Consider the following 115,343-nt stretch of genomic DNA (forward strand, 5'->3'; position numbering starts at 1 on the left):
GTTCATCAAGGCGATCTCCTTATTCAATTAGATCCCCGTGAAGCCCTCAATGAGTGCGCACGTGTTCAAGCAGATATCGCGCAACAAACCCTTCAAGCACAAATCGCAACAGCTATTTTAACAGCTTTGCACGAAAGTGATCCTTTGGATAAAGATTTTGTGACCAAAGGGCTTGCCTATCTGCCAGCTCCTCCTTCTGGCAACACGACTGCAAGAATAGAAGGGGAAAAACTCATTAGCGCTGCCCTTCAATCTCTCCAAGATAAATTAAGAGCGCTAAAAGCACAAGCGGACCGCGTCGAGCGCAGCGGTGCAACACAACATGCGCAATTAGATAGGTTGGAAGATGATCGTCAATTAAGCCAAGGAAAATTAAAAGCTGCAAAAAGCCTGATGGAAACAAAAGTCATTAGCCAAGCCGTTTATTTAGAGCGTTTACATGACTTTAAAAATGTCGAGCATGAAATTTTAACCAATCAAAGACGTTTGGAAGAAAATGCCGCCGAAATCAATACCCTTCGCCAACAACGGAAAAGTCTCATTTCCGATGAAATCGCCCGCTATCGCCAACTTTCGCGTGAAACAGAACTGAATCTTCAAGGATTAAAAGCAAAGCTTGATAGCACTCAATACCGTCTTGATCACTTATCACTTTATGCACCTGTTGATGGGCGTATCGATGATTTAAGTATCCATACTTTGGGCGGCTTTGTAGAAGCTGGAAAAACGCTCATGCGCATTGTACCTGGTGCAGGCGGACTCATTGTCGAAGCGTTTTTTGATAATCGAGATATTGGTTTTTTAGAAAAGGGACAACGTGCTTACATCAAGTTTTCTGCCTTTCCGCCTGAACGTTTCGGTGTTATCCACGGTACAGTCGTTAATGTAGGCGCTACAGCGCGCTATGATAAAGAAATTAATAATGGTGTCTACGCTGTTTTAATCAAAATTGACCAAGATCATATCACTTTGAATAACAAACAACTTAAATTTATCCCTGGCATGACTGTGACAACTGATGTCATTACCTCAAAACGACGTCTCATTTCTTATTTCTTTGAACCTATTACCAAAGTTTTAGAACAATCTCTAAAGGAAAGATAATGTCTGTAAATGAAAATCCATCACCATCACTCATAGATCCTCTTACAGCGTTAGGAGCTATGGTTGTTTTAATGCTTACATCTCCCTTATACCGCCGCTGGCGAATCTGGGATATCGAACGCAACATAGGACCCGCCTTACAGACTGGGCAATACAAGCTCTATAAAAATGAACGTGGAGAATTTTGCGCTTTTATCACTTGGGCTTTTTTAGATGAAGAAAATCATCAATCTATGCTTGAAAAGGGAGAATTTTTACCCGATGCCAATTGGCAGAATGGAAAATACGTATGGTTTATTGATTGTGTAGCACCTTATGGCCATACTGCTCATATTGTACGCGATATGCAACGAAATATATTTCCTGATCAGCATTATTGCTACGCTGTTCGACGTAATGAAGATGGTGGAATACGAAAAATTGCGCGCTGGTGTTGCTACAGAGCAAAAAATCCAGCCAAATAGTTTTTCTAAAGCAAGTGCGCATAAATCATTTACCCCTCCCCTCTTATAAAGAAGAATCTTTTAAAAGAGTTCTCTGAGCGATAGCTATAGTAAAAGAAAGCCTTACCATATTTAGAGCTTCCCCGCTACAAATGGGTATTTTTCAGCTTACCAGACTTGCTATGAATAGCAACAAATGCTTAAGAGATTTAATCCACTCTCAAGCTAAACTTTGATTAATTTCACTAGAGTTGGCTGGGGTACCTGGATTCGAACCAGGGAATGCCGGTACCAAAAACCGGTGCCTTACCGCTTGGCTATACCCCAAAAAAACACGCTTTATAGGCGACTCTTGCACCTTATAGCGATTCCTGTGATTGGACGCAATATCTGAAAATCAAAGACCTTACTTTTTTATCATAAAGTGCCTGAGTCTTGTATGGTATTGCATCGATACAAATTCGTAGCAGAAACTGATATACAGTTGTGCTCTTAACACAAATAGAAAACATTTATCCACCAATTATTTTGCTCTTTGTATTGATTTTTTAGGAACAGAAAATGAAAATCTTGTAGTTTACTCATGTATCAATAAATTAGCATATGATTTACTTTTCTTGATATATTCCAATCTCATCTTGCTTCATTAAGATAAAAGCTGTCACCATATTGGAAACTGGTAAAGTGTGTGATAGTTGCTGTGCTCTTTCATTAAGCGTAAAGATGATAATGTCCACTGGTTTTTACATTATATTATTCATGAGTAGCGCCATAAAATGAAATCAAGCACATTGAAAAATATCTCCTAAAAATAACACTTAAATATTCTATTGCAAACACTATGACACACCTAATAGGTTAGAAGAGTCTTGCAAAAATTAAAAATATTTTATCTGGCATTTGAAAAAATAAAGATATAAGAACAAGGGATAATAGCTATTTCTATTTACTTTTTATTCAAAAGATAATGATATTTTTATCGGTTCATAGATGTAAAAAATCTTCAGAAACAATCTTTATATAGACTAATGCCTTTTTTGATTGATTGGCATACATTTCCTAAAAGCTCCTTTTATAAAAAGAGAGACATTAAAATTAATTTCATACAAAATAGGTATTCAACATTTGCTTTTAAATTCTGTAAATGGCAAATTAGACTTATGAAATAAGCTTAACAATTAGAATCGAGGAGATTTTTAAATGGCTTTTGAATTACCCCCGTTGCCTTATGATTACGATGCCCTTTCACCTTATATGTCACGCGAAACGCTTGAATATCATCATGATAAGCATCACCTCGCTTATCTTAACAATACCAATAATTTTGTGAAGGAGTTAGGCTTAGAAAATGAAAGCCTTGAAGATATTGTTAAAAAAAGTTTTGGAAAAAATATTGGTTTGTTTAATAATGCAGCACAGTATTACAATCATAACCACTTTTGGCTTTGGATGAAAAAAGATGGTGGTGGTCAAAAACTTCCTGAAAAGTTAGCAAAAGCTATTGACGCTGATCTAGGTGGTTACGACAAATTCCGCGCTGATTTTATTACTGCTGCTAGTGCCCAATTTGGTTCTGGATGGGCATGGGTTGCTGTTAAAGATGGCAAGCTTGAAATTATGAAAACGCCTAATGGCGAAAATCCCTTAATTCACAATGCCCGACCTATTTTGGGTGTCGATGTGTGGGAACATTCCTATTACATTGATTATCGCAATGCTCGACCAAAGTACCTCGAATCCTTTGTAGACCATTTAATTAATTGGGACTATGTTTTGAAACTTTATGAAGAATGTGAATTTTAAGCTATCTAGATAATTTTTTTAGTGTATGAAAGTCCCTATAATCCAATAAATTATCGGGGACTTTCAAACAAGATATTATGGATTAGCAACAGCCTTTTCCTGCTATCTTGAGAATATATGCATAGATATAGGCAACTTCTTCTAGCTTTGAAAAACGTCCAGCTGCACCAGCGTGCCCCGAATCCATATTAATACGTAATAAAATTGCATTATCGTCTGTTTTTAAGTCTCGTAATTTTGCCACCCATTTTGCAGGCTCCCAGTAAGTTACACGAGGATCTGTTAATCCTGCCATCACAAGTATAGGGGGATAGTTTTGAGCTTTGACATTATCGTAGGGTGAATAGGAAGCAATAAGCTTATAATCTTCTTCTGATTCAAGAGGATTGCCCCATTCGGCCCATTCTGGAGGTGTGAGTGGCAATGAAGCATCTAACATTGTCGCTAAGACATCAACAAAAGGCACATTCGCTACGATTCCAGCAAAATCCTGTGGAGCTATATTGGCAATGGCTCCCATCAACATCCCCCCTGCTGAACCACCATAAGCAATAAGCCGGTCGTGAGAAGTGAATTTATTGTTTACAAGGTAACGTCCACAAGCAATAAAATCTGTAAATGTATTGTGCTTAAAGAGATGTTTTCCTTTCTCATACCATTCTACTCCCTTTTCTTTTCCTCCGCGAATATGAGCAATCGCGTAAATAAAACCTCTGTTTACTAGAGAAAGTACATTACTATTAAAACTGGCAGGAATAGAGATCCCATAAGCACCATAACCGTAAAGAAGACAAGGCGCACCACCATCAAGAGGAGTGTTTTTGTGATAAAAAAGTGAAATAGGAATCTTCTCACCATCGTCTGCTATTGCTGTAATACGTCGTGTTACATATGCATCTTTATTATGCCCAGAGGGAATTATTTGCGTTTTTAAAAGCATTCGTTTACGACTTTTCATCTCATAATCAAACACTTGATCAGGTGTTGTCATAGATGAATAGGAAAAACGAATAGTTGGACTGTTATATTCTGCAACCCCTTGTAGACCTAAAGAATAAGCCTCTTCAGTAAAAGCAATGGAATTAACTTTTTTAGTGGTACGTTCCATTACTTTTATACGTGGAAGCCCCTCAAAACGTTCGATCCAGACAAGAAAATCTTGATAAGCATCATGGGATAATATTAGGCACCCAAGCTGATGTGGGACAAACTCAGACCAATTTTCTGATTGTGGAGATGTATATGGCGCTACCATAATTTTGAAATCTTTTGCATTATCTAGATTGGTCAGAATATAAAAGACATCACCACCTTCTGTAAGTGAATATTCAATACCTTTTTGTCGTTTCCGTACACATTGGGGAGTAGTAAAAGGTGCCTCAGCAGGAATCAACCAGATCTCTGATGTTTCATGATCATGAATATTAATATAAATAATATCATTAAGCTTAGAGCCGCTTACATCTAAGAAAAAACCTGGATTGTCTTCGCGAAAAATAAGCTTATCTTGTGATTGATCAGTGTTTAATCGGTGATAATAGAGCTCTGAAGGTCGGTGATTTTTATCCATTTTAGTATAGAAAAAACCTTCAGATCTAGCATCCCATACAATTTGACCAGATGTATCAGTAATTATGTCCATACAGTCAGACAATGTCTCAAAATTACGAATTTTAGCTGTATAGAATTCTGATCCTTTGTCATCATAGGTCCATACCACATATGTATGGTCAGGAGATTCTTGAACTGAACCAAACTTGAAATATTCTTTGCCTTCTGCCAAGACATCACCGTTAAGGTAAACGTTTTTTTCTCCGCCATTCCTTGGTGTCCGAAAATAATGCGGTTGTTGACCTCCGGTAACATAAGAGAATCCGTAAGCAAAAGGACCATGTTTTATAGGAACAGAACTATCATTCTCTTGGATCCTGTTTTTCATTTCGGTAAAAAGCAAATCTCGTAATGGTTTTGTATCAGCCATTTGAGCTGATTGATAAGCATTTTCTTTTTCAAGATAATGTCGAATATTTGGATCAAGACAGTTAGGATTTTTAAAAACATCTTGCCAGTTAGACGCACGTAGCCAATGATAGGGATCATCACGAAAAATACCATGATATATTTCCTTATGAGTGATTCTAGATGCTTTGGGAGGAGTTGCAAAAGTGCGGGTCATACACAATCCTATATTAAAATATGTTAACAGCTTCGTTTATATGTTAGAATCATAATTATTGATGCAAGTGTAAAAATCTATAAGTTCTATTCACTTGTAAAAATAGCGCTATGATAATTTTTAAAACTAATACCTTTCTGTCCATTACATATCACAGCTATTGTTTTCTAGGGATATAATACCACTTTTATAATGAAAGTGATTGGTAAGACAATTAAACTATGAGAAAAAGAATTGATTTTTTTTGAAACAGTATAATCTTATAATTTTATAGAAAGTAATAACTATATTTAAAGTATTTTTATTAATGTATAAAACATAAAAATATTCTATGTCGTTTTAATGAATAGTTTTATATTATAAGTAATGCTGTCGTGTCTTATTTATAATATAGTATGTTCTTTATTATTAAATTTAATAAATATAAATAATAAAAATAAATTTAAAATTTAGTAAAAATAAAATTACTAAATTATAAGTATTCAAAACAAAAAATACTAATTTATATATTATATTTTTATCATTAGTAATTTTATTTTTACGTTCTCAAAAAAAATAAATAAATTTTATCCTATATTTTTTTATATTTGTGATGTATTGTATGTTATGTATGATATGTTATAGGATAAAAATATATTTTAGCATGTAATAATTTCGTTTTTCTTATTTTATATTATGACAAAAAAGAGGTATTTATTTGATTTTTTTGTGTTTTGGCAATTTTATAGAATAATTGAATTGACAAAAAAGATTTTTGTACAATATGAAGCTCATGTGCATGAGATCTTTATATTATGAGTATATGCACTATATCTCGATTTTGAATTACTCAATTTTAAATTAAAGGAAACAAGAATGGAACATCGTGCAGTCTTAGAGACTGAAAGCAATTTAGTTATTACATTGGTTGCTGATATTGTTGCTGCCTACGTGAGTAATAATTCTATTCGACCGACTGAAGTGCCAAGTTTAATTGCTGATGTCCATGCTGCTTTTCGTAAAGCAGGGAATCTAGAGTTAACAGAAGTCGAAGTTGAAAAACAAAGGCCTGCCGTTAATCCAAAGCGTTCAGTATTTCCTGATTATCTCATTTGCCTTGAAGATGGGAAAAAATTTAAATCTCTGAAGCGTCATCTCATGACACATTATGGGATGTTGCCAGAGGAATATCGTGAAAAATGGCAGTTAGATAGTTCTTATCCTATGGTGGCGCCTAATTATGCAAAAACACGATCAGCTTTGGCCAAAGAAATGGGTCTTGGACGCAAAAGTAAACGGAAAAAAACTAAATAATCTTATTTTGCGAAAAAATGGTTTCGTATATAAATTTGATTTCAGTATACATGTTTTGTGTGAAGCTTTTGTATGTATAGCAATTTCTATCAAGGGGATTATACATAGCTTTCGTTACGAATCCGTTTAATCATTGATTTCAGACCATTTGATCGTTGTGGTGTAAGATTTTCATTTAAACCAAGTTTTTCAAAGAGCTCTTGAGCATCGGAATTGCGAATTTCAGAAGCTTTTTTGCCTGAATAAAAAGCAAGAAGTATGTAAATGAGTCCACGCACAATATGAGCATCGGAATCACCTTGAAACGTCAATATTGGATCTTCTGAGTTATTACGTGAAGATAAAAGCCACACTTGGCTAACACAACCAGGAACTTTGTGAGCATCGTTTCGAGCGCTTTCCGGAAAAGGTGGCAATTCATGGCCAAGCTCAATGACATAACGATAACGGTCTTCCCAATTATCCAAAAGCGAAAAGTTCTCTATGATATTACCGATTGTTTCCGCCATTATTTTAGTCCTGTTTCGTTTGAATAATCATTCTTAAATACACTTATAAAAAATAAATATTTATTCTTCCTAACATAAATAACACGAAGAACGTTAAAAATCCTTATTTCAAGATAACATTGTATGGCTTTGTAAGAACTCTTGTATTGCGATTTTGCAAGAAACATTAGGGGAAATCTCTGATATTATTGTTGTTCCCTAATATGTTGCCTAAATATTCATAAGCAGCTCTTGCACCGTAATATGCGCGTTCACCAAGTGAACTTAAAAATGATTTTCCTACTTTGCAGGTTTCTATATTACGGTCACAAAATGCTCCTAGGTCATTTAAAGCTTCTTTAAATGCACTAATCACATCGCTTGTTGTTGTCTCATTATTTTTGGGGCTAGAAGAATGGTCACTGCTTGGATTTGCTACAAAAAATGAAATAATGACAAAAATAAAAAATAAAAAAAATGATAATTTGATTAAAAAACGTATCATGGGCAATCAATGTACCGCAGTGGTAAATACAATAAAAGAAGCATTTTATACACTGTTTCTTTATAAACAATTTATAAAATTTGTTTTTTATAAAATTGAGTATTCATTTATTGGATCTATATCATTGGCTTTTTTATAAATATGGTACAATGCCGCTGTATAAAATGGGATACATTGTCTATTCAGTAAAAATTTAACATCCCAATTATACACTTACAGGCTGATCATATTAATGAACATACCATGATAAAAAGTGAGAGATATAACCATGATCGTGCATAAGAGTTAAGAAATGTACCCCCCACATTTATAATCTTTTATTCCACAAGAAAGTGTAGCAATGAGATAAGGATTAAACACAGAGTCCAATTTCTTTTCCATATTGTGTACATACTTATTTTAAATAATAGTTCATCATCTTAGCTTAGTTGAAAAGGCTAAAAAGAGTCAGACTCTGTTATTCTAACTCTAGTAGTGATAAAATATTTATATTATCCATAAAATTTTTACTAGAACATCACCAACATGATCAATATGTTGATCAAAAGATCAAACAATAGCTTCATCTCTTATAACTCCATCTCAAGACAAGTTTTTCTATAACATTGTAAACATCAATTTAATTGATACAAAAGTAGCTCCACTAAAATATAATAACCTTAAGAGACCAGTATTCTCACCAAACCGTTTACAGAAAAGTAACCCTATATATGTAAATTGTAAAGAATATAATGACTCTTATCTTTTTAACGTTATAGAAAAATAGTCTCTAACTTGTTTTTAAATGATAGGCAAACATCTGCGCCAAAAATGAAGAATAACGTGATACTATTATTGAGATGATTATATGTGATAATGCAGTTTGCAAACACTAAAATGCTCTTGAACGTTAATCATTCGATGTTCTCTTTATACATATTGAAAGATTTGTAAAATCTGAAATTAATAAAAATTGATAAGAGCTCTTGTTGATTGATCAACTTATACATTGATAGAATGAAGCTGCTTATTCTAGGAGTTTGAAAGGAAAAAACAATAATGTAAATGCATTTCTCTCTAGCGAAAAGTAAGAACTAATTTGCATTCGTTTCTTTGTGAAACATAAACGCAACTGAAAATAAAAATGATGACAACAAAACGAAAGACGACCCGAAAAAAAACTGTAAAACACCGTAAATACTATAGTAGTATTGTTATAACACTTCTTCTTATAATTTTTCATTTTATTTTTTGGATAGCAAAAACTCTTTATTTCTATACACGAAAAAATACTTTATTTTTTGTTGGATCTCTTCTTTTTAGCATTAGTTTTTTATTTATTTCATTTAATGCTTTATTTTCGCAAATGACAACGCATCAAAATATTTTAACTCAAATGAAATTTTCCTCCGTTCAAAGTATAGGGAAGAGCTCTACTTTATTGGAAAAAGAAGCAAAATCACAAGAACTCTCTCGTGTAACTTCTCTACATTCTCCAAGTCATCACCATACAAATTCACCTTTACCTCCTCAATCAGCAAGCATTCTGGAAAAGCAAAAAGAACTAGCAAAATTAGGACTTTATGATGGACCTTTAGATGGACTAGAAGGACCTAAAACACGCCGAGCTATCACTTTATGGAAACAACAAACTGCTCAGAGAATGCAAAAGAATGCTCTATCTAATCCCGCGACAGATGAAATTGCGATATTAATTAAGCAGAGCGAAATAGAAACAAAAAATACAAAAAATATGACGCACTTAAAAGAAGCTATTTCAGAGCCTTCTGTCGAAGATATTATACAAGTGCAAAAAGCTTTACATATTTTTGGGAATGAAGAGGTTATTGTCACAGGAATAGAAGATCAAAAGACGATAGAAGCCTTAAAACAGTTTCAAAAAATGTTTGATCTTCCTGTAACAGGTAAAATTAATCACACAATTTTAATGAAAATGCGCGAAATTGGTTTATTAAATTGAGGCTAATCATCTATACTATAAAAATAATCTCTTAATTTATAATGATCATTCATCTTGCGCTTGTTTAATGCCCCCCAAACATTCCTTCATCTCAAGCCCTCTTATATTCAATCAATCAGAATGGTTTTCTTACACATTATATATTGCGCCATACAATTTGCTGTAAGAAAACCACAACAAATTGCAGAAAAAAGAAATATTGCAAAATAACAAACGCGCTTGTTTTGGCATTTTTATTACTTCTGATGATAAAAGGATACGAAATTTTGTTGTAGTATCATATAAACCTTTCATATTCTCGAGCCACGAATTGTCCAAATCTTATCGTCAATTTGATCTTTATAAATATGACGCAAAGAATTTGTGCAAACACCTGTAAGGATAAGTAGACGTAAAGCTAGTTGTGTTATGCTTGTTGTTTTGCAAAGTGTCTGATAAAAAACCGGCACTTCTCTCCAATCTATTACTGGAAAGTTTTGTGTTTTATGACGTTGTTTTCTAAGAGAGCGTGTGCTTTTGGTGTCGTCTAAAAATCAACATCCAAACCTAACGCAGCAGTATGTTTGAAGCAAATGTTAAGACAGTTTAGTACTTTCTCAACTGTTATAGCTTTTGTATGCCAAATGGAGGCAAGGGCATTGCACATCTCTGTTTGTATAATCTCTGAAACAGAGAGACAGTCTAATTTGGGAAGAATATGAAATTTTAAGGGTAGAAAACAGTTTTCATCTTTGCCATTTCCTTTTAATTTAGCTTTACGACTTTCAAAGACATCTAAAGCAATGTCTTTAAAATAATGGAGATTACCTATTGCCTCATGCTTTTATTTAGCTCGCGTCTTTTTGGGCTCCCCCCTCACGTAAAACAAAATGTCCTAAACGGAATATACGTGGATTGCCATTCACGAGCTTTCTTAAAAAAACATTTCTAAAGCACCCAAGCCCATTTCGCAACAACGGCCCGTGAATAATAATAGCAGCCTTCTCTGTGCGCTATCATCTTTACGCTTGTGAAGAAGCAAACCGGCACCATTACACACTGTACCTACCTTCAATTTGTGACAGCTCTTGACACTTGAAGAAGCATATCCTTGCTTTATTTTTTTATCCATAGACGCTAATTCCGCCTGTAATATGCAAAAAACATGGTTTTAATTGATCCATTATAAAAGAAGTTGAAATGAGAAAATCTTGTGATATTTACAGCTTTCGTTCAATATGAGAAATAAAAAATTATCATTATAAATCAACATATTGTATAACTTTGATATTCCTTCAGCAATGTAAAGATGATAGCGCATAGTAGAGTTTATATACTTTGGGAAGATTTTTATAAACTTACGGGGAGTTTTACATAATCCCCATTCCACGAATGTCAATGTGAAATGGGGCATCCACTGAGAGATGTCTATCTCAAACAGCATGATGTGCAAAAAAAAATGCATTTGTTTGGAGCATTCTATTTTGCGTGAGGAGTCCATTCCCCTATAAAAAAGCAAACGTGTAAATTGACTGCACAATAATACGTTTCTCTCTATCAAGAGGTTCGTCAATAGAAAGTGTATTAATAATACATCTTTGTCTATCCTGCTTTATATTTTCTCTCATAAACCTCTCAAAAATATACTTTCTCGCGTAACATAACTTATCGTGCATTTTAGAAGCAATTTTATTTCCTTTATTAAAGAAAATAAAAGAATATATAAAAATTTATTTCAGTAATAACTATACAACAAAAAAATATTAACCCATTACACCCTTTTTGCTATTGCGGCCTGGGCTGCTGCTAAACGAGCAATTGGTACTCGAAAAGGAGAACACGAAACATAATCTAGGTTATTTTCTTCGCATAAAGCAATAGATGCAGGATCGCCTCCATGTTCACCGCAAATTCCCAATTTTATTTTTGCACGCTTTGATCGTCCACGCTGTGCAGCAATGGTAATAAGTTCTCCTACTCCATCACGGTCAATAGACACGAAAGGATCTTGCTCTAAAAGACCTTTTTGAAAATAGGTTGCCAAAAAAGGAGCAGCATCATCACGGGAAATCCCAAAAGTGGTTTGTGTCAAATCGTTTGTTCCAAATGAAAAAAATTCAGCAGTTTCAGCAATTTCATCTGCTCGAAGCGCCGCCCTTGGAAGCTCAATCATCGTCCCAACCATATATTGAATAGTGCTTCCCTTTTCTTTCATCACTTCCTCAGCAACCTGATCAATACGTGCCTTTACAAAATCGAGTTCAGATTTAAGCGCAACAAGTGGCACCATAATTTCAAGCATAACAGGAGATCCAGATTTTTGGGCAGCTTCTGCTGCTGCTTCAAAAATCGCCCGCGCTTGCATTTCTGCAATTTCAGGATAAGTAATAGCTAAACGGCATCCACGTAATCCAAGCATAGGATTAAATTCGTGCAACTGCTGAGCGCGTTCAGCAAGCACTTCAGCAGAAACACCCATAGCTGTTGCAACATCAAGAATTTCTGTTTTCGTTTTAGGTAAAAATTCATGTAATGGTGGATCTAGCAAGCGGATAGTAACAGGTAAACCACACATAATTTCAAATAATTCACTAAAATCTGAACGCTGCATTGGCAAAAGCTTATCCAGTGCTTTACGACGACCATTTTCATCATGACTTAAAATCATTTCACGCATGGCAACGATACGTTCATCAGAAAAAAACATATGCTCCGTACGGCAAAGACCTATACCTTCAGCCCCAAAGGAACGCCCCATACGGGCATCAGACGGTGTCTCAGCATTAGCGCGAACTCTGAGACGCCGCATCCCATCAGCCCATTCCATTAATTTTGCAAAGTCTCCGCAAAGCTGAGGCTGCAACATTGCAACTTTCCCTTTGAAAATTTCTCCACTTCCACCATCAATTGTGATAACATCACCTTTTTTAAAGCTTTCTCCTGAAGCAAACAGCGTATTTGTGTTATAATCAATCCGCACACTGCCAGCACCAGAAATACATGGTTTTCCCATCCCCCGCGCAACAACAGCAGCGTGACTTGTCATACCGCCACGCGTTGTTAAAATTCCTTCTGCAGCATGCATACCATGAATATCTTCTGGGCTTGTTTCTACACGGACCAAAATAACTTTGCGACCTTCCGCCGACACAGTTTCTGCCTCTTCTGAAGTAAAAACAATTTCACCAGTTGCGGCTCCAGGAGAAGCAGGTAAACCACGTCCTATAACAAAACGTTCTGCTTTGGGATCAAGTGTTGGATGCAAAAGTTGGTCAAGCGACTTTGCATCAATACGCATCACAGCCTCTTCATGGCTTATTAACCCCTCTTCAACCATTTCAATTGCTATCTTGAGAGCCGCACGAGCCGTGCGTTTTCCCGAACGAGTCTGAAGCATCCATAATTTACCTTTTTCAATGGTAAATTCGAGATCTTGCATATCCCGATAATGCTGCTCAAGCTTCTGCGCTATCTGACATAATTTCAAAAAAGCCTCAGGCATAATTTTTTCTAATGACGGCCTATTTGAACCAGCAACAATACGCGCATTTTCTGTAATATTTTGAGGCGTTCGAATGCCCGCCACAACATCTTCCCCTTGCGCATTAACTAAAAATTCACCATAAAGTTCTTTTTTCCCTGTTGATGGATTGCGTGTAAAAGCAACGCCCGTTGCTGAATCCTCACCCATATTGCCAAACACCATCGCTTGTACATTCACTGCTGTTCCCCAACTTTCAGGAATATCATGTAAACGACGATAAGTGACTGCGCGTGCTGTCATCCAACTTGAAAAAACCGCTCCAATTGCTCCCCACAATTGTTGTTCAGGATCTTGCGGAAAAGGTTTCCCTAATTTTTCTTCAACGTATGCTTTATAAGAAATAATAACATCTTTCCAATCATCTGCTGTCATTTCTGTATCAATAGTGTAACCATTGCGTACTTTTGCTTCATCAAGAATTTCTTCAAAATACGAATGATCTAACCCCAAAACAACGTTAGAATACATTTGGATAAAACGCCGATAACTATCATAAGCAAAACGTTCATTATTAGCTTGTAAAGCAATGGCTTTTACAGTCTCATCATTCATGCCAAGGTTAAGCACTGTATCCATCATCCCTGGCATAGAAGCCCTAGCCCCTGAACGAACAGAAAGCAAAAGTGGCTTTTGCTCACTCCCAAATTCACGTCCTGTTTGTTCACCAATGCGTCTTAGTGCTTGCTTAACAGATTCCTGTAGCTCTTCTGGATATGATTTGTCATGGGCATAATAAAAATTACAAACCTCTGTTGTCAGCGTAAATCCGGGTGGTACGGGCAAACCAAGATTACTCATTTCTGCCAAATTAGCCCCTTTACCTCCGAGAAGGTTACGTTCACTTGCACTTCCTTCTGCCTTTCCATCTCCAAAACTATAAACCCATTTTTTCATTGTACAAATCCTCCCATATCAGCATCAAAACATCATTCAACCTAGGCTCACTAAAAGCAATGATTTGATTCAAAATCGGCTTAACAAAAAATATTGCTTCATAAATGCATACTATTAATCCTTCCAAAAGCGATAATGACAAAAAGTATCACTATCCATCTTCTGGAAGATTAAGATTCATTTTTTAAGAAAACTATCAATCACCGAAAAAAAGTCTTCTACTTTCATGGCACCTTCATATTTACTACCATTAATAAAGAAAGTAGGCGTTGCTGTAACACCAAGTTTTTTACCACGCTCAAAGGATGCATTCACTTCATCTAAAATGGCTTGATTTTTCAAACATGCAGTAAAACTTTCATCTGTAAAACCAGCCATTAAGCCAATTTTTTTCAATGGTGTTAGAGCATCTTTTCCGAAAGCCCATTCATTTTGTTTTTGAAATAAAACTTCTATCAAAGGAAAATAGCGATCTTCTGGTGCACACTGTGCCAACATAAAACCTGCTGTTGCCCGAGGATCAAAAGCATAATCGCGGAAAATCAGTTTTACTTTTCCTGTTTTGATATATTTTTTACGAATTTGAGGAAGTATATCATTATAAAAATGCGCACAATGGGTACATGTCAACGAAGCATACTCAACAATGACGACTGGTGCATCCGCCTCTCCCTCAAAGCGATCCTTTACTTTACCCGATTGGAGAATCTCTTCCATATCAACAGTTGCCACTGGTTTGGGATCACGCGCTAAAGCAACTGTTACACTATTTTGTGCAATCGTTATGAAGAGAAAAATTATCCCGAAAGATAAAAAAGAACGATATTTTACCATAAATAATACTTTTCTGTTGTTATTAACGAATAAGAATCCAATGCTTTCTCATATATTAAAGAAAAATATATAAAATATCTTTCTATTTATTATTTTTTTCCAAGAAAATGCAACAGCCAAGTTTATAAAGTGATTGGCGCAAGCTTTTATCTTCAATTCCTTCAAGCATTTCTCCCACGCATTTTTTGTCTTGTTCACTCAAAGACGATTTTAGAGGCAAGTGATTCATAAAAACCGACATACTCCTTTGCTCAATCTTGATGCGATCAATAGCAATATAGCCAAAAAATCCGTTAATTCTATGAAGTAATTCCTCTGTTTCATGCATCAATTTTAACGCAGCAAATCCTTCACATGCGACAACAAGTGTTGCTGGCTGAAAAACATCATCTTGATCTGCACGACGTTTCCAAATAATTTTAAGCGGCATTGTATGTTCACTGATATCATAGCCCGCAATTTGTGGCCAATGTTCTATAAGCGCCACATTAAGCCCTGTCCGTTTGCGTAAAACTGGATCAAGTATTTTGTATACCGTCTCAGAAAGAGAATAAAAGATATGTTTTTTAAGTTGTTTTCTCATTTTTAGATCATTGTTCAATCGCTTACTAAATTAAAATCATTTGTTTCATCTAAAAATTATTGCCTCCTCAATTTATGAAATATCAACAAAATAAATAATTTTTTCTTTTGCATTTTATATCTTCCTATGCTTGAAAACAATCATGTATGAAATTTCTTCGCACCTCCTTGCTTGGTACGATCAAAATCACAGACATCTCCCATGGCGGATTACCCCCGAAAAGCAAAAACAAGGTATCCGTCCTGATCCTTATCAAGTTTGGCTTTCTGAAATCATGCTTCAACAAACAACCGTTGAAACAGTTAAGCCTTATTTTAAAAAGTTTCTGAAACTATGGCCTGATCTTTCCTCTTTAGCAAAAGCCTCACAAGATGACATCATGAAAGCATGGGCTGGACTTGGTTATTATTCACGCGCACGTAATCTTAAAAAATGTGCGCAACAGCTTGTTGAAAACTACGCAGGACAATTTCCACAATCTGTAAAAGAATTGCGAACTCTAGCCGGTATTGGAGATTATACTGCCGCAGCCATTGCTTCAATTGCTTTTAATCACCCTGTAGCAGTGGTTGATGGTAATGTCGAACGTGTGGTAGCGCGCCTTTTTGCTATCACTTCAATATTACAAAAAGCAAAAGTTGAAATTAAAGAAAAAACACAAAAAATTACTGCTTTAAATCGTCCTGGTGACTTTGCTCAAGCAATGATGGATTTAGGAGCAACAGTTTGTACCCCACGCAAACCATCTTGTTATACCTGCCCTCTTCAATGTTTATGTAAAGCAGCAAAGACGCAACAACCGGAATCTTTTCCAGTCAAAGCCCCTAAAAAAGAACGCCCTTCAAAAACAGGTATTGCTTTTGTGGCTCTTAATAAAAAGAGACAAATTTATTTGGAAAAACGACAGACGCAAAAGCTCCTTGGTGGAATGACCCAAATTCCTAACAATATTGGCATAAACAACGAAAATGGGCTCCAAAATGCACCCTTTACTGCCAATTGGCAATTCAAAGGACAAATTACGCATGTTTTTACTCACTTTTCTCTAAAACTCGATGTTTACTATACTGAGGATGTTCATGAAATGAATTGTGAAAATGGTTGGTGGTGTAACATTCAACATCTTGCCAAAGAAGCACTACCTACTGTTATGAAAAAAGCCATTTCTGTAGCACTTCCCAATTCTTTCAGATTTAAATAACCTTCCCTATTCGTAAAAATGTTTTCTAACGGAGACTTTTGTATCTCTAACGGTCATTTATTAAGTCATTTATTAATCTGTAAAAGAAAAACTTAAAAAAATGAAATAACCAATTTTTTCTACAGATAAGAATTAAGGAGGGATAAAAAAGCTTAGATTTAAATTTCAGGATCTATCCTTTTTTGCTTATGAAGGAGCAAGTCAGCACCATCATTATATTTACCAGCCCCCTACAACAACCCTTGGCACTTGAAACGGTTCATAAAAGGTACTTTTTAGTTCTTTCTTTAACAATTTTATTCACACGCCAACCCCGCTTATGACATGCAAGCAAGTAAATTTTATTGATTCAATATGAAACAGTTCTGAAATAAGAAAATTTGACGATATTCGGGGAAACTCAATATGAATAACGCTAAATTATCTTGATAAACCAATACATTTTACGCACTTTATAGATGCACGTATTACCTCAAAAAAGCACTTAATTTTGAGCTTCTGAATGAGCCTTTTAATTTTGATATTTCATTTTTATAAGATTATATTAAAATTTTACTGTTTTGGAACTAAAATCAGAACATAGAGTAAAATTTCTCATTTTAATTTCTTCTACAAAAAGCATAAAAATACTCGCTTGCCGCTTACAAGCGAGATTAGTGTTTTAATAAAAAACATCTAAGAAAGGCATAAAACACCCTCACGTCCATCTCAATCAAGATCAGGTACATTGATGATCACTCTAGAATGAAGCAATCAGCTTAGTTCATAAAACACCCGTTTTTAACATTTGTGAACGTATGATCATTCTTAAATGATCTATGGACTTCAACCGTCCATTTTCCTCATAATACCAAAATGTCCAACCATTACAACTCTGCGAATCTTGAGCCTTTCTTCCCATTGCGTGAATTGAGCCCGCTTCACCACCATGCATAATCGTACCATCAGCTCTTACAATAGCAGACACTTGCTTCTTACGATCATAAAGAACTTCTCCAGGATAGAGTAAACCTGCTTCAAGCAAACTGTTGAATGCTACGCGCGGTTCTGCTTTTTTTCTATCCAAAATCGCTAATTCTGGTTGCGCTAAAGGTTTAACCGCTGCAATTCTCTCACATGCTGCATCAATGTAATCTTGCTCGCGTTCAATCCCAACAAAATCACGCCCTAAAAGCTTGGCAACAGCACCTGTTGTTCCCGAACCAAAAAACGGATCAAGAATAACATCACCAGGTTTACTAGAAGCCATAATAATACGCGCTAATAACGCTTGCGGTTTTTGTGTTGGATGTAATTTACGCCCTGAATCATCCTTTAAACGTTCAGCTCCAGTACAGAGAGGGAAAAGCCAATCTGAACGCATTTGTAGATCTTCATTTGCCGCTTTTAAGGCATCATAATTAAATGTGTACTTTTTATCTTTTTGATCTCGCACGGCCCAAATAAGCGTCTCATGAGCATTTTGAAAACGGCGCCCTCGAAAATTAGGCATCGGATTATTTTTGCGCCAAATAATATCATTAAGCATCCAAAAACCTAAATCTTGTAATGCCGTCCCAACTCGAAAAATATTATGGTAAGATCCGATAACCCAAAGTGTTCCGTTGGGTTTTAATACACGACGACAAGCAAGCAACCATGCACGGGTAAAAGCATCATAAGCAGCAAAACTCTCAAACTGATCCCATTCATCATCAACCGCATCAACAAGCGAATGATCTGGACGATATAAAGCTCCGTCCAATTGCAAATTATAGGGTGGATCCGCAAAAATCATATCAACGGAATGTTTTGGAAGTTTTTCTAGAACGGAAACACAATCTCCTTTAAAAATTTTATTGCGCCATGGCATCTGTGAGGGAGTACGAAGAAAATCTTTTTGAAGCTGAATAACTGTCATGAAAAACCCAACAAAATTAACTGAATTTGCCCTATAATCAACCAAAATAGTTTATAGGCCCGCATTACCAATCCATATTTACAAAATAGCGTAAACGTATCGTTAAAGTTCTACAAAATTGATAATTGTTTTTGTTTTTTTAAGTAAAAAAAACTTTCATATGAATGAAACCTTATTTTTCTTTTTTTCAATGTACTGTTCCCGTATCTTTTATTTCGTAAAAGAATTAAGAATCATTTTCAAAGCGTATTTTTATGAAATAAGATCCTCTCAATATCGTTTTCATGAAAGTTGTCCATCTCGTAATATGTAAAGGAATATCTTATGCCTCAGATAGATCTTATTATTTTTGATTGTGACGGAGTTCTCGTCGACTCTGAATATCTTGCAGCAAAAATTGGATCTCAATTGCTCAAACAAACAGGATATGAAATATCACCCGAAGAATTGAGTGAGCGTTTTGCAGGGCTTATTTTTCGCGATATTCTTAAACAAGTTGAACAGGAAACAGAAAAACCAATTTCCGCTAATCTCATAGATCAGATGACTAATATTTTTCGTACACAAATAAAAACTAAATTACGGGCTATTGATGATGTAAGAGAAGCCGTAGAAATTATTCAAACACGCTATCCCTACTGTATCTGCTCTAATGCAAAAAGCGTAGATATAAAAGAGATGCTCACCACGGTTGATCTCTATGACCTTTTTGAAGATAAAATATTTTCAGCACCTGAAGTTGGAACAAAAAGAACGAAACCGGCCCCTGATGTTTTCCTTTTTGCCGCACAACAATTACAGGCAGAGCCACAAAACACTATCGTTATAGAAGATTCCCTTCATGGTGTACACGCAGCCACAGCAGCAGGCATGCGTGTCATCGGCTTTACGGGAGGATCACATAGCTATCTTGGGCACTCTAATGCACTTGCAGAAGCTGGTGCAGAAACAGTTATCGCAAAACATGCTCATTTAGGAGAAGTCTTAGAAGCAATGGCAGTATGGAGGGACCTATTATAAAAAACCTCTTGAATATATTAGTTTGTAAACCCTTATGTAAGAAGCATTTTTACTCAAATGCCCTTCTCTTCTCGTTGCTTCTTTTATAATAACTTCAATAAATGCGTAATTCACGATACGGGTGAATTGCATTTCAATGTGAAGGAAAAAATATAGCACCTCGTTGAGCAATCAATAAGTCAGTTAACCATTGCACGCGCTTAAAAAAAAAGCAAACAACAGGGAGGAAAACTCATAAAAATCAAACCCTGCTTATCTATCTCAAATCCGATATCCCACTCCCAACCTCAGCAGCCCATCCTGATAAGTTATTATATTTTTCAAAAAAGGAATATGACGATGCCCTGCTCGACAAGATGTGAAAATTGCTAGCCTCTTTCATCTGATCAAAAAAATCACACACTATGGTAAAATTTTAGAGTATGTGCGTATTGAACATGGAAAGCATATTAAAATTCGCGGAATCTATGGAATACAAGAGTTTATTGAAAACAACAAAAGCGTCCTTGTTGAGTTAGAAGGACTTATATTTACTCAATCCAAATCTCGTAAACTTGTTGAAGGTTTATTTACTTTGCTGCTTAAACAGTATTTTAACAGCATCAATTGGTACAACCTCCCTAAAATTACAAAAGATAAAAAGAATAGATTCTTATGACGATGTGCATTTTATAAAAAACATTTCACACCAAGTAATTTGCGGTCAACACATTGATTTATAATAATAATTTATCATTATTGAACTAAACAAAAAAACGAATATTGTAAGATTCTCTTATTTCAAACCTAGATATGCTGAATTAAAGAAATAAAAATGTCTCTTAATAAATCATCTCAAGATGCAAAGATTGTAGCAATATTAGAAGCGAGCAAAGTGTATGGCGATGCCATCTTTCTTCTTTATAAACATCAAAGATTCTGATGCCCTAAGAATTTTATATTATGGGGCTTTATCATCATATCTATAATTGCAAAATAGGCTTGAGTACCTTGAGAAGGATTTCTTAAAAAAGCACATAAATATGAAACATAGAACAACGTAAAGAGATACCTGTAGTTGCTCAAAATTTTCTGAAAGCACTTGCATAGACTTTTTTAATAAGCAATAAAATCAGATCTTTTCAAAAGTAATCCAACTTTAGGAAAGACATCCTTTCTAAAAATAAAAGTGGTTTTTCGGTTTGGAAAGAAGAAAATGTTGAAAAATATTATCTAATGCCGATCTTTCAGCACTCATAAATGTCTCTGAATTGATATTCTTCTATATACTGCTTTACATCACATTAATATGCTGTTCACATTGGCGAGAAAAAGATAATATCATTTATCTCTATCCAATTCGAGCTCTACTTTATACTATGAGAGAACTGTATATTTTTAGTATCTATAACAACTATTGTAAATAATAAAAATTTATCGCATCCATTTATATTTTAATATTTGATAGTATTTTTATAAATACATCATAATTTTCATATTTTTTATTATCTATAAATGTATTTAAAAAAAATAATATTAATATCATTTTATAAAAATTATGCGATCACCACATGTTATTTATATATAACACATAACGAAATATTTCATAAAATTTTAAAAAATATTTTTGTGACTATTACTGTTACCTTTTTACAATAATGTTTACAAAAAAATATATTTATATTTTTATATGTATTTTTATTATTGACTAAAAATACATATTGAAATATCTAAATTGTATATAGTGTGAGATATATAAACATTATGTATATTTTCTTACATATATAAATTAAAAATATTTGAGGTAAAGTTATGGTCAAAATATTTAAAAATTATATCTTAAGCATTTTTATAGCGAGCACTTTTTTTATTTCACAAACTGTAAATGTTAATGCAAACTATTTGAAAACCGATACTCCAAAAGAGGAACTTTCTGTTTTCCCAATGGAACAAGTAAAGTATGCAAAATCTGATGTAGTTTCTACGACTGCTTTCTATGTTTCATCTGTAAATTATCAAACAGAAAAGGGAACAACAGGTGAAGGAAAAATTGAAAAGGTCGTTGAGCCTATGACTGTAGGAGTGGGACTATTGTTTGCTGGATATGCAATGAGCTTTATAGGATCGATAATAAGTTGGATAAAGGACATAGTGTTGATGTTCAAATAATTCAACCTCGTCTAGAACTCTAGAATAATAGCTTCATTATGAAATCTATTATTTGTTGTAAATAATTACATAATGAAGCTTCTCTTGATACAAGATATAAATGTTGTAGATTATATCCAAATATCCAAAGTATAAATTTACACATATATATATATATTGAATATTATAAAATATTTGAGGTAAATTATGATTAAATTGTTAAAAAATCATATGTTAAGTATTTTCATTATGTCTGCCTTTTTTCTTTCACAGGTTGTAAATGTGCATGCAAACTATTTGCAAAATAATACTCATCGTGAGAATATTTTTGTTTCTGCCATAGAGCAGAAAAGACAGGATGCAGTCCATACCGTTTCTCTCTATAGCCCCATTCTAAATCTTGGAGTGGATAATGAAACTACTATTGAAGGAAAATTTGAAAAGGTCGTTGAACCTCTTACACTCGGAACCTTTGGTGTTGGGATGGCACTTGGATATGCATCAAGTACGATAGGCATGTTTTTAGGATGGATAATAGGTAAAATAATATCGTATTTTAAATCTCGTTAAAATTGAAATTTTATCAGAATAAAACCTTCTCATACGAAATATAAACAATGGATATATTCTGTATTTATCCATTTTTGATGACAAAAAACTAATGAATTATCACATTAAGAATGAAAAAGCTTTAAATGCTTCTGTTTCTCTCAATGTGCACTAATTCTGCCGATGCATCTATTCAATTCAAATTAAAACAAAAGTAAAAGTATTGGTGATAAATTATGATTAAAGTATTGAAAACTTACGTATTAAATATTTTTATAGCAGTTGCTTTTTTGCTTTCACAAGTTATAAATGTTCATGCTAATCATTTGAAAAATGATATTCAATGGGAAACTGTCTCTCTAATAGAACAGGGAAAGAAAAAAGCTATCGATATAGCTTCTCTTTATGTCCCAAGTTTCACTCATGGAGAAAAAAGTGAAACTGCCATTGAAGGAAAATTTGAGAAAGTATTTGAACCAATTACGCTAGGAGTTTTTTCTACAGTAGGAGCTTTGGGTTTTGGATTCTTGACTGGATTTGTTATGTCCATATTTAGCGGGACAATCGGATGGGCAATAGGAAAACTTAAAGGCAAATAATTCAAAAATACTCAGTTATTTTTTCTATTTAAAATGAGAATACTTTACAGCCTGCTTCACATCACTTAGCAGGCTGTTGTATGTTTTCTATGGATAAACTTCAGGTTACCATACTGTATAGAACAAATATAATATCTATCATTATACAAAATAATAGATTAAGCTAAACAAACATTATTCAAAGTATAGATTTGCGCACGAAATGCCATAAAATTACCTTATAAATCTTCCAGTGTGAATTTCTGGTTGTATCATTTCAACATTCATTTTAGCAGATTTAATTGTTACAAAGTATAAGAGCATAAAATAACTATGAATGATTGAGTTTTTCAAAAAAGTTCTTCAATAAAAACCATTCTATCTATTTGATTTTGTTATTTAATAAGGTACGCAAATAAAGATACGTTGCAAAATTTAAGTGAATGAATAATAGAGAGAAAATTTTCGACTTTAACAGATTTTCTGTGAACATTTGACGTTTATATCTCAAAAATAAAAATGCTTAAGACTATTTCCTTTCATTATTGAGTAAAAAAAACTATCCATTTAATAATTTAAATATTATGAAAAACGTGAAATAAATAACTTCACCAATTTTCCAGAAATAAAAAAAGGATAAGACTTATGGAATATATCAGCACGAGAGGTGAAGCTCCTGCTTTAAGCTTTACGGAAACGATCATGACAGGATTGGCGAGTGATGGGGGACTTTATCTGCCAGATAAATTTCCCCAGCTCTCATTTGATGCGTTACGAGCACTTCGTGGTCAGTCCTATACAACAATTGCTAAAACTATTCTGTGGCCCTTTGTGAATAACGAAATCGAATATACAGCTTTTGAAAATATGATCGCTGAATCTTATGCAACCTTTCACCATCCAGCAATCTGTCCGTTACGACAAACTGGAGCAGATGAATTTATCCTTGAACTCTTTCATGGTCCTACTTTAGCTTTTAAAGATGTCGCAATGCAGTTTCTTTCTCGACTGATGGATTATGTTTTGACTGAAAAAAATAGACGTGCAACGATTATTGCTGCAACATCAGGTGATACAGGAGGGGCTGCGATACAAGCTTTTGCTGGAAAAGAACACTCAGATATTTTTATTTTATTTCCTAAAGGACGTGTATCACCTGTTCAACAACGGCAAATGACAACCAATCAATGTTCAAATGTTCATGCCATTGCCATTGAAGGAAATTTTGATGATTGCCAAGCTCTTGTCAAAGCAATGTTTAATGACCACAATTTTCGTAAAAAAAGAGCGCTTTCAGGTGTTAACTCTATAAATTGGGCGCGTATCATGGCGCAAATTGTTTACTATTTTTCATCTGCACTTTCCTTAGGGGCTCCTGATAGAGCTGTTTCATTTACTGTTCCTACTGGAAATTTTGGTGATATTTTTGCAGGTTATGTCGCAGCCCGTATGGGATTACCCATTGCTCAACTGGTCATCGCAACGAATGATAACGACATCCTTGCACGTACATTGACCAGCGGTACTTACGAAACACAACCAATAGTCCATACAACATCACCTTCTATGGATATTCAGGTCTCTTCTAATTTTGAACGTTTGCTCTTTGAAAGTGGCAATCGTGATCCAATGTGGATTCGCAATGCAATGGACAACTTGAAACAATCAGGACGTTTTACTCTTGATGAAAAGCAACTCAAAAATATTCGTTCCCTATTTTCCGCTGGGAAAAGCAACATGGCTGCAACAGCTCAAACAATTGATAGTGTCTATAAGGAAAGTGGCTATCTTGTTGATCCACATACAGCCGTCGCTCTTCAAGTAGCGCGTAAAAACAAAAAACCGCATATTCCAATGATCGTTCTTGCCACGGCTCATCCAGCTAAATTTCCTGATACTATTAAAAGTGCTTGTGGACTTCATGCCCCATGGCCATCTCATCTCAATGATGTAATGAAACGCAAAGAACACTTTATAAGTCTTGCTAATGATGAAAAAATAGTAAAAGATTATATCTCTTTAAAATCGCGTGCATCTTATTAAAGTTAGCTGCATTAACTTAAATCAAGAATATTCTAATACCCTTACAATGAGGTATTTAGCTTATTTAATGGAGTTGTAAATACATGGATGTAGATATATGTCGCCTTAGTAATGGCTTGACTATCGCCACACATACAATGCAACAAATTGATAGTGTTGCCCTCGGAATATGGGTTAAAGTGGGCTCACGCAATGAAACCTCCACACAGCATGGTATTGCTCATCTTCTTGAGCATATGGCTTTTAAAGGAACCGAAAACCGCACTGCTTTTCAAATTGCAACCGATATTGAAGATGTTGGCGGTGAAATCAATGCCACAACCAGTATTGAAACAACAGCTTACTTTGCACGTGTACTTAAAAGCGATATCCCACTTGCTATAGACATTTTAGCCGATATTTTAATGCATTCAAAATTTGACGACAATGAACTAGAACGAGAAAAACAAGTAATATTTCAGGAAATTGGTGCCGCTCATGACACTCCTGATGATATTGTTTTTGATCACTTTACAGAAACAGCCTTTCGTCATCAATCCCTTGGACGCTCTATTTTAGGAACAGCTAAAACTATTCAATCATTTACATCTACTGATCTCCATGATTTCATCAATAAACAATATAGTGCAGATCGTATGATTGTCGTTGCTGCAGGAGCTGTAAAACACGAAAGTTTCTTGCGAGAAGTTGAAAGTCGTCTTGGTACTTTTCGCTCCCATTCAACCGCACCTCTTACTAATCTTGCAAATTATGTCGGTGGCGACTTTCGTGAATATCGCGATTTAATGGATACACAAGTTGTTCTAGGGTTTGAAGGGCGTGCTTATCACGCGCGTGATTTTTATGCGGCCCAAATTCTTTCAATCATTCTTGGTGGTGGTATGTCTTCACGTCTTTTTCAAGAGGTAAGAGAGAAACGTGGATTATGCTATTCTATTTATGCTTTTCATTGGGGATTTTCAGATACTGGGCTTTTTGGTGTTCACGCAGCTACCGGACAAGAAGGGCTCAAAGAACTTATTCCCGTGATTCTTGATGAACTTTCCAAGGTCAGTAAAAACATTCACGCCAATGAACTGCAACGAGCACAAACGCAATATCGTGCGAATCTGACAATGTCACAGGAAAATCCCTCTAGTCAAGCACATCTCATTGCTCGCCAAATACTCCTTTATGGTCGACCAATTCCAATATCGGAAACAATTGAACGCCTCAATCTCATCACTCCTAAAAGATTAACTGACTTAGCACATCGTCTTTTTACAAATTCCACTCCAACACTAACTGCTGTCGGACCTGTAGGACCCCTCATAAATTTTGATGATTTAACGTCAACTCTTTCATCCAAGCTAAAATAAAAAACTTCTTTTCAAAACAGCATCACAATAACATACACATAAACATACACATATTTTATCGTAAAATTTACCACAAAAGCTCTTCTCATTAAATAAGTTTTGGAAATATTGGGCAAAGAAGCGTACAAAACTACCCAATTCATACTTCATGTGATAAAGATTCTAATGAGTGAAGGTATATCCGTGAAATCTGGAAATTCATGGTTTAACTTTGCCCTTTTAAAATATAAAACTTCATTCGCTTCAAGTTCCATTGAAGCAAATGGACATGTGGTCTATTTGTATATAAAACCACATAACTTAAGAAAAAGTGATAACAATTTATTATGTAAATAAATTATAAAAGGTGGACGTTTTTTCTCAAAAATCGAAATGAAAGTTAAACATCCAAAAATATTGAGAGTGGGACATTGTGAAGAGTTTGCGTAAAATAATTGACATCATTTTCATTGTAGTCGTTAGTTCTCTTGTCCATCTTACATCAGCACAAGCAATTGAGCCAGTTAAAATTTCTTCTCAGGATGCTGCTCTTGATCTCTCACAAGCAATTGAAATTCACCATACAAACAGCTCTATTTTTCAAACAAGTACAGCGCCAGGACCAGATGGTATTGTTTGGCGTATTGAAGTGCAGGCAAAAAATGAAAATTTTTCCGGAAATTGGGCAGTTTTTTCTCTTGCAAATCCAACAGATGAACAAGTCGATCGTCTCATAGTTGCCCCCCACTACCGCATGGCGCGTTCTGGATTTTTTTGGCCAGACCTTGGATCAGCAAGGATTCAATCCATAACGCCAAGCGAAGGTTTTTCCCTCGATCGTCAACTTAGTGCAAACTCTGATATCTTTCGTATTACCCTTAACCCTGGTGCTGTTGTTACATTTGTGGCCGAACTTAACTCTGCAAATCTACCGCAAATCTATTTATGGCAACCTGAAGCTTATAAAGATGCAATTAATTCTTATACGCTTTATCATGGTATTCTTCTTGGTATATCTGGTCTCTTAGCGCTTTTGTTAACTGTTCTCTTCGTCGTCCGTGGAACAGGGCTGTTTCCTGCAACAGCAGCTGTTGCTTGGGCTGTGCTTTTTTATATTGGTATTGACTTCAACTTTTTAAATAAATTCTTTGCAGTTACACTCACAACACAACCAATCTGGCGTGCTGGTACAGAAGTAGCACTTACTGCTACACTCTTCATTTTTCTTTTTACCTATCTCAGTCTTAACCGCTGGCATTATCATTTTAGTTACGGTGCTATCGCTTGGACCATTGCCTTTTGCAGTCTAGGAGCCTTTGCTATTTATGATCCAATCAGAGCAGCTGGAATTGCGCGTTTGTCTTTTGGTCTTACCGCTGTGCTTGGTATAATATTAATCATCTATTTCTTAATCAGAAGCTATGACCGCGCCATTATGCTTATCCCAACATGGTTGCTCATTAGCTTTTGGTGTGTTGGAGCCTATGCCTGCATAGCTGGATATCTAAACAATGATATTATCCAGCCAGCATTAGCGGGAGGACTAGTGCTCATTGTTCTTCTCATCAGCTTTACTGTCCTGCAACAAACTTTTTCTAATGACGCTTTCCATGAAGGAATATTTTCCGACCTTGAACAACAAGTACTCGCAGCAAAGGGAGCTGGAAATATTATTTGGGATTGGAATATTGAGCGTGACCGTATTGTTGTACATCCAAACATGGCAACCCTTTTTGGTACTGAAATTCATAACCTCAATGGACCTATGCGCAACTGGATTTCAGCCTTGCACCATGATGATCGTGAACGCTTTCAAGCCGTATTAGATATCATTCTTAAAAATAAAAAAGGGCGCATTGATCAAATTTTTCGGCTTTCTTCCGGTGGTGGTTATTATCATTGGTTTTCTCTTCGTGCACGTCCGGCTATGCAAAAAGATGGGAAAATCACACGTGTCATTGGAACCATTGTCAATATTACTAACCACAAAAAATCCGAAGAACGCTTATTGCATGATGCAATCCACGACAGCTTAACCGGCCTTCCTAACCAACAAATTTTCTTCGATAGACTACAAAATTATACCTCTTTGGCGAAAGCAAATATCAAAATTAGACCGACTGTCTTTATGATTGATTTTGACAATTTTCGCCAAATTAATCGCAAATTAGGCATAGCAGTTGGAGATACTGTACTGCTTATAATCGCACGTCGTTTAAACCGTCTCATTAATTTTCAAGACACCTTATCGCGCCTTTCAGCAGACCGCTTTGCAATTATTTTACTCAGTGAAACTGAACCACAAAAAATTGCAGCATTTGCAGATCATTTGCACAAAACAATTTCAGCACCTATTTCACTTTCAGAAAACAAAATAATCCTTTCAACGTCTATCGGATTGGTTACATGGAGTGAAAGCCGATCGACGGCTAAAGATATTTTTAATGATAGTGAATTAGCGATGATTCGTGCAAAACAAATGGGTGGAAACCATATTGAACCTTTCCGTCCTAATTTTCGCACTTTGGGTCTCGAACATAATACTCTGGAAAAAGATGTTCACTATGCCATAAAACGTAATGAGATAAAAATCCTCTACCATCCTATTCTTAATTTATCAGACGGACATATTATTGGTTTTGAAACAATTGTAGAATGGCATCATCCCACTTATGGAAATTTAAATGTCTCTGATTTCATAAAAATCGTAGAAAACGAACAAATTGTTATGAATTTGTCACAATTTATCATCGATAATGCCATTATCGATCTTATAAATGTACAAGAAAAGTTTTCCCAACAATCTTTCTTTATTTCAATTAATTTACCAAGCGCAGAAATGATTCATCCTCGTTTTATCAGTCAATTGCGCGCCGCTTTGCTTCGTCATCCGCTCCACAAAGGGCGTTTGATGATTGAAATATCTGAATTTGTCTTAAGAAATAATCCTGAACAATCAGCGCACTTTCTCGAACAAATTAAAACACTTGGAATGAATCTCGCACTCGATAACTTTGGAACAGGTTATTCGTCTCTGACCTATCTCGTACGTTATCCATTTGATATGGTTAAACTTGATCGTTCACTTATTTCAATCGACTCCCTTAAGAAGAAAATTGTTCTCAAGTCTATCATTAATATGGCAACAGATCTTAATTTGCAAATTATCGCAGAAGGTGTTGAAAATGAAAAAGAAGCAATCTTCCTCCGTCAAGAAGGCTGTAAATATGTTCAAAGCACACTTGTAACGAAACCGATTGCCATAGAAGAATTAATTACGCTCGTTCAGAGCCATTTCCCTTATAAAATAAAAACATAAGGGATAAAATAACGTGTAAAGTTAAAAAGCTTAGAAAAAACTCTACGCGTGTCCCATTTCAGAAGCAAGATAAGTTGGATCGATACCCATGCGTGTTAAACTTTTATCATACTTGCAGCTTAAATCACTTTCAAAAAGAAAACTAGGTGATGTAGAACTGATTAGCCAACCATTTGTAGAAATTTCTGCCTCAAGTTGCCCCGCTTTCCATCCAGCATAACCTAACGCTACCAGTGCATGTTGCGGACCTTGTTCGCAACTGATCGCTTTTAATATATCAATTGTCGCAGTAAAACAGACCTTATCTGCAATAAAAACAGTTTCTTCACAAGCATAATCATCTGAATGAAGGACAAAACCACGCGAAGGATCAACAGGACCACCATAGCGAACTGGAAACTGTTTTATTGGTTCAGAAAGACTTTTTTTTTGGCCACTGTCTATGACTCCCAAGTGAAGCAAAAGCTCTGGAAAATCAATATGATGCAATTGATTGAGAATAATGCCCATCGCACCGGCATCAGAATGCGCGCAAATGTAAATAACAGAACGAATAAAGCGTTTGTCATTCATCCCAGGCATTGCTATGAGTAATTGTCCACCTAAAAAGCCATTACACCGCTTCATTAATTTGTTATTCTCCATAATTTACATGATAAAAGTTTGTTCATTTAGTACACTAGGAAAATAAAACTCCAATGAAAAAAAGTCATATATTTACAAATTTACAAAATATCGCAACTTTCTTTTATAAAAAGCTTTTAGTTACTTTAAGCTTAACATTCATAGTTTTAGAATTACTTAACATTCCTGTAAATGCTCAAAAAGAACAAAAACTCCAGCTTTTCGCAACATCTTGGTATGAATCAGATGGTGGTCGTATCCGATTAGCAATCACCGAACCTTCTCTTTCTGGAATAAGAGAAGGCATTATTGAGATTGTGCTTAAACCAGGATGGAAAACTTACTGGCGTAATCCAGGTAATTCTGGCATGGCACCGTTTTTTAATTTCAACCAACAGGTTTCTTATGAAATCTTTTATCCTACCCCACAGCTTTTTGAAACAGAAAATGATTGGTCATTAGGCTATAAAGATAAAGTAATATTGCCCTTCAATCTTTCTGGTTCAAGCAAAAATTTAAGTGGTGCTTTCACTCTTGGATTATGTAATAAAATCTGTCTTCCATTTACTGTTAACTTTGATTTTTCGCCATCTGCTCTTAAAAATAAACATCTTCCTGCTTCCTTCTTAAAAAATGCCCAAGATTCTTTGCCCCGCATGATGCAGAATGCACTAAAAATAAGTGCCGAAAAAAATAACAGTACCCTTCTTATAAAAATACAAAATAACAACAAAACCACTCCTTCCTCTCTCTTTTTAGATGGAGGAGAAATGCAAATTGGAGCAGCAAAAAAAGTCAGTGATAACGCAGAATATACACTCTTCAGTGCTCCACTCTATTTCGCACCAGAAGAAATAAACCAAAAAATTTTTTATACAGTTTCTTTTAAAGATTACGCCTTAAGTGGAACATTCATATTCCATACGCAGCCAACCCCTCTTGCGACTCCGCGATAAAAGAAAAAAACTCTCAAACAGTAATTATGCTGGAAATCGTCCATTTTCGCGATATTGAGAAATTGCTTTGCGAGCAAGGGCATCTGCGCGTTCATTTTCTGGATGTCCCGCATGTCCTTTTACCCAGTGCCATCTGACTGTATGACAAGAACAAGCATCCTCAAGAGCTTGCCATAGCTCCATATTTTTAACAGGATTTTTTGATGCAGTGCGCCAATTATTCTTTTTCCAATCTTCAATCCACTTAGATATACCGTTACGCACATAAACTGAGTCTGTATAAAGGTCGACCAAACAGGGCTCTTTAAGCGCCTTTAATGCACAAATTGCCGCCATGAGTTCCATTTGATTGTTTGTTGTATGAACCTTACCGCCATAAAGCTCACGTTCATGACCATTCCAGCGTAAAATTGCTCCCCATCCTCCAATTCCAGGATTTCCTGAGCAAGCACCATCTGTATAAATTTCAACGACTTTTTGTTGAGTTGCCATAAAATTTAAAAACCTAATTCACTTAGCGAATTTACATTACTGAAAAAACAAAGCTTGTACCAATACTCCCATGGATCTTTCTTAATAACAAAGCTATTAGGTGGTGTATTAAACCAATCATAAAGACGTGTGAGTAAGAAACGTAAAGACGCACCACGAGCTAACAAAACAATCTTGTCCAATTCTAAAGGGATCAATGGTCTTATTTTTTGATAATTTTCCAATAACTTACGTGCTTTGGCCAGATTATAAGAATGATCAGGCTCAAAGCACCAAGCATTTAAACAGATCGCTAAATCATAAGCAAAAAAGTCATTACAAGCAAAATAGAAATCTATTATCCCAGAAAGACGATGATTCACAAAAAAGACGTTATCATTAAATAAATCTGCATGAATAATGCCTATTGGTAAATTGAGCGGCCAATTTTCCTGTAAAAAAGCCAATTCCAACTCAATTTTTTGCCCAAATTCTTTTAATAATGCATCTTCTTTTGTTTGACAACGTTGCCATAATACCTGCCAATCCATAACAGAAAGAGTATTTTTACGACTGAGTGTAAAATCCTGTCCTGCTAAATGTAATTGTGCTAACCCCGTCCCCACTTCGCCACAATGATCTATAGTGGGCTGGCGGACCCACTCTCCTTCCAGAAAAGTAATAATAGCAGCAGGGCGTCCTGCTAATTCACAGATCATCATTCCATCATTTTGAATAACAGGTTGAGGACAAGGAATTCCACGCTGTCCTAAATGCTGCATCAAGCGACAAAAAAAAGGTAAATCATCTTTTGAAATACGTTTTTCATAAAGTGTTAAAATAAATCGCCCTTGTGTTGTCTCTAACATAAAATTAGAATTTTCAATCCCCTCCTCTATACCTTGATAAGACAAAAGTGACCCTATTGCATAACGTGTTAAAAACACTTTTAAATCATTTGAATGAATATCTGTATAAACGGCCATTATTCTGCTTTCGTTGTAGACATGTCTGTATTCTGATTTTCATTTTTTGCATTATTTGCTTGACCATTGACGAAAGCCATATCTTGCGACGTTAAAATGACGTCACGTAATTCGCGACTCACTAAAAATTTTTCCGTTTCTACTACTGTTTCAGCTAATTCTATTGTGACATTATAACGCTCACGAAACGCTGAAATAATTTCATCAATAATAATTTCAGGAGCCGAAGCCCCTGCTGAAAGACTGACAATAGAAAGAGCTTTTAGGTTTTCAAAATTAATTTCATCAGCGCGCTGAACTAAAATAGCTTGCCGCGCACCAGACTTTTCGGCAACCTCTACTAAACGCCGTGAATTAGAAGAATTTGGCGCTCCAACAATCAAAAACAAATCACTCCCCTTTGCTGCTGCCTTAACCGCATCTTGTCGATTCGTTGTAGCATAGCAAATTGACTCAGCTGCTGGGGCCGCTAATGTAGGGAAACGTTGTTGTAATATATCGAGAATTCCTGCAGTATCTTCAACAGAAAGCGTTGTTTGTGTAACAAATCCTAATTTATCTGGATCATTGGGTTGGTAATGCAAAGCATCTTCTATCGTTTCAATAAGCGTCACAGCCCCTTCTTCAAGCTGTCCCATTGTCCCTATCACCTCAGGATGACCAGCATGACCAATCAATATGACATGACGACCATGACGTTGATGTCGTATCGCTTGTTTATGAACTTTCGAGACCAACGGACATGTTGCATCGAGATAAAACAAATTATAGCATCGTGCTTCTTCTGAAACAGATTTTGGTACACCATGAGCAGAAAAAACAACCGGTTGATTGCGATGTTCTTCTGGAATCTCATCAAGTTCTTCAACAAAAACGGCTCCCCGTTGTTGTAATCCCTCAACCACGTAGCGGTTGTGTACAATTTCATGACGAACATATACTGGAACACCATATTTTTTTAATGCAAGGAGAACAATCTGGATAGCACGATCAACCCCTGCACAAAATCCACGTGGACCACAAAGACGTATCGTTAAAGGGGGAAGTCCAGACATAAATCATCCTTAATCTCTACAGTTTTAGCTATATATTCAAACAATCTATCGTTATACACGAATAAGCAATGTAAAAAAACTGGCAATACCATCTTTTGCATAAGAACACACTCTATCGTGTTTTCTTACAATATGTTCTTGCAACAAAGCTCTTTTAAAATTTGTTCTTTCATTTTACGCGACTAAAGAGCAATAAAATACCAAACAAGAGATTCAATCAAAAGAACTCCAAAGATAGCTGCCAAATAAAGTAATGAAAAGAAAAACAGTTTTTTTGCCATCAAAATAGTTTCATTATGTGTATCAGCTTTCCACAAACGATAGGCAAAATAAACAAAGATAATGCTTAAAATTGTTGAAAAAATACCATAAAAAATTCCGCCAAGACCAGTAAAGCAAGGAGCAGCAGCGCATAATGCCATCAAAATAGTATAAAATAAAATCTGTTTTTTTGTTGAATGTTCACCTCGTACATTAGGCATCATAGGAATACCTGCAGCCTCATAATCAAGAGATGAAAATAAAGAAAGAGACCAAAAATGAGGGGGTGTCCACATAAAAATGATTAAAAACAATAAAAAGCTATCAATACTCACTGACCCTGTTGTCACAGCCCATCCAATCATTGGTGGAAAAGCCCCAGAAGCACCACCAATAACAATATTTTGTGGTGTGATACGTTTTAACCAAATTGTATAGATAACGACATAAAAGAAAATCGTAAACGCAAGAAAAAATGCCGCAAACCAATTAATAAAGCTCCCCATAACCAATACCGAAAGCATAGAAAGAACCATGCCAAAAATAAATGCTTTTCGGGAACTGATTTTACCCATAGGAATAGGACGTTTTTTGGTCCGTTCCATCACGGCATCAATGTCAGCATCATACCACATATTCAGTGCTCCCGCACCGCCACCACCGATAGCAATACATAAAATCGCTAAAAAACCATACAACGGATTGATAGGAACAGGCGATACAAGCAAACCAACCAGAGCCGTAAAGACCACAAGAGACATAACACGTGGCTTTAATAATGTGATATAATCACCAATACCGGATTTTGGTGGCGTTGATTTACCATTCACAACCGATAACTCTCCTGAAACTGACATTCCGCTCAAAGCCCTTTTCCATTTCTGTCATTCACAAACCAATATTATCTGACAAATATTATCTAGCGTATGGAAATGATCAATTAAGACCAATCGTATTTTTTAGAAAATATGAAATACCTCGTTCGCACGTATCCCCTAAAAATAGATGGAAATATTGGCAACAAAAATACATTTTTTCAATCAACATTCTCTCCTACATTACAAATGTATCATAAAAATATATCCTATGGATTAATATATTTGGGTAAATACTGATTTTGTGTTATAGTTTTTATGTGGGGAATTCATTTTTTTATGTAAATCTATGCATGGTTGTGTGTGTTTGTTGAGTCGGATAGGATTTTCTGTGATACTTCATAAATTACTCAAAAAAAGTTTTGTTATTGGTGCTGTTCTTTACACACTTTATAGTAGTTTTATCAATCATGCATTTGCACAAACACCCTATGCGCAAAATGTCCCTGCTCCACAAACCTATGGTGCATGGACAAAAGTTTGTGCTCTACCGCCAGGTACACCTAACATGCAGTGTGAAGTTGTACAAAACGTTCATACACAAGGTCGTCATGATATTACCTTGCGTGTTACATTTTATAAACTTCCTCAAAAGCAAGGTGCTTTGATGCGTGTTTTTGTTCCAATTCGCGTTGAATTACGTCCTGGCGTTGGAATTAAAATTGACGATAAAAATATGGGCAGAATGGAATATCGTCGCTGTCTTGGTGATAATTGTGTTGCTGAAGCCTTTCTTAAAGAAGACATATTGCAGCTCTTTTTAAAAGGAAAAATGGCAACCTATTTTATCTTTACAACTCCTGAACAAGGGATTGGAGGTTTTGTTGACCTTCATGGTCTTGCCGACGCCTATGAAACCTTACCGACATGAATGAAATCGATACGCTTTAGACGATAAAAATCTCATCGTATATTTTGAACGTTCCTTAAATTAGATTAATAAAAATCTTCTAAGCCCCCATAAAAATAGGATAATTCTTATGAAATCGCTGATAGATCATTTTGATATTGCTTCCTCTAAAGTGCAATCACTTGTACAGGAAACGCTTCATCATGCTGATGATGGTGAGCTTTACCTTGAGTATACAGAAAGCGAAGCTCTTTTATTTGATAATGGACAGCTTAAAAACGGCTCATTTCATCAAGATATGGGATTTGGACTACGCGTTGTTGCTGGAGAGGCTACTGGATATGCTCACTCTAGTGAGTTATCAGTTGCTGCACTCAAACGTGCCAGTGAAGCAGCTAAAGCTGTTACCTATAATAATCATGCAGGGACTTATAGCATAGCACCTCAACAAACAAACAAGAGACTTTATCAACCGCATAATCCCCTTGATGCTCCATCATTTGAAGAAAAAAGTGCTCTTTTGCAAAAAATTGATGCCTATTTACGTGCTAAAAATGATAAATTGCATCAAGTGACTGCTTCTCTTTCCGGCTCGCTACAACATGTTGAAATTTTACGTGCAGATGGTTATTTGGTTCGTGATATTCGTCCTCTTGTACGACTTTCTATATCTGTGGTTGTTGCTGAGGGTAATCGGCGTGAAAATGGTTTTTATGGATGTGGAGGGCGACAAGCATTTGACCAATTTATTCATGAAGACAATTGGAAAAAAGCTGCGGATGAGGCCTTACGTATGGCTTTAACAAATTTAGAAGCAGAAGCAGCACCTGCAGGATCTTTTGATGTTGTCTTAGCCAATGGATGGCCTGGCGTTATGCTCCATGAAGCCGTAGGTCATGGTTTAGAAGGTGACTTTAACCGTAAAAAAACATCCGCTTTTGCTGGACTTTTAGGACAACAAGTTGCGGCAAAAGGTGTTACAGTTGTTGATGATGGTACAATTCCACAATGCCGTGGCTCTCTCACTGTCGATGATGAGGGGACCCCTTCAGGATATAACGTTCTTATTGAAGATGGAAAGCTCGTTGGTTTTATGCAAGACAGGCTTAATGCACGGCTTATGGGAGGTAAATCAACTGGAAATGGACGGCGTGAATCTTATGCTCATGCACCAATGCCACGAATGACCAATACAATCATGTTAGGAGGAGATAAAACACCTGAAGAAATCCTTTCTTCACTCAAACATGGTATCTATGCTGTTTCATTTGGTGGAGGACAAGTTGATATCACTTCTGGAAAGTTCGTCTTTGAATGTACTGAAGCATACCGAGTAGAAAATGGTAAAATTGTAGCGCCTATTAAAGGTGCAACCCTTATCGGTAATGGACCAGATGCCATGAAACGTATTACAATGATTGGCAATGATAGCAAACTTGATAATGGTATCGGTATGTGCGGGAAAGCTGGGCAAAACGTTCCTGTTGGTGTCGGTCAACCTCATCTTCGAATCAATAATATGACAATCGGTGGAACTGCGCTTGTAAAGGAATAAGCGTTCTCATTCCTTCTCAATATTGCCTCCTTCTCGTCTATCACGAGCACTTTGTGATTTTTGTAAAATGCGTTGATTTATAAAGATAATCTATCGTTGTTCATATTGAATTAGAACCTTGAATACCATAAGATTCTCTCATTTCAAATCTGTTCCATGTTGAATCAATCAAAATCTTTCGTTTGTACGTTACAGGTGGGGGGGAGTTATATGAATAAAAACTATCAAAGACAGGACCAAAGATTCCTCTTATGTCTCCCTCAAGTACCAAGAGTTGTAGAAACATTGGGAGATGGCAAATATAACACTGGCACCGGCTTGCTCAGATACATCTTCTTCGTAATACATTAGTCTTTTGTGTGGGGTAATTTACCTTTTATATTTCATAATAAAAAAGTTTAAAATAAAAAACACTTTCTACATTCAGTGCTCTTAATTCAACGAGCAAAAGGTTATTATTATAGAGAAATTTTGGAGAGATTTTTATAATAATACTCAAGTAAACTTTAAAAAAATCTTCATGGCATTAAAAAATTTTAGGCTAAAGCTTCCAAGCTTTCTTTTTTTTCTTTTTGCTCAAAACAGCAACAATTTCGACATGTGGTGACCATAAAAATTGATCAATCGGTATGATTTTTTCTACTGTATACCCCCCTGCAACAAGAAGAGATAAATCACGAGCAAATGTAGTAGGATTACAGGAAATTGCCACAACACGTGATACTGTTGTCTTCGCTAATTCACGTACTTGTTGCTCTGCACCAGCACGGGGAGGATCAAAAACAACACTCTCAAAACCCTCAAGTTCCTTTACAGAAAGGGGATGTCGGAAAAGATCACGTTTTTCACAAGTGACCGTTTTTAAACCAGTTGCAAAACGTGCTGCTGTATTTAGATTTCTTAATGCATCTTCATTATTTTCTACTGCATGAACATTCATCTTTTTTGCCATGCGCAAGGTAAATGTTCCTATCCCTGAAAACAAATCAACAGCATTCTTTGCTTTTTTTAAATGAGTCAAAATAATATTGCCCATTATATTTTCAGCTTCGCAGGTTGCTTGAAGAAAACCACCAGAAGGAAATTCAACACAGACATCTCCAAAGTAAATCTCTGGTTTTTCTCGTTCAACCAACACTTCACCGTCAACAGATAAACGTATAATCCCATATGAAAGAGCAGCACTGATCATTTTCTGACGAAGTGATTCATGGTGTACAATGCAACCGCTTAAAGCAACATCTAAACCATTTTCAACACGTGTTATTGTAACATGAAACCGTTTGGCAGAGCTGCTTAGAAAAGCACAGAGCTCTCTGATATTATGCAACTGAGAAATAAGCTCTGGACGGCTTACTGGACATTCCTCAAGAGCTACAATCTCATGAGAGAGATAACGGTTAAAACCAACTTTTTGCCCCTGTGGGGTCATAGATGCTGTTAGAGTAATCCGCCGTCGGCTATAAGGTTTACATTCTATTAAAGGCGCAACAACATTATTAAGTCCATACTTTTTAAGCGCATCAACAACCAATTGTTGTTTCCATACGCGATAAGCATCCATATGCCAATGCTGAAGAGTACACCCTCCACATTCTCCAAAATGCTGACAAAGAGTATCAATGCGTTCTAATGATTTTTCTTTTAATGCTATACATGTTGCATATTTTCCATGAACAGTAATTTCAGCACACTCTCCTGGTAAAGTAAAAGGAACATAAACGAAGCCGCGAGACGTCCTAGAAGTACCATACCCATTTGCTCCGATATGGTCGATTATGACATTGTCACTCACTCTTGTTTTTCTCCGAATAGTAAATATTCCACGTTGCCATCACCACCTGTAATAGGAGAAGGAATTAAACCTCTTGCGCTCCACCCTGTTTGTGTATTTAACCAAACAAAAAGCGCCTCAGCAATTTCTTTAGCTATTGATGGATTTAATATTCCTCCCTTACTAAAGTGTTTACGACCAACCTCAAACTGAGGCTTTACCAGTAAAACAGCTTGGGCACCCTTCTTGGCTAAAGACAAAACGGGAGGCAATGCAAGTTTGAGAGAAATAAAGCTAACATCTGAAACGATAAGATCAATTTCTCGCCCACCTAAATGTTTATGTTGAAAATCTCTAACATTCAAGCCTTCTAATAACGTTATAGCACTGTTGCCCAATAAACGTTTATCAAATTGATGATGCCCAACATCAACGGCAATTACATGAGCCGATCCACGCTCTAAGAGAACTTGTGTAAAACCACCTGTTGATGCGCCAACATCAATGGCCGTCACTTTATCTGTTATAATCGGAAATGCATCAAGTGCAGCAATCAATTTTAACGCTGCCCGAGAAACATAATTCTGCGCTGGATCACAAACAGCAATCTCTGCATCATCAAAAACGATTTGCCCAGCTTTAAAAACGATTTCGCCGTTAACTTTAACAGTTTGACGCATGACAGCATCACGTGCGCGTGAACGTGTCGTAAAAAAGTTTTTTTCAACTAAGAGAATATCGAGCCTTTTTCTGGCAGCCATATCATACTCGAATTTTTTATCCTGTTCGAATCTCGCGGCCTAAAGCAGCAAAAACCGTGTTGGCAATACCCATAGCATCAAGCCCGATACGTGAAAGAACTTTTTCTGGTGCACCATGATTCAAATACTCATCAGGAAGTTTTAGTGTACGAGCTTTCAAACCATGCTCTAAGAGCCCTTCTTGCGCTAAAAATTGTAATATGTGCGCTCCAAAACCACCGATTGCCCCTTCTTCAATTGTCACCAATACTTCATGCTCACGTGCCAAACGACACATCAAATCCTTATCTAAAGGTTTCGCAAACCGTGCATCTGCAACCGTTGTAGATAATCCTTCAGCCTCCAATGCATCAGCAGCTTGCAACACTTCTGACATCCGCGTTCCAAAACAAACCAAAGCGATCCTATTTCCTTCACGCAGAACACGCCCCTTTCCAATTTCTAATAACTCACCACGTTGCGGTAAATCTATACCAATACCCTCACCACGTGGATAACGAAAAGAAATTGGTCCCTGATCATAAGCTGCAGCTGTACGCACCATATGCATCAGTTCAAGCTCATCAGAAGGTGCCATAACAACAAACCCAGGAAGAGTGGACAAAAAAACAATATCAAAACTTCCAGCATGTGTTGCACCATCTGCCCCCACAAAACCTGCGCGGTCAATAGCAAAACGTACCGGTAATTTTTGAATTGATACATCATGAATAATTTGATCATAAGCACGCTGTAAAAAAGTAGAATAAATTGCAACAAAAGGCTTGTACCCTTCACAAGCAAGTCCTGCCGCAAAAGTTACGGCATGTTGCTCAGCGATACCAACATCAAACATTTTTTCAGGAAATTTTTTCGCAAAAGAATCAAGACCTGTCCCTGTTGGCATCGCTGCTGTTATGCCAACAATCTTATCATCATGGCGAGCTTCTTCTATTAAAGCTTTAGAAAATACCTTGGTATAGGGTAGAATATTACTTGATGCTTTAACCTGTTTTCCTGTCGTGACATCAAAACGATTAACACCATGATATTTATCAGGTGAGGCTTCTGCAGGTGGATATCCCTTTCCCTTATGTGTGACAACATGCACCAAAACAGGACCACTAGGATATTCACGAACATTTTTTAAAACAGGCAATAAATGCCCCAAATTGTGCCCATCTATGGGTCCAAGGTAATAAAAGCCAAGCTCATCAAATAAAGTTCCCCCAACCAAAAGTCCACGCGCAAATTCCTCTGAACGACGCGCCTTGTCCAAAAAAAACTTTGGCAATTTTTCGCTCAACACCTTTACGCGTTCACGCAAATGACGATAAGAAGGACGAGATACTAATCGTGCAAGATGTGCACTCATAGCACCTGTAGGTGGTGCGATAGACATATCGTTATCATTAAGAACAACAATCAAGCGTGCATCCAAAGCACCAGCATTGTTCATTGCTTCATAAGCCATGCCCGCAGACATTGCACCATCACCGATGACAGCTATGATATTGCGTCTTGTCTCTGCTTTCAAAGCACTTGCCACCGCCATGCCAAGCCCCGCTGAAATAGAAGTAGACGAATGACCCGCTCCAAATGGATCATACACACTTTCTGAACGTTTTGTAAAACCTGATAATCCGCCCTCTTGACGTAATGTGCGAATTTTTTCTCTACGCCCCGTTAAAATCTTGTGTGGATAGGTTTGATGACCAACATCCCAAATAATCCTATCCTCTGGTGTATTAAAAATATAATGTAATGCAACAGTGAGCTCAACAACACCAAGTCCCGCCCCAAGATGACCACCTGTTACAGAAACCGCATCAATTGTTGCAGTTCGCAACTCATCAGCCAACTGTACCAAATCAGACTCAGGCAATGCCCGCAAATCTTGCGGAAAACAAATACGGTCAAGCAATGGTGTTAAGACCTGAGACAAAAAAAAACCTTTCTATTATCTTAACTTAAGAAAACGAAACGATAAAAATATATCTTCTCTACTCTTATTTACAGTTTTGCATCTTTTTTACTGAAAAATGCTCTTTTCTATTTGAGATGAGCTATACTTTCCTCATTTTTTACTTATTTTATAAAAAAGAAATCAATCGATTTAATTTTCTATAAAAAAGGTTATTATATCTCCTCGTTTCACAATAAATATCCAAAATATTTAATATTATTTAGCATCAAGTGGTTCTACTCCTTCTGGAGAACCGTCTTCTGAAAGCTGTATTTTTTCAACTTTAGCTTCAGCAACTCTTAAGAGTTTTTCACAATGCTTTTTAAGCGCTTCACCGCGTTCATAAATATCAATAGATTGTTCCAAAGGCACATCGCCACGTTCCAAATTTTCGACAATAACTTCAAGTTGCTTAAGCGCTTGCTCAAAGCTTAAGGTCGTAATATCCCCCTCTTGTATCTCTTTTTTCATATGAACCTCAAAAAATATCTGTTCTAGATATACGAATTCCAAAACCTTCTAAACCTACATAATGATGCTCTTTAGCAGCATAAACAATAACAGAGCCTATTCCTAGATATTTTAAAATTTGTGATCCTAAACCAATTTTGCGCCATTCTTCTTCGCGTTCAATCGCCTGCACATGGTTTTCTGAACTGTCTCTTGCCATATTTTGAATATCAATAGTTGATTGCATAACAGATCCTTTACGCAAATAAATAAATACGCCACGTTTTTCTTTTTCCATCATACGCCGCATCATCACCATAATATCTGAAGATTGACAAAAAACGTCATTTATAATGTTTTCATGATGTAAATACACAGGAATATCCTCACCCTCACGGACATCACCAAAAACAATTGCAATATGCTGAACGGCTTCCCAAGGGAGTTGATAACTTTGAACAATAGCGGGACCTACAGATGTTTCAATAGGCATTTCCCCAACATGCTTGATCAATATTTCCTTACGTTGGCGGTAAGCAATTAAATCTGCAACCGTTATCATATGTAACCGATGTTCTTGTGCAAATTTCATGATCTGATTGCCATGTTTAACGCTGCCATCATCATTGACCAACTCACCAATAACACCAACTGGTGGCAAACCAGCTAATTTACATAAATCAACAGCGGCCTCCGTGTGACCTGAACGCATGAGCACCCCCCCTTCATGCGCAATCAAAGGGAAAATATGTCCTGGACGGACAAAATCGTGAGCACCAGCATTTGGATTAGCAAGATTACGAACTGCCAATGTGCGGTCATGTGCGGAAATACCCGTCGTTATCCCACGTTTAAAATCCACAGTAACAGTAAATTGCGTCCCATGTGCAGAGTTATTATCTGGTACCATAGGAGCAAGATTAAACCGTTGTGCTTCTTTTTTTGGCATAGGTGTACACACAATACCTGTTGTGTGACGAAGAATAAACGCCATCTTTTCTTCTGTACAATACGCTGCAGCAACAGTTAAATCACCCTCATTTTCACGGTCATCATCATCTGTCACCACAACAATTTCACCGCGTTCAAAAGCTTTAAGTGCAGAAACAATTTTTTTTTCATCATACGCCATTGTTCACCTTCTCAATCACCCAATTTGACCGCGATGTCTTAGATAATGGTCAGCAATAGCACAAGCAACCATCGCTTCACCAACAGGAACGGCACGAATCCCAACACATGGATCATGACGTCCCTTCGTTATAACATCTATATCATGACCATCAACATCAATAGAGCGACGAGGCGTTAAAATTGATGAAGTAGGTTTTACAGCAAAACGTGCAACAATTGGCTGTCCACTCGATATTCCCCCTAAAATACCACCAGCATGATTGGATAAAAAAAGCGGTTTTCCATCATTTCCCATTCGCATTTCATCGGCATTTTCTTCTCCCCTCAGGCGGGCTGCCGCAAAACCATCACCAATTTCCACACCTTTTACCGCATTAATCGACATAAGTAACGATGCAATATCTTGATCAAGCTTTGCGTAAATAGGGGCTCCTAAACCTGCCGGAACATTTTCTGCAACGATCTCAACAACCGCACCAACAGATGTTCCCTCTTTACGGAGTTTACTGATATAATCACTAAAAATGGGAACCATCTCTGCATCAGCTGTAAAAAAAGGATTATTATCAACCTCTGACCAATCCCAACGATCACGATTAATATTATGAGGACCAATTGCTATCACTGCTCCTCGTACAATCAAACCAGGAACGATTTTACGAGCAAATGCACCAGCTGCAACACGTGCTGCCGTCTCCCGTGCCGAAGCACGTCCCCCACCTCGAAAATCACGAATGCCATATTTAATATCATAAGTATAATCCGCATGTCCTGGACGATACTGATGGGCAATCGAGCTATAATCCTTCGAACGCTGATCTGTGTTTCGAATCAACAGAGAAATTGGTGTACCTGTTGTCACCAATGTCGTCCCATCGTCTTGAACAACAACTCCTGAAAGGACCTCTACTTCATCTGGTTCTCGGCGCTGCGTTGTATACTTTGATTGTCCTGGTTTGCGTTTATCAAGATAAGCTTGAACTTCTGCAAGAGTAAAAACAATTCCAGGTGGACAACCATCAATGACACAACCAAGAGCAGCACCATGACTTTCACCCCATGTTGTTACACGAAACAAATGACCAAATGTATTATGCGACATGAAAAAAGATCCGTTTCTCTGTCAAATATATACAACGACAACATATGTTGTGTGCTATACACAAGGTAGCTCGTTGCTCCCAAATACCCTTAGCCACTTTAAATTTGGTCAAATTACTGCTGTCCAATAAAATCCTATAAACCAAACTTTATTCTTTAACGACAGAAATGTCTGGTGCATCAACTGCTTTCATACCTATGATATTATAACCCGAATCGACATGATGGACTTCACCGGTAACAGAACGAGACAAATCTGAAAGAAAATAAAGTGCAGAATCACCAACCTCTTCAATTGTTACCGTACGACGTAATGGAGCATTATATTCATTCCATTTTAAAATATAACGAAAATCACCAATACCAGAAGCCGCTAACGTTTTAATTGGTCCAGCAGATATAGCATTAACACGAATATTTTGAGGACCTAAATCTACCGCTAAATATTTCACGCTCGCTTCAAGAGCTGCTTTGGCAACCCCCATTACATTATAATTGGGAACAACCTTTTCTGCACCATAATAGGTCAGTGTCAAGATTGAACCACCATCTGGCATCAATTTCTCTGCACGCTTCGTTAGAGCTGTTAGGGAATAAACGGAAATATTCATGGTCATCATAAAATTTGATTCGCTGATATCAATATAACGACCACTTAATTCATCTTTATCAGAAAAACCAATAGCATGAACTAAAAAATCGAGTTTTCCCCATTTCTTCTCTATTTCTCTAAAGACCGTATCAATAGAGACACTGTCAGAAACATCACAATGTCCACAAACAAACCCCTTTAATTCTTCAGCCAAAGGTTCAACACGCTTTTTCATTGCTTCACCCTGATAGGTAAAAGCAAGCTCTGCCCCTGCGCTACTTGCCGCTTTAGCGATTCCCCAAGCGATGGAGCGATTATTGGCCAACCCCAAAATTAAACCACGCTTACCGTACAATAAACCATTACCCTTAGCCATCAGCATTGCCCCATTGTTACTTAAAATTAATATTATTCATCTGCCTATGACACAGGTCAACTTTTTCTTCAAGCAATTGGTTTAAAATCAAACAAAAACTACGCTTTTATATATAAAAAATTTTAAAATTAATCTTGTTGCATTTGCAAAAACTGTTCTAGCGCGGCATTTTTACCTTCCGGCAACATAATGCGAACATGCACATAAAGATCATCTCTTGTACCATTTTTTAAACGAAGCCCTTTCCCTTTCAACCGTAAAACGCGATCAGAACTTGACCAAGCAGGAATCGTTAAAACCACACGTCCCTCCAACGTCTCAACTTCTTCTTTTGCTCCCAAAACAGCATGTTTAAGAGAAACTGGTAAATCAAGATGGAGTGCTCTTCCTTCAACCCGAAAACGAGGATGTTTTTGAATCTGAATGGTTATCAACGCATCTCCTGCTTGCCCAAGAGGTACCTCTTCTCCCTGACCTTTTAATCGAATAGTCTGTCCGTCTTCAATATAATCTGGAAGTTTAATTTTTAACTTTTTTCCATTTGGAAAAACAGCTTCCACCTTTTCTGCGCCAACCATCTGCTCTAATGTTATAGCAAGATTAGCACGAACATGTGCTCCTTGTTGGGGACGGTTATAGTGTGTGGAATTCGAAAAGCTACCACCTCCTCCAAACAGATCCCGAAAAATATCACTCGCATCAAAACCTGCACCACCTGAAGAGGAAAAATCAAATCCCTTTGCTCTTCCTGAAAAGGGATTTTGTTTATTGCTAAAATTTTCACCAGTACCATAGGCTTGATAAAGCGGTTTTCCTTCCATATCAATTTCACCGCGGTCAAATTGTGCCTTTTTATCCTTATCACCTATAATTTCATAAGCTTGATTAATTTCAGCAAATTTTTCTTTAGCCTTTGTATCATCTTTATTATGGTCTGGATGATACTTCTTTGCTAATCTTCTAAATGCCGATTTAATCTCTTGCGATTTTGCGGTACGTGCCACACCCAGAATCGTGTAGGGATCACGCATATTGCCCTCTTTTCAATTTTTTCGTTTTCAAAATATCAACTGATCCGTTGTTCAATATCCCTTATATCTTCGTCAGTCTATTCTTAGAGAATAATTTCTTCTTTCCTCTTTATATGTCTATCAGTAAACTAAAATACCAGATAAAATGAGACATTTATTTAATATAGCTCATTGTAGTCTATGCTAAAGTAAAAATAATTAAACTACCATAGAAATACACAATAGCATTGGCTTTTTGAAAATAAGAAAAAATGGTACTGTAACTTTTTGATGATAAAGTAAATGAGAAAATGCCTCACCCATGCTCACTGATATTTGGAGAAACTATGAGCAACAAAATACCAACAGATGATCATTTTATGAAAATGCAAAAACCTTTTGAACTTTTCGCAAAGTGGCTTGAAGAAGCAACGATAAGTGAAATAAATGATCCAAATGCTATGGCATTAGCAACAGTTGACGAAACAGGACTCCCTAATGTTCGTATGGTTCTCCTCAAAGACTACAGTCCCCAAGGCTTCGTCTTCTATACCAATTATGAAAGCTGTAAAGGACAAGAAATTTTAAAATCAATGAAAGCATCCTTAGGTTTTCATTGGAAATCGCTTCGTCGTCAGGTCAGAATTAGAGGAATTGTTGAAAAAGTAAGTCAACAGGAAGCCGATGCCTATTTCCAATCGCGACCACGTGGTAGTCGAATTGGTGCATGGGCATCTAAACAATCTCAACCTTTAGACAATCGTTTTGTGCTCGAAAAAGCAATTGCTCAATATACTGCACGTTATGCTCTAGGCAATATTCCACGACCACCTTATTGGTCTGGGTTTCGTGTTAAACCCCTTTCTATAGAGTTCTGGTGCGATCGCCCATTTCGTTTACATGATCGTCTGCTTTTTACACGCGATTGTGTTGAACACAGCGATTGGAAAAGACAAAAACTTTATCCCTAATCCTTCAAACTTCATCGTTATAAAGATTTTTTCTTCCCAACAGTTAAACAAATATTTTTTATTTGAAAAATTCTAAAAGAAGATGATTCATTTTATTTAAATAGAAGAATTTCATTTTCACTGTAAAAGTTGATTGGTAATATTTCCTACTGTATCGCTTAAAACAGATTAGCAACAAGCTTATTTAAAAGAAAATACTGTATTCAGCAGAAACTATGATTTTAGCTAACTTATTTTTAGACAGCAGGATAAAATATCGTCCATATACCCCCAAATACCAAACCAGCAAAAATCACAAAACCAATAAGCGAATTAGATTTGAAAAGCCTGAGGCATTGTGAACTGTCATCTATATCAATGACTTTAATTTGAATAAACATATGGATGCTTGCCATAAAAATCCCCAAAAAGCTAAGAACAGGGACTCCAGCTAAATAAAATGCTAGACTAACAAACACCACAAAACCACCATACAAAAATACTAAAGCACGCTTGGTTCCTTTACCAAAGAGAAGAGCCGTAGAACGAACACCAACAGTAGCATCATCTTCTTTATCTTGATGTGCGTAGATTGTATCGTATCCTATGGTCCACAAGATTGATCCCACATAAAGCAAGATTGGTGCCCAGCTTAAACTTCCAAAGACAACAGCCCACCCCATTAATGCGCCCCAATTAAACGCAACGCCTAAAAAAAACTGCGGCCAATATGTTACGCGTTTCATAAAAGGATAAAATGCAACAGCTATCAATGACGAAATACCTAGAAAAAAACTAAACCTATTAAATTGTGATAAAACGACTAAACCAACCAAACATTGTATAAGTATAAAAACTCTTGCTTGAAACCGACTCACATGACCTGTCGGCAATGGACGAGAACGTGTCCTTTCTACCTGAGCATCAATTTTATGGTCAATAAGATCATTCCAAGTACATCCTGCCCCTCGCATAGCAATAGATCCCAGAAAAAAAAGAAAAAGATACCAAACCCAATGAAGAAACATTGATAAAAGAGTATCGTAATGCATGTCATAAGAGAAAAAAGCCATTGTTGTTGACCAAAAACAAGGCCACATCAACAATTGCCATCCGATAGGCCGATCCCAACGCGCTAATTGCGCATAAAACCATAAAGAACAGGGAAGGAAATTGTAGACCCATTGTTTGGAAGATGCATCCATAACCCGTCCCTGACTCTCACAGGACTGAACATGCGCGATATTTTTATTTTTTTTCATTAAATGATTTACCTTTGGTCTTGCGATAGAGACATTTCATTCTTATGAGAAGGAGATAAGATTAATCATCTTTTATGAGAGGAGCAAGCAATGAATATTCTTCTTATTGGCTCAGGTGGACGAGAACATGCTTTAGCATGGAAAATAGCAGCATCACCACTGCTAACAAAGTTATATTGTGCCCCTGGAAACCCTGCAACAACAGAATTTGGTGAAAATATTAATTTAAACATTGATGACCATCACCTTGTTATTGATTTTTGTAAAAAACATTCTATTGATCTTGTGATTGTAGGACCAGAAGCACCATTGGTTGCGGGTATAACAGACTCTCTTAATAGCGCTAACATCTGTGTATTTGGTCCTACTCAAAAAGCTGCTCAACTAGAAGGTTCAAAAGCTTTTACGAAAGATTTATGTCGTAAGAATAACATTCCTACAGGAAGTTACCAATGCTTTAATGATGCTTCTAAAGCTAAAGCTTACATTCATCAACAAGGTGTTCCCATTGTTATTAAAGCTGATGGCTTAGCAGCTGGCAAAGGTGTCGTGGTTGCAACAACTATGGAAGAAGCATTTAACGCAGTCGATGCCTGCTTCAAAAGTGCATTTGGAGATGCAGGAAACAAAATTGTTGTAGAATCTTTTCTTGAAGGTGAAGAAGCAAGCTTCTTCTGCCTTTGTGATGGTAAAGTTGCTCTTCCTTTTGGATCTGCTCAAGATCATAAACGTGTAGGTGATGGGGATATTGGAGCAAATACCGGTGGTATGGGTGCTTATTCACCAGCGCCTATTATGACCCAAGAAATAGTGAATCGTACCCTCAAAGAAATTGTTGAACCAGCCTTAAAAAGCATGAAAGAAATGGGCGCCCCCTTTAAAGGTATTCTCTTCGTCGGATTAATGATAACGCAAAAAGGACCCGAATTAATTGAATTTAACGTACGATTCGGTGATCCTGAATGTCAAGTTTTAATGATGCGCCTCAAAGATGACATCTTGCCAATTTTTCTTGCTGCAGCTCAAGGAAAACTTGAAAATAAGCCTCTTCGGTGGTCTGAAAAAACTGCTCTCACCGTTGTTATGGCTGCTAATGGTTACCCAGACTCTCCCCAAAAAGGTACTGTTATCCGTAACGTTGATAAAGTAAACAATCTTCCCGATGTGAAAGTTTTTCAAGCTGGTACAGTATTGCGTGATGGAGAACTCATTGCAAATGGTGGACGTGTTCTTAATATAACAGCAACAGGAAAAACGATTACGCACGCACAAAAACGTGCTTATGAAGCTGTTGATTGTATTGATTGGCCAGAAGGTTTTGTTCGTCGTGATATCGGATGGAGAGCCATTGCGCGAGAAAACTAAATTCTTTGAATATTCTTTTTTACGATTTGATTATTTTATATAAGAGCATGATACACAAATTTTCTTACTGTTTTACGTTGACTATAATTTTGAAAAAATGAGTGTGCTTTCCTTTGAACAATCAAATATTGTAAATAGGATATCTACTTATGATAAAATAGGAGATTTCTCTGAATATGACACTTTAATATAAACTGATCATTTTACTGTTGTATTTACTTTAAACGTATTTTCTCATCACTTTTATAAACACTTTCTTTCTTATAACGCCCTGAAGAAAAACATATATACAATCATTTCTTTTATTTATTGCATTTTTTAATGAAATTCCGCTTTTATGAAAAATAAAATGCCCAAAAAAAATACTGATGTTATTCACGTACAAATTCTTAAACAATATCTCTCATGCTCGTCACTCCCATTTTACGACACTACCTGCAAGTAGTATAAACCCATTCTGACATCTTTCTGGAATAAAGATAAAAACCGATACCATCATTGTATTTTCCAACTCTCAATATTACGATAACTCTTTCTATCTAAATGCTTTATCAGAGAGTGTTTACTATTTTTTAATGATTTTTATCCACACTCTAATCCTTCTTATAACGTGCAAAAAAATGATTTTGATTATAGGAGAGAGATGAAATAAGAATATTTTGCAATATTCAAAGCTCTCATTCAATATGGAGAAATGATTTATAAAAAAGTAAAAAACACTTCCAGCAATCTGCTCGTGTTTTGATGATGTGGCGAAAACTAAAAATTACACCGCCAAAAAACGGTTTCTATTGTTATGAAAGCCGTTTCACCTCTCCGAGAAAAGCGTTTAACGTAACCAATTCCAGCTGCTAATATATGGTGTCAAAAAACTCTCATTTACAATCATTGATTTCCTCTTTGCCTTAAAGAACCAAAAGTCACACCAAATCCCATCTGTAAACATCTGGATTCTCATTGAGCAGGTTCCTCTTGGTTCCCACTCATATGCTTCACTTACACAAAGACCGACAAGCAAACTTAAGAATACTCGCCATGTCCTCTAAAAATACTTCATGTATGAAGTTTACATGCCTTATACTACCGCCCCAAACAACGATGTTTTACAGCACAACAAGATAAATGCTTACGGTAGTACAAAAATTAATGCATATTAATATTACTGGAGTGCAACTCGATTCGCAATCACCAAACGCAAGCCTAACGGATTGCTATAACGAAGTAAGAAACGCTTTTGTTTAGAATGTGCTGTTGTACCAAAAAAACGATGTAAATCAGAACGATCTTTTACAACCAGAATGCGATTATCTTCATTGATCATAAGCATGGGGAGGCCATAAGTATCCGCCCATAATCGCCAATCCAGAAGAACATTATTCAAATCTCTGGAAACCAAAAGCGGTATACAAGCTTCCTCATCAGCATGAAGTAGTTCTAATGCAACAGCTCTTTCTCCTGAACGCGTTTTTACGGTACGTGCTGCAATTCCTTGGAAATGATAAGGGGGTATTAAATGCGATAAGCTTGAAGGCATATCCGTTTTAAAAGAAACACCACGCTCATTTAATGAACAAATAACCTGATTACCCGTTTTGGATGAAAAATATGTCGTCGTTTGTGGCAAATGGCACGGATCTAACCGAAATTCAAGCACCGCTTTTGCCTGATTAAAGCATTGATTAGCCATATACATTATCCCAATTTATCTTAAATAACATACACCCTTTAGCAGCTTTTTCTCATTGGATTATTAAAAGTTTGAATAAAAAACAACTGGTTTCTTTTTTGGTTATTAAAATCTAAACAAAAATACATGATCACTATTCTTGAATTATAATACTTTTCCGGGATTCATTATCCCTAAAGGATCGAGCGTTTTTTTAATCCCTTGCATAATATCCAATGCGACAGGCGATTTAAAAGAACGAAGTTCTTCGCGCTTAAGCTGACCAATTCCATGCTCAGCAGAAAATGCACCTCTATAGTCCATCACTAAACTATGAATGCGATGATTCATTTTTGACCATAACTGCAAGAACACCGTCGTATCAGCTCCTACAGGTTGTGTAATATTATAATGTAAATTTCCATCGCCCATGTGTCCAAAACAAATCACCCGTGCTCCTGGAGCAATATCTTCAACAATAAGCGCTGCCTCAGCAATAAAATCAGGAATAGAAGCAAGTGGGACCGCAATATCATGCTTAATGGACCCTCCTGCTAACTTTTGTGCATAGGATATACTTTCACGCAACTGCCAAAAAAAATCTTGCTGTTTTAAAGATTGTGCAACAATTGCATCTTCTATCACCGCATTCTTTAAAGCTTCTTCTAAAATAATACTCAGTACTGATAACGCCTCATCATTGCCTTGCAATGATGAAATGTTCATTAATACATACCATTCATGCTTCCGCTGAAGAGGAGGCTTCTCACACATCTTATAATCTAAAGCCATTTGCAAACTAAGATTTCCCATGAGCTCAAAACCTGTCAACATCCCTCCTCCATATTCTTGAGCCAGAGATAAAAACTCCAAAGCCTTCGCCGGACTATATAATCCCACCAAAGCAACAGCTTTTCCTTTTATTTTTGGAAACATCTTCAAAACGGCTGCGGTTATAACACCCAATGTGCCTTCTGCACCAATAAAAAGATTTTTCAAATCGTAACCGCTATTATCTTTTTTAACAAAACGCAAATCATCTAAAATACGGCCATCCGGTAAAACAACTTCCAAACCAAGACAAAGATCACGCATATTGCCATAGGCTAAAACAGCTGTCCCTCCAGCATTCGACGAAAGATTTCCTCCTACTTGACAAGAACCTTCAGATGCCAAAGAAAGAGGGAAAAAACGACCTGATTCATCCACTTTTTTCTGTAAATCCTGTAAAATAACACCAGCCTCTACAACAACAAAATTTCCCTCAAGATTTATAGTTCTAATCTTATTTAATCGTTCCATGGATAAAAGAACGCTCCCTCCTCTTTCATCTGGTTGTTGTCCCCCCACAAGCCCTGTATTTCCACCCTGTGGCACAATCGGTGTGCGTGTTTTGCTCGCTAGCTGCATAATCGATGAGACCTCTGCGCAAGAAGATGGACGTAAAAGTAAAGGTGTTTTTCCATGAAAAAGTCCACGCTCTTCAAGCAAATACGGTGCAATCAACGCTTGATCTGTTATAGCATGCTTAGCACCAACAATTTCTCTAAACCCCTCAATTAATTTCTGCTCCATGTTTGTTTCTCCTTTGGAGCCGCAGCCCGTATAAGACGATCATTGATCGCCTCCCCTAATCCGTATGATGGAATAGGTTCTACTGCGATACATCTCACTTTAAATGAATCTAATTCCTTCATATATTGAAATAAATGAAAGGCTGCCTCTTCCAACTTTCCATCTTCGCTAAGATTTAAAATAGAAACGGCATTTTCAGCCCCCATAACGCGCTTTGAACCAAATGCTAAAAGCGCTTCACCATTTTCCACCTTTTCTACATTCAAACGAATCGTGGCATTGGGAGCATAATGCGACTTTAACATCCCTGGAGCTTCAATCGCCGCCCTTTGATCTATCCGTTTTAAAGACTTCCCCACAATTTCTTCAATTTTATCAGCCGCAAGCCCCCCTGGACGCAAAAGATAAATATTTTCATCACAAATCTTAATAATCGTTGATTCAAGCCCTATTTTAGCGGGTCCTCCGTCCAATATCAAAGGAACAGATTCCCCCAAAGATGCAAAAACAGCCTCAGCTGAAGTAGGGCTAAGACGCCCCGACTGATTCGCACTAGGAGCAGCAAGTGGTCGGCCAAAATGTTGTACTACTTCCGCAAAACGACTGTCTGGAAAACGAACAGCCAAAGTATTCAAACCAGAGGTTGTTAAAGGATGAATATTATGCTGTTCCTTTAAAGGCAAAACCAATGTCAAAGGCCCTGGCCAAAATTCCTCCATTAATTGGCGTGAAAGAAAGTCAATTTTCACATAACGTTCCGCCATTTCGATGCCGCTGACATGCACAATAAGAGGATTAATTTGCGGACGACTCTTTGTAGAAAAAATAGAAGAAATTGCCCTCCCATTGGTTGCATCGCCCGCTAATCCATAAACAGTTTCCGTTGGTAACGCTACTAACTTCCCTTGTTCAAGAAGCACTATTGCCTCTCTTATCGAAGCACTATTGAGTGGTAGAATCGTCATGACACTCCATTTCTATAACACTCTTTTAGTGGTGCAAAACTATAACGATGTAATCCTATAATTGGTCCATATTTATCAAGAGCTGTACGATGCGCTAGTGTTGCATAACCTACATGCTTCTCTAAACCATACCCTTTATAAACTTGTCCTGCACACTCCATCATCCGATCACGCGTTACTTTCGCAATAATAGATGCAGCTGCAATTGAAACCGAACGCTGATCGCCCTTAATCAACGCCATTGCAGGACAGGACAACTCAGAAGGAATATCACGTCCATCAACAAGGACATAGTGAGCTGGAATGGCTAACCCTATAATACAGCGACGCATTGCCTCTAAAGTTGCTTTTCTAATATTAGATTGATCAATTGTACGAGCACAAAGACTAGCGACTGAAACCGCTAATGCACTTTGCAAAATTTCATGATAAAGTCTATTTCGTTGGAGAAAAGAAAGTTTTTTTGAATCATTTAACCCATTAGGAATGTGGTCTTTATCCAAGATAACTGCTGCCGTTACCACAGGTCCAGCGAGAGGCCCCCGTCCTACTTCATCAACACCTGCTATATGAAAAAAACCCTGTTTTTGCAAATCCAATTCGCACGAAAAATTTGGTTGAAGCGGAACATTAAACATCTTTGATAAATCACAAATACAACAAACATACATCTATTTCTGTAGCCTAATCATTTTTTGCAAGCATTACAGTTTTAAATGGCTCTCCAAACATTATGCGAATTCTTGCACAAAAGATCAAAAACACACAAAATAAAAAAATACATTTCTTTGGTTCCCCTCTTTCATTGTGTATAATAAAATCATGACGAAATAAACGCTTTTATATTTATTTATCAGATATTTCCTAAAGTCATGATAGGTTTTACAAACCAATTTGGGTGCATTGATTTGATAAAAAGAGCTGCTTGTTGCGCTGTTTGTTTATTTTTAAAAATGCCAAAGCAAGTTGCTCCCGTTCCAGACATGCGGGAAAAAAGAGCGCCACATTCATCTAATACAGATAACACTTCAGCTAACTGAGGTGCTATTTTTAATGCAGAAGAAAAAAGATCATTACGCGTTTCTTGTAAAGCTTCAACCAATGAATCAACACTCTTTAAAGCGTCTGTATTAATTTTTAAAGAAGGATTATGACGCTTCTCTAACGCTTTAAAAACAGTTTGTGTTGAAATCTCTTGTCCATGATTAACCAATACTATTGCAAGAGAACAGGCTCCCTTTAGTTGTATCATCTCTTGACCAATTCCTTTGACCAAAAGCGGCTGCTGATATTCTAATGCATAAAGACACATGGGAACATCAGCACCAAGAACTAAGCTCATTTTTGCTAATTCTTGGTAAGAGCAATCAAGATTCCACTGTTGACGTAACATGCTTATAACCCCAGCTGCATCACCTGAACCACCACCAATGCCTGAAGCAATAGGTAATGTTTTTACAAGCCGAAAAAAAGCAGGTTGAGCACATTCAGGAAAAGTCTTATGCATAAAATCTCGTGCGCGAATAACCAAATTATCTAAATGAGACACAAGGCCTTTTGCAAACGGTCCCGTCAAAACAAACTGATTATTTTTGCAAGGTGCATAGTGTAAACAATCACCGCTAAGACTAAAATAAACCAAACTTTCTATTAAATGATACCCATCAGAACGTTGCCCCACAACATGTAGAGCTAAATTCAATTTAATAGGTGTAAATAAATAGGAATGTCTTTTGGACGAAGCTTGTACATTTGATATCATATGACGTAATATTCACCTACACAGGGTTCTTTTACAAACTCCTCCCTTTTATCCATATTTTTTATTAGCACAAGCACTATAAACAGTTTGGAATATTCTTAATCGTTTTCTAAACAAACAATAAACACAAAGAGCACTCATACAAAATAAACGACATGTTCTCATTCGTATCATTTCAAGCCTTTTTTCTTCTAGAATCTGTTTTTAGATAAAATCCCTCTGGCTTGAATGATCCTTTCCATTACAAACCATAACGCTGCCAAAGTGCTCGCTCTTCTGCTGCCATCAATGCACTGTCAACGGCTGTATAAACCGTATGTGCCGTCACTCCTGAAGGCGTTTTAGGTCCTAAGAAACTTTTTGGAGGCATAATAAGTCGAAGTTTTGCATCATTACCAAAGCGCTCCTTAATAACAGAACGTACATCATTTAATCCATCAACCAGACCAAGCTCAACGCTTTGTTTTCCACTCCAAAACATTCCTGTAAAGAGATTCGAATCATCTGATAATTTTTCAGCACGCCGTTCTTTAACCAAATCGATAAAAGTTTGATGCACTTCAAGTTGGAGAGATTTCAAATGCTCGATATCCGCCTTTTTTTCTGGCTGAAATGGATCTAATGTAACTTTGTTCTTTCCTGCCGTGTATACACGCCGTTCGATACCAATTTTCTTCAAAAGCTCCGGAAAACCAAAGGAAGCTGAGACCACTCCAATGGAACCAACAATTGAAGAAGGATCTGCAAAAATTTCATCCCCCGCACAAGCAATCATATAACCACCGGATGCTGCAATATCTTCAATAAACACAAGAACCTTTTTATTTTTTTCTTCTGCCAAGTCACGAATACGCTTGAAGATAAAACGCGATTGTACAGGTGAACCACCAGGAGAATTAATAATAAGTGCAACAGCCGGTGACTTTTTGTGTGCGAAAGCCTTCTCTAAAAGATTTGCACACCTACTGAGGGAAAGAGTCCGGGATATAGATGCTGATGAATCCATAATTGCTCCTTGAAGGCGCACCACAGGAATTTCAAGTTTATCGGAAGAAAAACGGCGTGGAATAAAACTTTTAATAACATCCATCAAAACAAAATCTCCTTATAAATTAAGAACAATTAAATAGGCAAGGACAACAAAAAGGAAGAACGCGATAACATCCAAAAGCGCCAATCAATCCCCACATTACAAGCAGAAATATAATTTCACCCAAAGTCAAACCTCCCTAACAACAAAGTTTGGACTTTAAATAATAAACTAAAAAACACAAGATACTATTAGAAAAGTTCCCACAAGCTTATATATCCATTATTAATTGCATCAACTCGGGGTGAAAAAGTATGGTCATTACCTTCATGTATAACCAATGCCGGTAAAATAGATAAAGCTGCTCTGCTTCCTCGTTTTGCGTAAAATAAAAGACGAATTGCTGCTGTTTTCGCACGTGCATGCACAGGAATTATACAAATACCACCAAAACGCCCTTCTAAAGCACGCAAGATATCTGTCAGCGATTGTGGACGTGCAATAAGCCCTAAGTATCCACCTGGCTTAACAATAGCTGCTGCACTCCGCAACCAATTATCAAACATCGCTTCAGACATAACATGTGCTTCAGATTTTTGTTTATCAGGTGTCTTGCGATCAGTAGGATTATTAAAAGGTGGATTCATAATCGCAAAATCAAAGCTATTATCTATTAAACCTGCTTTTATACGGGCATTCCCTTTGAAGGTAACATCTGCTTCTAGCAAACAAATTCGGCTAGCAAATTGTTTATTTTGTTCTAGCATAAGCGTTTTTTGAGCGTAAGATACCATAAAAGCTGAACGTTCAACTAAAGTAACATGAACTTTCAGACAACGCGAAGCAACAGCCAACCCTGCAGCTCCAGCACCTGCGCCTAAATCAACAACCTTGCCCTTTAAATTACTTGGAACCAAACTAGCCAATAACATCGCATCCATTCCAGAACGATGACCATATTTATGGGGTTGAACCAAATAAAATTTACCGCGGTGAAAACTGTCAATTGTTTCACCACTCTGATTCGTTGTTTTTTCCATTTAAAAGCCTAATGTTCACTTTTATAAACTGCATTTTTGCCATTCAGCTGCTATTTTAAATTTTTTTATTATTTCATAACAACAAGATTACACTCGCTAAAGAACATTTCTTGCCAATAACATTCCAAGCTTACACTTCAAAGCACCATCAAAAGCTTGAGTCAAAACCAAACCCCCTTTATGCTAGTAAATAAAGTAAATTTTATATATGTCCATTGCAATACTCTAGGAGTAAACACATTGAGCGCAGCTATCAAACCAGAACAAATAAGAAATAATCAAATTTCTCTTCAATCTCTTGTCAATCTTACTCAAAAAGATATGGAGCGCGTAAATCAATTTATTCTCTCTATGGCAAAATCAGAGGTTGAGATGATCCCTGAAATTTCTAACCATCTTATTTCATCAGGTGGAAAGCGATTACGCCCAATGATTACGCTCGCTTCTGCTCATATGTTCGGTTATCAAAGTGACGGACATATAAAACTCGCAACAGCTGTTGAATTTATGCATACAGCAACATTACTACACGATGATGTGATTGATGAAAGTAATTTGCGACGTGGAAAATCCACGGCACGGATGATTTGGGGGAATCAAGCAAGCGTACTTGTTGGTGATTTCCTGTTGGGTCAGGCTTTTAAAATGATGGTCGATGTCGGTTCCATAGAAGCGCTCTCTGTCCTAGCAAACGCTGCTGCAATTATTGCTGAAGGAGAAGTTATGCAACTTTCTGCTGCAAAAAATATCAAAACCAGCCCTTCAGACTATCTCAAAATCATCAATGCCAAAACAGCCGCACTTTTTTCAGCAGCCGCTGAAGTAGGACCGATTGTTGCTGGCTATGGACATAAAGAGCGTTCTTCATTACGTGAATATGGAACATCTTTAGGTTTAGCTTTCCAATTGATTGATGATGCACTTGACTATAGCGGTAGTGCTCAAAGCTTAGGAAAAAATATAGGGGATGATTTTAGAGAAGGAAAAATAACAATGCCTGTTATTATCGCATATGAACGTGGAAATATAGTAGAAAAAAATTTCTGGAAACAAGCACTTGAAGATGGCAATAACAATAATGAAGCCTTCGCATACGCGCAACACTTAATAGAAAAGTATGATAGTATCACAGATACAATAGAACAAGCACGCATCTACGGAAAACATGCAATTGATGCTCTTGTTCCCATGAACGAAAATCTTGCTTACAATGCTCTCGTTGAGACTGTTGAATTTTGTATTGCGCGCGTAAACTGAATTCTTTGCAAGAATCGCAGTATTTCTCAATAAAGTAATGAGATATGATCTATAAACAACACCATCGATTGATTATCTTGAAAAGGATTAGCTCCATGTGCTCTGCAACGGTATCCCGAATTTTTACCCTCTTTATCGTGGGTATCATGCTGATGCCATTCCCCACCTACAGTAAAATAAGCACCGCAATTCATACAAGCTCATTTACAGGTGCTTATTTAGCTGGAAGGGTTGCAAATCATGAAAATAAAACAGAACTTGCTATCAATTACTTTAAACAAGCACTCGTTTATCAACCTGATAACATTGAAACACAAAAAGAGCTCCTTGAAGCTATGCTCTCGGTCGGAAACTTTAAAGAAGCTGTCCAACAAGCCCAAAAACTCAAAGAGCAAGATGTTATAACTCCCTTTGTTTCCTTAACTTTGTCAGTAGAAAGTCTCATCAAAAAAGACTATAAGAATGCCAATTTTCTTCTACAATCAAAAGAACCTCCGAAATCCAATAATCCAATACCTGAACTCATCGGTGCTTGGATTAAATTTGGATCTGGACAAAAATCTCAAGCAATCGCTGATCTTAAGAAACTCAAAGGTCCTGTCTGGTATGACCTTTTTATATCTTATCATCTAGCACTTATGAGCGACCTTGCAGAACAGCCAAAGGATGCAAAAAAATATTTCATTAAAGCACTTAGTAACAAACAGGGGACTCTTATCGCTCCTAATACCTATGAACGTATTATCATAGCCTATGCCTCATTCCAATTGCGCCATAATATGCGCAACCAAGCTCTTCAAACAATCCAACATGGCGAACAAATGTTGTCAGGTCGAGAAGTCCTTAAAAACTTTCGAGAAAAAATTGAAAAAAATTCTTTCTTAGAGAGAGTTATTAAAACACCTCAACAAGGAGCCGCCGAGGTATTATATAATTTTGGAACAGCCCTCAACCACAAAAACTCAGGGCGAATTGCACGTATTTTTAAGCAATTATCTTTCGCCTTATACCCTCAAAATGACGCAACACTGTTTCAGCTCGCACACATTTCTGCTAAATTGAGTGATCCTCATAAAGCAATTAAACTTTATCGCGCTTTATCCCCTAAATCTCCTTATTATAAAGATGGACAACTTCATCTTGCATTCCTTCTTGCCAATAACAACAATTACAAAGAAGCAATAAAATTACTCACATTGTTAAATGAAAAGTTTCCCAATGATCGTAATATTTTGATAACGCTCGTTGCTTTTTATATGCAGGACAATAAATTCCTTGAGGCCATTAAAACTCTAGACACCGCTATTGCCCAGATAAAAAACTTTCAGCAGGACGATTGGAAACTCTTTTATCAGCGTGGTATTGCTTTCGAACGTTTAAAGCAATGGCCAAAAGCAGAAATTGACTTGAGAAAATCGCTTGAATTTTTTCCAAACCAGCCGCAGGTTCTTAATTATTTAGCCTATTCCCTTGTAGAACGTGGTGAGAAGCTTGAAGAATCGCTCCGTATGCTGCAAAAAGCTTCTGCTTTGCAAGCTCACAACAGTCATATTCTCGATTCTTTAGGGTGGGCTTATTATAAACTAAAAGAATATAATAAAGCAGTGCAAATATTAGAAAATGCTGTCAGATTACAACCTGAGGACCCAACACTGAATGATCATTTAGGTGATGCCTATTGGAAAGTTGGACGTAAACGTGAAGCAATCTTTCAATGGAACCATGCAATTGACGGAAAACCAGAAAATTCTGAACAAATTCAAGAAAAGTTGAAATTTGGTTTGCAATAAACGATGCTTAGCCATAAACCACATGAAATAATAAACAGAGAAACTAAAATTACTTTTGTTTAGTCCAATATAAAGAGTATAAAGCGTGAAACTGCCTGAACATCTTAACCCCAAACGTTCTTTTCAGGGACTAATCTTAACTTTGCAAAATTATTGGGCACACTATGGATGTGCAATTTTGCAACCTTACGATATGGAAGTCGGAGCTGGGACTTTTCATCCCGCAACAACATTACGCTCTCTAGGTCCACGTCCTTGGAAGGTTGCTTATGTCCAACCCTCCAGACGCCCAACAGATGGCCGATATGGTAAGAATCCAAATCGTTTACAACACTATTATCAATTCCAAGTACTTCTCAAACCCTCTCCGCTCAATCTACAAGAACTTTACATAAAGTCGCTACAAGCTATCGGACTTGATACAAAACTGCATGATATTCGCTTTGTTGAAGATGATTGGGAAAGTCCCACCCTTGGTGCTTGGGGGCTTGGATGGGAATGCTGGTGCGATGGGATGGAAGTCTCTCAATTTACTTATTTTCAACAAGTTTGTGGCATTGAATGCGCTCCAGTTTCAGGGGAACTCACATACGGTCTTGAGCGTCTAGCGATGTATATCCAAGGGGTTGATAACGTCTATGACCTTAACTTTAATGGTTTGGAGGGAGAAAACAAAATAAGTTATAGAGATATTTTTTTACAGGCAGAACAGGAATACTCATATTACAACTTCGAATTTGCTGATACAAAATTGCTACATCAGCATTTTATCGATGCAGAACGCGAATGCAGCGCACTTCTTGATGCTGGAAAACCAAATAAAGAAAATATATTACATCGCTGTGTTTTTCCTGCCTATGATCAATGTATTAAAGCGAGCCATATCTTTAATCTTTTGCAAGCACGTGGCGTTATTTCTGTAACCGAACGACAAAATTACATTCTTCGCGTTCGTGATCTCGCGCGCCGTTGTGGGGAAGCCTTCTTACTCACAGAAGCTGGACAAATATATACTGGAGAAGCCTAATGTCTGATCTTCTTCTTGAACTTTTCAGTGAAGAAATCCCCGCACGTATGCAACGAAAAGCTGCTGCTGATCTCAAAAAATCTGTTACAGATCAACTTGTGAATGCTGGATTGATCTATGAAGCTGCTCGTGAATATTGGACACCTCGTCGGCTAACATTGGACATACGCGGACTTTCCATAAGCTCAAAAGATATCCATGAAGAACGAAGAGGTCCTAGTATAAAATCACCACAGCATGTAATTGATGGTTTTCTACGTGCAACAGGATTAAACGATATTTCTGAAGCACATATTGGACATGATGATAAAAAAGGTCATTTTTATATTGCTAAAATTGTTAAAAAAGGTCGAGCTGCAGAAGAAATTATTGCCGATATTTTACCGAATATTATCCGCAACTTTCCGTGGCCAAAATCTATGCGTTGGGGAAAAGATTCAGCACAAAGTGGTGCTCTGAAGTGGATTCGACCTTTACAAAACATTCTTTGCGTCTTCGGACCAGAAATTGGTGAAACACATGTTATTCCGTTTACAATTGGTTCTCTTAAAAGCAATAATTTAACTTATGGTCATCGTTTCTTAAGTGATGGAAAGCCATTTCAAGTGCGCCGCTTTGATGATTATGTTACTCAACTTGAAACCCATAAAGTCATTCTGGATGCCGAGAGACGAAAGAATATTATTTTAGCTGATGCCCAAAATCTCTGCTTTGCCAACGGTTTAGAACTAGTTCAAGACAATCCCCTCCTAGAAGAAGTTGCTGGTCTTGTTGAATGGCCTGTTATCCTGATGGGTGATTTTGACCAATCATTCCTTGATATTCCTCCAGAAATTATTCGCTTGACCATTCGAGCTAATCAAAAATGTTTTGTTACCCGTAAACAAGGAGAAAAAGTAAAACTTTCTCATCATTTTATTCTCGTTTCTAATATTCTTTCAAATGATGAAGGCAAAGAAATTTCAAAAGGAAATAGTAAGGTTGTCCGTGCCCGTCTTTCTGATGCACTTTATTTTTGGCAAACCGATCAGCGTGATTTGCCTGATATTCAACAATTAGAATCTTCTATAAAAAAATTTGATCTTGATATAAAAAAACCTCTCGATCAAAGAATGGCGCGACTTGATCATTTGAATGTAACTTTTCATGCTAAATTAGGTACGCAAGGTGCAAGAGTAGAACGCATTGCTACACTCGCACAAGAAATTGCACCTTTGATACAGACAGATCCTCTTTTAGCAAAACGTGCAGCAATCCTTGCAAAAGCTGATTTGCAAACAGAAATTGTCGGAGAGTTTCCTGAACTACAAGGGGTTATGGGGCAAAAATATGCCCTTCTTCAAGGGGAAGATCCTCGCGTAGCTGTAGCAATTGAGGACCATTATAAACCTCAAGGACCAACAGATCGTCTTCCACAAGAACCGCTTGCTATAACCGTTATGCTCGCCGACAAAATTGACATGCTCGTTGGCTTTTGGCTCATTAATGAAAAACCAACGGGCTCAAAAGATCCCTATGCGTTAAGACGAGCAGCACTGGGAGTTATTAGGCTTGTACTTTCGCGAGATTGGAAAATCAATCTTATGCCACTGTTTCAGTTAGCAATGAATCTTTTCTTACAACAAAAAAATAAATATGAAATCTCTCAAAGAGAAAATTTACAATTGCTGAATCTGCTTCCAGAAAAAACAGAATATATTTTATCAGACCTGTTATTCTTTTTTCATGACCGTTTGAAAATCTATCTAAAAGAGGAAGGTGCTCGTTACGATGCCCTTGAAGCCGTTTTAAACAGAGATTCTGATGATTTTTTATTGGTTGCACGTCGTGTCGAATCGCTTATCGCTTTTATCAATACCCATGATGGAATGAACTTTGTAGCCTCTGTAAAACGTACTGCCAATATTCTTGAAAATGAATTTCAAAAAAGCACAACAATAGCGAATGAAATTAATCCTGAGCTCTTTGTCGAGAAAGAAGAAAAGCAGCTCTATCATGCAATCTGTGAAGTAGAAAAACAGGTTCTTGCTCCCATCAATGCGACAAATTTATCATTTGCACTCAGTGTGCTAGCGCCACTTGGAAAATTGATTGATATATTTTTCGAAAAGGTATTGGTGAATGATAAAAAACCTGATGTTCGTGCTAACCGTCTTGCTCTTCTCAAACGTATTCACATTATTACACAATCGGTTGCAGACTTTTCAAAACTTGTCATTTAGAATCAAAATGTCCTATTAATTGATAAAAATAATGAAGATAAACTTTTCTTTTTTTATGACTTTTATTAATGAATCTTGAGAAAATTATGCAACCAAAGAGGACATTTTTTATCTCTCAAATATCATTAATTAAGATATGTTTTCATTTTGATAAATGATTCTTTCTCAAGAGACTCTTTAATAAGTTCGTCTGCCTTGTTAGAATCTAATTCCTTTGCAATAAGGATACGTGCTGTAGAAATTGCCAAATCAATAGCCGATGAAGAAACCATGCGTATCGCATCCGCTTCTGCTTGAGCAATTTTTTGCTCTGCCAATTTATTGCGGTTTTTTACATATTCTTCTGCTTTTGTACGAGCCTCAGCAATAACAGATTCAACTTCATGTTTTGCTGCTGCAATAATTTCTTGCGCATCTTTTTCTGCTTCTGCATGTTTGCGTTGATATTCAGCCAATATTTCCTGTGCCTCTTCACGAAGACGCAGAGCCTCATCCAGCTCATCTTTGATACGCTTCGCGCGCGCATCAAGATGGTGTATAACCCTCTGTGGAATTTGGAAATAGACTAAAAGAGCTAAAAAAAGAACTAACCCAACAAATGCCCAAAAAGTATCAGTCATTTTTGTCTTCCTCAATAATCCGCAGTTTTAACAACTGAACGAACAGCCTCTTTGCTGATATCAACGTCAATCAATTTTTTCACAATTTCAAGAGCCACTTCTTCAGCGATAGAACCAACATTTTGCATCGCCTTATCCCGAATTTTTGCTATCTGTTCTTCAGCATCTGCGAGTTTTTTTTCTAAACTCTCTTCAATTTCTTTCCGTTCAAGCTCTGCTTTTTCTTTTAATTCTTCACTAGCTACCTGCGCTATAGCATGCGCTTTCAAACGCGCTTCTGCTAATTTCCGCTCATAAGTTTCAACAACAATGTCTGCTTCCTGCTTCATGCGCATTGCCTGATCTAAATCAGATGCGATTCGATCTCGCCGCGTTTCAATAACACCACCAATACGTGGTACAATTACACGAGAGATAAAAAGATAAAAAAGTCCGAAAGAAATCGCCAACCAGAAAAAATGCGAACCAAAATGTACAAAATCAAAAGGCGGAAACACGCGATTTGCATGTTCTGCCACCTTTTTAATATGTTCTATCGACGTTTCAGTGTTCTGTGCATAAGCGCTTGAAACAAACATCTTCTTTCATCCTTTAAATAGCTTATTAAAGCCCTCTATAACCGATGATAACTGACTGACATCTCTCTGGTTAAGAGCTAAAAGGGTAAATCTTTCCTCATGCAAGAACAGATATACCCTTTTGATGATGATTAAACCCCAAAAAGAAGTAGTAAAGCAATGAGCAGTGAAAAAATTCCCAAAGCTTCTGTTACAGCAAAACCAAAGACAAGACGTCCAAACTGACTATCTGCTGCTGATGGATTTCGTAATGCACCAGAAAGATAGCTACCAAAAATATTACCAAGTCCTAAAGCTGTTCCAGCCATACCAAAGCAAGCAAGACCAGCGCCAATATATTTTGCTGCAAGCACCATTTCCATGTTATTCTCCTTTAAAGCGAAATTGCATTATTCGACGGAAAACCGCCAGTTCTATTAATGTCCTGGATGAATTGCATCATTAAGATACATACAAGTTAAAACCGTAAAGACGTAAGCCTGAAGAAATGCGACCAAAAACTCAAGAGCAGTAATCGCTACAGTCATAATAAGCGGTAAAACCGAACCACCCACACCTACGAGTCCTACCCCAATCATTGAAACAACAAACCCAGAAAACACTTTGAGCGTAATATGACCAGCAAGCATATTCGCAAAAAGACGAAGAGAAAGACTAATTGGACGGGAGAGAAAAGAAATAACCTCAATCATTGTCACCAGAGGCAAAACCACAACAGGAACTCCACTGGGAACGAACAGTTTCAAAAAACTGACCCCATGCTTATAAAAGCCATAACCAATCACCGTCAAAATTACCACCATTGCTAACGAAAACGTGATCATGATCTGCGATGTAACCGTATAAAAATAAGGAAAAAGACCAATAAAGTTAGCAACCAAAATAAAAGTAAACAGAGAAAAAACTAAAGGAAAAAACTGCATTCCCTGTACACCAGATGATTCCCGCAGAGTCGATGCTACAAACTCATATGCCATTTCCGAAAGAGACTGCATCCGCGTTGGAACCAATCCACGACTTGATGATGAAATGAAGAGAAAAATAGAAGTTACAACAACCGTGAGGACTGTAAACAATGATACATTTGTAAACGATAAATCCATATTTCCTATGGAAATCTTAATCAGCCTTGAAACCTCAAACTGATGAATAGGATCTGGAGCGTGCGCTGTCACTTCAACCTCATTTATCGGACCTCTCATTGGCCCCTTTATCTTGTTTATCTTGGCGCAATACGCCTTTTTTTCCTAATTGACTGGAGGAAATATACCCTACAGACCGAAGAATACTCACTACACCAGCAGCAAATCCAAAGAAGAGAAAAAATACCAATCCCCAAGGATACGAACCTGCTAACTTATCAAACCCTAACCCTAAAATAACACCAACTATAACACTCGCCAGAAATTCACTGGAAAGCTTAATTGCATTTGCCATCCCTCCTTGTGATTTTTCTCGCTTATTCTCATGCTCCCGCTTCTTTAATGCCTGCTTGCGCACTAAAGCTACGCTTAAGTTCCTACTACGACATTCCAAATCCTCTGAATGAAGACACTCTCCTTGCTTTTCCTCTTCAGCCTCCTTACGGCTTATAACGGGTTTCTCGCCCATCGCCATCATTGGCTCCTTAATTAAAAAGCAAAGTAAGAATGCATTTCATAAAACCGTGTGCATCATATTGTTCCCGAATTTATTCGTCAAGATACTAAAAGAAATCTATCACAAATTATCGTATAAATTTTATTGTATAAATAACGTATTTTTCAATTTACATGCTTTCTTAAAAAGATATTCTGAGCACCTAAACCGATTTCACGACAGCACCCGTGAATATATAACGAAAAGTTCCCGTGAATGATATAAAACTCATAGAACAGCCATTTTTACGCTTAACAAAAGGTGTAAACTGATACCATCTTATTTTCCAGCTCCCAATGTTATATCAATCCTAGTTTTGAAAGAGAACATAGAAAGCTAAAAAACAGTATGAGAGCGTTGTTTTGTTCCTTTTATTCAAATAAAATTGCACTTTTTATTTTATGAAAATGATAATAATCAATGGTTTTTATATGATCCTATTCGCAAAGTATTTTACATATGCCATCACAGAACCCATCACTCAATGAGCTTGAGGGTATTAAGAGAGGTTTCTTTAAATACGAGATATTAATAAATCTAAAATTTTAAATAGGTCAAGCCAATAGAACACAATAAATTTTAAATAAGATCACCATACTACTTTATACAATTTTAATCCACTTTTTGGAATTTCGCCCTTTACAATTGAATATCGGTAGATTCAGCAAATATTTTTGCTTTTTATTTAGACAAACTATCGTAAGCAAAAGCGCTTATTTATAACCTTTATTTTTATAAAATGATAATTTAATGCTTCTTTTCAAACGAGCATCATAATTGTATTTCCCTGCCCTCATATTTGCATCTATTCTTGCATTTAAATAACCCATTAAGAGGATGATGTACTCTTTCTTAAATACTCCCTATTAAACTCTTCTCATAACATGCAAATAAATGATCTTTATCAAGATGAGAGAACTCTATTCAATAGCGCTCATGGTAAATGATTATCAATAAAATTAAAACTTTAGCAAATAAAAATTTTTTCTTTTATGAAAAGAACGATCATTGAAAAAACTTATTTTTAAGATTCTTAAGTATAGATTTCATCACTTAAAAAAATTAAAGAGTTATCATTTCTTTTTGGAACGTGTCGCAAAAGGATTATCAGAGGCTCGTAATGATATGCGAACGGGTATACCAGACATATCAAATTTTTCACGTAACCCATTGACAAGATAGCGCAAATACGACTGTGGCATACTTTGGGGGCGCGAGCAAGAAATCATAAATCCAGGAGGCCGTGTCTTAACCTGTGTGATGTATTTAACCTTAAGTCGACGCCCAGAAACCGCAGGAGGTGGATGATGTGCAACAACAGTTCCAAGCCATTGGTTCAATTTAGCCGTCGAAATGCGACGATTCCATACACGGTGCATCATCATGACATTTTCCATCAGCTTATCAATCCCTTGACCATATTGTCCTGATAAAGGAACAGCTCTCAAACCACGAACTTGAGGAAGAAATCGCGCACATTTTTCATGCAAATCAATCAATGTGGTCTGACTATTTTCAATAAGGTCCCACTTATTGAAAGCAATAACTGGAACACGCCCTTCACGAATCACGAGATCAGCAATTTGTAAATCTTGCTTTTCAAAAGGTATCGTTGCATCAAAAACAATGACCACCACTTCTGCAAAACGAATAGCACGCAAAGTATCTGCAACAGATAGTTTTTCTAATTTTTCTTGAATTTTCGATTTTCGACGTAAACCTGCAGTATCAAAAAGTTTAATATGACGACCACGCCATTCCCAATCTACAGAAATAGAATCACGCGTAAGTCCTGCTTCTGGTCCTGTTAACAAGCGCTCTTGTTTCAACATGCTATTGATAAGAGTGGATTTTCCTGTATTGGGACGCCCTGCAATTGCAATCCTAATGGGCTTACTTTCATCGTAAATAAGCTCCTCTTCTTCCAAATCGTTTACATCATCACCAACAGATGCAGGCTGTATCGTAATATCTTCTTCTTTGTTGTTGCCAAAAGCATGCTCTGACCCCACAGCATCTATAATTGCATCACGCAGATCACTTAGTCCCAAACCATGTTCAGCCGATATTAGGCACGGCTCCCCCAAACCTAATGACCACGCCTCATACTCTCCTCCTGTTGCCGCTCTTGACTCAGACTTATTAGCAACAAGCACAATTGGCTTTCCTGATTTGCGAACCAATGAAGCAAAATTTAAATCACTTGGTGTTATCCCGCTCTTTGCATCAAATACAAATAAAATAAGATCCGCTTCATCAATTGCAGCTTTTGTATGAGAACGCATACGCCCCTCAAGTGTATGATCACCTGCTTCTTCCAACCCAGCCGTATCAATCACATCAAAACGTAGATCTTGAAGTTTTGCCGCATGAATACGTCGATCACGTGTTACACCAGGCTTATCATCAACCAAAGCCAATTTTTGCCCAACCAAACGATTAAATAGTGTTGACTTCCCAACATTGGGACGACCAACGATAGCAATGGTAAGGCTCATCGATTTATTCCTTATTTGCCTTGCCCTCAGCTTGTATCAGCTCAAGCATTATTCGAGCCCGATCTGTTATTTTTGAACCCGAAGCACCTTTTTCAGAAATTTTCTTAAAATAATAAACCGCCTCATCCATTTTATCCGCCTTATAAGCAGCTAAACCTAAAGCCTCTCTTGCAGACATATGCATAGGATCGGTATCACTTGTCATATCTTTGATACGCTTTTCAACATCAGCTAATGTCCCTGTATCAACTAGGATATAAGCCGCCCGAATTTTTGCAACTTTCTGCAAAATCTCTGGTGCTTTCTCATCCGCTGCAACAGAATCAAAAATCTCCACTGACTTAATAATGTCACCCTTCTCCATGAGTAAAGAAGCCTCACGTAAACGAGCAAGAAAAGGATACCCTCCAAAATGAGAGGTTTTAACAGTTTCTAATTGCTTTATCGCTTTATCAAAATGACGTGTATCCGCAAAATCAAGACTTTTTACAAATGCATCACCAATATAACCGGCTTTCTTTATTTGCTGATGATGGTAAATTTGATAAGCAACTATCATAAGTATAAAAAGAATAGCTGCTCCAATAATTGAAAAACCATACCGCCTCCAAAAAGCAAGCGCCTTTTCCTGACGAAATTCTGCATTCACTTCAGCAATAAAACTATCATACGACATATATCATACCTTGAAAAAAGTTACTTTCCCTATGCTTTTACGCATAAATGGACAAAGATGGTAGTCCTAATTAACTAAAAATCTTTAAATTGCTCGTTTATTTATTTTAAATCAACATGTAGCCAAATCAATCGGATTTTTACAACAGTCTTAATCGAAAATGATGTAACCGCCCTGTTTGTTCACATTACAGCTTTTATATAGCTTTTATATATTGTTTTGAGTCTTATAAAAAATTCACTGTTTTAATATTTATCATGATTGCCTATCATCTCAAGCGGACTTTCTCCCCATTATATAGGGAGATAATCTTTTAGAGTCTTCAACGCAATCGTTGATAATATTGGATTATAGAATTATAATAGAAAAGACAATTCTTTTAAAAACTTGAACAAAAAATAAATTTCCACGAATACCTACTAAAACCAAATAGATAAATCTTATCTGTATCAAAAATACCGAAGTGCCATAATAAAGTGTGGTATAATTTCAAATCTTCAGTTAAAGCTCTTTATACAAAATGTATCCCTTCAACTTATCTTTATACGATTAACAACCTTTTGTAATTCATCCTTAAAGTTTCTAAAAATATCCTATTGTAAGGGCCAGACCCACATAAGCATTGGAACAGCAATAATAACGATCAACACCGCCAATGGAGCACCCAAACGTGGATAATCACTAAAACGATATCCTCCTGGTGCCATCACGAGCATATTACTTTGATGTCCAATAGGTGTAAGAAACTCACAGCCCGCACCAATTGCAACAGCCATCAAAAAAGCTTCAGGCTTATAATGTAGGGAATGAGCAAAACTTGACGCGATTGGTGCTACCATCATCACTGTTGCTGCATTATTCAAAAATGGCGTGACCAACATAGCTGTCACCAACATAAGTGCTAAGGCACCAGATGGTGGGAAAAATATTGCCAATTGGCTCAGCCATTGACCAATGAGATCCGTACATCCTGTTTTCTCTAACGCTTCACTCACTGGAATAAGAGCCGCTAATAGTACTAATATTTGGCCATCTAATGCCTGATACAGATCACGCGCGGGCAAAACGCGAAAGATAACCATTGCAGCAGCAGCAGAAAAAAAAGAAAACGCAACGGGAACAATATGAAAAGCTGTAAAAATAATTGCTATAAATAAAACAGCTAAAGAGATGAAACCATGTCGTAAATTTCCAAACACAATATTTCGTTTTGCTAGGGGAAGGCATTTCAATTCTCTTAATAAATTTGGAATAACTGCATCCTGTCCTTGCAAAACAATCACATCGCCAAGATGGAAAATAATATCATCAAGTCTTCCCCGCACCCTTTCATGTTGACGACTTAATGCAAGCAAATTTACATTATAGTGATCAAATAGGGAAAACTCTTTCGCACTAATACCAATAAGAGGTGAATTATGGGTGATGACTGCTTCAATAATATCGATGTCACTGTCCTTATCACCTGCAGCAATAGTTCGCCCCTTAGAAAACTCTAAACGAGCAGAGTTCATCACGCTATCTAACCCTGTATGCGACCCTTCCAGCAAAATAATATCATTTTCAGACAAAACAAAATCTGGTAACGGTGAAATAGATACTTTGTTTCTGATGATTTGAATCACCATAACGTCACCACTTGATGGCTTAACCAAATCAACAATATTTTTCCCTATAATCGGTGAATTTATTGGAATACGCACTTCTGCAACATAATTACGAATATCAATGGCATCATCAAATGATACACCTGAACGCACACGTACAGGCAAAAGCCAATAAAAAAAGACTAAATATACAACACCAGCCGCCGCAATAACCGCACCAACTGGTGTAAAATCAAACATAGTAAAAGGTGTTCCTGCTAAACGTTCTTGCATCGCTGAAATAACAACATTGGGAGATGTTCCTATCTGTGTCATAAGCCCCCCCAACAAAGAACCAAAGGCCATGGGCATCAAAAAGACAGAAGGAGAAACCTGAGAACGACGTGCAAACTGAAAAGCTATCGGAAGCATAATAGCCAAAGCACCAATGTTTTTAACAAACATTGATAATACGACAACAGAAAGAACTAAAAAGGCTAATTGAAGACGCACAGATTTCACGTCTGGCCATATCCGTTGAATAATAAATTCCATTATACCAGAGCGCGATACGGCCGTACTGACAACAAACACACTCCCCACGATAATAACAATATCATTACTAAAACCGCTAAAAGCTTCCTTCGGACTGACAAGACCAAGAGCACAAGCTATTAATAACGTACAAATAGCAACAAGATCATAACGAAATCGATCCCAAATAAAAACAACCATCATGAGACCAATGATCGAAAAAGCCATTATTTGATTTTCTGTCATAACACTCACCTCTCCCCATTAAATTATAATGCACAAAAACATATTTTTTATGTTTTAAATATTCCTATAAACAGCAGCAAGATAAAAACAGACATCGGAATATTTTAGGATAATTTTAAAATGATAAAAAATTATGATGCGCATAAACTTACCTCTCCTTATTATGCGTTCTTTTCTATAAAGAGCTAAACTCAAAGAAAATTGATAAAAGTTGATAAAGCTATATTGCAAAAAAGATGAGAATAACTCTAATATAGAGAGTAGATAATTGTTGAAACTGGTACACGCTATATTTAAACCTTTGTCGTTGCTTAAAAGAATTTATCTTCACTCTCAATTCAAAGAGTGATAAAAATGAAAGAAGAAAGAATGGTCAATCTTAATAGTGGGTATCAAAGTAACCTCAGATATTGGCTCACTTGCATTATTGGATTTGTTGCTATCTTGGCAATTATAATTGTTGGTGGATTTTATATCGCAAAACCCTATCTTGACAGTTTTGTAAAACAAGAAATAGCCCGTCGTGGCATAAAAGCCCGAACATCTGAAGTAAGCATTCTAGGTAGGGTCAATTTGAAGAATGTGACATTACCTGTTCCAGCTGGTACATCACTTAGAATTGGTGCCATTTCTGCCCGTCCTCCCCTTTCCTTTATTCCCGGAACTTTTACATTTTATAATGTTGATTTAAAGCATAATAATATTCATGTGCAAATTCCCCAAATTTCTCTTCGGAGTGTATCCTTAAAAGAAAAAGATAGAACGATAACATCACGGCTTTTACAATCAATGATGCGTATTGAGCTTTCCTCAATTATTGCTCCCAATATACAACTTTCTATAGAAAATAAAAACAACCGAATAGAAACGGTTGAAGTCAAGAATTTCCAGCTTTCTGATTTTAAAAATGGCCATATCCGTTCAGTTAGTATTAAAAATATGGATCTTAAAACAGTTGCAGTAAATGGTGCCAAACAGATGCAGCTTATGGCTAAAAGTGATATAATAAAGGCTCATGATATCGACATCAACTATGCCTATTCTATCATTTTTGGAAAAAACAATGCTCTCAACCAAGGTAAAACCGTTACTGGCCCCATTTCTCTGAATAATGTAAGTGTCGATGTTTTAGAAGAAGCGGAAAAAAGCAGTTCTTTCTTCCTCGGACAGTTTAAAACATCTGGTTTAAAAATGAAGCCGCTTGAACAAACTCCTGAAAAATTGATCAAAGCTTATCTTAATGCAAGAAAAGAGAATAATAAAACCGCTGAAAAAATAGCACAAAATGGTCTTCTTCTAAACATACTGCTCGCCATTACCTCAGCGGATGCCAAAATTGATAATATCACCGTTGATATACCGCAATTGAAAGCAACACTCGAATCACTCCAATTTAAACCAACCTTGTGGAAACAACCTATCCCCAAAAAGCTTTTTCTTTCTCTCAATAACCTTTCTGTTTTACCTAAAAAAATGAATGAAAAAGACTTAGAGTTTCTCAAAAATCTGAACTTTGAGCGCTTTGACATTTCAGGAAAAATTGATATTTCTTACGATGAAAAAAAACGTATGCTCCTTCTTGATGCAATGTCTTTCAATATGAAAGACGTTGGATCTGGGAACATATCGGCTAAGGTTATTGATGTTGATGAAAAGCTTTTTTCTGGTCAGCAAAATGTAATGATTGCTGCTTCTCAAGACTTTGGCATCAATGAAATTGATGTGCAATATAGGGATGCAGGTTTCATTGATAAGCTTTTTTCTTATCTTGCGCAAAATCTTAATGACAGCCAACATGATCTTAAAAAGGAACTCTATGACGATTTCTATCTAATGATGACGCAAACCCCAAAAATGCTGCTAAAAAATCATGACGAAGCAGAAAAAATTTCAAAATCCTTAGGGGAATTTGCTAAAAATCCACAAACATTGATTGTTAAAATTAAAGCAAAAGATAATAAAGGGCTCACAATGGTTGATCTCGAATCAGCTCTACAAAATGATCTATCCAAGGCTTTAAACAAAGTACATCTCACTATTAAAAATGAAGCATCACCTTAAACATTTTGTGCTTTAAATATGATGATCTTGTCTATAAATTAAGAACTTTATTCCTCTTTTTGCTTTTATATGATACAGAAGGTATCATATAAAGTCATTTACACAGAGAATATAGAATCCTAAAATTGTCGATGCTTGGAGTTGTTCATGTCTGATTTATCTTCAAATCGCCTGCCTAATCGCGCTTCTCGTGTCACCAATCAAGCGCTTTCTGCGATCGAGCGTTTTCTCCATATTGAAGCTCTTAGTGGTATTGTTCTTTTATTAGCTGCTGCTGCTGCACTTATTTTTGCCAATTCTAAATATGCTGCTTTCTATGAATCTTTTTGGCATACACCTCTTGGCTTTAATTTGGGTCATTTCACTCTTTCATGGGATTTACATTTCTGGGTTAATGATGCTCTTATGACTATTTTCTTTCTCGTTGCAGGAATGGAAATTCGACGCGAAATTCATGAAGGTGCTCTTGCCGATTTTAGACAAGCAATCTTACCAATTGTTGCCGCAATAGGAGGCGTTTGTGTTCCCGCAATTATTTACTTTATCTTCAACTTTAACGAGGGGCATATACGCGGTTGGGCTGTGCCAACAGCAACAGATATTGCCTTTGCTCTAGGTATTCTTGCTCTTCTTGGAAAAAAAATTCCTTCTAATCTTCATATTATTCTTCTATCATTAGCGATTATTGATGATATTATCGCTGTTCTTATTATTGCTTTTTTCTACTCAACAAACATTGATCCTAGCGGTTTAATGATTGCAGGAGTAGGTATTGCTTTGGTGCTATTTTTTCAGTGGATCGGACTTGCATCAGCATGGCTTTACATTTTACCTGGTGCAATCATCTGGTGGGGTTTAATGGTAACAGGTGTTCACCCATCACTTGCTGGTGTAATCTTAGGAATGATGACTCCCGTTCTTCCTACCCGTACTCTTGTGGCGCCACTCACCATGCTCAGTAACGCTATGCAAATTCTTCAAGAAAAAAATACAAAAACAGATCTGCATCATATTTCAACCGCATTGAAAAAAATGCGCAAAGGACAACGGGCCATGATTGCTCCAGTAACACGCGTTCAAAAAGCGTTGCATCCATGGGTTGCATACGGTATCATGCCGGTCTTTGCCTTCGCAAATGCAGGAGTAAGTTTTGCAAACTTTGATCTTTCTTCTGACAAATCATTCTTGATTGTTTTGGGTGTTGTCATTGGTCTTTTCGTTGGTAAGCCTCTTGGTATTATCACAGCCAGTTATATAGCCGTAAAATCAGGGCTATGCCGCCTACCCCCTCATATGACATGGACAGGTGTTTTACTCATTGGTTTTTTAGCAGGAATTGGCTTTACAATGTCTATCTTTGTTTCAATGCTCGCTTTTAAAGATATTATTCTGCTTGATGCTGCAAAAATTGGGGTCCTTTGTGGCTCTGGTTTATCTGCTCTTATCGGTCTGGGATATGGATTTATTTATATTAAGCGCAATAAAGGAATTTCTCATAGTTCCTAACAAACTAACTGAAAATACATTTTTATGCAAAACTCTTAAAAAGTGATTTTGCTCATTTGTTGGATTCGGACAATATTTAATGTGAAATCCGTTGTCTCACCTCATCTTTACACTTATGAAGGAGAAAACTAATATCATCATACTATTTACTAGTCTCTAATGTCGCAACACCTTTGACACTTAAGAAGATTCATAAGAAATATTTTTATTCCTTTCTTCAATAATCTTTTATTCATACACTAACTCCAATCGTGATATACACAAGAATGATTTTAATTGTTTCAATATAAAAGGCTTCGTGGTTTCAGAGAAGCTGCCCTTCGTCGGGAAGTTATTCACTATAAAGAAAAATTTAATTATTATAAATCAATATCTTATGTTTAATTATACGAAACAGATAAGAATAAGCAAAATTCCGTAATCAGTTAAGTAATTCCATGGCTTATTTTTTCCCAATAAACCACCCTCCTCGTTACTGATTTTATTGCCGGTATTCTAAAAAACTTTAATTTTTATCTTCTTAAAAGGCACATTATTTTTTGGTAAAAATATTCGATTTATAATGATACTTTATCATGATAAATCCTGAATGGACTCCAAATATCGTAAGATTTTCTCATTTCAAATCTGTACATGATCAATCAATCAAGACTATTCCCTTACACGTCACCAGCCAAGGAGGAATATGGAGTCACATTATTTGAAGAAAGAAATAAGAATGCTTCATATCAACACAAGAGCTGTTCAACACGAAAACTAAAAATAAAATGATGACGACCAACTGACACCTTTGATCTAAGTAAAGGAGATGGTCCCCAATAAATTTTACGTTACGCCATCCACAAGCGCCGTAATGGGCTTGGGGAGAAATATTTCTTTAAAACAAGCGCGTAAATTGGCAATATAATAGCGTTTTGTTTTACGTGAAAGGCATATACGATTTAAATAACGCAATAAACAAAACGTGAACCAATATGTAATATCCATTATTTCAAAGATATTTCTGTCAATATCTTTGAAAGTTGTAAAGCAGAATTAAAAGGAAGTTGTAAAATGGAAACTGGTTTTCACTTTTATGGCTTCATATTCTCCCCCAATTAGGTTTTATCTCCATTTCAGAGATTCCCCCAACAAGTATACGCAACATCCTTGTTCCTATCTGGCATACAAAAACAGGAGTTGCTCGTAGTCCTCTTATCCGTCTCAATATATATATATATATATATATATATATCGTCAAACGTGCATCTGCGCTGACATTAGATATTGATACAGGTAACAAAAAACAAAAGATTTATTTGGAATAACAACGTCATAAAATCACTACTCGATTGACAATGGAGAGAAAAAATATCCTCGTTTTTTATCATAGACACATCGCTTGTCTCCCTCCATGAAAGAATTAAACTTGAAGCATTCTTCCATAGGGAGCACTCTAGTTTACGTAATTAACTCGCGGGAAAAAAGAAAACCCTAGTCATTTAGACTATTCTAAAACATACGATCAGTGGAAAAATAAAGCATATATATCGTTGCACTCCCCTTTTCTCGCTCTTACTCGCTCTTAGTTGATATTTATTTTCTTTTTGTTTACAGAGTTAGCTCTATATTTCTTGATACCATAAAATAATCTTTACAGATAATTAAAAAAACAATATTTCCGATACTTTCGAATTATACAACGCCACATTAAATACAATAAGAGTAAAATAATATTTATAAAAATATCTTTATTGGGAATAAGTGTATTAATTACTGCACTTTGATAACATATCTTATATTCACTTCAAATGGATATCCCCATTCGAATGCATTATGCTATTAAAAAGTAATTACAAAACAAGAGAATACGTTTCGCATTCATATACTGAATAAAAACAAATTGTGAGAAAAAATATTTAACAAAATTAGAATAATAAAAATGGCTATATTTCTTACAAGAAGAGTTTTAATTACAAAAACAACCATTTGAAAAATATGTAAACATGATAAGAAACTAGCACGATATACGGCACAAACGAAAGAATGTATTTCATGCGTGAGTGGCAGTATGACAAAGAAAATACTTGTAATAGAGTAGTTAAGGGAAGAAAGTTAACCTAAAGAACATATAGAGGTATCGAAAACTCTGAAAATCTTAGTCATAATTCAAAAAAAGATAAATAGACATGAGAAAAAATTTAAGTAATAAAATCATGAAAGCAGCACGCTATAATATTATCATTTAATTTTGATCTATCGTTACATGATTTTATGAAAAGTGCTTCTAAAGAGCTATAAGCCGTAAACGCATAAGATATAGTAATTCTACAACTTATAGCGCAACATAAATATTGTCTATAAAGATATATTTTTATTGCCTCATAATACGGAAAAAAATAAATTTACAAGATACACGTAAAGCCATAAACAACCATTTGAGACAAGCTAAATATCTCTAGAACGTACATTTTCGATTCTATTTTTGATAATTCCGTCACTAATCCAATGAGCTCAAATTTCTCTAAGATTTATAATATTAAATCTGTATTCACAAGGCTGTCCCTCATGTCACATGCATCCTTTGAATAAACGCAGTGCATTGTTCCTTATTCTATTAAAGCTTATATTGTGAAGACTTCTCCATCCCTCTCTATAGGCTTTAAAACGTTTATAGACGGCATATTTTATATCCCTTCTTAAACATTTTTTACCTAAACATCTTTCTCTTGTTATGTATAAGCAATCATTTTTAAATTCATCATGAACAAGTTTAAAATGAGAGAGTTTTGCTGTATTAAATATTCTATTTAAGTTAAAAATATAAATTGTCCTTAACAAAAATTATTAATATATATTAAAGCTTTATGTTATTGAAACTTTGTTGAAACTAAAAAATGCTTATCCCTTATCAAGTGCATAAACAGCATGTAATGTTCTAACCGCAAGTTCAGTGTAAGCACTATCAATCAAAATAGAAATTTTAATTTCTGAGGTCGTAATTGCTTGAATGTTAATACCCTTTTCAGCCAAAGCCTTAAATGCTGTAGCGGCAACACCTGCATGGCTACGCATTCCAATACCAATCACAGATACCTTGGCAAGATCACTTTCAAATTGGAGAACATCAAATCCAATTTCTTTGCGATTCTTCTCAAGAAGTGCAACAGCTTTTTCTACATCTGATGATGGTACAGTAAAAGTCATATCAGTTTTTGAGCCATCTTCAGAAATATTTTGCACAATCATATCAACATTAATGCGCTCTTCAGCCAAGGGACCAAAAATTGCTGCCGAAATCCCTGGACGATCGGCAAGCCGACGAAGGGAAATTTGCGCTTCATCCTTAGCAAAAGCAATACCAGTAACATTTTGTTGTTCCACGATTTCATCCTCATCGCAAATAAGTGTTCCAGAAGAACTCATTGGATCCTCCATGCCTAACGCATCAGGATCCTCAAAACTTGAACGCACAAAGGTACGAACCTTATGAACCATTGCCAATTCAACAGAACGAACCTGTAAAACCTTTGCACCAAGAGAAGCCATTTCCAGCATTTCTTCAAAAGCTACTTTTGGTAAACGACGCGCTTTCGGTTCTATACGTGGATCCGTTGTATAAACACCATCTACATCCGTATAAATATCACAGCGATCAGCTTGTACAGCCGCGGCTATAGCAACAGCACTTGTATCTGATCCCCCACGCCCTAAGGTAGAAATCCGGTTATCTGGAGCTAACCCTTGAAAACCAGCAATAACAGCAACCTGACCTTCCTGAAAACACTCGATTAAAAAAGATCCATCAATATCAGTAATACGTGCACGTCCATGCGCATTGTCTGTATGAATAGGAATTTGCCAACCAAGCCATGAACGTGCATTCACACCCATTTCTTGAAGTGTCAAAGCCAACAAACCTGAAGTAACCTGTTCACCAGAAGCAACCACAACATCATATTCACGAGCATCTCTATGCTTGGAGGAAGCATCACACGTCCACTGAACAAGCTCATTGGTTTTACCAGCCATCGCAGATACGACAACGGCAACCTCATTGCCTGCATCAATCTCTCTTTTGACATGCCGTGCAACATTATGAATACATTCAATATTTGCTACAGATGTTCCACCGAATTTCATGACAATGCGCGCCATTAATAACACTCTTACCTTTACATCTCTTATCTCAAACGGTAATGAGAATTAGATGCTGTATCAACTAACCATTTTCTCGACATAGCGAATATCTATCATTTGTGCAAGTTTCATTATGATTATATTAATTTCTCTTGACTTTGTATAAAATCTACTGGACTTGATCATTAAAAATAAAAGGCAGGCAACATGATAGATGAAACACAAACAACTATTGATCAAAGTGAAATTGATCATTTTTCACGTATTGCTACAGAATGGTGGAATCCACAAGGAAAATTTCGACCTCTTCACCAATTTAACCCAACGCGCCTTGCTTACATCAGAGAAAAAATCTGTTTAGAGTTTAATCGTGACCCTTGTTCATTTACGCCCTTTGATAATTTGAAAATTCTTGATATTGGCTGTGGAGGAGGCTTGTTATGTGAACCAATGGCACGTCTTGGCGCTATGGTCGTAGGCGTTGATGCTGCACAAACAAATATTGAAGTCGCAAAAACCCATGCAGCTCAAAATGATCTTTCCATTGATTACCGCACGATGACAGCAGAAGCTCTTGCCAATGAAGGAGAAAAATTTGATATCATCCTTAATATGGAAGTTGTTGAACATGTCGCTGATGTTAATCTCTTCATAGCAGCCACAGCAAAAATGTTGAAACCACAAGGGTTAATGTTTGTCTCAACACTCAACCGCACGTGGAAATCATGGGGGCTTGCTATTGTAGGCGCTGAATATATTCTACGTTGGCTTCCTAAAGGAACACATGATTATAAAAAATTCCTAAAACCTCTAGAACTTAAAAATTTCTTATCAAAAAACGCCCTAACTATCATTGATGAAATAGGGATTACTTATAACCCATTAAACGACAGCTGGAATCGCTCAAAAGACATGAGCGTTAACTATCTCCTTCTCGCAAAACGGTCTTAAGGATATGTAATTTACAAATATTATACGCCTTGTAATCAAATATTATACGCCTTGTAATAAAGAATTGAGCTTTCCCTCAGCCTCTAAAGCATAAAGATCATCACAACCGCCAACGTGATAATCACCTATAAAAATTTGTGGAAATGTATTACGTCCATTTGCACGCTGTACCATTTCTTGGCGAAGGGATGTGGAAGCATCAATATCTGTATACTTTACGCCTTTTTTATTAAGCAAATCACGTGCTTTTGTGCAATAAGGGCAGTTAGGGCGTGTATAAATTATTATCTCTTTCATAGTATTATCCTCCAATATTTTTTAATAATATTCACTTTAAATTCCTCTTACGAGGAGGGAAAAATAGAATCTTCTTTGAGAACACGCGAAAATGTTAGCACATCAACTTGTCGCGCACCTGCATATTTTAATGCAGCAGCTGCTGCTGTAACTGTTGCACCTGTTGTAAATACATCATCAATCAGCAAAACAGAACATCCTTTGAGATATTTTTTAACCTTATGCGAAACCTTAAAAGCATTTTTTACGTTCAGTTTTCTCTCTCTCGAAGAAAGACTAACCTGCGGACGGGTATGCCGACAACGAACAAGCCAACTCGGTTTTAAAAGCTTTTTTTGTGATGCTGCAATATAACGCGCAAGCTCAGCAGATTGATTATAACGTCTCTCCCAAAAACGACGAAAATGCAATGGAATGGGAATAATAACATCACAATCATCAATAACCTCGCGTCCAGCAAACATCATCCAGTTGGCCATAAATGATGCCAATTCTATATGATCACCATATTTTAAGCGCGTTACTAAAGCTCGTGCAAGCCCTTTATGAACAATAGCAGAACGGACACGTGAAAAAGGATGAGAATTACGAAGCGCTTCACCACTGAGAAAACCATCCCCCATATCACAAACAAAGGGAGTCCCCATAACAGGACAATAAGGTTTAGTAATAAATTGAAGGTCTTTCCAACATTCGGAGCAAATCGTGCCATAAGTAGAAACATTTTGCTTACATCCAGGACAAATTGGTGGATAAAGCACCGTTTTCAAGCGTTCAATGAACTTACTTAGTATATCCCCACTACTTAACGCCGCTTCTCGAAAATACAACATTATAAATTTAGGCTTTTACAAGTTTCCCTCAGAACAAAAGTTCCTTTGTATTTCCTCAATTTATAATTTTAATTCCTTTAAAAACTCTTACCTTCTATAAATTTATTTTTCTTTCATATTATAAACTTGACAGAGCTTGCACAAATAATGAACCTTTTCAAAATATATTCTTTCATAGATCGAAAGTGTTCCACAATATGTCGCATCCTTTAATTTTTGATCATAACCGCATTGAACAATTCCGAAAACGTGCCTTTCAAAAAGCAAAAAAAGGATACGACTTTTTACTCTCTCACATGGCAGAAGATCTCTATAAACGTCTTAGCACTGTTGATCGCCTCTTTACATTAGCTCTCGATTTACACAGCCATACAGACCTTGCTGCGCAAGCTTTAATGAAATCTGGAAAAGTTTGTTCCATAGAACGTATTGAGACCGATACGCTTTACCAAAGCCATGATAAAAAATTTCATTTACGTCATCGAGAATTTCTTGATTTACCTCAAAGTTACTGTGACCTTATTGTTTCACTTCTTTCATTACAATTGACTAATGATACCCCTGGTGTTCTAAGCCAGATAAAAAACACCCTTAAACCAGATGGCTTATTTCTTGCTGTTATGGCAGGAGCTGGTACATTAAGAGAATTGCGCGAAAGCCTGCTGCAAGCTGAAAGTGAAATTTATGGTGGAGCAAGCCCTAGGATCTATCCTTTTGCCGACATTCGTGATGCAGGCGCTCTCTTACAGCGTGTTGGCTTTGCTCTGCCTGTAGCAGACGTTGAAGATATCACAATACGTTATAATACAATGTTTGACCTTATGCACGATCTTAAAGCTATGGGAATGCAAAATGCACTCATCAATCGTTCACGACGCCCTGTATCCAAACGTTTTTTTCTCCGCGCAGCTGAAATCTATGCACAACGATTTAGTGATCCTGATGGACGTATTCGTGCACATTTTTCTTTCATCTGGCTCTCTGGTTGGGCTCCTCATCCCAATCAACAAAAACCCTTACAACCTGGTTCAGCGCAAATATCTCTTACAGATATTTTACAACCCCAAAAAACATAACCTAAAATCATTTTTTAAAAATACTTTTATCTGTTGTCTGTAACATTTGACTGGTGATCGTTCCAGCTATCATTGAATCGCTCACGTTTAGAGCGGTCCGTCCCATATCAATTAGCGGTTCGATAGAGATAAGTACAGCAACCAAAGTAACAGGAAGCCCCATAATTGGTAACACAATCAATGCAGCGAAAATAGCGCCTCCCCCTACACCAGCAACACCAATAGAACTCAATGTCACAACCCCAATAAGCGTAGCAATCCAAGTAGGATCAAGAGGGTTAATACCCATAGATGGTGCAATCATGGTCGCAAGCATCGCTGGATAAAGACCAGCACAACCATTTTGTCCAATTGTTGCCCCAAAAGAAGCTGCAAAACTCGCAATGGGTTGTGGTACACCTATCCACTGTGTTTGCGCTTCAATATTTAAAGGAATACTTGCAGCACTTGAACGACTGCTAAAAGCAAATGTTAAAACTGGTAAAACCTTTTTGAAAAAACGAAAGGGATTAACCCCAGAAATACCAAGCAATACACCATGAATTCCAAAAATTAAAATAATACCGACATAAGAGGCAATGACAAAAACTAGTAAATTTAAAATATCTGCAATACGCGATATTGCTCCTACTTTCGTCATAAGTGCAAAAATACCATAAGGCGTCAAAGCAATCACGATACGGACTAAACGCATAATCCAAGCTTGTCCCACTTGAATAAATAAAAGCGCTTTTTCTCCTTTTTCTGGCTCATCTTTCTTTAAAAGAAGAACCGCTGCACCTAAAAATGACGCAAAAATAACAACACTGATAATTGACGTACGTTTAGCTCCACTCAACTCAGCAAATGGATTTTTAGGAATCATAGACAAAATCATCTTTGGTATATTCATATCTCCAAGTTTAGAAATATGACCTTCAAGAATAGCAGAAACATTTTGCCCTTCATGCACTAAACCATCGGCTGTTAATCCAAAAAAATTAATCACAAAAACACCAACCAATGCTGAAAGAGCCGTTGTAAAAAGCAATATTGAAATTGTTATTATACTCATCTTTCCAACAGCATAAACAGAATGTAAATGAGCAACTGCTGAAACAATAGAGATAAAAACCAGTGGCATAACAATCATTTGCAACAATAAGATATAGCCCTCACCAACAATGTTAAACCATTCAACGGATTTCAATAAAGTGCTTTCACCCTCTCCATAAATAAACTGCAAAACACTTCCAAAAATCAAGCCAAGGATAAGCCCTAGCATAACACGTAGCGAAAGACTCCATTGCATTCTCTTACTTTGAGAAACAAACAATAAAAAAATAACAAATAGAAATAAATTGACGAAAAAATTAAATGTCATTGTCTATGCTCACTTACTATTGTTATGATTGACGTCAATAATCTGCATAATTCAAAATCAATGCATGATATTTAAAATTAACATAAAGCTTACCAGGCTTTTACAAAATCATTATTTTTTTAATTTATAGATTAAAAGAGAATTTTTTATCTACTAATAACTGTTTAAAGAAAATAAATAAAATTATTTTCCTATTCTTTAAATTTATGCTCTCATAAAATAGTTAAAAAAGAGAAATATAAACAACATTCATTGCATCTTAATACTGAACAATTCCAGCATATCTTATCCTATCAATATCCTTACCTCTCTCTTTTGCTATTTGAACTGAAGCGAGCTTTTCAAGAAAGGATGAATTAACAATCGAACATTCATGATTTTTCTAGAAAATACACCAACAAGCTACTTTTGCTAATTTTATGGACTGCACACTCAACAGCTTTGATCAGCATTTCAAATATAATTATTTTATTGAAAATACCTTTCATAGATTCTTTCTTTGCTTTCAATGAACGCTTTTTTATTTTTCGAAATTCTTTTTATAGTCATAAAAAAGACTTTGAAAGCCACAATGCCTATTGAACGACAATACATTGATTTATAATAAATAATTTACTGTTTTGCATATTAAATGAGAGTCCCGAATAACGTAAGATTCTCTCATTTCAAACCTGTTTATGCTTGAATCAATCAAAATCATTTTCTTGCACGTCACAAGCAGGGCTGGCGTGTGGATAAAAAATGTATAAGATAAGGAGTAGAAATACCTCTTATGAAACATCTTAATGCAAGAGCTGTCGCAACATTGGAGGGCGGAGCTTGGGCAGAAAATATAAATAATATGATTGCTTTTTATAATAGCGCAGTAAAACGTTTTAACGATACATATCTATATGCTGATCGAACAACACGTGTACGTGCCGTAGATAATTTTATCACTTTAGATATAAAAAGATAAGTTGTAGTTATAATGTTAAGCAAGAACTAATCAGAGGAAGGGGTTTTGAATTTGAAGAGACATGTCTCACGCAAAGTTCGTATCGTCCTTTTACACGACTATGACTTTATTATAATCGTATCTTCAATGACGGAGTTGATCAGATACCACATGTATTCCCTATGGGGCAAGCAGTAGAAAATAGAGTCATAGAAATTACAAGCATAGGAGCACGAAGCGGTTTTTCTGTGTTGATAGCTAAGAATTTACCTAATCTAGATGCAATAGATATAGGCCAATGCTTTCCACGGTATCTTTATAAAAATGTTGAATCTTCTATAACTGATCATGATGAGAAACAATCCCATTTGTTTACAAATTCAATAAAGGAAAGAAAAACATCTGGTTTACAGAGGCGTGATGCCATCACTGATAAAGGATTAGCGCATTTTAAGCTGCTTATCCTAGTGAGACCATAACTAAAGATGATCTATTCTATTAAGCTTACGGATTATTGCATTCAAAAGATTACCGTACTCGCTATGCTCATAATTTATGAAAAATTTATGCAAAGAATTGCCTCGTATCCCTTGTGTAAAAAGTGCTGAAGATTTCTGGATATTGTGACAACAGAGTGTGAATTTGATCACTTGCACATGAATTATGAAAGTGTGGAGCCTTATCTTGTGACCTTTAAAAAAGGGTAATCCAAAACTGACAGATATCTCTAATCCCGAAAATTTTTATTACGTGACAGAAATGAAATTCGCAAAAATTAAAAATAGTAAGGAAAAGGATAAATCTACGTTATTTACAACAGCAATATCATCATGACAGACATCCTTCTTGAAGCTTATGAGTATATCGTTAATGGCAACCCCACTCTTGAATGGGTTATGGAGTGTCAATGTGTAAAGACAGATAAAAAGAGTGGCATTGTTAATGATGCCAATCGCTATGCTATTGGAACCATTAGTAACCCTGCTTATCCATTAGAGTTGTTTCAAAGGATCATACTATAAATTTAGAAACAATGAAAATTATTAAGAAACTACCAAAATTAGAAGTGTGAGAAACCGAATAGACTTATTAGTTTAACACACCTCATAAAGGTCTCTTGTGTATTGCTTTAAAACGGCAGTCTATAACCTTAATCATCTTATTAAGTTTATTACCTACAATCTTAAAAGGATAGCTTATCATGCGTTATTCTAAAAAAGAATCTTTGCACTTTTAAACACTGTTATTTGGATTGCTTTTAAAAGATTATATCGTAATCTAAAATGATAGCTTTATTGTTTTGAAAAACTCTGTCGAAAAAGAGCTTTATGTATTCATTTTACTTATAGATTTTGAAGGTGTCTAAAATCCTCAAAATCTTCAAGAACCTCAAAACTAATAACCATAATGGTCTTAATAGCATTTTTTATGACTAAAACCTATCTTTTGAAATGGCTTTAAAGAATCACATGCTTTTTACAAGATATATTTAATCACTCACTAAAATGATCTATTTTGTCGGTTCAATTTACTGACAGAAAAATGACAAAAGTTTATTAAAAGAGAGTTTGCTGACCTCTATAATTATCAGTCTCTCTTTAGATGTTTTTATAACAGACAATAAAGCGCATTATCATCTTTATCATTTATATTATGAAAATAAAAAATGATGCCATGACTATAAAAATATAATAGCTATAGAGCATGCGTGAAAAAAGCAGGTTTTCATAATCACAATGCAAATGAACGCGTTGGTTATAAAGAACGCGGTGCCTATTAAAGTTGTTCAAATTAGAGCCCCTTATAAACAAAATCTACAAAAATCATTAAAATCATTTAGTAAAAAACTGATACGTTATAAAGATAAAAATACGCATGATGAGAGCGTTTATAAATATTATTAATGTTATAGGTAATAAATAACGCAATTGTTTAATAAATTTCACAATATATCCTTAAGAGACATAATAAAAAATAATCAAGTAATAAGCATATAAATAATATTTATACATAATATATTTAAAAAATATAAAATTGTAAAATATTTATTTACAATAAATACGTATCGTGTTACATAAATTCTAGATATATTAGTTTATATGTTACAAAAAAGCCTTTTCCATACCTTTAAATACTGATTGTTTTTTATGCTTTTATTAGTATATGAGTACTTTGTCGGGTGTAGCTATGCCACACAATACCCTTTTATGGGAAATGCAACGCCACTCGTAATCTACATATCATTCAATATAATTTGAAACACAATACCAACAAAAATATCACATATACCATTGATATAACCAAATTAAATAATATCAACCGTCGTAATAGCCCCGTATTCAATACCGACCTATTTATCGAAGATAAGGAGTTAAATCACTCATGAAACGTACCGTAACATTTATTGTTTTATCTTCTCTATTGATCGTTTTGTTTGCTGTATTAATATCACTTGGATATACCAAAGTGAATGATCTCGATCCGTACAACGAACTTTATCAGTCATACCTCAAATAACAACTATAGAGATTCAGAATATCGCTAAAAAGAGGAAATAGTAAAAGAATAAATTATCTGTATAGAGAAAATGATCTCCTGTAATTTTCCTACCCGTTTTTAAAATACATCTATTGCCTTCATGATGAGTGTATAACTATATCGTATAATGGTACAAAAAGGTATAAAAGCCCCTTGAGATCTGGCTACTAAAAAATGGAAGAAGAAAAATTTAAAAGTGCACTAGATATGTTTAACTAACAAAAAAGTTTTTGTTGCCCGTCTCTACAAAAACTGAAATTTCTTATTTTTATTCCATACTTTACTCTTGTAACAACAGAATAACACATATTGATATAATATAATCAAATACATGGAGTGAGAATAATAAGACATAAAAAATATTCATATTAGCAACATAATTTCAAGAAATTACCTATTAAAAATGATTTTTGGCATATCTCCTCCTTTAAACGCAAATTATATTTTTTATCCCTTTTAAAAGTGAAAAATATTATTTTCAGACCTATTCATAAGTGGGATGAGCTATGTGAATAAAAAATGTTTGATAATAAGCTTAAGTATATCTTTTATGAGCTATCTTTAGCACAAAAGTACAACATTAAGATTACGGAAATATCGTGATATTATTGGGTATAAAAATCACACTGCCCAAGAGATTTTTGTATTGTACCCTTTATGAGAAATGTTAAAAGAAAGGCAGGATATGCTCTCTAGAGCAAATGAGTGAATGAGCCACCACGGTGATATGCATTTTTGAAAAAGTAGGAAGCCTCTTTTCTTCAAATTTAATAGGCACATTCTAAAAATAAAGGTTCTACAGATTCATTCCAAATAGAATAGTAGTGAGACAAAAATTTTTCAGCATCTGTTTGTCCCATTGCAACAACCTCTTCTAAAGGATTAAGAAAATTTGTTTCATCAAAACCATTCGTATCATACTGTTTGCGATTTTTTAAGCCTTTACGGGCAATAGCAAGAGCTTGTCGTGCTAACTCTAAAAGAATAGTTTGACGAAAAGGAGTTCTTAACCCTTCTTTAGGAACGCGTTGGCGCACATCTAAAACTTCTTCAAAACACCAATCTTTTGTCAAAGCTTCAGCCTCATTAAGTGCTTCCCTATCATACAGAAGCCCGACCCAAAAAGCCGACAACGCACAAATGCGCTTCCAAGAACCGCAATCAGCTCCTCTCATTTCTAAAAATCTTTTTAAGCGGACTTCAGGAAATAACGTCGATAAGTGATTAATCCAATCTCCCATGTTTGGAATTGAATTTGCAACTTGTCCTTTTAATGCTCCATTCATAAACTGACGAAATGTTATATGTGTACAATCATAATAACGACCATCCCGCACAACAAAATACATTGGAACATCAAGAGCCCATTCAACATAATCAGCAAAACCAAAACGCTCAGAAAATATAAAGGGAAGAACGCCTGTCCTCTGATTATCCGTATTACGCCAAATTTCAGAACGCCACGACAAAAAGCCATTTGGGCGTCCTTCTGTAAAAGGTGAACTTGCAAATAATGCTGTTGCAATGGACTGTAATTTCATGGACACTTGCATTTTTCGCCGCATATCACTTTCAGATGAAAAATCAAGATTAACCTGAACTGTTGATGTGCGATACATCATATTAAGACCATTATGCCCCACTTTAGGCATATAATCAGTCATAATCTGGTAACGTGATTTAGGCATTCGCGGCGTTTCAGCTAAAGTCCACTTTGGACTAGCTCCAAGACCTAGAAAACCTATACCCAATGGTTCTGCAATTTTTTTGAGAAGAGTTAAATGCTCCATCAACTCGTGATATGTATGGCCTACTGATTTTAATGGTGCACCAGATAATTCAAATTGTCCTCCAGGTTCCAAAGAAATGGCTCCCTGATTAACTGATCCTACGAGCCCAATAATATTCTCGTCATCTAAAATAGGTTTCCATCCTAAGGCGCTTTGCATCCTCTCTAAAAGCGCTCGGATTCCCCTCTCTCCTTCATATGGAACAGGGTGAAAACCATCTTTATAAAACGGAAATTTTTCATGTTCTGTACCAATACGCCAATCATCTTCTGCTTTATACCCCCCTTGGAAATAACTAACCAAGGAATCTAAGTTATAAATTTCACTTTCATCAGTTATATCAAGCGCCATAACTTATCGTATCCTATCATTGGTATCATCATCTTAAATGAATTGTTTAGAATGATTTTACAGATTTCTCAATCCATTGCCCAATCCCCCACGGTAGCATTAAGAAGAGCCAAAGCAGCAACAGCGGCAGTGTCAGCGCGTAAAATACGCGGACCTAATGATATTGGAACCACAAAAGGATGTTTTTTTAAAAAGCTCCGCTCTTCTTCACTAAAGCCACCTTCCGGTCCAATAAGAATACCAGGTGTTGTAACGTCACGCTTTTTAAAAGAAGGTAATGGATTATGCGATTTATGCTCTTCATCACAAAAGAATAAAGGCTGTGTCTCATCCCATCGTGCTAAAAGTTCTGCTAATGATAGAGCAGATACGCATTCAGGGAGAGATAAAATACCACACTGTTCAGAAGCTTCAATAACATTGGCTTCCATACGCGCCATATTGATCCGTGTAACCTGCGTATGATGCGTTATAACAGGCTGCAAAACCGATACCCCCATTTCAACAGCTTTCTGCACCATATAATCCAACCGCGCGTTTTTGAGTGGAGCAAAACAATAGATAAGACTGGAATGCGTCGTTTGTAATCTTTCTTGATGGATAAGCTGAGCCACAACAAATTTCTTCTTAACAATGATAAGCTTAGCAAGCCACTCACCATCCTGTCCATTAAAAAGTAAAATTTCTGCTCCTTCTTTCATACGCAAAACATGCACAAGATAAGAAGCTTGTGCCCCCTCTATCTTTATTTCTTCATTCAAAGCCAATGTCTGCCGTATAAATAATCTTTTAAGTTTATAATTTATGCGCATAAAAATTTTGCCAATGCTCACTATCGTCATCGAGAAAATAAAGAAAAATATATAGCAAAAAGAAAAAATTATATCTATAGAACTATAATATATTAAAGAATTATAGAGTTTTTTTAGCTTTATGAGATAATAATAGGAACTTATAGATCCTTAAGTGATTCTACTTTCATAAAAGTTTAAATAATGCACCATTCATCTTTGCATTCAGTCATTGATGCATCCGTGGAGGAAAAATATGTCTGCTAAAAAAGCTACAATTATTACGATTACAACCCTCTTAGCCTTTATTTTGATTACAGTGGGAATTGGTTCTGTTGGAGCAGATGGGAAGCATACAATTACCAAAGATGGTTATGGTATTTCTTCTGGGATTCAGTAAGCACTGGCCGACATCCCCCTTAAAAATTTAATGTTTTTTAGAAACTTTTATAAGATTTGCATCAATATTATGAATTTCTTGTATTTGAAAGATTCCATAAGAAGGATTTTTATTCCTCTCTTCAATCATTTATCTATATCAACCACACTTATGACGGAGAGAACGATTTTTACTGCTTCACCACGAACGGATTTAAAATGAGAAAATCTTCCGATAGAGTGGGACCTCTGATTTAAATTAAAAGACAATTTTAAGTTGCAAAAAGACGAATTACTATTATAAGATAGAATGCTATGTAGATAAAAAACAATTCTCAATCTGCGTCAATGTCTTTTGTAACCAAAAAATTACCATGGTTTTGCCCTTTAGAGCTTAGAGAAAATGTAAAAGGCCATGCAAGGCTATTAGCGAGACATTGGACGTCTTTACATAAAGTTTCTGATCTATAGTTTTTGCGTAGTTGTGCCTGTAATATCAATTCATTCTGCTTCCCTTGCGCGATAGCAGTTGCAACGGTTCCTTGAATGGATAAGCTCAAGTCTGCTGTACGCATTAATGACTCTGTCACCTTCATCATACCTTCTGAAAAGCTTGTCTGAATATCCCAGTGATCAAATGTTGTTGAAAAAGTATCATTAGTCATTAAAAGAAATTGTTGTTTATTTAAAAGTCTTGTTTGTAATTCGTTCAAATCATACCCTAAGAGCCGACCAGAAGACATCTTCAGTGTTAGTTCACCCTGCATTTTCGTAAAAATTTCTCGCCAAGAATCAGCAAGTGTTCGTATCGTTGCAGTAAAATTCGTTTTGCTTTGTATAAATGGAATAAATCCCAAGGTTTCTAAAGTCTCCTGCATATCAATAGAAGCACCTGAAATATTTCCTCCTATACGCACTTTCTGTCCAGCTGGCGTAACTTCAATATTACTTTGCACGGATCCACCAAAAATATTCGCATGTCCAAGATCAAAAATACCATGCCCATTTCTTATTTGTATTGCAGCCGCTAAATTTGTGAGTGAAATATTTCCTATTTTAGCCTGTGGCGCAGAAAGTCGTATATCCACGCCAATACGATCAAAAATTGTCATATCAAAGAAGGAATTTTTCTTTTTACCTGAAAAAAACATTGAACCCAAGAGGCTAAGATCTAGGTTATCAAAGGCTAACGAGCCCATAACATTTGGTACATAATCTTGAAAATCGAGTTTTAAAGCTCCTCGCGCATTAGCTTTCCCCATCGTAAATGTAACATTGTTCATTTGAATATGCATTGGCTGCGCTAAAAAATGAGATTCCCATACAATGGGTATTTTAAATTTATGTCCCCAAAACTGATTTCCACCAACCCAAGACAATGTCTGATTCCATCCCGGAGAACGCATCGATACTTTTCCGTCAAAAATATAATATTCAGATAACCGAGCCTTTCCTGTAAAAGTTATTCCCCCACGTACAGAATTGAGACTTGCCCTAATATGACTTTTTCCTCCTGCAAGAAGCAGCAATGCTTGAGAAGCATCAATTGATAACTTTGTAAATTCTCCGCGCCAACGCGCATCTGCACGTAACCGTACTTCCTGAGTCGATTCCGGACAATCTAAAGTCGCATTTAATCCTGTTATTTTTTCTGCCATCCCCGAAAAACTATCGTGATACACAAGAACACCATTTTTAATGACAATCCGCCCAAAAGGTTGTTTTAAAAGGTGCTCTATCTCTGGATGTTCAGGATTATGTTTTAATATTTCACGCGTATTGCGTATTGCCAACCCTAATGCACCTTGTGAGCGAGAAAACCGATCAAAAAAATCTGCTATTGTTTTAACAGGCTTTTCCATAACAAATTGAGGACGCATAATCCGCGTCTCTGAAAAAGAAACATGTCCCCAAAGAAGATCGACGACAGAAAGATCAACTTCTATTGATTCAGCTTCCATTAATGGCGCAACATCATCCATTTTTGATGTTAAAGTAACGCCAGAAAGAAATGCTTTAGGATAAGGAAAAAGATGTAACCGCGGTGGATCACGCAATTGCACATTGTAACCGGTCCATGCACTCAAATCCTGCGCTAAACGAATACGAATCGCATCTGTAGAGATAAGATAAGGTAAAACGAGAATCCCCACTCCAAATAAAAAGATAATTGCAATAAAAATTCCGCTCAAAAATTTTATTATTCTGATGCGCACAATATCCCTCTATATTTATCCCCCTATAACAGATTAAAAACAAACTTAAATGATCATAAAAAGTTTTTATAACCCTATAATTCACTATATCCACTTTGTATCTTCATTATTTTTGTTCTTTATCCAAAATTTATTCAAACAGCAATGTTGCTGCTTCTTTATAAAGCAATTATTTAAAAGTCTTCAAAACTATAAATCCACAACATTATAAAACCATTCTTACTGTTCTCATATGAATATTGCTATAAAACTCTATCGTATTATTAGAAAATGCTTTACAAAAAAACAAACAGCCTTACCGAAAGGATCTCTGAATGAATAATATTATCGATGGAAAAAAACTTGCTGAAGAGATTATTGCGAAAGTTAAGGCCGAAACAATAAAGCTCCGCCATCACTATAATATACAACCTAGTATCGCTGTTATTATCGTTGGAGATGATCCCGCAAGTCAAGTATATGTCACCTCAAAAAATAAAAAAGCCGAAGAATGTGGGTTTCTTTCAATCAAACATGTCGTTTCTAAAGAAACGCAAGAAAAAGAACTCCTTCAACTTATTGCAACATTAAATTCTGATCCAAAAATTCATGGTATTTTGGTACAGCTGCCTCTCCCTGCTCATATGAATACAAATCGCATAACACAAGCCGTTGCTTTCCAAAAAGATGTTGATGGTTTTCATTATATTAATGTAGGAAAACTCGCGGCGAATGCACTTGAAGATGCGATTATTCCCTGCACACCAGCTGGTGCTATGATGATGATTGAACGACACTGTGGGCAAGATTTATCTGGACTTGATGCTGTCGTTGTTGGACGCTCTAATATTGTTGGAAAACCTATGGCTGCCCTTTTAACAGCAGCCAATGCCACTGTGACAATTGCCCATAGCCGTACCCGTGACCTTGATGATGTGTGTCGAAGCGCTGATATTCTAGTAGCAGCTGTAGGCCGCCCACAAATGATTAAAAAAGACTGGATAAAAAATGGTGCAATTGTTATTGATGTTGGTATTAACCGCGTTGCTGCACCAGAAAAAGGTATAGGGAAAACACGTCTTGTTGGTGATGTCGATTTTGAAAACGTAAAAGAAAAAGCTGCTGCGATTACCCCTGTTCCAGGAGGCGTTGGACCAATGACAATTGCCATGCTTATGGTTAATACACTCAAAGCCGCCGCGCGATCACACAATCTGCCTATACCAAAATTCTAAGAATTGTAACAATTCCTTGTATATGGTTTTATTGTACATGATTAAGCTTGTTTATTTTTGCATTTTTCATGTCATAAAAACAGATGCCCCTTGATCTGCACGATTAACGGATTGACGAAAAACATGAAAAAGTTCGCGTCCAACACCATGTTCGTTTTTTGAAAGATCAGGAGGTATGATTTTTCGCGCGTTAAATTTTGCTAAATCCTCCAAAAGAGTTAGTTTACCCTCATGAGCATCAAGAAAAACAATATCACCATCCTGCAAACGTGCAATAGGGCCATTATCCATTGCTTCCGGTGTCACATGAATGGCAGCAGGAATTTTTCCTGACGCCCCTGACATACGCCCATCGGTTATCAATGCTACCTTTTGACCGCGATCTTGTAAAACGCCTAAAATGGTCGTTAATTTATGAAGCTCTGGCATACCATTGGCTTTTGGTCCTTGATAGCGAATGACAGCGATAAAATCTTTATCATACAACACTCCAGATTTAAAAGATTTTTGTAGTTCCTCTTGATCATTAAAAACAAAGACTGGTGCTTTAATCTGCCAATACTCTGGTTTAACAGAGGAAACTTTTATAATAGCTGTTCCCAAATCTCCCGATAAAACACGAAGACCACCGTCAGGCTGAAATGGCTTTCTCCACCCTGCTAACACCTTATGATCACCACTTTCCTTGAGAGCCGCTTCACGCACCACATGACCATCAACAGAAAGCTTTGCTTCAATTGCATAAGCATTGAGATCTTTACCAAAAACCGTAGAAACATCTTCATGTACTAAACCTGCCTCGATAAGCTCACGAATAATAAATCCCATCCCCCCAGCAGCATAAAAATGATTGATATCCGCTAAGCCATTAGGATAAATGCGCGCTAAAAGAGGCACAACGGATGAAATTTCTGCAATATCATGCCATGTCAATTTAATACCGCAAACAGCAGCCATAGCAATCAAATGAATCGTGTGATTGGTAGAACCTCCTGTTGCATTTAATCCTACAATGGCATTCACAAAAGAACACTCATCAATGATCATACCAAGTGGACTATAATGATCACCAAGATCTGTCATTTCAAGTACACGTTTTGTAGCTTCTTTTGTTAAAGCATCACGCAACGGTGTATTCGCATTAACAAAAGAAGCTCCCGGCATATGAAGCCCCATCATCTCCAGTATCACCTGATTAGAATTAGCGGTTCCATAAAATGTACATGTTCCTGGTCCATGATAAGAACGTGCTTCTGATGCTAAAAGTGTTTGGCGATCTATTTTATTTTCCGCGTAAAGTTGACGTATCTTCGCTTTTTCATCATTACCTTGACCACTTGTCATAGGACCAGCTGGTATAAAAATTCCTGGTAAATGACCAAATGTTAGTGCACCAATCAATAAACCTGGTACAATTTTATCACATACTCCAAGATACAATGCTGCATCAAAGACATCGTGTGATAAGCTTATAGCTGTCGCCATTGCAATTACTTCACGCGAAAAAAGGGAAAGCTCCATCCCCGCATTTCCCTGCGTAACACCATCGCACATCGCGGGAACACCACCTGCAACCTGTGCAACACCACCAACCATACGGGCCGACTCTTTAATTAAGTGAGGAAATTTTTCAAAAGGTTGATGAGCTGAAAGTAAATCGTTATATGCCGTGATAATGCCAATATTCCCAACGATATTTCCCTTCAAACGCTCTTTATCTATTGCACCACAAGCAGCAAAACCATGAGCCTGATTGGCACATCCTAAAAAACTTCGTTTGGGGCGATGAACTTGTGCTTTCGCAATACGATCTAAGTAAATTTCTCGTGTTGATCGAGAACGTTCATAAATCCTTCGTGTAACTGTAGCAATTGTCTTGGAAAGTGCCATATTCCCCTCCCTCTTTCATTGTTTCTTCCCCTCATTCATTGAGAGAGATTACGTTTTTATTCACCTTGTCTCTCATATTCTAATTCACTTATTTCATTATCTGCAGGCGACCAATAAACCTGCACAAGATGAGGGGAATTACGCAAAACTGCCCGAATAGGCATTTCTATTTCAGATCCATCTTGACAAGCTTTTTCAAAACAATCGCGTTTCTGAAAACCTTCGATATGGAGAATAATACAACGAGACTGCATAATAACTGGCAAAGTTAGTGAGAGTCTTGGCTCAACAGCACTCTTAGCATGAAGGGGCAAAACAAGTGCTTGTGTTCGCAGATCAAGCGCTTGCTTTAAACGATCAGCATCAGGAAAAAAAGAAGCCGTATGTCCATCACCACCCATTCCTAAAACAACAACATCAAAGGGTTTAGGCAAAGTATTAATACGACTCGCCGCTGAAAAAGCAGCAAGTTCAGCAGTAATCGCTTTATGATAAAGCCCTACAAAACGCGCTTTTTCGGCAAAATTTTGTAACAAATGACACCGTACCATATGCTCATTTGAACGTTCATCGTGTGTAGGAACGAAACGTTCATCGACCAAAGTGATAATGATATTTTTCCAATCAATATCCGCTTTTGACAAATAATGAAAAAACAATTCTGGTGTTTTACCACCAGACACCGCTAAAACTGCTCTCTTACGCTCAAGAACAGATACACTAAGCTCTGCGGCTACTCGATCTGCTAATGCCAAGGCTAAAGTCTGAGGGGTTTCAAAATCTAAACGGTCAATATTCATTCTATACATACTTATTGCTCTAAACTAAATTGTTCCATATACGCCCATCACGTTCCATGAGAATCGTCGAAGCAGATGGCCCCCACGAACCAGCGCTATAACTGTGAAAAGGCTGTTTTATTGCTTCCCACCCCTCAATGATTGGATCAATCCAACGCCAAGCAGCCTCAACTTCATCACGGCGCATAAACAGCGTTTGATCTCCACGAATAACATCCATTAATAAACGTTCATAAGCATCAGGATTACGTTCAGAAAATGCGGAAGCAAAACTCATATCTAATGGAATGTGACGAAACCGCATACCGCCGTAACTTGGATCCTTAATCATCAACCATTGTTTTACACCCTCATCAGGTTGGAGACGAATCACAAGCCGATTAGAAAAAATTTCATCTAAATCCACATTAAAAATATTATGAGGAATAGGTTTAAAAACCACAACAATTTCAGACATTCGCGTGAACATGCGCTTACCTGTTCGTAAATAAAAAGGCGTATTAGCCCAACGCCAGTTATCAATCTTAACCTTAAGCGCTACAAATGTTTCAGTCTTACTCACTCTTCCCAGATCATCGAAATAAGACTCTACAGATATACCATTTGATAGACCAGAAAGATACTGCCCACGTACAGTATGCTGTCCTACATTATGTACATCAAGCGGTGTTAAAGAATGTAAAATTTTAAGTTTTTCATCGCGCACAGCATTAGCACTGTTGGTAAATGGTATTTCCATCGCAACCAAACAAAGTAATTGCAGCATATGGTTTTGAACCATATCACGTAGAGCACCAGTGCTTTCATAATATTCTGTACGCCCCTCTAACCCTAAAGATTCAGCAACGGTTATTTGAACATGATCAATATAGTTGGAGTTCCATAGCGGTTCATAAAGTGTATTAACAAACCGCAATGCCATTAAGTTTTGAACAGTTTCCTTCCCAAGATAATGATCAATACGAAAGATCTGCTCTTCATTAAAGGCGCTTGCAAATGCATCATTAAGTGAAACAGCTGTTTTTACATCGCGACCAATTGGTTTTTCAATGATAATCCGTGTTTGTGGTGTCACCAAATCATTTTTTCCCAACTTCATCGCAATATCAGCAAAAAGTGACGAACTAACAGCCAAATAAAAAGCTCGAATATTCGCTGAACCTTGTGACAGAAGGAGAGCTAAATCCTCCCACCCTCGATTTGAGGAAACATCAACAGAAACATAGCTTAAACGTGCAAGAAAACGATTGAGTTCTGTTGAATTGAGATCTTTTGGATGGATATGTTTTTCTAAAGAAGTGCGGACAAAATTTTGATATTCTTCATGACTTAAGGAAGTGCGGGAAGCTCCAATAATACGTGTTGGCTCACTGAATTGACCAACACACTGACAATGATACAAGGCCGGCAAAAGCTTGCGCGACGCCAAGTCACCATTGCCACCAAAAACAATACAATCAAAGGAAGAAACTGGAATAATTTTACGCACCATGAACTTGTTTATTTTTCTATTCGATTATGAAATCCCATATCACTTATAAAAGCTTCCATTATTAAAGCAGACAGATACTAAATAAGCCATTAATTTTCTTCATTTCAAGCAATGTTTCCATTAAAGGCGATCCATTAAAGAAAACCAACGCATTGCTAAAAATATAAGCGGATAACGCAAAACTCCTCCCCCCGGAAAAGATGAAATCTTTAAGTCTTGGAAATAGGAAAAACGTTCATATTTTCCAGTCAACCATTCTGCGTATAATTTTCCTATGAAAGGAGCCAGCATAACGCCATGCCCTGAATAACCACCACAATAAGTCATCCTTGAGAAAAGTTGTCGAACATAGGGCATGCGCTCAACTGTGATGGCAACCGTTCCTCCCCAACAATGGCTTAAATTGATAGAATGTAATTGAGGATAAATTTCAGCAATTTGCCGTTTTATACGTTCATCTAAATTCAAAGGATGTTTATTATCATAACTTTCTACGCCACCAAATAAGAGACGATTATCAATGCTTTTGCGAAAATAGCGAACCATAAAACGGGAATCATCAACCGATTCTCCGCCTGCGAGAATTGAACTGTGCTTTGGTAATGGGTCCGTTGCTCCAATATAAGAACGAATAGAAACAATATTTTTTTCAATAAAACGCTCCAGACCAAGTTTATACCCATTTGTTGCAAGTAAAACATGCTCTGCTGTTACACTGCCTTTTTCTGTTATCACTTTCCAATGGGCTCCCTTGCGCTTTACTGTCGTTACTTGTGACTTCTCATAAAGCTTAGCACCAGCATCTTTAGCTTTTTTTGCCAATCCAATAATCAATTTTAAGGGATTTATATGGCCGGTATCCGCATCATAAATACCACCACAATAAAAAGACGATCCAAGTCGCCTAGATGTTTCTGCCCTATCCATAAAAGTAAGCGCATGATAGCCATAACGCTGCATCACCTCAATATGCCGTTGATAAGAGAGAAGCTCACGCCTTTTATGTGTCACAGAAAGCTGTCCTCCTATCAAATCACACGAACAATTAGGCATCGCGCATAAAGATAAAATATCTCTTTTAGCTTCTTCTGCTAAATCAAACAGAGCCTTACTTCGCTCAAAACCATACTTTTTTTCTAATGTTTCTACCCATTGCCGTTGCCCTGTTCCCAGCTGTCCACCATTGCGCCCTGAAGCACCATCACCAAAACGTGATGCTTCAAATAAAACAACATCTACTCCAGCCTTGACTAAATGATAAGCAGCCGACAGACCCGTAAATCCGCCTCCAATAATGACCACATCACACTGTCTGTTTTCACAAAAAGAAGGATAAGAGGGACGTTCTTTTAAAGTATCTTCATACCAAGAAATTCCTGGAGAAATTGAATTATAATCAATCATCGTCATAAAATTTAAACATTCAGCAGAAGATATTCACGCTCCCACGGACTAATTACTTCCATGAAAGTTTCAAACTCTTGTCGTTTGATTGCAGCATAAGTACTGACAAACACATCCCCTAAAATAGCACGTATCGCTGTATCTTGTTCAAACAAATTGACTGCCTCAATGAGTCCACGCGGTAACTCAATATTATCAGCGTTTACATTATTTGTCGCTGGCTCATCCGGCTCAATTTTTTGTTGCAAACCAATAAGACCACACGCTAGAGAAGCTGCAAGGGCTAAATAAGGATTCGCATCTGATGAAGGAAGTCTATTCTCAACACGCCGCGCTTGAGGAGCAGAACGGGGAACTCGAAAAGCTGTAGTACGGTTATCATATCCCCATCGCAAATTAACAGGAGCCGAATTATCAGGGACAAGACGTCGATAAGAATTCACATAAGGCGCAAGCATCACAAGTACCCCTGGCATATGTTTTTGCAATCCACCAATAAAATGGCGAAAACAGATACTTTCTTCACCATTTTCCTGTGTAAAAATATTCATACCGGTTTTCTTATCAACAACCGATTGGTGAATATGCATAGCAGAACTCGGCTGCCCTTGAATGGGTTTTGCCATAAAAGTTGCATACATATTATGTTTTAGAGCTGCTTCACGAATTGTTCGTTTGAACATAAAAACTTGATCCGCTAATTCAATAGGATCACCATGACGTAAGTTAATTTCAAACTGACCTGCTCCTTCTTCATGAATGAGAGTATCAATTTCCAATCCTTGTGCCTCTGAAAATTGATAAATATCATCAATCAAATCATCAAACTCATTAACACCAGCAATGGAATACCCTTGTCCACCACCAATTGAACGCCCAGAACGACCAACCGGTGGAACTAACGGATAATCAGGATCGGGATTTTTTTGTACCAAATAAAACTCAATTTCTGGTGAAACAACAGGGCTTAAACCCATTTTTGTGTAAAAATGAACCACCGTTCGTAAAACATTGCGTGGTGTGTAATCCACAACCTGACCATTTTGATACACAAGATCACAAATCACCTGTGCTGTGGGAGCATCTTCCCATGGAACAATGCTTAACGTAGAAAGATCAGGCTCAAGGCGTAAATCACCATCTGCTTTAGGATATTCAAAACCATGACCATCTTCAGGATAATCCCCTGAAATTGTTGCCATAAAAACTGCTGAAGGCAATGCTAATGATGTTTCCGATGTAAATTTTTTAGAAAGCATCATCTTGCCCCGTGGTACCCCTGCTTGATCAGGCGTAATACATTCAATATCCTCTACCTTACGGAAAGCAAGCCATTGTGAAACTTGTTCCCAATTGTGCACACCACGTAAACTTTTGAGAAAACGAGAGACAGGTTTAAAATTTTTACTTTTCGTTTGTTTACCATTTTTTACAGCCATAACATACCAACTTTACAAACAATCAAGTTCTATTCTTATAGTATCAGCCCCTGCATAAACGACACGAAAAAAAATTATCAACTGATATTTTTGAAGAATACTATAAGATCTATCAAGGTAAAAGAACTTTACGCTCAACAAGCTATCCTATCACCATAGTGAAAAAGTTGATATTGCACGCGATACATCGGTGCGAACCTTCTTCTTATATAAAACAGCGAGAAATACCATATTGTACGTAACCTAATTCCGATTCAAATAATCATATATAAGCAAACATTGGCGAGGATAATAAAGGTGAAATATTTAATTTCCTTTTGGTTGTAGTAATGCTTCATATTAAAAGAAAAGTTTCTTTTCTTTTAATATGAAGCAAGTTTTGTAACTCTATTGTTATCCACATAGAAGTAAACACCCTAGGATGGTGAGTAGCCTTTACAGCTAGTGCTTACAAACACTCACCCCGCCGTAATATACGTAAATGTATTTTCAGGATAAGATATACGCTCAGCATTTCCGACATGAAACTTAACCATCCCCTGCATAATAGAGCTATCAACCTTGCTCTGAGCAGATACTTATAGACTCTGCACTTATATCAATTCCCACCGCTTGACATTGCACTTCGCACACAATATTTGGAGCTGAAAATACAGTAGATAGGATTTTTTGCTAATTGCGCCATGCGTGATCCAACATTTGATAGTCTCCAGCCCTCTAGGGGTGTGTTATTCTATATCTAAAAAGCCAAAAAATCAGGATCTGAGAACACAATAATATCAATTTCCTTTGAACTAACGTCCTTCATCGTCGATCTTCCACCATCGTAAAATCTTTTTTGTATCAGTTGCTTTCACATACTTTGACTTATGATCTAGTGATACTGTGCAGATTGAGTACACACTCCCAGAGCCCAGATTGTAATTAAGTTCGTAGCATTCTGCTCTTTTATAGAGCTAATATTTGAAAATAAATAACCATAATCTTCAGATATAATACGCCTAGGTTCAATAATTACCGTAAGCTTATGTAAATCACAACCCAATTGTGATAATGCCTCATAAATTTTGCGAGGGTATTCGTCATTGACCGTCACGGCATCGCAGAACACTGTGGAAGTCGGATATCCCCCGCCTAGACTGATAAAACTTTTTTGATCCTTCAATGCGTAAATATCCTTTCCAGCCTTAGTTAAGGTGGATACTATTAACTCAGTCGAATTCAAATTAGAGCCCACATGCAAAGGCACCCCATTAAGCCTAATCCTATTGGATTCTAGCAAAGATAATGCGGCACGTAACTCCGCCGCAGTCATACCAAAACGCGATCTATCCCCGTTTGCCAGTACATGGCACAATCTCAATGAGATTTTAGGCAATATGTCAAAATGGCGGGCAAGAGCGATGATGTCATGTAATTCGATAATATTATCACACTGGACATTTATATGTTTTCTAATAGATAATTCTATCTCTTCTCGAAGTTTTACAGGGATATTAAAAATATATATCTACCTTTAAAACCATCTTTTTGCGCTAATGATATTTCATAACCAGACGCAAATTCCAAGTCCCAGCAACATAACAATGATGCCCCGCATGTCCATTAAAATACCCTGCTTTTTCTCGCCCTAGGCATCCATAGCCCGACCACGTAAAACAAGATACCAATTACAATATCAGACCATAAGGCTGCAAGAGAAAGTTCTTTTATATTTTTATCCTTACATTGCCTCTTAAACAAGCTAGCCTGTTCATATAATAAGTTATATGTATAATACATATAACTTCTATAAAAGGAGGATTCATTATATTCCGTGAAAATCTTTGGTAATACACTCGGGTGATTGGATCACCAGTCGCCCGTCAATAATATAGTGCAAGTTAAGAAATTGGGGGAGGTAAGCTGTGCAACTCGTGGATCATCCTTTTGTGAAGTTCGATCAACTCAAGCCAATTTACAACTTCACATATCCGTTATTTCGCACTATTTCAAATGAATTTTACAATTACCTAGACTTTAATAAACTAGCGCAAAGTAAGCAGATTCCACAAGCGCGTACCATTTCTCTTTATTTGCATATTCCCTTTTGCGAAACCATCTGTTCCTTCTGTCCCTTTCAGAAAGGGGCCTACAAGCGCATTAAGCAAATCGAATCTTATATGTCAGCGCTTACCACAGAGATCAGAACCAAAGGAAATTTCATTCGCTCGCTTAGAGGGCCCATCCGCAGCATCTATATAGGGGGCGGCACACCGTCGCTTTTGTCTGCAGATAATATCCGACACATCGGAAAAGTATTGCATGGCGAATTTGAGCTCTCTTCCTTAACCGAGTTTACACTGGAAAGCGAACCGAAGAGCGTCACACGTGATAAACTTTATACTGCCCGTGAGATCGGCTTTAACCGGATCAGCTTCGGTATACAGAGTTTCATTGAGCGTTTCCGATCATTGTTTAACCTCACCTCAACACGTGAACAAATCAACAATACCGTGGCTTGGTCACAAGAGATCATTGGACATGTCGGTTTCGACCTACTATATGGCATGCACAGCCAGCAAGCCGAAAAACTATTATACGATTTGAAGCAAGCCAGCGAGCTTCATCCTGAAACCATCAGCCTCTATGCAATCAACAATCTGGCTATCACGTCGCAACTGCATAAGTCTTACGCACAAAAAGGGCTAAAGCCATCCAGCCTACAGCATCGACAGATGCTTCGCTTATTTAGCGACATCGTTATGCGCAGCTGCAGCTATGCGCCGTGTAATGGGCATTCCTATATCAAAATTGCCAATAACACTCCTCTAACGCTCGCTAAAACGAGTTCAGCTAATTATTTCCGCTATCACAAATATTTGCATGGTTATCATGACGATTATGTGGTTGGATTCGGAGCGTCAGCACTGTCGATTCTCGGCTCACTCGTCACACGAGCCAATCCCAGTCGAAGCGGATACATTACCGACATACAACTTAAAGGAAAATCCAAAGTATACTACAATTGGGTATCAGCGGAGCAACAAGCCTCCAAGGCTTTGTGTATGAGGCTACCTTATAACGGTTATGCCAAAAAAGAAAGAATTGACTGGACCGCACTCCCCTCTTTCGTTTACAATAACCTACAACAGCTCATAGGTGCAGGTCTCATCGCAGAAAGTGATAACGATCTCCGCTGACTCAGCGTGGTTGGCAATGGTATTCCAACCTTATGTATTTTCTTCTACCTCAGGCAGATAGGAATATCTTGGACGGCTATGTCTCAAACATGCTGAATACAACCGCCGTACTTGATGGGCCAGCGGAAACCTGTGTGGCATCTTAAGGAGAAAAGAATGTTCACTCTTTTTGCCAATAAGAACATACGCTATTTTTGCCTAACCGTTAGTCTGCTCGCCTTACTCAGCGGTGCTTTGCGTACTGCAATCCCGCTATTAGCAAAACAATCTGGATATGGCGTAGTCGGAGTAAGTTGGGCGCAAGGTCTCTTCTCATTAGCGTGGCCAATTTTCGGCATCCTTGCAGGCGCTTTACTTGATCGCTGCGACAAAATAAAACTTGCCACCTCGGCTCTCCTCATCTTCATGCTACTGCATATTGTACTGTTCGTACTGCTCATGATACAGATTGCTCCAGCCGAACAAATTTTCTTCTATGCAACCATTGCTGGATTCATCGTCGTTTCTGCCGAAGCTTATATAATGACGATTCCACCACTTATCATGGAGGGAGAGCGATTGATGACCTTCTACTCAATTGTCTTGTTTTTAGATTTCGGGGTCTCCTATTTTCTTGCCCCTGTCATAACAAGCAGCATTTTAGCGCATAGCACACTGCTATTTCTTGGCCTGTTAATCGTGCTTTTTATCACATTGATTTTTACCGCTCGCCGTGCTGTTCCGACATCGCCAACACCTGATAAAGAAAACATCACTTTCCGTTATATCATTGCCGGCTTTCGTTTCACTTTTTCAAATCGGCATCTTACCTCCCTTACATTACTCACATTCTTTCTATCGGTGGTATTTGGAGCATTCCTAACCTCGTTCATTTTCTTCGTTACCGACGGTCGGTATCTGGGCCTACATAGCAGCCAATATGGCGTGATGTTTGCAGCCTACGCGCTTGGTACAATGGCAGGTGCCCTATTTGCGCCACGTATACGCTATGCACCGGTGCGCCTAGCTGTTCTCACTGACGGTTTAGGGACGGTTATCTTGCTGCTGGTTCCAGCCTTTTCAAAAAGTGCTGTCGTCGTATGGGGCGTCACCTTTATTGCTGGCGTTGGAGCAAGCTTATGGTTTATTGGTGTTACCGCCTTCAGGCAGCGCCTCACACCAAAACAACTTCTCGGGCGAGCTAATTCTGCTTTTCGGGTGATCGGCTATGCTGGAATGCCGGTCGGAAGCTTTTTGGTCGGCGTCCTTGGTTCTTTTATATCATTGCAGTTTGCTGCCGCCTTTATCGCTGGACTACTATTGGTGGCTATCGCGATAACGCTTCCATTTCTTTGGCAGGCTGATCATATAGACACACCCAACCCTGCCACGAGGTAACAGCTGCCTTTTAAAAAAGACACGGTCAAAAAAGGCACACATACCCTATTACGCAATCGATTGACCTGTTCTTTGGACGAGGAAATTATAACCGTAATGGCTGATAGAGCCAGCGGCAATAATGGAAGCAGCTAAACAAGCGTTAAAGGCAAAATAGCCCCTTTTACGTTGCATTGGGCGATAATCTCAACGCCTATATGAAGGATGCAGAGAGCTTATAGCGTACGGAGCACAATTCTTAACTAAAAACTCCGCCCTAGCAATGCCCACTTATACTCCAATTAATCTGTCACCCGCTGGACATCAAATGCCTCACCCCTTTACTGCTCCTCAAAATACATTTTGCTGCACTTACGCGCCGTATTCTTCCTTTGGAATTAAAAGAGCAGCCCTCCTTTCCTAATTTAAGATCTCTGTCTACAAAACGCAGCAACAGATGCGACCATATATGCAATCACGCCTTAGGACCTGCATAGTAGAAAGCTTAGTTCAAGAGATTCATAAAGCCTATATCCCAATAAATTTACCACCCAATTCACCTTTTAAAAGGGCGGCTTTATATAAACCGTTAGAGCAAGCTATGAAATCCTTAGGTGTATTAGAAATAATTGGCGATTTTACCTCAGACCAATGTTGATTGACTTTTACTCGTGCATATACGCAAGCGGTGCTACTCTTTTCTCAGATAGAAAGGACATAATCGTTACCATCTGACCTATTATTGTTTGAAAATAAAGAAAAAGTATCAGTGTGACTGATGATATTGAAGAGCTATCTCATTATGTGGCTGTACTTAATTACGGCATTGGGAAGCTAGACACGCAATCACCCATTTCTGCGCGCCTTCTGCATGATATTCATAAGATTTTATTACGCGGTAAACGGGGTACGTCCAAAAGCCTTGGCGAATTTCGCAAAGCACAAAATTAGCTTGGCGGTACGCAACTAAAGACAGCGTCATTCGTGCCGCCCGCTCCTACCACAGCCCCCCACTTTCTCTACCACCATCCCCCGCTTAGAATCACGCCAACTCATTACCGGTGCCTCGTCAAACACCACACCAGTCTCAAGGGCGATAAAATGCGCCTTGCCGCATTTAATCTTCAGCATTTCTTTAAGGCACAAATCAAACTCGCTATTCGTTCCTTTTGTTTCCAGTACAAAATAAAGCTTTTGCGCGCCATCTCACTCTTAAACACCCCCAAATCCAGCGTGTAAGAGCCTATGAGCGTCATGATTTTAAAGCTCCTTGGCAATTAAAAAAATAATTTTACTTCGGAGGCATTATCATTAATTTTGCGCAAATTCTTTCTCAATTATAAACCACATGATCATATACACTCTTCTCACTCACCAGAGCTGTACGCTCTAAATTCGCCAAAAGTTAGCTACTTGCAAAACATTCTTGCACACTATAGTCTTGGCCAGCTAGTTTTAAATATTTAATACCAGCAATAGTAAAATTGACATACGCTTTATCGAGGATTTCCTCCGCGCACTCTAAAAAAGCTTGCGTTTTTTGCAAAATCTAATACGCGCCCACTATTTAGCAAAAAATCAATATCACAAGCTTCTTGATATGCTCGTTCGCGATATTTCTGGCTAATAGCCGCACAATCATTTGGCGCATTCAAATCGGTAAGCATCTCTACTAAAAACGATGGACAGCTATTAATTTCGACTCAATCCATATAAGATGACCCACACACTATTTTTTCCTGTGTCTTTATGTAAGTCATAGGCAAGTTCCTATTTAACAGTATCTTCACTTTCAAACCTTCTCGTCTTTTATTAACTTTTTATCAGTATAAAGCCAGGCCAAATTAAGCGGGATAATTAAACATATACAAAGCAAGGTGAAACAAAAAGCTGCTTCTATACAAACATTGTTCGCCAACCAACCAATCAGCACAAGCGCTAAAATACCAAAAATACGTGCAAGAAAACTAACAATGGATAAAACCGTATTTGCATTCTTTTGTTGAATATGTTTAAAAAATTCTGCTTCAAACTGCGTTACGGGGACAGAAAAAAAACTGTGAAATACGGTGAATAAAATAATGGGGGCCCAACTGTTTGCAACGAGAAGCAGAGCAAGCATAACAACAGCACTCAGGACTAGTGAGTACAAAGTTATCGCCATAGGAGCGTATTTTTGCATAAGATATTTAATTACAAAGCGATTAAATAAGTATTTTACGAGAGTATAAGACACAAAGCACAGGCCAAGAATAAGAATTTTAGTCTTTCCTGTTGCATTGTCTAATACTCCTGTTTGTCCCAAAATAAAAGGTTGCCAAAAATGAAATATTGGTTGCAATGCGGCAACAATAAAACCACATATCAATATATAATATAACCCGATTTTTGAGGTAACTAAATAAGCAAAAGCTTCTGTTGCATGCAACAAAGAACCTGAGTCTATTGGCTGACTATCCGAAACGGATGCAATACCTATCCCCGTCACCCGACTAAAAAAGAATACAAGTACGAGAAATCCGAAAGAACAAAAATAATATGCCGACTGATAATTATCCATACACAAAACAATAAGAACACCTAGCGCACCAGCAACCGTATTCATGAATGCCGTTAGTTCCCGCTTATAGGCGTTTACTTGGTGGTAGATCAAACTATCCTTGTAACCACCGCCGTCGATTAAGCCTTTAATCCATGTGCTATCAGCGCCAGAATATAAAGCAAAGCCTAAAGCATAAATAATTTCTGCCGGAATTAAGACAGAAAGATTAGGCGCGTAGATACATAAAAAGAAGAAAAGCGAAAAAAAGAAACATGATAAGATAACATTTTGTTTAACGCCGATTTTATCTCCTAAAATCCCACAAGGCACTTCAAAAATACAAATAGCTACGCTAAACACAATTTGCAATAAAGCTAACTGTGTTATGCTAACGCCCATAGACAAGAAAAAAAAAGCATGGAAGGAACCTGTAATCAGCCGAACCCCGCTCATTGCCGCACAGCCATAGAGCAATTTTTTAACTTCATAATTTATCGTCATTAATATATCCAAAAGCTATAAAGCTGCCAGCTTTATATATTCTAAAACCTCAATTCAGAAGGGAGCTTCGAGCAGCCATTTTCTGCCCACTTGCTCGGGCTTTGAGCGCAGTAACATCACCCCGCTTAATTTGATTTTTTCAGTTGTTTATACATATTTTTAGTTTTCATAACTTTACCTCCTGTATTAGAAGTGTGGATTATAGCTACCTTTTGTCGATTTATTATCTTGATATAAAAAGCTTTGCTCTCCTCCCCGCGCTCACGTTAAGTATTTCATGCACCAATCATTCTGCAACAACCACCGCAGCACTTGGAAACTCATGCGCCGCTTCGGGCAAAGTACGCTTATATTCACACCAATTTGTCACTGGCTGTGCACTACACTCAAAACCCATTTCAAGCGTCGCAAAATGCGTTTTGTTCGCTCTCATGCTCTAATACCGCCCAATCTGGTGTAAGAGCCAATTAGCGTTGCAATTTTAAAACTCCTTGGCAATTAAAAAATAATCTTACATCAGGGGGCATTATCGAGATTTTGCACAAACTCTTTCTCAATACAGTTCTCACAAATCACATGATCATAAACACTTTTCTCGTTGACTACCGCAAGCCATTTGTTTGCTTTTTCCGACATAATTTTACAGATGTAGAAGCAATCTTATTATGATGCGCACATCCAGCGATTATTTTACCCTCTGCATTAGAGCCAAAAACATGAATAACACGCGGCGGCTTCGATAAGAAGGCTAGCCGCTTAATCAATCTACACAAAAATACATGTGCAGGCGAATGCCCTCCATAATATGCAATATTTCAAGCCCGTTCATAGGGGTGCCCCTTTTAAAAATTGTGCTTGTAGCGTATCACAATAATAATCCCAAAATACACATTTAGCCCTTGTCTGAAATAGCTCAATTTTGGATTGATGAGAACGAAAACACGCTGCGATAATCACGTTGTTCAGCCCTAATGACCGGCAAAAGGGAGCCAATATTCCTGTACCACCAACGACTAACTAACGGTATTTCTTATCATTTTTGATCATATCCTCCACCCTTATTATTTTAAAATTTATACATTTCATCAACAAGATGTGCGCAGCGAGCCCGTACATCTTCGCTGTTCAGTCTCCATGTACGGCCTGCATTCTCAGACGCAAAATCACCTTTAGCCAAAGCAACTTGATATCGCAGAGCTTGTCCATAAAGCGTATGCACAACTGGTATCAAATATTCACATGACAGTAGCGCATTTTTTGCTGTACTGCCATGAGAGAAAAGACCAACAGCTTTATCCAAAAAAGCATTACAATCTAAATTATCAAAAGCGTTCTTCAAAATCTCTGAATAAGACCTGTGATAAACAGGATTTGCAAGAATAACACCGTTAGCGGCTGCGATTGTTTTAACAAATGCATGCACTTCAGCACCGCTGATTGTAATGTAATGACTTATAAAAACAATAACTTTTTTAAATGACTCTTCAACCGCGTATAAATATAAGCATGCTTTTTCTAGTCCTTTTTTACGGTATTAAACTGTTCTAATCTACCGAACTTACTCTTAAATTGAAGCCGAATGATTTTAATAAATCCATATTATTTTAAAAATTCAATAAAGACTATTGAGGCTACAATCAAAGGCACTTCTTTTCAAGATTAAGCAAGTTTTGTAACCTATATTGTTATCTCCATAGAAGTAAAACGTCCTCTATGGATGGTGAGTTAGCTATGCCTTCACAGCTAGTGCTTTACAAGCGCTTTTGTAACACTCACTTCGCCCCAAACATAGGATTGCGTTTTATTAAATACCCCACGCGCATATAATTAAAGATAGAAACGATTAAGCTTGCGCCAATCATGCCAAGCCAATAGCCAATAAAGCCATATTCAAAAAAATGCGCCATGAGCGTCCCCCCAAATAAGCCTATCCCCCAATAGCTTATTGCTACAACAATTGTTGACCAAAACGTATCAAGCAAGCCCACAAGTATGCCATTGAGCATAGCTCCTAAAGTGCCAAAAGCAAAAGACAATAAGATGAGCGGAAGCAACTCCCAAGAGGAAACAACAACGCTGTCTGAAGAAATATCAAAGATGGTTGTAAGGATAAATTCATAAGAGAGATAAACAACTCCTGATAAAAACAAGACATAAGCTACAGCAAAAACTGTGACACTCATACGTAACTGTTTTAGAGCCATATTATTCCCATCTGCTCTATTCCACGCTGCTATTGTTGCGGCTGCGCTGGAAATCCCCAAAGCCACCACAGAAATAAGCATATCGAGACGCATCCCAATCGTATGCGCGGCTAAAGCTTGGACCCCATAAGCCGTAATCATAAATGCAATGACAGAAGGAAAGCCCTCCGCAATAAGAATACGTATACCAATGGGGAGCCCTACTCGCAGCAATTTTATTATTCGTGAAATTTCTAACTTTGGTCTCAAATAATTCAAGTGAAAGGAATGAAAAGCAGAATTGCGAGCCAGAATTATTGCCGCTGCAATAACAATTAAAATACGGATCAAACTGCTCGCAATTCCTGCACCAAAGACACCTAATCCGCTTGCAGGACCTATACCAAAAATAAGCGGCCAAGAGAGAAGAAAATTCACCAGGATAGCGGCAAGCATAACCCATGTTAAGGGCTTTGGATTACCAATTGCTGATAGTAATCCGCGGCTATTCACATAAAGATAAAAAAACACCACCCCTATAGCAGCACCACTATTATATTCCTGCGCTATATTGGCAATAGCCCTATCTTGGCCGAGAAGACACAAAATATTCCTCGTGTTGAGTAAAATGATCGCACTCATCATTCCAATCAAAAGGGAAAGCCATATTCCTTGATCAAACCATGCCTTCAATGCATATCTATCTTGTCTGCGAAAGCTTTCTGCAAGTTTTGGTGCAACCGCGGTAATAATACCTAGCCCCAACAACATAACAAAACTAAACATACTCAGAGCCAACATTGTACCACTCAAGGCTTGAATGCCTAAATGTGCCACAAGCGCTGCATCTGTGAAGGAAATCATCATCTGAGAGATAAACCCAACAGCCAGTGGTATGCCAAGAGATAGCAATTGCTTCATCACAACAAACATTGTGAAATCCCCTTCCATATTGAAGGGTGTATTAAGCTCGGATCTTTTAAACAAAACGCATTGATTTTTTCCGTAAAGTCTTTCCGTCGCAAATCTTGTGTAAAGGATGCATAATGAGAACTCATTAAACTAAGAGGAGATGCCCAGTTCTTAAAGGAGAAGCGCAATGCGCCTTTATTCGTTTTTTGGACTTCATACCATGCATTTTTTTGTACAACATTATGCCCCCAAGCAGCTACAGTTGTTGATACAATATTCTTAGCAAGCGTTTGTTCGTCTTGCACATCCATTTTCAGTATTTTCAATAAAATCTTTTGGTACTGCAAGAGATACATCGTTCGAACCTTCTCTTTAAAAACACACCGTAATTACAAGCGGCTTCAAAAAACAGCCTTACTAATATAATATTAGCTAGAAGGTTACATGTATATCGCAATAATAATGCACTCATTCCCGCAAGAGTGCTCCACATATTATGGCGTAGACTGTACAAACTCTGCCGCTCTTGCATACTCAGGCGTAAAGCCACTTAGTCGTATGGCAGCCGCAGTTTCAACGTAAAATAGCGAACGCTTCTGTATCATAATACTTGACAGAAGCATTAACAGCTAAGGATATAGGAACTAATTTATATTTTTTCGAAACGTTATATATAAATTTAATGTGCTGCCCCAGAACACACCATCGGTAACCCCACTTAAAAGACCAAAAAGAAGGTTAAAATCAAAGGCATATTTCAAATCAGGTTCAATCTTGAGAAAAGCAATCAATATGAATTTGATGACAAAAGCGATAAGAATAAATGTCAGCGTCAACGGCGTACCAGGCCGAATAATTAAATCCGTTCCCTCTTTGATTTTTAAACGCGGAGTGGCACGCCAGAGCAACCAGCCAACGCCAACGCCGATCATCAGCCCCGCCAACATTGAGACTGCTCCCCAGCGCGGGAACGCCAGCTCTTTAATCACATCGCTTGCGCCCAAAAAAAGAAAGATTATCGGCAATAGAAAAAGGCGGTAAACCTTCATTTCTCTATCTTTCAATGCGATTATTCCCCTCGCGATGAGAAAAATAAGTAAAATCCAGGCCCATGAAGGGGTTCCAGTCAGAATGTTAAACAATGACATATTATGCTCCATGATGTTTGACGCGATAAAAATATTGTATGATGTTAGGAAGATATTTAGAAAAAAGAATACCGACCCAAATTAAACCCATAGTGACCAACCAAAGCTGGGGGGAGCATGTAAAAAAAGCCCCTAGAAGACCATTGGCAAAAAAGATGATGACCCAAATCCATGTAATATATTTATTGATGAGATAAAAGAGGATATGTTTGCGTTTTTCTTCAGAAACACCAGCAGGAGCATAAAAAATGGTAAAGGGTTTCTTTACCAGCAAGCTCATCAATGAAACCAGAGCAAGTGACAGATAGCAAAAAACTGTGGGGTAGTTCAGTAAAAGTGTAGACCATCCAGCGAAATAATTAACAAACAGGACAATAAATGTCAGAATGTTCGTAATCATCACGGGTTCTCCCTGTCGGATAAATTTAATATTCAGAGCAATAATTAATAATAAAAGCACAGTCAAGATGAGAGAGCGTTCGACCAGAGTTAAAACGCTTCCATTGATAACCCAGGAGTAAATACTCCACGGAATAAAAGAGATTATTATGTTAAACATGACGCATCCTCCTTTTTATATTTGATAGAAAACTTACCGCAAGTGCTTCGTTTTTTAGTTTCCGTATGAATATAAAAAACGCCACCCGGTTCACACTTTGTATCCTATTTAATGGTCAACTGATAGGTATCTTCCGAATAAACTGCTTCAATGAACTTTACTTTTTTCAGCGCAACAGATGCGATATTTTTCGCCCTACCCTGCGTGGTCAAAGCCAGAACCATCTCAATCAATAGTGAACCAGGACATACGGCGCGGGAGGGGAAATGTTCCTCAAAAAGCGGGTGATGCGCATTAAAGGAAAAAGTACAAGAATCTCCGGTTACGGAGGAAATCTTACATAAATCGCCTAGTAATGGAAGAGCGGCTTTCTCAGAACACGAGCTAGGGAAGCAGACCTTACTGACCATGATGATTGCCTGCGCAATAACGGCCCTGCCATTGCCGTATGGGCTGACCTTACAGTGAATACGGTAGGCCTCATTAATGCGTTCAATATGTCCTTCAACGCGTAACCGATCGCTATCAAAATGGGTGGTAGAGAAAAACTGTTCAACTATAACAGGGAGATAGCGATAAGTGAGATCCGAGTTTTTAGCCACCACGGTGGCGAATCGAACTGAAAACTGATGCAAAGCTTCGAGTAACAAACCCTGTTTCAAATAGTTATGGGCTAAATTCCAGTGAGAAATATCGATTTTCCCGCAAGCACGCATCGGTGCAGTTAAAATGATATTCTGACATATACCCAAGAAATTTGGCTTGGTGCGA

The 115,343-nt window shown here is 37.0% G+C and carries 90 protein-coding genes, 1 tRNA gene and 2 pseudogenes (2 of these 93 cut by a window edge); 33 read left to right on the forward strand and 60 right to left on the reverse strand.

The window, feature by feature from the left end; all coding sequences use genetic code 11:
• Together ACFIJQ_RS01505 and ACFIJQ_RS01510 are read left to right on the forward strand one after the other, a co-directional pair.
• Window positions 1-1,104 carry the 3' portion of an HlyD family type I secretion periplasmic adaptor subunit gene (locus ACFIJQ_RS01505; RefSeq protein ID WP_375628191.1) on the forward strand. It extends 225 nt beyond the left edge of the window, so 1,104 of the gene's 1,329 nt are visible here — the last part of the coding sequence; its start codon lies beyond the left edge, outside the window; the stop codon is at window positions 1,102-1,104.
• The gene (locus ACFIJQ_RS01510; RefSeq protein WP_273788406.1) at window positions 1,104-1,568 is read left to right on the forward strand and encodes a toxin-activating lysine-acyltransferase; all 465 of its coding nucleotides are present in this window, start codon (window positions 1,104-1,106) and stop codon (window positions 1,566-1,568) included. The genes ACFIJQ_RS01505 and ACFIJQ_RS01510 overlap by 1 nt, the downstream gene beginning before the upstream one ends.
• 231 nt (window positions 1,569-1,799) lie before the next feature.
• Here ACFIJQ_RS01510 and ACFIJQ_RS01515 read toward each other — a convergent pair.
• Window positions 1,800-1,874, reverse strand: a tRNA-Gln gene (locus ACFIJQ_RS01515).
• Window positions 1,875-2,747: 873 nt separating this feature from the next.
• Here ACFIJQ_RS01515 and ACFIJQ_RS01520 point away from each other — a divergent pair.
• A complete protein-coding gene (locus ACFIJQ_RS01520) occupies window positions 2,748-3,350 on the forward strand; it encodes a superoxide dismutase (RefSeq protein ID WP_273788744.1) in 603 nt (200 codons plus the stop codon).
• Window positions 3,351-3,432: 82 nt separating this feature from the next.
• Here ACFIJQ_RS01520 and ACFIJQ_RS01525 read toward each other — a convergent pair whose 3' ends face one another.
• Window positions 3,433-5,526 (reverse strand): S9 family peptidase, encoded by a 2,094-nt coding sequence (locus ACFIJQ_RS01525; protein WP_375628193.1) that lies wholly within the window; start codon window positions 5,524-5,526, stop codon window positions 3,433-3,435.
• An 855-nt stretch (window positions 5,527-6,381) separates the two neighbouring features.
• On the opposite strand from ACFIJQ_RS01525, the gene ACFIJQ_RS01530 reads away from it, so the two are divergent.
• Entirely contained in the window at window positions 6,382-6,819 is a 438-nt protein-coding gene (locus tag ACFIJQ_RS01530) for a MucR family transcriptional regulator (protein WP_012754848.1), read from the forward strand.
• Window positions 6,820-6,917: 98 nt separating this feature from the next.
• Here the strand turns inward: ACFIJQ_RS01530 and ACFIJQ_RS01535 are convergent, their stop codons facing one another.
• Window positions 6,918-7,328 (reverse strand): SufE family protein, encoded by a 411-nt coding sequence (locus tag ACFIJQ_RS01535; RefSeq protein WP_012754847.1) that lies wholly within the window; start codon window positions 7,326-7,328, stop codon window positions 6,918-6,920.
• Between the two features lie 108 nt (window positions 7,329-7,436).
• A pseudogene (locus tag ACFIJQ_RS01540) lies at window positions 7,437-7,812 on the reverse strand (DUF5330 domain-containing protein).
• Between the two features lie 1,126 nt (window positions 7,813-8,938).
• Between ACFIJQ_RS01540 and ACFIJQ_RS01545 the strand changes: the two are divergent.
• Window positions 8,939-9,772 (forward strand): peptidoglycan-binding domain-containing protein, encoded by an 834-nt coding sequence (locus ACFIJQ_RS01545; protein WP_375628325.1) that lies wholly within the window; start codon window positions 8,939-8,941, stop codon window positions 9,770-9,772.
• A gap of 1,750 nt (window positions 9,773-11,522) precedes the next feature.
• On the opposite strand, the gene ppdK is transcribed toward ACFIJQ_RS01545, so the two are convergent.
• The 3 genes from ppdK to ACFIJQ_RS01560 all read right to left on the reverse strand — a co-directional run bounded on the left by ppdK (window position 11,523) and on the right by ACFIJQ_RS01560 (window position 15,606).
• Entirely contained in the window at window positions 11,523-14,189 is a 2,667-nt protein-coding gene (gene ppdK, locus ACFIJQ_RS01550; RefSeq protein WP_375628195.1) for a pyruvate, phosphate dikinase, read from the reverse strand.
• 177 nt (window positions 14,190-14,366) lie between these two features.
• Entirely contained in the window at window positions 14,367-15,023 is a 657-nt protein-coding gene (locus tag ACFIJQ_RS01555; protein ID WP_012754843.1) for a DsbA family protein, read from the reverse strand.
• Between the two features lie 82 nt (window positions 15,024-15,105).
• Complete coding sequence (locus tag ACFIJQ_RS01560; RefSeq protein ID WP_375625109.1) at window positions 15,106-15,606, reverse strand: DUF721 domain-containing protein; 501 nt, start codon at window positions 15,604-15,606, stop codon at window positions 15,106-15,108.
• A gap of 142 nt (window positions 15,607-15,748) precedes the next feature.
• Between ACFIJQ_RS01560 and mutY the strand changes: the two genes are divergently transcribed.
• Window positions 15,749-16,807, forward strand: coding sequence for an A/G-specific adenine glycosylase (gene mutY, locus ACFIJQ_RS01565; RefSeq protein ID WP_375628197.1), 1,059 nt, complete (start codon window positions 15,749-15,751; stop codon window positions 16,805-16,807).
• Window positions 16,808-17,570: 763 nt separating this feature from the next.
• Here mutY and ACFIJQ_RS01570 read toward each other — a convergent pair.
• Entirely contained in the window at window positions 17,571-18,659 is a 1,089-nt protein-coding gene (locus tag ACFIJQ_RS01570; RefSeq protein WP_375628326.1) for a site-specific DNA-methyltransferase, read from the reverse strand.
• Between the two features lie 372 nt (window positions 18,660-19,031).
• On the opposite strand from ACFIJQ_RS01570, the gene ACFIJQ_RS01575 reads away from it, so the two are divergent.
• The 7 genes from ACFIJQ_RS01575 to ACFIJQ_RS01605 all read left to right on the forward strand — a co-directional run bounded on the left by ACFIJQ_RS01575 (window position 19,032) and on the right by ACFIJQ_RS01605 (window position 29,680).
• Window positions 19,032-19,727 carry an HAD family hydrolase gene (locus ACFIJQ_RS01575; RefSeq protein WP_375628199.1) on the forward strand — a complete coding sequence of 232 codons (696 nt, stop codon included), beginning with the start codon at window positions 19,032-19,034 and terminating at the stop codon, window positions 19,725-19,727.
• Window positions 19,728-21,518: 1,791 nt separating this feature from the next.
• On the forward strand, window positions 21,519-21,875 hold the full coding sequence (locus ACFIJQ_RS01580) for a hypothetical protein (RefSeq protein ID WP_273787919.1): 357 nt from the start codon (window positions 21,519-21,521) through the stop codon (window positions 21,873-21,875).
• 186 nt (window positions 21,876-22,061) lie between these two features.
• On the forward strand, window positions 22,062-22,424 hold the full coding sequence (locus tag ACFIJQ_RS01585; protein ID WP_273787918.1) for a hypothetical protein: 363 nt from the start codon (window positions 22,062-22,064) through the stop codon (window positions 22,422-22,424).
• A 215-nt stretch (window positions 22,425-22,639) separates the two neighbouring features.
• On the forward strand, window positions 22,640-23,002 hold the full coding sequence (locus ACFIJQ_RS01590; RefSeq protein WP_273787917.1) for a hypothetical protein: 363 nt from the start codon (window positions 22,640-22,642) through the stop codon (window positions 23,000-23,002).
• A 624-nt stretch (window positions 23,003-23,626) separates the two neighbouring features.
• Window positions 23,627-25,024, forward strand: a complete 1,398-nt coding sequence (thrC, locus tag ACFIJQ_RS01595) for a threonine synthase (protein WP_273787916.1) — start codon at window positions 23,627-23,629, stop codon at window positions 25,022-25,024.
• Between the two features lie 83 nt (window positions 25,025-25,107).
• On the forward strand, window positions 25,108-26,382 hold the full coding sequence (locus ACFIJQ_RS01600) for a pitrilysin family protein (RefSeq protein ID WP_012754834.1): 1,275 nt from the start codon (window positions 25,108-25,110) through the stop codon (window positions 26,380-26,382).
• Between the two features lie 412 nt (window positions 26,383-26,794).
• Window positions 26,795-29,680, forward strand: a complete 2,886-nt coding sequence (locus ACFIJQ_RS01605; RefSeq protein ID WP_375628203.1) for an EAL domain-containing protein — start codon at window positions 26,795-26,797, stop codon at window positions 29,678-29,680.
• Window positions 29,681-29,722: 42 nt separating this feature from the next.
• Here the strand turns inward: ACFIJQ_RS01605 and ACFIJQ_RS01610 are convergent, their stop codons facing one another.
• Window positions 29,723-30,307, reverse strand: coding sequence for a YqgE/AlgH family protein (locus ACFIJQ_RS01610; protein ID WP_012754832.1), 585 nt, complete (start codon window positions 30,305-30,307; stop codon window positions 29,723-29,725).
• Window positions 30,308-30,378: 71 nt separating this feature from the next.
• On the opposite strand from ACFIJQ_RS01610, the gene ACFIJQ_RS01615 reads away from it, so the two are divergent.
• The gene (locus ACFIJQ_RS01615) at window positions 30,379-31,260 is read left to right on the forward strand and encodes a protein-disulfide reductase DsbD domain-containing protein (protein WP_012754831.1); all 882 of its coding nucleotides are present in this window, start codon (window positions 30,379-30,381) and stop codon (window positions 31,258-31,260) included.
• Window positions 31,261-31,284: 24 nt separating this feature from the next.
• Here ACFIJQ_RS01615 and rnhA read toward each other — a convergent pair whose 3' ends face one another.
• The 4 genes from rnhA to cyoE all read right to left on the reverse strand — a co-directional run bounded on the left by rnhA (window position 31,285) and on the right by cyoE (window position 34,890).
• Window positions 31,285-31,752 (reverse strand): ribonuclease HI, encoded by a 468-nt coding sequence (gene rnhA, locus ACFIJQ_RS01620; RefSeq protein WP_012754830.1) that lies wholly within the window; start codon window positions 31,750-31,752, stop codon window positions 31,285-31,287.
• A 5-nt stretch (window positions 31,753-31,757) separates the two neighbouring features.
• Complete coding sequence (locus tag ACFIJQ_RS01625; RefSeq protein ID WP_375628206.1) at window positions 31,758-32,717, reverse strand: homoserine kinase; 960 nt, start codon at window positions 32,715-32,717, stop codon at window positions 31,758-31,760.
• A complete protein-coding gene (gene ispH, locus ACFIJQ_RS01630; RefSeq protein ID WP_273787912.1) occupies window positions 32,717-33,772 on the reverse strand; it encodes a 4-hydroxy-3-methylbut-2-enyl diphosphate reductase in 1,056 nt (351 codons plus the stop codon). The genes ACFIJQ_RS01625 and ispH overlap by 1 nt, the downstream gene beginning before the upstream one ends.
• Window positions 33,773-33,954: 182 nt before the next feature.
• Window positions 33,955-34,890, reverse strand: coding sequence for a heme o synthase (gene cyoE / locus ACFIJQ_RS01635; protein ID WP_012754827.1), 936 nt, complete (start codon window positions 34,888-34,890; stop codon window positions 33,955-33,957).
• A gap of 307 nt (window positions 34,891-35,197) precedes the next feature.
• Between cyoE and ACFIJQ_RS01640 the strand changes: the two genes are divergently transcribed.
• Window positions 35,198-35,779: an invasion associated locus B family protein gene (locus ACFIJQ_RS01640; RefSeq protein WP_273787911.1), complete on the forward strand. Its 582-nt coding sequence runs from the start codon at window positions 35,198-35,200 to the stop codon at window positions 35,777-35,779.
• 109 nt (window positions 35,780-35,888) lie between these two features.
• A complete protein-coding gene (gene tldD / locus ACFIJQ_RS01645) occupies window positions 35,889-37,313 on the forward strand; it encodes a metalloprotease TldD (protein ID WP_012754825.1) in 1,425 nt (474 codons plus the stop codon).
• A 541-nt stretch (window positions 37,314-37,854) separates the two neighbouring features.
• On the opposite strand, the gene ACFIJQ_RS01650 is transcribed toward tldD, so the two are convergent.
• The 8 genes from ACFIJQ_RS01650 to ACFIJQ_RS01685 all read right to left on the reverse strand — a co-directional run bounded on the left by ACFIJQ_RS01650 (window position 37,855) and on the right by ACFIJQ_RS01685 (window position 46,477).
• On the reverse strand, window positions 37,855-39,108 hold the full coding sequence (locus ACFIJQ_RS01650) for a class I SAM-dependent RNA methyltransferase (RefSeq protein ID WP_273787909.1): 1,254 nt from the start codon (window positions 39,106-39,108) through the stop codon (window positions 37,855-37,857).
• Window positions 39,105-39,848, reverse strand: a complete 744-nt coding sequence (locus ACFIJQ_RS01655; protein WP_012754823.1) for a TlyA family RNA methyltransferase — start codon at window positions 39,846-39,848, stop codon at window positions 39,105-39,107. The genes ACFIJQ_RS01650 and ACFIJQ_RS01655 overlap by 4 nt, the downstream gene beginning before the upstream one ends.
• Before the next feature lie 16 nt (window positions 39,849-39,864).
• Window positions 39,865-41,772, reverse strand: coding sequence for a 1-deoxy-D-xylulose-5-phosphate synthase (gene dxs, locus ACFIJQ_RS01660; RefSeq protein ID WP_375628210.1), 1,908 nt, complete (start codon window positions 41,770-41,772; stop codon window positions 39,865-39,867).
• A gap of 237 nt (window positions 41,773-42,009) precedes the next feature.
• On the reverse strand, window positions 42,010-42,264 hold the full coding sequence (locus tag ACFIJQ_RS01665) for an exodeoxyribonuclease VII small subunit (protein ID WP_273787907.1): 255 nt from the start codon (window positions 42,262-42,264) through the stop codon (window positions 42,010-42,012).
• Between the two features lie 7 nt (window positions 42,265-42,271).
• A complete protein-coding gene (ribB, locus tag ACFIJQ_RS01670; RefSeq protein WP_273787906.1) occupies window positions 42,272-43,375 on the reverse strand; it encodes a 3,4-dihydroxy-2-butanone-4-phosphate synthase in 1,104 nt (367 codons plus the stop codon).
• A gap of 15 nt (window positions 43,376-43,390) precedes the next feature.
• Window positions 43,391-44,479 carry a chorismate synthase gene (gene aroC / locus ACFIJQ_RS01675; RefSeq protein ID WP_273787905.1) on the reverse strand — a complete coding sequence of 363 codons (1,089 nt, stop codon included), beginning with the start codon at window positions 44,477-44,479 and terminating at the stop codon, window positions 43,391-43,393.
• A gap of 148 nt (window positions 44,480-44,627) precedes the next feature.
• The gene (fabI, locus tag ACFIJQ_RS01680) at window positions 44,628-45,446 is read right to left on the reverse strand and encodes an enoyl-ACP reductase FabI (protein ID WP_273787904.1); all 819 of its coding nucleotides are present in this window, start codon (window positions 45,444-45,446) and stop codon (window positions 44,628-44,630) included.
• Window positions 45,447-45,574: 128 nt separating this feature from the next.
• Window positions 45,575-46,477: a J domain-containing protein gene (locus tag ACFIJQ_RS01685; protein ID WP_273787903.1), complete on the reverse strand. Its 903-nt coding sequence runs from the start codon at window positions 46,475-46,477 to the stop codon at window positions 45,575-45,577.
• Window positions 46,478-46,803: 326 nt separating this feature from the next.
• On the opposite strand from ACFIJQ_RS01685, the gene pdxH reads away from it, so the two are divergent.
• Window positions 46,804-47,427 carry a pyridoxamine 5'-phosphate oxidase gene (gene pdxH / locus ACFIJQ_RS01690; protein ID WP_273787902.1) on the forward strand — a complete coding sequence of 208 codons (624 nt, stop codon included), beginning with the start codon at window positions 46,804-46,806 and terminating at the stop codon, window positions 47,425-47,427.
• A gap of 236 nt (window positions 47,428-47,663) precedes the next feature.
• Here the strand turns inward: pdxH and ubiA are convergent, their stop codons facing one another.
• Window positions 47,664-48,668: a 4-hydroxybenzoate octaprenyltransferase gene (gene ubiA, locus ACFIJQ_RS01695; RefSeq protein ID WP_012754815.1), complete on the reverse strand. Its 1,005-nt coding sequence runs from the start codon at window positions 48,666-48,668 to the stop codon at window positions 47,664-47,666.
• 90 nt (window positions 48,669-48,758) lie between these two features.
• Between ubiA and purD the strand changes: the two genes are divergently transcribed.
• The gene (purD, locus tag ACFIJQ_RS01700) at window positions 48,759-50,033 is read left to right on the forward strand and encodes a phosphoribosylamine--glycine ligase (RefSeq protein WP_012754814.1); all 1,275 of its coding nucleotides are present in this window, start codon (window positions 48,759-48,761) and stop codon (window positions 50,031-50,033) included.
• Window positions 50,034-51,192: 1,159 nt separating this feature from the next.
• On the opposite strand, the gene ACFIJQ_RS01705 is transcribed toward purD, so the two are convergent.
• From ACFIJQ_RS01705 to ACFIJQ_RS01735, 7 genes are all read right to left on the reverse strand, one after another.
• Entirely contained in the window at window positions 51,193-51,720 is a 528-nt protein-coding gene (locus tag ACFIJQ_RS01705) for a DUF6101 family protein (RefSeq protein ID WP_273787899.1), read from the reverse strand.
• A 144-nt stretch (window positions 51,721-51,864) separates the two neighbouring features.
• Window positions 51,865-53,274 (reverse strand): FAD-binding oxidoreductase, encoded by a 1,410-nt coding sequence (locus ACFIJQ_RS01710; protein WP_375628214.1) that lies wholly within the window; start codon window positions 53,272-53,274, stop codon window positions 51,865-51,867.
• Complete coding sequence (locus ACFIJQ_RS01715; RefSeq protein WP_375628216.1) at window positions 53,259-54,239, reverse strand: L-threonylcarbamoyladenylate synthase; 981 nt, start codon at window positions 54,237-54,239, stop codon at window positions 53,259-53,261. Before ACFIJQ_RS01715 ends, ACFIJQ_RS01710 begins: the two co-directional genes overlap by 16 nt.
• Window positions 54,236-54,910, reverse strand: a complete 675-nt coding sequence (locus ACFIJQ_RS01720; protein WP_375628218.1) for a ribonuclease HII — start codon at window positions 54,908-54,910, stop codon at window positions 54,236-54,238. Before ACFIJQ_RS01720 ends, ACFIJQ_RS01715 begins: the two co-directional genes overlap by 4 nt.
• 182 nt (window positions 54,911-55,092) lie before the next feature.
• Window positions 55,093-56,001: a 4-(cytidine 5'-diphospho)-2-C-methyl-D-erythritol kinase gene (locus tag ACFIJQ_RS01725; RefSeq protein ID WP_375628220.1), complete on the reverse strand. Its 909-nt coding sequence runs from the start codon at window positions 55,999-56,001 to the stop codon at window positions 55,093-55,095.
• Window positions 56,002-56,242: 241 nt separating this feature from the next.
• Window positions 56,243-57,091 (reverse strand): S49 family peptidase, encoded by an 849-nt coding sequence (locus ACFIJQ_RS01730; protein WP_273787895.1) that lies wholly within the window; start codon window positions 57,089-57,091, stop codon window positions 56,243-56,245.
• Between the two features lie 191 nt (window positions 57,092-57,282).
• Window positions 57,283-58,071: a tRNA1(Val) (adenine(37)-N6)-methyltransferase gene (locus ACFIJQ_RS01735; protein WP_273787894.1), complete on the reverse strand. Its 789-nt coding sequence runs from the start codon at window positions 58,069-58,071 to the stop codon at window positions 57,283-57,285.
• A 180-nt stretch (window positions 58,072-58,251) separates the two neighbouring features.
• Between ACFIJQ_RS01735 and ACFIJQ_RS01740 the strand changes: the two genes are divergently transcribed.
• The 4 genes from ACFIJQ_RS01740 (at window position 58,252) to glyS (ending at window position 64,367) form a co-directional block, all read left to right on the forward strand.
• Window positions 58,252-59,328: a polyprenyl synthetase family protein gene (locus tag ACFIJQ_RS01740; RefSeq protein ID WP_273787893.1), complete on the forward strand. Its 1,077-nt coding sequence runs from the start codon at window positions 58,252-58,254 to the stop codon at window positions 59,326-59,328.
• 95 nt (window positions 59,329-59,423) lie between these two features.
• A complete protein-coding gene (locus tag ACFIJQ_RS01745; RefSeq protein WP_012754805.1) occupies window positions 59,424-61,118 on the forward strand; it encodes a tetratricopeptide repeat protein in 1,695 nt (564 codons plus the stop codon).
• 85 nt (window positions 61,119-61,203) lie between these two features.
• Window positions 61,204-62,145 carry a glycine--tRNA ligase subunit alpha gene (locus ACFIJQ_RS01750; RefSeq protein ID WP_273787892.1) on the forward strand — a complete coding sequence of 314 codons (942 nt, stop codon included), beginning with the start codon at window positions 61,204-61,206 and terminating at the stop codon, window positions 62,143-62,145.
• Entirely contained in the window at window positions 62,145-64,367 is a 2,223-nt protein-coding gene (glyS, locus tag ACFIJQ_RS01755) for a glycine--tRNA ligase subunit beta (protein ID WP_375628224.1), read from the forward strand. Before ACFIJQ_RS01750 ends, glyS begins: the two co-directional genes overlap by 1 nt.
• A 125-nt stretch (window positions 64,368-64,492) precedes the next feature.
• On the opposite strand, the gene ACFIJQ_RS01760 is transcribed toward glyS, so the two are convergent.
• The 8 genes from ACFIJQ_RS01760 to ACFIJQ_RS01795 form a co-directional block, all read right to left on the reverse strand.
• A complete protein-coding gene (locus ACFIJQ_RS01760) occupies window positions 64,493-64,987 on the reverse strand; it encodes a F0F1 ATP synthase subunit B (protein ID WP_012754802.1) in 495 nt (164 codons plus the stop codon).
• An 11-nt stretch (window positions 64,988-64,998) separates the two neighbouring features.
• On the reverse strand, window positions 64,999-65,565 hold the full coding sequence (locus ACFIJQ_RS01765) for a F0F1 ATP synthase subunit B (RefSeq protein WP_375628226.1): 567 nt from the start codon (window positions 65,563-65,565) through the stop codon (window positions 64,999-65,001).
• 131 nt (window positions 65,566-65,696) lie between these two features.
• On the reverse strand, window positions 65,697-65,927 hold the full coding sequence (locus ACFIJQ_RS01770) for a F0F1 ATP synthase subunit C (protein WP_005773968.1): 231 nt from the start codon (window positions 65,925-65,927) through the stop codon (window positions 65,697-65,699).
• A gap of 54 nt (window positions 65,928-65,981) precedes the next feature.
• Window positions 65,982-66,740 (reverse strand): F0F1 ATP synthase subunit A, encoded by a 759-nt coding sequence (locus ACFIJQ_RS01775; protein WP_026500261.1) that lies wholly within the window; start codon window positions 66,738-66,740, stop codon window positions 65,982-65,984.
• Window positions 66,741-66,747: 7 nt separating this feature from the next.
• The gene (locus ACFIJQ_RS01780; protein ID WP_375628228.1) at window positions 66,748-67,182 is read right to left on the reverse strand and encodes an AtpZ/AtpI family protein; all 435 of its coding nucleotides are present in this window, start codon (window positions 67,180-67,182) and stop codon (window positions 66,748-66,750) included.
• A 1,094-nt stretch (window positions 67,183-68,276) separates the two neighbouring features.
• Entirely contained in the window at window positions 68,277-69,701 is a 1,425-nt protein-coding gene (gene der, locus ACFIJQ_RS01785) for a ribosome biogenesis GTPase Der (RefSeq protein WP_375628229.1), read from the reverse strand.
• Between the two features lie 4 nt (window positions 69,702-69,705).
• On the reverse strand, window positions 69,706-70,377 hold the full coding sequence (locus ACFIJQ_RS01790) for a tetratricopeptide repeat protein (RefSeq protein WP_375628231.1): 672 nt from the start codon (window positions 70,375-70,377) through the stop codon (window positions 69,706-69,708).
• Between the two features lie 593 nt (window positions 70,378-70,970).
• On the reverse strand, window positions 70,971-72,743 hold the full coding sequence (locus tag ACFIJQ_RS01795) for an SLC13 family permease (protein ID WP_012754796.1): 1,773 nt from the start codon (window positions 72,741-72,743) through the stop codon (window positions 70,971-70,973).
• Between the two features lie 354 nt (window positions 72,744-73,097).
• On the opposite strand from ACFIJQ_RS01795, the gene ACFIJQ_RS01800 reads away from it, so the two are divergent.
• Window positions 73,098-74,804 (forward strand): hypothetical protein, encoded by a 1,707-nt coding sequence (locus ACFIJQ_RS01800; RefSeq protein WP_375628233.1) that lies wholly within the window; start codon window positions 73,098-73,100, stop codon window positions 74,802-74,804.
• Between the two features lie 147 nt (window positions 74,805-74,951).
• The gene (nhaA, locus tag ACFIJQ_RS01805; RefSeq protein ID WP_375628235.1) at window positions 74,952-76,310 is read left to right on the forward strand and encodes a Na+/H+ antiporter NhaA; all 1,359 of its coding nucleotides are present in this window, start codon (window positions 74,952-74,954) and stop codon (window positions 76,308-76,310) included.
• Window positions 76,311-79,190: 2,880 nt separating this feature from the next.
• Here the strand turns inward: nhaA and ACFIJQ_RS01810 are convergent.
• Window positions 79,191-80,447, reverse strand: a complete 1,257-nt coding sequence (locus ACFIJQ_RS01810) for an aspartate kinase (protein ID WP_012754793.1) — start codon at window positions 80,445-80,447, stop codon at window positions 79,191-79,193.
• 189 nt (window positions 80,448-80,636) lie between these two features.
• Here ACFIJQ_RS01810 and ubiG point away from each other — a divergent pair, with 189 nt between their 5' ends.
• Window positions 80,637-81,380, forward strand: a complete 744-nt coding sequence (ubiG, locus tag ACFIJQ_RS01815) for a bifunctional 2-polyprenyl-6-hydroxyphenol methylase/3-demethylubiquinol 3-O-methyltransferase UbiG (protein ID WP_375628238.1) — start codon at window positions 80,637-80,639, stop codon at window positions 81,378-81,380.
• A gap of 42 nt (window positions 81,381-81,422) precedes the next feature.
• Here the strand turns inward: ubiG and grxC are convergent, their stop codons facing one another.
• Together grxC and ACFIJQ_RS01825 are read right to left on the reverse strand one after the other, a co-directional pair.
• On the reverse strand, window positions 81,423-81,677 hold the full coding sequence (gene grxC, locus ACFIJQ_RS01820; protein WP_273787883.1) for a glutaredoxin 3: 255 nt from the start codon (window positions 81,675-81,677) through the stop codon (window positions 81,423-81,425).
• 47 nt (window positions 81,678-81,724) lie between these two features.
• On the reverse strand, window positions 81,725-82,510 hold the full coding sequence (locus tag ACFIJQ_RS01825; RefSeq protein WP_012754790.1) for a ComF family protein: 786 nt from the start codon (window positions 82,508-82,510) through the stop codon (window positions 81,725-81,727).
• Window positions 82,511-82,707: 197 nt separating this feature from the next.
• Here ACFIJQ_RS01825 and ACFIJQ_RS01830 point away from each other — a divergent pair, with 197 nt between their 5' ends.
• Window positions 82,708-83,586, forward strand: coding sequence for a methyltransferase domain-containing protein (locus ACFIJQ_RS01830; RefSeq protein WP_273787882.1), 879 nt, complete (start codon window positions 82,708-82,710; stop codon window positions 83,584-83,586).
• 7 nt (window positions 83,587-83,593) lie between these two features.
• Here the strand turns inward: ACFIJQ_RS01830 and ACFIJQ_RS01835 are convergent, their stop codons facing one another.
• Window positions 83,594-84,949 (reverse strand): L-cystine transporter, encoded by a 1,356-nt coding sequence (locus ACFIJQ_RS01835; protein ID WP_273787881.1) that lies wholly within the window; start codon window positions 84,947-84,949, stop codon window positions 83,594-83,596.
• Window positions 84,950-85,772: 823 nt separating this feature from the next.
• Here ACFIJQ_RS01835 and ACFIJQ_RS01840 point away from each other — a divergent pair.
• Window positions 85,773-86,958 (forward strand): annotated as a pseudogene (locus ACFIJQ_RS01840) (type ISP restriction/modification enzyme); the annotation flags it as partial.
• 1,310 nt (window positions 86,959-88,268) lie between these two features.
• The gene (locus ACFIJQ_RS01845; protein WP_375628241.1) at window positions 88,269-88,403 is read left to right on the forward strand and encodes a hypothetical protein; all 135 of its coding nucleotides are present in this window, start codon (window positions 88,269-88,271) and stop codon (window positions 88,401-88,403) included.
• A 788-nt stretch (window positions 88,404-89,191) separates the two neighbouring features.
• Here the strand turns inward: ACFIJQ_RS01845 and ACFIJQ_RS01850 are convergent.
• Together ACFIJQ_RS01850 and ACFIJQ_RS01855 are read right to left on the reverse strand one after the other, a co-directional pair.
• On the reverse strand, window positions 89,192-90,565 hold the full coding sequence (locus tag ACFIJQ_RS01850; RefSeq protein WP_273787880.1) for a glutamate--cysteine ligase: 1,374 nt from the start codon (window positions 90,563-90,565) through the stop codon (window positions 89,192-89,194).
• Between the two features lie 68 nt (window positions 90,566-90,633).
• Window positions 90,634-91,377, reverse strand: coding sequence for a 16S rRNA (uracil(1498)-N(3))-methyltransferase (locus ACFIJQ_RS01855; RefSeq protein WP_375628243.1), 744 nt, complete (start codon window positions 91,375-91,377; stop codon window positions 90,634-90,636).
• A 235-nt stretch (window positions 91,378-91,612) separates the two neighbouring features.
• Here ACFIJQ_RS01855 and ACFIJQ_RS01860 point away from each other — a divergent pair, with 235 nt between their 5' ends.
• On the forward strand, window positions 91,613-91,756 hold the full coding sequence (locus ACFIJQ_RS01860; RefSeq protein ID WP_012754785.1) for a hypothetical protein: 144 nt from the start codon (window positions 91,613-91,615) through the stop codon (window positions 91,754-91,756).
• A gap of 313 nt (window positions 91,757-92,069) precedes the next feature.
• Here the strand turns inward: ACFIJQ_RS01860 and ACFIJQ_RS01865 are convergent, their stop codons facing one another.
• A complete protein-coding gene (locus ACFIJQ_RS01865) occupies window positions 92,070-93,950 on the reverse strand; it encodes an AsmA family protein (RefSeq protein ID WP_375628245.1) in 1,881 nt (626 codons plus the stop codon).
• 314 nt (window positions 93,951-94,264) lie between these two features.
• Between ACFIJQ_RS01865 and folD the strand changes: the two genes are divergently transcribed.
• Entirely contained in the window at window positions 94,265-95,164 is a 900-nt protein-coding gene (gene folD / locus ACFIJQ_RS01870) for a bifunctional methylenetetrahydrofolate dehydrogenase/methenyltetrahydrofolate cyclohydrolase FolD (RefSeq protein WP_273787877.1), read from the forward strand.
• A gap of 66 nt (window positions 95,165-95,230) precedes the next feature.
• Here folD and edd read toward each other — a convergent pair whose 3' ends face one another.
• The 6 genes from edd to ACFIJQ_RS01900 form a co-directional block, all read right to left on the reverse strand.
• Window positions 95,231-97,054 (reverse strand): phosphogluconate dehydratase, encoded by a 1,824-nt coding sequence (edd, locus tag ACFIJQ_RS01875; RefSeq protein WP_375628247.1) that lies wholly within the window; start codon window positions 97,052-97,054, stop codon window positions 95,231-95,233.
• Window positions 97,055-97,110: 56 nt separating this feature from the next.
• Window positions 97,111-97,863, reverse strand: a complete 753-nt coding sequence (pgl, locus tag ACFIJQ_RS01880; RefSeq protein ID WP_375628249.1) for a 6-phosphogluconolactonase — start codon at window positions 97,861-97,863, stop codon at window positions 97,111-97,113.
• Between the two features lie 10 nt (window positions 97,864-97,873).
• Window positions 97,874-99,346 (reverse strand): glucose-6-phosphate dehydrogenase, encoded by a 1,473-nt coding sequence (gene zwf / locus ACFIJQ_RS01885; protein ID WP_375628251.1) that lies wholly within the window; start codon window positions 99,344-99,346, stop codon window positions 97,874-97,876.
• 120 nt (window positions 99,347-99,466) lie between these two features.
• A complete protein-coding gene (locus tag ACFIJQ_RS01890) occupies window positions 99,467-100,750 on the reverse strand; it encodes an FAD-binding oxidoreductase (protein WP_273787925.1) in 1,284 nt (427 codons plus the stop codon).
• An 11-nt stretch (window positions 100,751-100,761) separates the two neighbouring features.
• Window positions 100,762-102,189: a glutamine synthetase family protein gene (locus ACFIJQ_RS01895; RefSeq protein ID WP_012754778.1), complete on the reverse strand. Its 1,428-nt coding sequence runs from the start codon at window positions 102,187-102,189 to the stop codon at window positions 100,762-100,764.
• An 874-nt stretch (window positions 102,190-103,063) separates the two neighbouring features.
• Window positions 103,064-103,699, reverse strand: coding sequence for a hypothetical protein (locus ACFIJQ_RS01900; RefSeq protein ID WP_375628328.1), 636 nt, complete (start codon window positions 103,697-103,699; stop codon window positions 103,064-103,066).
• A 397-nt stretch (window positions 103,700-104,096) separates the two neighbouring features.
• On the opposite strand from ACFIJQ_RS01900, the gene ACFIJQ_RS01905 reads away from it, so the two are divergent.
• On the forward strand, window positions 104,097-105,371 hold the full coding sequence (locus ACFIJQ_RS01905) for a coproporphyrinogen-III oxidase family protein (protein ID WP_375628252.1): 1,275 nt from the start codon (window positions 104,097-104,099) through the stop codon (window positions 105,369-105,371).
• A 156-nt stretch (window positions 105,372-105,527) separates the two neighbouring features.
• A complete protein-coding gene (locus ACFIJQ_RS01910) occupies window positions 105,528-106,748 on the forward strand; it encodes an MFS transporter (RefSeq protein WP_375628254.1) in 1,221 nt (406 codons plus the stop codon).
• 48 nt (window positions 106,749-106,796) lie between these two features.
• On the opposite strand, the gene ACFIJQ_RS01915 is transcribed toward ACFIJQ_RS01910, so the two are convergent.
• Window positions 106,797-106,922 carry a hypothetical protein gene (locus ACFIJQ_RS01915; RefSeq protein WP_375619704.1) on the reverse strand — a complete coding sequence of 42 codons (126 nt, stop codon included), beginning with the start codon at window positions 106,920-106,922 and terminating at the stop codon, window positions 106,797-106,799.
• 576 nt (window positions 106,923-107,498) lie between these two features.
• On the opposite strand from ACFIJQ_RS01915, the gene ACFIJQ_RS01920 reads away from it, so the two are divergent.
• Window positions 107,499-107,678, forward strand: a complete 180-nt coding sequence (locus tag ACFIJQ_RS01920) for a hypothetical protein (RefSeq protein WP_375628256.1) — start codon at window positions 107,499-107,501, stop codon at window positions 107,676-107,678.
• A 27-nt stretch (window positions 107,679-107,705) separates the two neighbouring features.
• Here ACFIJQ_RS01920 and ACFIJQ_RS01925 read toward each other — a convergent pair whose 3' ends face one another.
• The 9 genes from ACFIJQ_RS01925 to ACFIJQ_RS01965 all read right to left on the reverse strand — a co-directional run.
• Window positions 107,706-107,873, reverse strand: coding sequence for a hypothetical protein (locus ACFIJQ_RS01925; protein ID WP_375628258.1), 168 nt, complete (start codon window positions 107,871-107,873; stop codon window positions 107,706-107,708).
• 646 nt (window positions 107,874-108,519) lie between these two features.
• Window positions 108,520-109,770: an MFS transporter gene (locus tag ACFIJQ_RS01930; protein ID WP_375628260.1), complete on the reverse strand. Its 1,251-nt coding sequence runs from the start codon at window positions 109,768-109,770 to the stop codon at window positions 108,520-108,522.
• Between the two features lie 286 nt (window positions 109,771-110,056).
• Window positions 110,057-110,203 (reverse strand): hypothetical protein, encoded by a 147-nt coding sequence (locus ACFIJQ_RS01935; RefSeq protein ID WP_273787866.1) that lies wholly within the window; start codon window positions 110,201-110,203, stop codon window positions 110,057-110,059.
• A gap of 633 nt (window positions 110,204-110,836) precedes the next feature.
• Window positions 110,837-111,193 (reverse strand): NADPH-dependent FMN reductase, encoded by a 357-nt coding sequence (locus tag ACFIJQ_RS01940; RefSeq protein ID WP_375628262.1) that lies wholly within the window; start codon window positions 111,191-111,193, stop codon window positions 110,837-110,839.
• 349 nt (window positions 111,194-111,542) lie between these two features.
• On the reverse strand, window positions 111,543-112,886 hold the full coding sequence (locus tag ACFIJQ_RS01945) for an MATE family efflux transporter (RefSeq protein ID WP_375628264.1): 1,344 nt from the start codon (window positions 112,884-112,886) through the stop codon (window positions 111,543-111,545).
• Complete coding sequence (locus tag ACFIJQ_RS01950; protein WP_375628266.1) at window positions 112,874-113,191, reverse strand: hypothetical protein; 318 nt, start codon at window positions 113,189-113,191, stop codon at window positions 112,874-112,876. Before ACFIJQ_RS01950 ends, ACFIJQ_RS01945 begins: the two co-directional genes overlap by 13 nt.
• 318 nt (window positions 113,192-113,509) lie before the next feature.
• Complete coding sequence (locus tag ACFIJQ_RS01955; protein ID WP_375628268.1) at window positions 113,510-114,013, reverse strand: DUF6622 family protein; 504 nt, start codon at window positions 114,011-114,013, stop codon at window positions 113,510-113,512.
• 1 nt (window position 114,014) lies between these two features.
• Complete coding sequence (locus ACFIJQ_RS01960) at window positions 114,015-114,572, reverse strand: hypothetical protein (protein WP_375628270.1); 558 nt, start codon at window positions 114,570-114,572, stop codon at window positions 114,015-114,017.
• A gap of 104 nt (window positions 114,573-114,676) precedes the next feature.
• Window positions 114,677-115,343 carry the 3' portion of a beta-hydroxyacyl-ACP dehydratase gene (locus ACFIJQ_RS01965; protein ID WP_375628272.1) on the reverse strand. The gene runs 14 nt beyond the window's last position, so the window shows 667 of its 681 coding nt (coding positions 15-681); its start codon lies off the right edge, out of view; the stop codon is at window positions 114,677-114,679.

Source organism: Bartonella sp. TT67HLJMS (assembly GCF_042193375.1).
In the GTDB taxonomy this organism is placed as follows: domain Bacteria; phylum Pseudomonadota; class Alphaproteobacteria; order Rhizobiales; family Rhizobiaceae; genus Bartonella; species Bartonella grahamii.

Coding starts and splice junctions, on each gene's coding strand:
- ACFIJQ_RS01510 (WP_273788406.1), top strand. CDS start 1,104: ATGTCTGTAAATGAAAATCCATCACCATCACTCATAGATCCTCTTACA.
- ACFIJQ_RS01520 (WP_273788744.1), top strand. CDS start 2,748: ATGGCTTTTGAATTACCCCCGTTGCCTTATGATTACGATGCCCTTTCA.
- ACFIJQ_RS01525 (WP_375628193.1), bottom strand. CDS start 5,526: ATGACCCGCACTTTTGCAACTCCTCCCAAAGCATCTAGAATCACTCAT.
- ACFIJQ_RS01530 (WP_012754848.1), top strand. CDS start 6,382: ATGGAACATCGTGCAGTCTTAGAGACTGAAAGCAATTTAGTTATTACA.
- ACFIJQ_RS01535 (WP_012754847.1), bottom strand. CDS start 7,328: ATGGCGGAAACAATCGGTAATATCATAGAGAACTTTTCGCTTTTGGAT.
- ACFIJQ_RS01545 (WP_375628325.1), top strand. CDS start 8,939: ATGACAACAAAACGAAAGACGACCCGAAAAAAAACTGTAAAACACCGT.
- ppdK (WP_375628195.1), bottom strand. CDS start 14,189: ATGAAAAAATGGGTTTATAGTTTTGGAGATGGAAAGGCAGAAGGAAGT.
- ACFIJQ_RS01555 (WP_012754843.1), bottom strand. CDS start 15,023: ATGGTAAAATATCGTTCTTTTTTATCTTTCGGGATAATTTTTCTCTTC.
- ACFIJQ_RS01560 (WP_375625109.1), bottom strand. CDS start 15,606: ATGAGAAAACAACTTAAAAAACATATCTTTTATTCTCTTTCTGAGACG.
- mutY (WP_375628197.1), top strand. CDS start 15,749: ATGTATGAAATTTCTTCGCACCTCCTTGCTTGGTACGATCAAAATCAC.
- ACFIJQ_RS01570 (WP_375628326.1), bottom strand. CDS start 18,659: ATGCCATGGCGCAATAAAATTTTTAAAGGAGATTGTGTTTCCGTTCTA.
- ACFIJQ_RS01575 (WP_375628199.1), top strand. CDS start 19,032: ATGCCTCAGATAGATCTTATTATTTTTGATTGTGACGGAGTTCTCGTC.
- ACFIJQ_RS01580 (WP_273787919.1), top strand. CDS start 21,519: ATGGTCAAAATATTTAAAAATTATATCTTAAGCATTTTTATAGCGAGC.
- ACFIJQ_RS01585 (WP_273787918.1), top strand. CDS start 22,062: ATGATTAAATTGTTAAAAAATCATATGTTAAGTATTTTCATTATGTCT.
- ACFIJQ_RS01590 (WP_273787917.1), top strand. CDS start 22,640: ATGATTAAAGTATTGAAAACTTACGTATTAAATATTTTTATAGCAGTT.
- thrC (WP_273787916.1), top strand. CDS start 23,627: ATGGAATATATCAGCACGAGAGGTGAAGCTCCTGCTTTAAGCTTTACG.
- ACFIJQ_RS01600 (WP_012754834.1), top strand. CDS start 25,108: ATGGATGTAGATATATGTCGCCTTAGTAATGGCTTGACTATCGCCACA.
- ACFIJQ_RS01610 (WP_012754832.1), bottom strand. CDS start 30,307: ATGAAGCGGTGTAATGGCTTTTTAGGTGGACAATTACTCATAGCAATG.
- ACFIJQ_RS01615 (WP_012754831.1), top strand. CDS start 30,379: ATGAAAAAAAGTCATATATTTACAAATTTACAAAATATCGCAACTTTC.
- rnhA (WP_012754830.1), bottom strand. CDS start 31,752: ATGGCAACTCAACAAAAAGTCGTTGAAATTTATACAGATGGTGCTTGC.
- ACFIJQ_RS01625 (WP_375628206.1), bottom strand. CDS start 32,717: ATGGCCGTTTATACAGATATTCATTCAAATGATTTAAAAGTGTTTTTA.
- ispH (WP_273787912.1), bottom strand. CDS start 33,772: ATGTCTGGACTTCCCCCTTTAACGATACGTCTTTGTGGTCCACGTGGA.
- cyoE (WP_012754827.1), bottom strand. CDS start 34,890: ATGTCAGTTTCAGGAGAGTTATCGGTTGTGAATGGTAAATCAACGCCA.
- ACFIJQ_RS01640 (WP_273787911.1), top strand. CDS start 35,198: ATGCATGGTTGTGTGTGTTTGTTGAGTCGGATAGGATTTTCTGTGATA.
- tldD (WP_012754825.1), top strand. CDS start 35,889: ATGAAATCGCTGATAGATCATTTTGATATTGCTTCCTCTAAAGTGCAA.
- ACFIJQ_RS01655 (WP_012754823.1), bottom strand. CDS start 39,848: ATGGCTGCCAGAAAAAGGCTCGATATTCTCTTAGTTGAAAAAAACTTT.
- ACFIJQ_RS01665 (WP_273787907.1), bottom strand. CDS start 42,264: ATGAAAAAAGAGATACAAGAGGGGGATATTACGACCTTAAGCTTTGAG.
- ribB (WP_273787906.1), bottom strand. CDS start 43,375: ATGGCGTATGATGAAAAAAAAATTGTTTCTGCACTTAAAGCTTTTGAA.
- aroC (WP_273787905.1), bottom strand. CDS start 44,479: ATGTCGCATAATACATTTGGTCATTTGTTTCGTGTAACAACATGGGGT.
- fabI (WP_273787904.1), bottom strand. CDS start 45,446: ATGGCTAAGGGTAATGGTTTATTGTACGGTAAGCGTGGTTTAATTTTG.
- ACFIJQ_RS01685 (WP_273787903.1), bottom strand. CDS start 46,477: ATGCGTGATCCCTACACGATTCTGGGTGTGGCACGTACCGCAAAATCG.
- pdxH (WP_273787902.1), top strand. CDS start 46,804: ATGAGCAACAAAATACCAACAGATGATCATTTTATGAAAATGCAAAAA.
- ubiA (WP_012754815.1), bottom strand. CDS start 48,668: ATGAAAAAAAATAAAAATATCGCGCATGTTCAGTCCTGTGAGAGTCAG.
- purD (WP_012754814.1), top strand. CDS start 48,759: ATGAATATTCTTCTTATTGGCTCAGGTGGACGAGAACATGCTTTAGCA.
- ACFIJQ_RS01705 (WP_273787899.1), bottom strand. CDS start 51,720: ATGGCTAATCAATGCTTTAATCAGGCAAAAGCGGTGCTTGAATTTCGG.
- ACFIJQ_RS01710 (WP_375628214.1), bottom strand. CDS start 53,274: ATGGAGCAGAAATTAATTGAGGGGTTTAGAGAAATTGTTGGTGCTAAG.
- ACFIJQ_RS01715 (WP_375628216.1), bottom strand. CDS start 54,239: ATGACGATTCTACCACTCAATAGTGCTTCGATAAGAGAGGCAATAGTG.
- ACFIJQ_RS01720 (WP_375628218.1), bottom strand. CDS start 54,910: ATGTATGTTTGTTGTATTTGTGATTTATCAAAGATGTTTAATGTTCCG.
- ACFIJQ_RS01725 (WP_375628220.1), bottom strand. CDS start 56,001: ATGATATCAAATGTACAAGCTTCGTCCAAAAGACATTCCTATTTATTT.
- ACFIJQ_RS01730 (WP_273787895.1), bottom strand. CDS start 57,091: ATGGATGTTATTAAAAGTTTTATTCCACGCCGTTTTTCTTCCGATAAA.
- ACFIJQ_RS01735 (WP_273787894.1), bottom strand. CDS start 58,071: ATGGAAAAAACAACGAATCAGAGTGGTGAAACAATTGACAGTTTTCAC.
- ACFIJQ_RS01740 (WP_273787893.1), top strand. CDS start 58,252: ATGCTAGTAAATAAAGTAAATTTTATATATGTCCATTGCAATACTCTA.
- ACFIJQ_RS01745 (WP_012754805.1), top strand. CDS start 59,424: ATGTGCTCTGCAACGGTATCCCGAATTTTTACCCTCTTTATCGTGGGT.
- glyS (WP_375628224.1), top strand. CDS start 62,145: ATGTCTGATCTTCTTCTTGAACTTTTCAGTGAAGAAATCCCCGCACGT.
- ACFIJQ_RS01760 (WP_012754802.1), bottom strand. CDS start 64,987: ATGACTGATACTTTTTGGGCATTTGTTGGGTTAGTTCTTTTTTTAGCT.
- ACFIJQ_RS01765 (WP_375628226.1), bottom strand. CDS start 65,565: ATGTTTGTTTCAAGCGCTTATGCACAGAACACTGAAACGTCGATAGAA.
- ACFIJQ_RS01770 (WP_005773968.1), bottom strand. CDS start 65,927: ATGGAAATGGTGCTTGCAGCAAAATATATTGGCGCTGGTCTTGCTTGC.
- ACFIJQ_RS01780 (WP_375628228.1), bottom strand. CDS start 67,182: ATGGCGATGGGCGAGAAACCCGTTATAAGCCGTAAGGAGGCTGAAGAG.
- der (WP_375628229.1), bottom strand. CDS start 69,701: ATGAGCCTTACCATTGCTATCGTTGGTCGTCCCAATGTTGGGAAGTCA.
- ACFIJQ_RS01790 (WP_375628231.1), bottom strand. CDS start 70,377: ATGTCGTATGATAGTTTTATTGCTGAAGTGAATGCAGAATTTCGTCAG.
- ACFIJQ_RS01795 (WP_012754796.1), bottom strand. CDS start 72,743: ATGACAGAAAATCAAATAATGGCTTTTTCGATCATTGGTCTCATGATG.
- ACFIJQ_RS01800 (WP_375628233.1), top strand. CDS start 73,098: ATGAAAGAAGAAAGAATGGTCAATCTTAATAGTGGGTATCAAAGTAAC.
- nhaA (WP_375628235.1), top strand. CDS start 74,952: ATGTCTGATTTATCTTCAAATCGCCTGCCTAATCGCGCTTCTCGTGTC.
- ACFIJQ_RS01810 (WP_012754793.1), bottom strand. CDS start 80,447: ATGGCGCGCATTGTCATGAAATTCGGTGGAACATCTGTAGCAAATATT.
- ubiG (WP_375628238.1), top strand. CDS start 80,637: ATGATAGATGAAACACAAACAACTATTGATCAAAGTGAAATTGATCAT.
- grxC (WP_273787883.1), bottom strand. CDS start 81,677: ATGAAAGAGATAATAATTTATACACGCCCTAACTGCCCTTATTGCACA.
- ACFIJQ_RS01825 (WP_012754790.1), bottom strand. CDS start 82,510: ATGTTGTATTTTCGAGAAGCGGCGTTAAGTAGTGGGGATATACTAAGT.
- ACFIJQ_RS01830 (WP_273787882.1), top strand. CDS start 82,708: ATGTCGCATCCTTTAATTTTTGATCATAACCGCATTGAACAATTCCGA.
- ACFIJQ_RS01835 (WP_273787881.1), bottom strand. CDS start 84,949: ATGACATTTAATTTTTTCGTCAATTTATTTCTATTTGTTATTTTTTTA.
- ACFIJQ_RS01845 (WP_375628241.1), top strand. CDS start 88,269: ATGAAACGTACCGTAACATTTATTGTTTTATCTTCTCTATTGATCGTT.
- ACFIJQ_RS01850 (WP_273787880.1), bottom strand. CDS start 90,565: ATGGCGCTTGATATAACTGATGAAAGTGAAATTTATAACTTAGATTCC.
- ACFIJQ_RS01855 (WP_375628243.1), bottom strand. CDS start 91,377: ATGCGCATAAATTATAAACTTAAAAGATTATTTATACGGCAGACATTG.
- ACFIJQ_RS01860 (WP_012754785.1), top strand. CDS start 91,613: ATGTCTGCTAAAAAAGCTACAATTATTACGATTACAACCCTCTTAGCC.
- folD (WP_273787877.1), top strand. CDS start 94,265: ATGAATAATATTATCGATGGAAAAAAACTTGCTGAAGAGATTATTGCG.
- edd (WP_375628247.1), bottom strand. CDS start 97,054: ATGGCACTTTCCAAGACAATTGCTACAGTTACACGAAGGATTTATGAA.
- pgl (WP_375628249.1), bottom strand. CDS start 97,863: ATGTATAGAATGAATATTGACCGTTTAGATTTTGAAACCCCTCAGACT.
- zwf (WP_375628251.1), bottom strand. CDS start 99,346: ATGGTGCGTAAAATTATTCCAGTTTCTTCCTTTGATTGTATTGTTTTT.
- ACFIJQ_RS01890 (WP_273787925.1), bottom strand. CDS start 100,750: ATGATTGATTATAATTCAATTTCTCCAGGAATTTCTTGGTATGAAGAT.
- ACFIJQ_RS01895 (WP_012754778.1), bottom strand. CDS start 102,189: ATGGCTGTAAAAAATGGTAAACAAACGAAAAGTAAAAATTTTAAACCT.
- ACFIJQ_RS01910 (WP_375628254.1), top strand. CDS start 105,528: ATGTTCACTCTTTTTGCCAATAAGAACATACGCTATTTTTGCCTAACC.
- ACFIJQ_RS01915 (WP_375619704.1), bottom strand. CDS start 106,922: ATGCAACGTAAAAGGGGCTATTTTGCCTTTAACGCTTGTTTAGCTGCT.
- ACFIJQ_RS01930 (WP_375628260.1), bottom strand. CDS start 109,770: ATGACGATAAATTATGAAGTTAAAAAATTGCTCTATGGCTGTGCGGCA.
- ACFIJQ_RS01935 (WP_273787866.1), bottom strand. CDS start 110,203: ATGAGAGCGAACAAAACGCATTTTGCGACGCTTGAAATGGGTTTTGAG.
- ACFIJQ_RS01945 (WP_375628264.1), bottom strand. CDS start 112,886: ATGTTTGTTGTGATGAAGCAATTGCTATCTCTTGGCATACCACTGGCT.
- ACFIJQ_RS01955 (WP_375628268.1), bottom strand. CDS start 114,013: ATGTCATTGTTTAACATTCTGACTGGAACCCCTTCATGGGCCTGGATT.
- ACFIJQ_RS01960 (WP_375628270.1), bottom strand. CDS start 114,572: ATGTTTAACATAATAATCTCTTTTATTCCGTGGAGTATTTACTCCTGG.